At 40.5% G+C, this 115,343-nt stretch carries 99 protein-coding genes and 1 pseudogene; 41 read left to right on the top strand and 59 right to left on the bottom strand.

What is annotated here, in order from left to right; genetic code table 11:
- Positions 1-151 precede the first annotated feature (151 nt).
- Positions 152-1,774, top strand: coding sequence for a caspase family protein (locus tag LEP1GSC194_RS01255; RefSeq protein WP_020771873.1), 1,623 nt, complete (start codon positions 152-154; stop codon positions 1,772-1,774).
- An 84-nt stretch (positions 1,775-1,858) separates the two neighbouring features.
- Here the strand turns inward: LEP1GSC194_RS01255 and LEP1GSC194_RS01250 are convergent, their stop codons facing one another.
- Complete coding sequence (locus LEP1GSC194_RS01250) at positions 1,859-2,065, bottom strand: hypothetical protein (RefSeq protein WP_020771832.1); 207 nt, start codon at positions 2,063-2,065, stop codon at positions 1,859-1,861.
- Positions 2,066-2,240: 175 nt separating this feature from the next.
- Here LEP1GSC194_RS01250 and LEP1GSC194_RS01245 point away from each other — a divergent pair, with 175 nt between their 5' ends.
- Entirely contained in the window at positions 2,241-2,477 is a 237-nt protein-coding gene (locus tag LEP1GSC194_RS01245) for a hypothetical protein (protein ID WP_003004379.1), read from the top strand.
- Positions 2,474-4,306: a MutS family DNA mismatch repair protein gene (locus LEP1GSC194_RS01240; RefSeq protein ID WP_020771885.1), complete on the top strand. Its 1,833-nt coding sequence runs from the start codon at positions 2,474-2,476 to the stop codon at positions 4,304-4,306. The genes LEP1GSC194_RS01245 and LEP1GSC194_RS01240 overlap by 4 nt, the downstream gene beginning before the upstream one ends.
- A gap of 256 nt (positions 4,307-4,562) precedes the next feature.
- Here LEP1GSC194_RS01240 and LEP1GSC194_RS01235 read toward each other — a convergent pair whose 3' ends face one another.
- From LEP1GSC194_RS01235 to LEP1GSC194_RS01205, 7 genes are all read right to left on the bottom strand, one after another.
- A complete protein-coding gene (locus LEP1GSC194_RS01235; RefSeq protein WP_020771758.1) occupies positions 4,563-4,985 on the bottom strand; it encodes an LIC_13387 family protein in 423 nt (140 codons plus the stop codon).
- Positions 4,986-5,000: 15 nt separating this feature from the next.
- Positions 5,001-7,049 carry an AsmA family protein gene (locus LEP1GSC194_RS01230; RefSeq protein WP_020771930.1) on the bottom strand — a complete coding sequence of 683 codons (2,049 nt, stop codon included), beginning with the start codon at positions 7,047-7,049 and terminating at the stop codon, positions 5,001-5,003.
- On the bottom strand, positions 7,046-8,008 hold the full coding sequence (locus LEP1GSC194_RS01225) for an ABC transporter ATP-binding protein (protein WP_020771995.1): 963 nt from the start codon (positions 8,006-8,008) through the stop codon (positions 7,046-7,048). The genes LEP1GSC194_RS01230 and LEP1GSC194_RS01225 overlap by 4 nt, the downstream gene beginning before the upstream one ends.
- Before the next feature lie 14 nt (positions 8,009-8,022).
- A complete protein-coding gene (locus tag LEP1GSC194_RS01220; RefSeq protein WP_020771751.1) occupies positions 8,023-9,012 on the bottom strand; it encodes an ABC transporter ATP-binding protein in 990 nt (329 codons plus the stop codon).
- On the bottom strand, positions 9,009-10,052 hold the full coding sequence (locus LEP1GSC194_RS01215; protein ID WP_020771953.1) for an ABC transporter permease: 1,044 nt from the start codon (positions 10,050-10,052) through the stop codon (positions 9,009-9,011). The genes LEP1GSC194_RS01220 and LEP1GSC194_RS01215 overlap by 4 nt, the downstream gene beginning before the upstream one ends.
- Positions 10,049-11,059, bottom strand: coding sequence for an ABC transporter permease subunit (locus tag LEP1GSC194_RS01210; protein ID WP_020771787.1), 1,011 nt, complete (start codon positions 11,057-11,059; stop codon positions 10,049-10,051). The genes LEP1GSC194_RS01215 and LEP1GSC194_RS01210 overlap by 4 nt, the downstream gene beginning before the upstream one ends.
- A gap of 106 nt (positions 11,060-11,165) precedes the next feature.
- Positions 11,166-12,281, bottom strand: a complete 1,116-nt coding sequence (locus tag LEP1GSC194_RS01205; RefSeq protein WP_020771843.1) for a carotenoid 1,2-hydratase — start codon at positions 12,279-12,281, stop codon at positions 11,166-11,168.
- Here LEP1GSC194_RS01205 and LEP1GSC194_RS01200 point away from each other — a divergent pair.
- Positions 12,280-14,460, top strand: a complete 2,181-nt coding sequence (locus LEP1GSC194_RS01200; protein WP_020771924.1) for a hypothetical protein — start codon at positions 12,280-12,282, stop codon at positions 14,458-14,460. The two genes, LEP1GSC194_RS01205 and LEP1GSC194_RS01200, sit on opposite strands and share 2 nt — an antisense overlap.
- Before the next feature lie 178 nt (positions 14,461-14,638).
- Here the strand turns inward: LEP1GSC194_RS01200 and LEP1GSC194_RS01195 are convergent, their stop codons facing one another.
- From LEP1GSC194_RS01195 to LEP1GSC194_RS01185, 3 genes are all read right to left on the bottom strand, one after another.
- Complete coding sequence (locus LEP1GSC194_RS01195; protein WP_020771902.1) at positions 14,639-16,459, bottom strand: ankyrin repeat domain-containing protein; 1,821 nt, start codon at positions 16,457-16,459, stop codon at positions 14,639-14,641.
- A 92-nt stretch (positions 16,460-16,551) separates the two neighbouring features.
- Positions 16,552-17,316 carry a TPR end-of-group domain-containing protein gene (locus LEP1GSC194_RS23395; RefSeq protein WP_020771994.1) on the bottom strand — a complete coding sequence of 255 codons (765 nt, stop codon included), beginning with the start codon at positions 17,314-17,316 and terminating at the stop codon, positions 16,552-16,554.
- 176 nt (positions 17,317-17,492) lie between these two features.
- Positions 17,493-18,404: a CPBP family glutamic-type intramembrane protease gene (locus LEP1GSC194_RS01185; RefSeq protein ID WP_020771815.1), complete on the bottom strand. Its 912-nt coding sequence runs from the start codon at positions 18,402-18,404 to the stop codon at positions 17,493-17,495.
- A 1,264-nt stretch (positions 18,405-19,668) separates the two neighbouring features.
- Here LEP1GSC194_RS01185 and LEP1GSC194_RS01180 point away from each other — a divergent pair.
- Positions 19,669-20,202: a WbuC family cupin fold metalloprotein gene (locus LEP1GSC194_RS01180; RefSeq protein ID WP_173644572.1), complete on the top strand. Its 534-nt coding sequence runs from the start codon at positions 19,669-19,671 to the stop codon at positions 20,200-20,202.
- A 107-nt stretch (positions 20,203-20,309) separates the two neighbouring features.
- On the top strand, positions 20,310-20,891 hold the full coding sequence (locus tag LEP1GSC194_RS01175) for a slr1658 superfamily regulator (RefSeq protein WP_036040534.1): 582 nt from the start codon (positions 20,310-20,312) through the stop codon (positions 20,889-20,891).
- Between the two features lie 6 nt (positions 20,892-20,897).
- Here the strand turns inward: LEP1GSC194_RS01175 and LEP1GSC194_RS01170 are convergent, their stop codons facing one another.
- Positions 20,898-21,248, bottom strand: a complete 351-nt coding sequence (locus tag LEP1GSC194_RS01170) for a slr1659 superfamily regulator (RefSeq protein ID WP_020771998.1) — start codon at positions 21,246-21,248, stop codon at positions 20,898-20,900.
- Between the two features lie 131 nt (positions 21,249-21,379).
- Positions 21,380-21,553: a hypothetical protein gene (locus LEP1GSC194_RS22465; protein WP_020771921.1), complete on the bottom strand. Its 174-nt coding sequence runs from the start codon at positions 21,551-21,553 to the stop codon at positions 21,380-21,382.
- 219 nt (positions 21,554-21,772) lie between these two features.
- On the opposite strand from LEP1GSC194_RS22465, the gene LEP1GSC194_RS01165 reads away from it, so the two are divergent.
- Positions 21,773-22,054, top strand: coding sequence for a hypothetical protein (locus tag LEP1GSC194_RS01165; protein WP_020771877.1), 282 nt, complete (start codon positions 21,773-21,775; stop codon positions 22,052-22,054).
- A gap of 39 nt (positions 22,055-22,093) precedes the next feature.
- Complete coding sequence (locus tag LEP1GSC194_RS01160; protein WP_020771818.1) at positions 22,094-22,798, top strand: lysophospholipid acyltransferase family protein; 705 nt, start codon at positions 22,094-22,096, stop codon at positions 22,796-22,798.
- A 24-nt stretch (positions 22,799-22,822) separates the two neighbouring features.
- Here the strand turns inward: LEP1GSC194_RS01160 and dapF are convergent, their stop codons facing one another.
- Positions 22,823-23,668, bottom strand: a complete 846-nt coding sequence (gene dapF, locus LEP1GSC194_RS01155; RefSeq protein ID WP_020771793.1) for a diaminopimelate epimerase — start codon at positions 23,666-23,668, stop codon at positions 22,823-22,825.
- 149 nt (positions 23,669-23,817) lie between these two features.
- Here dapF and LEP1GSC194_RS01150 point away from each other — a divergent pair, with 149 nt between their 5' ends.
- Positions 23,818-24,669: a class I SAM-dependent methyltransferase gene (locus tag LEP1GSC194_RS01150; protein WP_017810137.1), complete on the top strand. Its 852-nt coding sequence runs from the start codon at positions 23,818-23,820 to the stop codon at positions 24,667-24,669.
- Here LEP1GSC194_RS01150 and LEP1GSC194_RS01145 read toward each other — a convergent pair.
- Positions 24,658-25,407, bottom strand: a complete 750-nt coding sequence (locus tag LEP1GSC194_RS01145; RefSeq protein ID WP_036040605.1) for an HAD family hydrolase — start codon at positions 25,405-25,407, stop codon at positions 24,658-24,660. The genes LEP1GSC194_RS01150 and LEP1GSC194_RS01145 overlap by 12 nt on opposite strands.
- Positions 25,408-25,501: 94 nt before the next feature.
- On the opposite strand from LEP1GSC194_RS01145, the gene LEP1GSC194_RS01140 reads away from it, so the two are divergent.
- The 3 genes from LEP1GSC194_RS01140 to LEP1GSC194_RS01130 all read left to right on the top strand — a co-directional run bounded on the left by LEP1GSC194_RS01140 (position 25,502) and on the right by LEP1GSC194_RS01130 (position 28,707).
- Entirely contained in the window at positions 25,502-27,142 is a 1,641-nt protein-coding gene (locus LEP1GSC194_RS01140) for an NAD(P)-binding protein (protein WP_020771842.1), read from the top strand.
- On the top strand, positions 27,139-28,245 hold the full coding sequence (locus tag LEP1GSC194_RS01135; protein ID WP_020771782.1) for a hypothetical protein: 1,107 nt from the start codon (positions 27,139-27,141) through the stop codon (positions 28,243-28,245). The genes LEP1GSC194_RS01140 and LEP1GSC194_RS01135 overlap by 4 nt, the downstream gene beginning before the upstream one ends.
- Before the next feature lie 93 nt (positions 28,246-28,338).
- Positions 28,339-28,707 (top strand): VOC family protein, encoded by a 369-nt coding sequence (locus LEP1GSC194_RS01130; RefSeq protein ID WP_020771834.1) that lies wholly within the window; start codon positions 28,339-28,341, stop codon positions 28,705-28,707.
- 131 nt (positions 28,708-28,838) lie between these two features.
- On the opposite strand, the gene LEP1GSC194_RS01125 is transcribed toward LEP1GSC194_RS01130, so the two are convergent.
- Entirely contained in the window at positions 28,839-29,048 is a 210-nt protein-coding gene (locus LEP1GSC194_RS01125; protein ID WP_020771968.1) for a hypothetical protein, read from the bottom strand.
- Positions 29,049-29,397: 349 nt separating this feature from the next.
- Entirely contained in the window at positions 29,398-30,126 is a 729-nt protein-coding gene (locus tag LEP1GSC194_RS01120) for an LIC10067 family putative lipoprotein (RefSeq protein WP_061218441.1), read from the bottom strand.
- Positions 30,127-30,224: 98 nt separating this feature from the next.
- Between LEP1GSC194_RS01120 and LEP1GSC194_RS01115 the strand changes: the two genes are divergently transcribed.
- From LEP1GSC194_RS01115 to LEP1GSC194_RS01105, 3 genes are all read left to right on the top strand, one after another.
- Positions 30,225-31,007: an enoyl-CoA hydratase-related protein gene (locus tag LEP1GSC194_RS01115; RefSeq protein WP_017808375.1), complete on the top strand. Its 783-nt coding sequence runs from the start codon at positions 30,225-30,227 to the stop codon at positions 31,005-31,007.
- The gene (gene dcd / locus LEP1GSC194_RS01110; RefSeq protein WP_020771938.1) at positions 31,008-31,529 is read left to right on the top strand and encodes a dCTP deaminase; all 522 of its coding nucleotides are present in this window, start codon (positions 31,008-31,010) and stop codon (positions 31,527-31,529) included.
- A gap of 77 nt (positions 31,530-31,606) precedes the next feature.
- Positions 31,607-32,077, top strand: coding sequence for a DUF2147 domain-containing protein (locus LEP1GSC194_RS01105; RefSeq protein ID WP_036040529.1), 471 nt, complete (start codon positions 31,607-31,609; stop codon positions 32,075-32,077).
- Positions 32,078-32,198: 121 nt separating this feature from the next.
- Here LEP1GSC194_RS01105 and LEP1GSC194_RS01100 read toward each other — a convergent pair whose 3' ends face one another.
- From LEP1GSC194_RS01100 to LEP1GSC194_RS01085, 3 genes are all read right to left on the bottom strand, one after another.
- Positions 32,199-35,408 (bottom strand): SpoIIE family protein phosphatase, encoded by a 3,210-nt coding sequence (locus tag LEP1GSC194_RS01100; protein WP_020771901.1) that lies wholly within the window; start codon positions 35,406-35,408, stop codon positions 32,199-32,201.
- Positions 35,409-36,104: 696 nt separating this feature from the next.
- Positions 36,105-36,995, bottom strand: coding sequence for a hypothetical protein (locus LEP1GSC194_RS01090; RefSeq protein WP_020771781.1), 891 nt, complete (start codon positions 36,993-36,995; stop codon positions 36,105-36,107).
- Positions 36,988-40,170 carry a SpoIIE family protein phosphatase gene (locus LEP1GSC194_RS01085; RefSeq protein ID WP_020771910.1) on the bottom strand — a complete coding sequence of 1,061 codons (3,183 nt, stop codon included), beginning with the start codon at positions 40,168-40,170 and terminating at the stop codon, positions 36,988-36,990. Before LEP1GSC194_RS01085 ends, LEP1GSC194_RS01090 begins: the two co-directional genes overlap by 8 nt.
- A 140-nt stretch (positions 40,171-40,310) precedes the next feature.
- Here LEP1GSC194_RS01085 and LEP1GSC194_RS01080 point away from each other — a divergent pair, with 140 nt between their 5' ends.
- Positions 40,311-41,594: a dicarboxylate/amino acid:cation symporter gene (locus LEP1GSC194_RS01080; RefSeq protein ID WP_020771907.1), complete on the top strand. Its 1,284-nt coding sequence runs from the start codon at positions 40,311-40,313 to the stop codon at positions 41,592-41,594.
- Positions 41,595-42,935: an MATE family efflux transporter gene (locus LEP1GSC194_RS01075; protein ID WP_021064500.1), complete on the top strand. Its 1,341-nt coding sequence runs from the start codon at positions 41,595-41,597 to the stop codon at positions 42,933-42,935.
- 274 nt (positions 42,936-43,209) lie between these two features.
- Here LEP1GSC194_RS01075 and LEP1GSC194_RS01070 read toward each other — a convergent pair whose 3' ends face one another.
- Both LEP1GSC194_RS01070 and LEP1GSC194_RS01065 read right to left on the bottom strand, forming a co-directional pair.
- Positions 43,210-44,625 carry an NHL repeat-containing protein gene (locus LEP1GSC194_RS01070; protein WP_020771936.1) on the bottom strand — a complete coding sequence of 472 codons (1,416 nt, stop codon included), beginning with the start codon at positions 44,623-44,625 and terminating at the stop codon, positions 43,210-43,212.
- Positions 44,589-45,482: pseudogene (locus LEP1GSC194_RS01065) on the bottom strand (site-2 protease family protein). Before LEP1GSC194_RS01065 ends, LEP1GSC194_RS01070 begins: the two are co-directional and overlap by 37 nt.
- Positions 45,483-45,634: 152 nt before the next feature.
- On the opposite strand from LEP1GSC194_RS01065, the gene cysE reads away from it, so the two are divergent.
- Together cysE and LEP1GSC194_RS01055 are read left to right on the top strand one after the other, a co-directional pair.
- Complete coding sequence (gene cysE, locus LEP1GSC194_RS01060; RefSeq protein ID WP_020771958.1) at positions 45,635-46,351, top strand: serine O-acetyltransferase; 717 nt, start codon at positions 45,635-45,637, stop codon at positions 46,349-46,351.
- A 101-nt stretch (positions 46,352-46,452) separates the two neighbouring features.
- A complete protein-coding gene (locus tag LEP1GSC194_RS01055; RefSeq protein WP_021064477.1) occupies positions 46,453-46,710 on the top strand; it encodes a hypothetical protein in 258 nt (85 codons plus the stop codon).
- Positions 46,711-46,765: 55 nt separating this feature from the next.
- Here the strand turns inward: LEP1GSC194_RS01055 and mpl36 are convergent, their stop codons facing one another.
- Positions 46,766-47,665, bottom strand: coding sequence for an RlpA family plasminogen-binding lipoprotein MPL36 (gene mpl36, locus LEP1GSC194_RS01050; RefSeq protein ID WP_081605008.1), 900 nt, complete (start codon positions 47,663-47,665; stop codon positions 46,766-46,768).
- A gap of 106 nt (positions 47,666-47,771) precedes the next feature.
- On the opposite strand from mpl36, the gene LEP1GSC194_RS01045 reads away from it, so the two are divergent.
- Complete coding sequence (locus LEP1GSC194_RS01045; RefSeq protein ID WP_020771957.1) at positions 47,772-48,680, top strand: tetratricopeptide repeat protein; 909 nt, start codon at positions 47,772-47,774, stop codon at positions 48,678-48,680.
- On the top strand, positions 48,673-49,689 hold the full coding sequence (locus LEP1GSC194_RS01040) for a tetratricopeptide repeat protein (protein WP_408605323.1): 1,017 nt from the start codon (positions 48,673-48,675) through the stop codon (positions 49,687-49,689). Before LEP1GSC194_RS01045 ends, LEP1GSC194_RS01040 begins: the two co-directional genes overlap by 8 nt.
- Positions 49,690-49,931: 242 nt before the next feature.
- Here the strand turns inward: LEP1GSC194_RS01040 and folP are convergent, their stop codons facing one another.
- Positions 49,932-50,774 carry a dihydropteroate synthase gene (gene folP, locus LEP1GSC194_RS01035; RefSeq protein WP_020771837.1) on the bottom strand — a complete coding sequence of 281 codons (843 nt, stop codon included), beginning with the start codon at positions 50,772-50,774 and terminating at the stop codon, positions 49,932-49,934.
- A 95-nt stretch (positions 50,775-50,869) separates the two neighbouring features.
- Here folP and LEP1GSC194_RS01030 point away from each other — a divergent pair, with 95 nt between their 5' ends.
- Genes LEP1GSC194_RS01030 through LEP1GSC194_RS01015 form a run of 4 tightly spaced genes read left to right on the top strand, consistent with a single transcriptional unit; the run spans position 50,870 to position 55,950 of the window.
- On the top strand, positions 50,870-52,933 hold the full coding sequence (locus LEP1GSC194_RS01030; RefSeq protein WP_020771980.1) for an OmpA family protein: 2,064 nt from the start codon (positions 50,870-50,872) through the stop codon (positions 52,931-52,933).
- A 9-nt stretch (positions 52,934-52,942) separates the two neighbouring features.
- A complete protein-coding gene (locus LEP1GSC194_RS01025; RefSeq protein WP_020771946.1) occupies positions 52,943-54,091 on the top strand; it encodes a DUF1577 domain-containing protein in 1,149 nt (382 codons plus the stop codon).
- Positions 54,092-54,097: 6 nt separating this feature from the next.
- Positions 54,098-55,417 carry a histidine--tRNA ligase gene (gene hisS, locus LEP1GSC194_RS01020; protein ID WP_020771798.1) on the top strand — a complete coding sequence of 440 codons (1,320 nt, stop codon included), beginning with the start codon at positions 54,098-54,100 and terminating at the stop codon, positions 55,415-55,417.
- On the top strand, positions 55,414-55,950 hold the full coding sequence (locus tag LEP1GSC194_RS01015; RefSeq protein ID WP_020771956.1) for a phosphatase PAP2 family protein: 537 nt from the start codon (positions 55,414-55,416) through the stop codon (positions 55,948-55,950). Before hisS ends, LEP1GSC194_RS01015 begins: the two co-directional genes overlap by 4 nt.
- Here the strand turns inward: LEP1GSC194_RS01015 and LEP1GSC194_RS01010 are convergent.
- From LEP1GSC194_RS01010 to LEP1GSC194_RS00995, 4 genes are all read right to left on the bottom strand, one after another.
- Positions 55,909-57,084, bottom strand: a complete 1,176-nt coding sequence (locus tag LEP1GSC194_RS01010) for a Re/Si-specific NAD(P)(+) transhydrogenase subunit alpha (RefSeq protein ID WP_020771838.1) — start codon at positions 57,082-57,084, stop codon at positions 55,909-55,911. The genes LEP1GSC194_RS01015 and LEP1GSC194_RS01010 overlap by 42 nt on opposite strands.
- 77 nt (positions 57,085-57,161) lie before the next feature.
- A complete protein-coding gene (locus LEP1GSC194_RS01005; protein WP_020771927.1) occupies positions 57,162-58,100 on the bottom strand; it encodes a UDP-glucuronic acid decarboxylase family protein in 939 nt (312 codons plus the stop codon).
- Positions 58,097-58,975 (bottom strand): M50 family metallopeptidase, encoded by an 879-nt coding sequence (locus LEP1GSC194_RS01000; RefSeq protein WP_020771884.1) that lies wholly within the window; start codon positions 58,973-58,975, stop codon positions 58,097-58,099. Before LEP1GSC194_RS01000 ends, LEP1GSC194_RS01005 begins: the two co-directional genes overlap by 4 nt.
- Positions 58,976-59,015: 40 nt before the next feature.
- A complete protein-coding gene (locus LEP1GSC194_RS00995; protein WP_020771866.1) occupies positions 59,016-60,713 on the bottom strand; it encodes a methyl-accepting chemotaxis protein in 1,698 nt (565 codons plus the stop codon).
- Between the two features lie 845 nt (positions 60,714-61,558).
- Between LEP1GSC194_RS00995 and LEP1GSC194_RS00990 the strand changes: the two genes are divergently transcribed.
- The 4 genes from LEP1GSC194_RS00990 to LEP1GSC194_RS00975 are packed head-to-tail and all read left to right on the top strand — an operon-like array spanning position 61,559 to position 64,230.
- Positions 61,559-62,038 carry an LIC_10042 family TonB-like protein gene (locus LEP1GSC194_RS00990; protein ID WP_020771858.1) on the top strand — a complete coding sequence of 160 codons (480 nt, stop codon included), beginning with the start codon at positions 61,559-61,561 and terminating at the stop codon, positions 62,036-62,038.
- A complete protein-coding gene (locus tag LEP1GSC194_RS00985) occupies positions 62,022-62,561 on the top strand; it encodes a UpxY family transcription antiterminator (RefSeq protein WP_020771774.1) in 540 nt (179 codons plus the stop codon). The genes LEP1GSC194_RS00990 and LEP1GSC194_RS00985 overlap by 17 nt, the downstream gene beginning before the upstream one ends.
- The gene (locus LEP1GSC194_RS00980; RefSeq protein ID WP_020771982.1) at positions 62,545-63,513 is read left to right on the top strand and encodes a KpsF/GutQ family sugar-phosphate isomerase; all 969 of its coding nucleotides are present in this window, start codon (positions 62,545-62,547) and stop codon (positions 63,511-63,513) included. The genes LEP1GSC194_RS00985 and LEP1GSC194_RS00980 overlap by 17 nt, the downstream gene beginning before the upstream one ends.
- A 3-nt stretch (positions 63,514-63,516) precedes the next feature.
- The gene (locus tag LEP1GSC194_RS00975; RefSeq protein ID WP_020771943.1) at positions 63,517-64,230 is read left to right on the top strand and encodes a type I 3-dehydroquinate dehydratase; all 714 of its coding nucleotides are present in this window, start codon (positions 63,517-63,519) and stop codon (positions 64,228-64,230) included.
- 3 nt (positions 64,231-64,233) lie between these two features.
- On the opposite strand, the gene LEP1GSC194_RS00970 is transcribed toward LEP1GSC194_RS00975, so the two are convergent.
- From LEP1GSC194_RS00970 to LEP1GSC194_RS00950, 5 genes are all read right to left on the bottom strand, one after another.
- A complete protein-coding gene (locus LEP1GSC194_RS00970; protein ID WP_020771975.1) occupies positions 64,234-65,736 on the bottom strand; it encodes a tetratricopeptide repeat protein in 1,503 nt (500 codons plus the stop codon).
- Between the two features lie 121 nt (positions 65,737-65,857).
- The gene (locus LEP1GSC194_RS00965; protein ID WP_020771954.1) at positions 65,858-68,107 is read right to left on the bottom strand and encodes a ribonuclease R family protein; all 2,250 of its coding nucleotides are present in this window, start codon (positions 68,105-68,107) and stop codon (positions 65,858-65,860) included.
- A 5-nt stretch (positions 68,108-68,112) separates the two neighbouring features.
- Entirely contained in the window at positions 68,113-68,793 is a 681-nt protein-coding gene (gene tsaB / locus LEP1GSC194_RS00960; protein ID WP_020771740.1) for a tRNA (adenosine(37)-N6)-threonylcarbamoyltransferase complex dimerization subunit type 1 TsaB, read from the bottom strand.
- Complete coding sequence (gene tsaE / locus LEP1GSC194_RS00955; protein WP_020771965.1) at positions 68,790-69,359, bottom strand: tRNA (adenosine(37)-N6)-threonylcarbamoyltransferase complex ATPase subunit type 1 TsaE; 570 nt, start codon at positions 69,357-69,359, stop codon at positions 68,790-68,792. Before tsaE ends, tsaB begins: the two co-directional genes overlap by 4 nt.
- Positions 69,360-69,366: 7 nt before the next feature.
- Positions 69,367-70,224, bottom strand: a complete 858-nt coding sequence (locus LEP1GSC194_RS00950; RefSeq protein ID WP_020771933.1) for an Hsp33 family molecular chaperone HslO — start codon at positions 70,222-70,224, stop codon at positions 69,367-69,369.
- A gap of 189 nt (positions 70,225-70,413) precedes the next feature.
- Between LEP1GSC194_RS00950 and LEP1GSC194_RS00940 the strand changes: the two genes are divergently transcribed.
- The 3 genes from LEP1GSC194_RS00940 (at position 70,414) to LEP1GSC194_RS00930 (ending at position 74,434) form a co-directional block, all read left to right on the top strand.
- Positions 70,414-72,390, top strand: coding sequence for a beta-galactosidase (locus LEP1GSC194_RS00940; RefSeq protein WP_020771847.1), 1,977 nt, complete (start codon positions 70,414-70,416; stop codon positions 72,388-72,390).
- 264 nt (positions 72,391-72,654) lie between these two features.
- Positions 72,655-73,566, top strand: coding sequence for an LIC_10030 family protein (locus LEP1GSC194_RS00935; RefSeq protein ID WP_020771785.1), 912 nt, complete (start codon positions 72,655-72,657; stop codon positions 73,564-73,566).
- Between the two features lie 19 nt (positions 73,567-73,585).
- Complete coding sequence (locus LEP1GSC194_RS00930; RefSeq protein WP_020771992.1) at positions 73,586-74,434, top strand: inositol monophosphatase family protein; 849 nt, start codon at positions 73,586-73,588, stop codon at positions 74,432-74,434.
- Between the two features lie 35 nt (positions 74,435-74,469).
- On the opposite strand, the gene LEP1GSC194_RS00925 is transcribed toward LEP1GSC194_RS00930, so the two are convergent.
- The 6 genes from LEP1GSC194_RS00925 to fliG all read right to left on the bottom strand — a co-directional run bounded on the left by LEP1GSC194_RS00925 (position 74,470) and on the right by fliG (position 80,914).
- A complete protein-coding gene (locus LEP1GSC194_RS00925; RefSeq protein ID WP_020771888.1) occupies positions 74,470-74,829 on the bottom strand; it encodes a c-type cytochrome in 360 nt (119 codons plus the stop codon).
- Between the two features lie 3 nt (positions 74,830-74,832).
- Positions 74,833-75,537, bottom strand: a complete 705-nt coding sequence (locus tag LEP1GSC194_RS00920; RefSeq protein ID WP_020771915.1) for a urate hydroxylase PuuD — start codon at positions 75,535-75,537, stop codon at positions 74,833-74,835.
- 169 nt (positions 75,538-75,706) lie between these two features.
- Positions 75,707-76,921 carry an LIC10025 family lipoprotein gene (locus LEP1GSC194_RS00915; RefSeq protein WP_036040520.1) on the bottom strand — a complete coding sequence of 405 codons (1,215 nt, stop codon included), beginning with the start codon at positions 76,919-76,921 and terminating at the stop codon, positions 75,707-75,709.
- The gene (locus LEP1GSC194_RS00910; RefSeq protein WP_036040517.1) at positions 76,893-77,438 is read right to left on the bottom strand and encodes a hypothetical protein; all 546 of its coding nucleotides are present in this window, start codon (positions 77,436-77,438) and stop codon (positions 76,893-76,895) included. Before LEP1GSC194_RS00910 ends, LEP1GSC194_RS00915 begins: the two co-directional genes overlap by 29 nt.
- 139 nt (positions 77,439-77,577) lie before the next feature.
- Positions 77,578-79,836, bottom strand: a complete 2,259-nt coding sequence (locus LEP1GSC194_RS00905; protein ID WP_036040513.1) for an adenylate/guanylate cyclase domain-containing protein — start codon at positions 79,834-79,836, stop codon at positions 77,578-77,580.
- Positions 79,837-79,900: 64 nt separating this feature from the next.
- The gene (fliG, locus tag LEP1GSC194_RS00900; protein ID WP_000932791.1) at positions 79,901-80,914 is read right to left on the bottom strand and encodes a flagellar motor switch protein FliG; all 1,014 of its coding nucleotides are present in this window, start codon (positions 80,912-80,914) and stop codon (positions 79,901-79,903) included.
- 344 nt (positions 80,915-81,258) lie between these two features.
- Between fliG and LEP1GSC194_RS00890 the strand changes: the two genes are divergently transcribed.
- Positions 81,259-81,615 (top strand): arsenate reductase family protein, encoded by a 357-nt coding sequence (locus LEP1GSC194_RS00890; protein WP_017807883.1) that lies wholly within the window; start codon positions 81,259-81,261, stop codon positions 81,613-81,615.
- Here the strand turns inward: LEP1GSC194_RS00890 and LEP1GSC194_RS00885 are convergent, their stop codons facing one another.
- The 5 genes from LEP1GSC194_RS00885 to LEP1GSC194_RS00865 form a co-directional block, all read right to left on the bottom strand.
- Positions 81,616-83,310: an FG-GAP-like repeat-containing protein gene (locus LEP1GSC194_RS00885; RefSeq protein WP_036040600.1), complete on the bottom strand. Its 1,695-nt coding sequence runs from the start codon at positions 83,308-83,310 to the stop codon at positions 81,616-81,618.
- A 134-nt stretch (positions 83,311-83,444) separates the two neighbouring features.
- Positions 83,445-84,053: an L-threonylcarbamoyladenylate synthase gene (locus tag LEP1GSC194_RS00880; RefSeq protein ID WP_020771863.1), complete on the bottom strand. Its 609-nt coding sequence runs from the start codon at positions 84,051-84,053 to the stop codon at positions 83,445-83,447.
- Between the two features lie 17 nt (positions 84,054-84,070).
- A complete protein-coding gene (locus LEP1GSC194_RS00875) occupies positions 84,071-84,814 on the bottom strand; it encodes an SDR family NAD(P)-dependent oxidoreductase (RefSeq protein WP_020771881.1) in 744 nt (247 codons plus the stop codon).
- 4 nt (positions 84,815-84,818) lie between these two features.
- Positions 84,819-85,325, bottom strand: coding sequence for a hypothetical protein (locus LEP1GSC194_RS00870; protein ID WP_020771775.1), 507 nt, complete (start codon positions 85,323-85,325; stop codon positions 84,819-84,821).
- A 19-nt stretch (positions 85,326-85,344) separates the two neighbouring features.
- Positions 85,345-86,226 carry a hypothetical protein gene (locus tag LEP1GSC194_RS00865; RefSeq protein ID WP_020771791.1) on the bottom strand — a complete coding sequence of 294 codons (882 nt, stop codon included), beginning with the start codon at positions 86,224-86,226 and terminating at the stop codon, positions 85,345-85,347.
- A 60-nt stretch (positions 86,227-86,286) separates the two neighbouring features.
- Here LEP1GSC194_RS00865 and LEP1GSC194_RS00860 point away from each other — a divergent pair, with 60 nt between their 5' ends.
- Positions 86,287-86,850, top strand: a complete 564-nt coding sequence (locus tag LEP1GSC194_RS00860) for a nucleoside triphosphate pyrophosphatase (protein WP_036040508.1) — start codon at positions 86,287-86,289, stop codon at positions 86,848-86,850.
- Here LEP1GSC194_RS00860 and LEP1GSC194_RS00855 read toward each other — a convergent pair.
- Positions 86,841-87,056, bottom strand: a complete 216-nt coding sequence (locus LEP1GSC194_RS00855; RefSeq protein ID WP_017809296.1) for a hypothetical protein — start codon at positions 87,054-87,056, stop codon at positions 86,841-86,843. The genes LEP1GSC194_RS00860 and LEP1GSC194_RS00855 overlap by 10 nt on opposite strands.
- Positions 87,057-87,141: 85 nt before the next feature.
- On the opposite strand from LEP1GSC194_RS00855, the gene holA reads away from it, so the two are divergent.
- Complete coding sequence (gene holA, locus LEP1GSC194_RS00850; protein WP_020771803.1) at positions 87,142-88,230, top strand: DNA polymerase III subunit delta; 1,089 nt, start codon at positions 87,142-87,144, stop codon at positions 88,228-88,230.
- Here holA and LEP1GSC194_RS00845 read toward each other — a convergent pair.
- Positions 88,172-89,065, bottom strand: coding sequence for an AAA-type ATPase lid domain-containing protein (locus LEP1GSC194_RS00845; RefSeq protein ID WP_036040505.1), 894 nt, complete (start codon positions 89,063-89,065; stop codon positions 88,172-88,174). The two genes, holA and LEP1GSC194_RS00845, sit on opposite strands and share 59 nt — an antisense overlap.
- Before the next feature lie 21 nt (positions 89,066-89,086).
- Positions 89,087-90,637, bottom strand: a complete 1,551-nt coding sequence (locus LEP1GSC194_RS00840; protein WP_020771849.1) for an LIC10012 family protein — start codon at positions 90,635-90,637, stop codon at positions 89,087-89,089.
- 129 nt (positions 90,638-90,766) lie between these two features.
- Here LEP1GSC194_RS00840 and LEP1GSC194_RS00835 point away from each other — a divergent pair, with 129 nt between their 5' ends.
- A complete protein-coding gene (locus LEP1GSC194_RS00835) occupies positions 90,767-91,330 on the top strand; it encodes a lipoprotein LipL21 (RefSeq protein ID WP_036040502.1) in 564 nt (187 codons plus the stop codon).
- A gap of 134 nt (positions 91,331-91,464) precedes the next feature.
- Here the strand turns inward: LEP1GSC194_RS00835 and lenA are convergent, their stop codons facing one another.
- The 10 genes from lenA to LEP1GSC194_RS00785 form a co-directional block, all read right to left on the bottom strand.
- Complete coding sequence (gene lenA, locus LEP1GSC194_RS00830) at positions 91,465-92,202, bottom strand: lipoprotein LenA (RefSeq protein WP_020771993.1); 738 nt, start codon at positions 92,200-92,202, stop codon at positions 91,465-91,467.
- A 68-nt stretch (positions 92,203-92,270) separates the two neighbouring features.
- On the bottom strand, positions 92,271-93,227 hold the full coding sequence (gene dusB / locus LEP1GSC194_RS00825; protein WP_020771744.1) for a tRNA dihydrouridine synthase DusB: 957 nt from the start codon (positions 93,225-93,227) through the stop codon (positions 92,271-92,273).
- A gap of 4 nt (positions 93,228-93,231) precedes the next feature.
- Positions 93,232-95,736 carry a DNA gyrase subunit A gene (gene gyrA / locus LEP1GSC194_RS00820; protein ID WP_020771996.1) on the bottom strand — a complete coding sequence of 835 codons (2,505 nt, stop codon included), beginning with the start codon at positions 95,734-95,736 and terminating at the stop codon, positions 93,232-93,234.
- A gap of 18 nt (positions 95,737-95,754) precedes the next feature.
- A complete protein-coding gene (gene gyrB / locus LEP1GSC194_RS00815; RefSeq protein ID WP_020771829.1) occupies positions 95,755-97,680 on the bottom strand; it encodes a DNA topoisomerase (ATP-hydrolyzing) subunit B in 1,926 nt (641 codons plus the stop codon).
- A 65-nt stretch (positions 97,681-97,745) separates the two neighbouring features.
- Positions 97,746-98,210 (bottom strand): DciA family protein, encoded by a 465-nt coding sequence (locus LEP1GSC194_RS00810; protein ID WP_020771890.1) that lies wholly within the window; start codon positions 98,208-98,210, stop codon positions 97,746-97,748.
- On the bottom strand, positions 98,207-99,304 hold the full coding sequence (gene recF, locus LEP1GSC194_RS00805; RefSeq protein WP_020771928.1) for a DNA replication/repair protein RecF: 1,098 nt from the start codon (positions 99,302-99,304) through the stop codon (positions 98,207-98,209). Before recF ends, LEP1GSC194_RS00810 begins: the two co-directional genes overlap by 4 nt.
- Before the next feature lie 79 nt (positions 99,305-99,383).
- On the bottom strand, positions 99,384-100,505 hold the full coding sequence (gene dnaN / locus LEP1GSC194_RS00800; RefSeq protein ID WP_020771986.1) for a DNA polymerase III subunit beta: 1,122 nt from the start codon (positions 100,503-100,505) through the stop codon (positions 99,384-99,386).
- 309 nt (positions 100,506-100,814) lie between these two features.
- Positions 100,815-102,128 carry a chromosomal replication initiator protein DnaA gene (gene dnaA, locus LEP1GSC194_RS00795; RefSeq protein WP_036040594.1) on the bottom strand — a complete coding sequence of 438 codons (1,314 nt, stop codon included), beginning with the start codon at positions 102,126-102,128 and terminating at the stop codon, positions 100,815-100,817.
- A 335-nt stretch (positions 102,129-102,463) separates the two neighbouring features.
- The gene (locus tag LEP1GSC194_RS00790) at positions 102,464-103,396 is read right to left on the bottom strand and encodes a hypothetical protein (protein ID WP_020771859.1); all 933 of its coding nucleotides are present in this window, start codon (positions 103,394-103,396) and stop codon (positions 102,464-102,466) included.
- A gap of 7 nt (positions 103,397-103,403) precedes the next feature.
- Positions 103,404-104,327 (bottom strand): branched-chain amino acid transaminase, encoded by a 924-nt coding sequence (locus tag LEP1GSC194_RS00785; protein WP_020771883.1) that lies wholly within the window; start codon positions 104,325-104,327, stop codon positions 103,404-103,406.
- Positions 104,328-104,471: 144 nt separating this feature from the next.
- On the opposite strand from LEP1GSC194_RS00785, the gene mnmG reads away from it, so the two are divergent.
- On the top strand, positions 104,472-106,379 hold the full coding sequence (gene mnmG, locus LEP1GSC194_RS00780; protein ID WP_020771955.1) for a tRNA uridine-5-carboxymethylaminomethyl(34) synthesis enzyme MnmG: 1,908 nt from the start codon (positions 104,472-104,474) through the stop codon (positions 106,377-106,379).
- Positions 106,380-107,118: 739 nt separating this feature from the next.
- On the opposite strand, the gene LEP1GSC194_RS00775 is transcribed toward mnmG, so the two are convergent.
- Entirely contained in the window at positions 107,119-107,847 is a 729-nt protein-coding gene (locus LEP1GSC194_RS00775; protein WP_036040591.1) for a hypothetical protein, read from the bottom strand.
- A 345-nt stretch (positions 107,848-108,192) separates the two neighbouring features.
- Between LEP1GSC194_RS00775 and LEP1GSC194_RS00770 the strand changes: the two genes are divergently transcribed.
- The 4 genes from LEP1GSC194_RS00770 (at position 108,193) to LEP1GSC194_RS00750 (ending at position 113,170) form a co-directional block, all read left to right on the top strand.
- Positions 108,193-109,647: a M20/M25/M40 family metallo-hydrolase gene (locus LEP1GSC194_RS00770; protein WP_020771794.1), complete on the top strand. Its 1,455-nt coding sequence runs from the start codon at positions 108,193-108,195 to the stop codon at positions 109,645-109,647.
- A 1,144-nt stretch (positions 109,648-110,791) separates the two neighbouring features.
- Positions 110,792-111,559, top strand: coding sequence for an RsmG family class I SAM-dependent methyltransferase (locus LEP1GSC194_RS00760; RefSeq protein ID WP_020771783.1), 768 nt, complete (start codon positions 110,792-110,794; stop codon positions 111,557-111,559).
- Positions 111,534-112,295, top strand: coding sequence for a ParA family protein (locus tag LEP1GSC194_RS00755; protein ID WP_020771903.1), 762 nt, complete (start codon positions 111,534-111,536; stop codon positions 112,293-112,295). Before LEP1GSC194_RS00760 ends, LEP1GSC194_RS00755 begins: the two co-directional genes overlap by 26 nt.
- 2 nt (positions 112,296-112,297) lie before the next feature.
- A complete protein-coding gene (locus LEP1GSC194_RS00750; protein WP_017809884.1) occupies positions 112,298-113,170 on the top strand; it encodes a ParB/RepB/Spo0J family partition protein in 873 nt (290 codons plus the stop codon).
- A gap of 877 nt (positions 113,171-114,047) precedes the next feature.
- On the opposite strand, the gene LEP1GSC194_RS00745 is transcribed toward LEP1GSC194_RS00750, so the two are convergent.
- Positions 114,048-114,551 (bottom strand): DUF4087 domain-containing protein, encoded by a 504-nt coding sequence (locus LEP1GSC194_RS00745; protein WP_017809887.1) that lies wholly within the window; start codon positions 114,549-114,551, stop codon positions 114,048-114,050.
- Between the last annotated feature and the right edge of the window lie 792 nt (positions 114,552-115,343).

Raw genomic sequence — 115,343 nt, 5'->3', positions numbered from 1 at the left:
GCGAATTATTATGATACGGGATCGGCAAAAATACATCTAGGTTACGTCGAAAAAGAGCAACGATCCCTGAAAACCATCTACAAAAAAATAATGACAAAAGGATTTCTTTTATTACCCTGATTCCATTCTAAATCATTCTAGGAGGCCAGATTTGAAATCCAAGTTATCGGCATTCAGCGTCTGTTTGTTTTTGTTTTTCGCAACGGACGTATTTGCGCAAAAGAGATACGGACTTATTTTCGGTTCCAATTATACCGGCAATAAAGCCGGAATTCCGGAACTCAATCTTTGCGAAGCGGACGCAACTTATCTGAACGACGAAATTCGGAAGGTCGGAAACTTCGACGAAGTAAAGATCGTTCTCGGAAAAGAAGTCACAAAAGATAATATAGAAAAAGAGATAAAGGCATTAGCAAAAAGAGCGGGTGATAACGATACCGTTCTACTTTATTTCTCAGGCCACGGCGCTTTTCAAAGAGACGCGTCCGCGAAAAACGGAATGAGGAACCTGATCATTTGTTATGATAGACCGCACCTTCCGGACGACGAACTGAATAAGTATTTAGAGAAAGTAAAATCTCCAAAAACGGTTTTTATCTTTGACTGCTGCTTCTCCGGAGGAATCGCTAAAAAAGGAAAATCAACCCGAGGATCCGCCGATGTTCCGATTCCGGAAGGAAGTAACGGAACCGTAAAACAAGACGCGGAAGATTTTTTCTTTCAAGATAAAACGATCATTTCTTCCGCCGATGATAATCAAACCGCGATCGAAGTCGGCGGAAGCATCAATCACGGGATTTTTACCTACAACTTCGGACGCGCGCTTGGTACTGCGGACTTAAATAAGGATAACGTTGTTACCGCGTTGGAAGCCTTCTTCAAATCGAGAGAAGAAACCGTTCAGATGGCCAAGAAGTTTCAACACGAACAGGTTCCTCAGATTTCAGGAAACGCTTCGGGTATTTTCCTTTCCGGTAAAAAAACTCCCGAGCCGCCAAAACCGATCGATCCCCCAAAACCTCCGGCTCCATCCGTTGAACCCGAACCCGATCCGGTAAAACCAGATCCTTCTCAGCCCGTTGTAACTCCGGAAGAACCGCCCGTGGTTCCGACGAATGAAAGAGGGGATTTGGTGTTAAAGACTACGATCATTCAAGATCGCGCGTACGGACTTTCGGATCTTCCTCCCGATATTTTAATCTTTGCGAAAAAGAAAAGAAAAGGGAACCGAAACGTTAAGGTTTATATCGACGATCAGGAATTTACCTCGAACGTGACTGCGATCTCTTCTAACTTTTGGGGCGCGACGAAAAGACAGGGACAGTTGATTCCGGGTAATATTTATACGATCACCCTGAACAAAGTTCCTGCGGGAGTGCATAAGATTACGATCAAGGCGGATGATTATCCAGAAATTCAGGAAACGTTTGCGGTTCTTCCGAATAAGAAGAATGAACTTCCGATTAACGTTTCTATGAGCGGTTTCGGGGCGATTCAAGGAAAAGTTTTTTACAAAACCCTGGACAATCCGGTGATGAATCAGCCGATTTTTATGCCTACAATTTCCAGCGTTACCGGAATTCAGAAATTGAATACGGACAACGACGGAAATTTCTGGTTCACGAATCTCAAGCCGGGCGATTATGAAATCAAAGCTTCTTTTGCGGAGGATTTGAATCTCAACAATTCAATGATCAACGTAAGAGAAGGAGACGTTACCAAAGTGGATGTCATTCTAAACGTCAAGATGCCATCCACCAAAACGAAATACTAAAAATCGTATTTCGATTCTAAACGAAAGCCCGCTCTAACAGCGGGCTTTTTTGTTGTTAGGCTTTAAAACGCACAAAATGAAACCTTAGTCTTTCAAAAAATTCTTCCATTCGCCAGATCTAAATCTGCGTTTGCGGATTTCCTTTAATTTTTTCATTTGATCTGCGTTGAGAAGATTTCCCGCTTTTAGGCCGGATTGCGGAAGAATCGTGTTGTTTACGAGGTTTGCGACGGTTTTGTTAATTGAAAGAAAGGAACTTTTTAAGTCCGGGTCCATCTCTGGGTAAAACATTTTTGCGCCTCCGTGCGACTTTCTGGTTTGGTTCGAAATTTATCTATTGGGAGCCTTTCGATTCTCTTCCTTGAGAAAGCAATTGACCCCCAGAACTATCTATCGAAGAAATTGGAAAATCCTTGAGGTTTTTTTTCTTGTACGAATTTTCCTAAAACGATAAAATTGCAAAAAAATGCAGATCCGGCTGATCAACAATACGGGTAAAAGAACGGGAAGATTCGTCGCGTACGAGTACGGAACGGATTTGTTCGGATACGTATACGTGGATAAAATCAAAGGTAAGGAGCGCGGTAAATTGGTTTCGCGCTGGGTTATGCCCGACCTCGGATCATTGGTTCGTTTGTTGGACTTTGAGATTTATAAACGAGAAAACGAACATTACGAAAACATAAGTTCCCTTACCGGATGACACCTTCCAACCGGATCGATCGACTCAAGCGTAGAGTCGAAAAATTAAAACGATTTTACGATCGAGTTTCCGTCCTTCTTTCCAGACTTTCCTTATTTCGACTCATTTTCTTTTCCGCATTTGTTCTTTGGATTTCAGTCTTCTATTATTTACGTTCTTCGATCGTTTATTATCTTCCTTCTTTAGTTCTTCTTTTTGTTTTTTTCTTTTTTATCGGAAGATATAAAAAAACCCTTTCAACTCGGGAAAGAATTCGACTTTGGATTTTCGTTTTAGAAAGGGAATCAGCGAGAATCGCAATCAAAGGTTTCGGTAAAAAATTCGGAACTCAGATTCGATTGGAAAAAATTTCTCCCTTAGCCAGGGATTTGGATCTATTTAAGGAAACGGGTCTGTTTCCTTGGTTGGATACTACGTTTACCGCAAATGCGGAACGGAAGTTGATTTCCGTTTTGGACCCTGAGGACTTTTCCGCCGATTTTAAAAGAGAGAATGTTTTACTCCGTCAGTCAATCGTTCGATCGATTTCCGAAAAAACATTAGCAATTCCTAAAATACTCAGACTCGCTTCTTATCTGCATGAAAATCAGGATTTTCCCTTGAATCCTAAAAAGACGGAAATGAAATTGATTCAGAGCGACGACACTTCAGAACTCTGGGACCGATATCCCTGGTTGAAAAAAATTTACAGACCCGTTACAATCCTGGTCCTTGCTTTTATTCCGGCGAACGTGTTTTTGGGCGTTCCTTTTCCGGCATCCGTTTTGTTTTTAAACTTAATTCTATTCGGATTGTATCGTTCCCGTTCTTTGGAAATTTTTCGTCAATATTATTCTCTTTCGGGAAGTATCGGAGGACTTCAGAAAATTCTAATATACTTAAAAGGACTGAACGTCCGGGACAAAAACGGCCGATTCCTTTTACAGGATACTTCCAAGGAAGAATTAAAATCCGCGTACGAAGATCTGGATCGTATTTTAAAACGTGTCGCTTTGACCGAAGCTCCCCTATTACATCTGATTTTAAATAATCTCTTTCTTTACGATCTTTGGATCCTGCAGAAGATTTCCAAATGGAAAGAGAAACACTCCGTACTTTTGGAAAAATCCATCGATGATTTAACCGTATTCGATTTTCTTTTTCCTTTTGCGAATTTGAAATGGATGTTCGCCGATTATTGTTTTCCGGAAATCATTTCCGAAAATTCCAAGGAAGGAATTTCCGGGAAAGATCTTTTTCATCCCCTTATTCCTTCGGAGTTCGGAGTTTCCAACCCGTTGGATCCAGTTCAAGAAGGGAATATCGTTCTCATCACGGGTTCGAACATGTCCGGTAAAACCACATATCTGCGTACGATCGGAGTCGCTTCGATTCTTGCCTTAGCGGGCGGTCCGGCGCCTGCGTCCCGATTTTCCCTACCGATTTTGCAAATTCATACGAGTATGAGAAACGAAGATAATTTAGAGGAAGGAATTTCCTTTTTTTACGCGGAAGTAAGAAGACTTTCCGAGATCGTCAAAAAAATTAAAAATCAGGATTTGCCTCATCTCGTTTTGTTTGATGAGATTTTAAAAGGCACGAACACGAGAGAGCGTTCTCTTGCTTGCAAAGGAATTTTAAAAGAGCTCAAAAAAAATCGCGTTATTTGTTTAGTCACAAGTCATGATTTGGAACTCGCTAAAGTCGGGGGCGTTGTCTTAAAACATTTCCAAGAAGAAATTTTAAACGGTACCATGTATTTTGATTATAAAATCCGAGAAGGATTGGTTCAAACCAGCAACGCGTTACGAATTTTAGTCCAAGAAGGGTTGGATTTGGATTTCACTTAACGCGAGTTCCGCCTTAAAAGCAGGGCATGAGCGGATTTAGTTCCTGAAGATGGAAAAGATAAATTCAAAAAAATGAATACGTGTTAAAATTCTTATATTTTAAAAGCGCTGGGTCCGGGGAGAACGCGGTGAAACAACCCGGAGAGGGGGTAGCGAAAGACGCGCGTCGGATAGGTTTTAAGTACGTCCGCAAAACGATCATTACAAAAGGCACATAACGCGTCTGCAGCGAGGGGGAAACTTCCCCCTTTTTAATCTAACTCTTATTTAATAGAAAGATACTCACTAAAAGGGAAAGTGCGCCTAAGGAAGCGACCAAAGTAGGCACGGGAAAAAAATAAAGAAAGCCCGTAACCCCGAAACAGGTTATACAAAAGAAAACCGGAATCAAAAGTTTCAACGCTGCGTTCGGATTCGATTCGGAAAGATTGGATAATAACCAAAGAAGTATCGTCAAAGAAATCAATACGATACTCAAATTCAAACTCATTCCCGTATAAAATTGATCGTAAGTGCTCGTAACTCCGTCCATCGGAATCCTGCTTTGTTGCATCGTAGAAATCGCTTTTAAGGCTTGGGGATCCGTCGTGTTGTATCGAGTGAAATGACCGATCGAATGTCCGATTGCAAAAACGAGCATCAAAACCGATGCGACGCGAATGAATAATTTTGGTTTCATAAAATTTCCTTTAGATTATTTCTTTTTGTCCTTTTCTTTGGATGTGAACAATCCCTTAAATCCTTCCCAAGCGTCCCTCACGTATTCCGATGCGACCGAACCGGCAATTCCTCCGCCGAAAGGTCCGCCGACCAGCGTGAAAAACGGGGCGAGGATCGTACTTCCCGCAAAAACCGAACCCAACCAGATCGGATCTATATAAGGAATCGATTGTTTATAAACCCCCTTATAAATAATAGGAATTTTTAACGCTCTTCCCACAATATTTCCGCCGAGTCTTAAGTTAACGATGACATCCACGTTTTTTTCAAAACTGATGTTTCCTTTCCCGTCGGCTTCCAATCCGTTTCCTTGCAGTTTTAGATTCGGAAAATAAAGATGATTGTTCTCGATTTTAAAATCCGATTTCAAGGAAGAGAATTCAACCTTTCTTCCGTCGATTCCGTTGAAAGAAATGATTTTGCCGAGAGTGTTCAAAACCGGAATCATGAAGTTTGCGTAACCGAGCAGTTCTCCGTTGATTATTTGAAGATTTCCGGAACCTTCCATATTCCTGAAAAATTCCGCCACGAAATCCGAAGATTGGTTTCGAACTTCCGTTACAAAGCTGAACTTGCTGAACATGTTTCCGATGATGATTTGTTCGCTTACGTAAGGCATGAGAAGTCGATCGGATTGAATTCGATACACTTCGCCTTGAACCTCGAACCTGGATTGGAACGGATTAATTTTAGATTTTCCTAATATTTCTCCGTTGTATACGTAAGCGTGAAAACTCGATATGTAAATCCATGGATAAGTGTACTTGATCTCCGCTTTTAAAACGGGAAATCTGTGTTTTAACGCATAGACGTTCTTTAAATCCGCACTAAAATAAAAAACTCCGTCCGGTCGATTCGGATCGTCGAACTTCTTTGTGAATTCGAAAAGTTTTCCCAATCGAAATATACTGTGATAATCCGCGTAATTCGCAGTGACTTGAAAGAAAACGTTCGTTTTGTAATTCCATAATACTTTTCCTTTTGCGCTTCCTTCGGCGATTCCGGGCCAGACAACGGAGATATATGGAAATTCCAACTTTTTATTCGGAATATCCAATTTCATTTCCATGTTTACTTTGATGTCGCCGAAGGGACTACCGCCTTTATAAGCGAAATTTTTCGCTTGTGCGGTTACGTTGAATTTGATCGATTCATTGGAAGCTTTATCGATTTTGATTGTACCGTCCAAGATCGTCTTTGAAAAATCCGCGTTTGGAAAAATAAACAACAAATCCCTAAAAATCGAAAGAGAACACTTATCTAAAATGATCGTAGATTTAAATTTTAACTTTTCAAGAGTTGTCGGAAATTCGTCTAAACCCGCACTTCCATAAATCTGAAAACTTTGACCGTCTAACTTCCCCTGTAACGTCAGATCAAAAGTGTTTCCGTAAAAGGAAATGCTGAACGCCGAATTCCAAAGATAAATTCCGTATGTTCTATCATGAGCATCGTCCTGATAGTGAACGTAAAAATTTTCGATTTGAACGTTTTTTAATCCGACTTTAAAAATTTCTTTCGGATTGAATGAAGAACCGCCTCCCGGAGACGGATCGAAAATCCTTACGGTCTGTGTTTGATGAACGTTCTCCGGCTCTTCTTTTTCCTGCTGAAAAAACTCGATTAGATCGACGGAACCGTCCTTGTTTTTATGAAGATTGATCTTACCGCCGGATATATAAATGTCTCTGATTTCCACTTTCTGACCCAATAAACCGAGCCAGGTAATATCAATCTTAATTCGATCGCTGATTCCTACGATCACATCCCCGCTTCGAACCTGAACGGTTTTGAGTTCTATTCCCGGAAACGGAAACAAAACCAGGTCCGAAGTATCCACTTTTACTTCCAGACCCGTTTCCTTTTCGATTTCGGTAAGAATGAAGTCCTTGTAAAAATCCTGGCGGACAAGAATGGGAACTAACGTGAATAGAACAAGCGTAAGGATCTGAAACAGAAGAATCGCAAGGAACTTGATTCGATTATTATATAAGAATTCTCGAATGCGCTTCAAAAATTTCATTTTATATAATCCAGTGGAAAGTGGCACAATGTTTTTTGGCCGTTTTTGATTTCCTTCCAAGTCGGGACCTGAGACTTGCATAAATCCTGAGCGATCGGGCATCGGGTATGAAAGTGGCACCCGGAAGGTTTATTTACGACGCTCGGGATTTCTCCCTTGAGAGGATTTCTAATTTTTTTTCTGTCGTAAACGTCGAACGTGGATTGAAAAAGCGCTCTTGTATAAGGATGTGCCGGAGAAGAGACAATGTCTTTCGTTTTGCCGAGTTCGACGATTTTTCCCAAATACATAACCGCGATCCTGTCCGAGATCGATTTTACCACACCGAGATCGTGAGAGATAAACAAATATGAAAGACCGAATTCGTTTTTTAATTCGACCAAAAGTTTTAAAACTTGAGTTCCCGTGGAAACGTCAAGAGCGGAAACCGATTCGTCACAAATGACGAACTTAGGTTTTAAAACGAGCGATCGTGCGATCGCAATTCTTTGCCTTTGTCCCCCGGAAAATTCGTGGGGGAACCTGGAAAGAATATCGGAAGATAAATTCACTCTTTCCAGAATTTCCCTGATCTTTGTTTCCGCTTCTTTCCCGGATAATCTTTCGTGAAGTTCCAATCCTTCCATTAGAATTTCTGCAATCGTCATTCTCGGGTTGAGAGAAGAATACGGATCTTGAAAGATAATCTGAATATCTTTTCTAAAAGGAAAGAACTCGGAAGAAGAGAGAGAAGTGATTTCCCGATTTTCGAAATGGATCGATCCGAATTCGGGCCTTATTAGTTTTACAAGACTTCTTCCTAACGTGGTTTTACCGCAGCCCGATTCTCCTACGAGCCCCAGAATTTCATTGCTTTCGATCTCAAGATCGATTCCGTCCACCGCTACGATTCGATTCTTTTTAAAACCGAATCCCGATTTCGTATAATAACTGATTGTAAGATCTTGAATGCGAATCATGATTCGTTCTGATTTTATTGCCGATTTTTTGCGAGGAAACAAGCTGAAAGATGGGGTTCCACGTTGGAACGTATAGGAAACAATTCCGGCTTACTTTCTTTACAAGAATTGACTGCGATTTGACAACGAGTTGAATAATGACATCCGATCGGATACTGATCCGGAGAAGGAACGATTCCATGGATCGGCTGTAAATCTTCAACGGACTTTGCAAGAGAAGGAATCGATCGAAGCAGATCTTCCGTATAAGGATGATTAGGCGAATCTATGACGGAATCCGTATCTCCGATTTCGGCAATTCTCCCGGCATACATCACTGCAATTCTGTCCGCGATCGTTCCCACAAGTCCGAAGTCGTGCGAGATGAATAAGATGGACATTCCGTTTTGTTTTTGAAGACTCAAAAGAAGTTCCACCAATTGCGCCTGAATGGTTACGTCGATCGCACTCGTTGGTTCGTCCGCGATAAGAAGCGTAGGATCGCACATAAGAGCCATCGCGATGCTGATTCTTTGTAGGATTCCTCCGCTCATCTGATTGGGATAAGAATATAATCTTTGTTTAATGTCCGTGATCCCCACCGAAAAAAGAAGAAACTCCGCTTTTTCCAGAGCCTCCTTTTGATTGGAAGAAACGTGCATTAAATACGCTTCGGTCATTTGATCTTGAATTTTTAACAAAGGATTGAGAGCGGCAAAGGGTTCTTGAAAGACGTATGCGATTTCCTTCCCTCTGATTTTTCTCAATTCTTCAGAAGAAAGTTTTAAAAGATTCTTTCCTTGATACAGGATTTCGCCGGATTTTACTCTGGAAATATTTGAAGGAATTAATCTTGTTAGAGCAAGAGAAGTGAGCGACTTGCCGCAACCAGATTCTCCGATGAGAGATAAAATTTCGCCCTGTCTCACGTCAAAACTCAAATCCTGGAGAACCGGAAGCCATCGATTTTCCGAAAGAAGATCCAGTGAAAAATTCTTAACTTGAAGCAAAGAAGGCCCGGTCATTCATACACCGCCTTTTCTCTCGAATCGAAGGAGTCTCGCAAACCTTCGCCGATAAACGAAGTCAATAAAATCGTTATAAAAAGCGCAGCCGAAGGAAATGTGATCAACCACCAAGCGCCGAGCCGTTCTCTTCCTTGCCCGATCATTTCTCCCCAGGATGGATTCGGCGCGGGAATTCCGTAACCAAGGAAGTCTAACGCACTTAAAATGGAAATCGATCCGATGAGTGTGAACGGTAAAAAAGTTACCAAAGGTGTAATTGCGTTGGGGAGAATATGACGAATCATGATCCGAAACGAACTTACTCCCAACGCCTTTGCCGAATCCACGTAAGTCAATTCTTTAAGTTTGTAGAATTCTCCTCGCATATAATAAGAAATTCCGATCCAACTCAACGCGCCGTACGTGATCAAAAGAACCGTAAAACCTCTTCCGAAAAATGCTCCGACAATCAGTATCAAATACAAAAAAGGAATCGCGGAAAGTATTTCTACGATTCTTTGCATCAGAATATCCGTTTTTCCTCCGAAGTAGCCTTGTATTCCTCCGATCAAAGTACCCATCGCTAATTCAAGAAAAACTAATATAAGCCCGAAACTCAGGGCGTTTCTATACGCGTAAAAAACCCTCGTAAAAACGTCCCTACCTCGATCGTCCGTCCCAAGCCAGTGTTTACGATTCGGGGAAGAAGGTGGAGTTTCGCCTTCTTCCAAACTTTCCAGATTGTCTTCGTTGGATCCGTAGGAAATCGGAGCGAAAAGAATCCAATTAGGGCCGGATGTAAAATCCTCTCTTTGCGAAAGTTTTTTGTAGTTCGGAGGCGTTAGATTCTCCCCTCCGAACTCCGATTCGGGGTAAAAAGAAAAAATAGGGAAATGCAGTTTGTTTTGATAACTTACGATCAAAGGTTGATTGGTGGCGATAAGCGGCGCAAACAGGGAAATTATATAAGAAATGATTAATAGATTCAAAGCGTACCAAGCTCTTTTGTTCGCTCTGAATTTCTGAAATCTTTTTTTTAAAATCGGACTTAGGATCATTCGAACTGAATCCTCGGATCGATTAGTACATAACAAAAATCTGATAGAATATTTCCCGTTAATGAAAGAAGGCTTTGTACGAGTAAAAGCCCCATCATCAGATCCGTATCCCTTTCCGTAACCGCTTGAAAACTCAAAAGTCCCATTCCGTCTATGTTAAATACGAGTTCGATCACCAGCGATCCCGCAAAAATAAGACTGAGATTACTTCCGAATCCGGTTGCGATCGGAATCAAAGAATTTCGAAAGGCGTGTTTAAAGATCGCTTCTTTAAAACTAAAACCTTTGGAAAGCGCCGTGCGAACGTATTCTTTTGAAATCTGATCCAAAAGGGAATTTTTCATAAGTAACGTGAGGACCGCAAAGGAACCGGAAACGTAACAAATCACCGGAAGAAACATATGTTCCATTCGGTCCGCTGCCCTTTCCCAAAAAGTAAAAGATTCGTACTCGTCCGAAACCTCGTGTCCTAAGGGAAAGATGGATAACAATTCCCCCGAAGCGAATATATAAAGAAGTAAAACGGAAAGCGCGAATACCGGAATCGAATACGTGATCAAAATGATTCCGCTGGAGACGATGTCGAAACGTTCTCCGTTTTGAAGCGCCTTTGAAATTCCTAAAGGGATGCAGATGAGATAAGAAAGTAAAAATCCCGAAAGTCCGAAGGTAAGAGATACGGGAAGTTTTTCCAAGATAAGATCCGATACTTGTCGAGTGTGAAGTCTGGATTCTCCCAAATTGAAAACGAGAATTTCTTTGAGCCAGTAAAGATACGCGATTCCTACGGGTTGATCCAAATGTAATCTTTTTTTGATGATGTCGATTTCCTCTTCCGAAATCGTTTTCGCGTTTCCTCCCTGGGAATTCGCATATCCTCGAATCTTTGCGATTTCCGTTTCCAGAGGACCGCCCGGTGCAAAATGAGAAATTAAAAAAACGATAAACGTCATTCCCAACAACGTAGGAATGATCAGAAGAAATCGTTTTAGGAAATATTTTTTCATTTTGTTTCCGTAAACAGCTTCAAGGAATCGGATCTTAAGACAAAGCCTTTTTCAAAAAAGAATTTTAATTGTTAAGAGAAATTGCATGGATATGTCGTTTTAAATTTTAATCTCGGTTTCCTTTGAGTTCCAGGTAACCGATTCCGCGGACGGCTTTTCCACCTCTGGTTCCTTGGACCTTTACGGCTCCTTCCCAATAACTAAACCCCGTAGTAATTCGAGAATCGAATTCTTGATCTTCAAAGAAAGGTTCGATTATAAGATGAAGTGCGGATTCTTGTTGAGAAAAAACACGAGTGAAAAGATTCCAAACGAGCGGATATTTTTGATTCGTTCTTGGACTTGTCCAAAGGGAAGAATCATGGACGAACGTAATCTCTCCTTCTTGTTCAAAGTATGTTTTTTCTCCGGATTTTAAACGAAGGGTCGCAAAACTTTCGGAAATTGAATTCGGAGTTTCTCTAAAGTTGAAAGCCATGATGTCGCTTCCGTCTTCGAGTTGAATGCAAATCCAGTCCCAAGAATTGGATTTGTCCGAAAGTTCGGCTTGTCGAGTCGAGTCGAAAGGACTACTCCATTCGTGATCCATCCAGGAGTTGCCGCTTTCGATCCGGATTTGTTTTCCATCCAGAGTCAATTCTCCCCGAGTGGATAAGCGGGGGATACTGTAGTAATAAGAATAAAAATCCGGATTTCTTCTGCTCTTGAGCGACTTGCCCTTTTCTCCGTGTAAAAGAAGATCCGAATCCTTGCCGCTTAAAAATAAATCCAAAACCATACCGGGAGAATGTTTCGGTTTTGCGATGAGATGAAATTTTGTCTTACCTTCGATCTTGAGAATGAAGTCGCCGCTGAAGATTTGTTCGGAATCGTAACCCGCCATTCCACCTAACTTGCGTTCTACGACTTGAGCGATGTTGTGTTTTTTATTTTCCAAATCGGAGATCGCAAAATGAACCGGAAATACTTCCTTGTTTTTTCCGAAAACTCCCTTGAAAAAACTGAGTTCGTATCCGTATTTTTTTCCTTCCGAAGATTGCAGAACTCCTACAAAATAACACCATTCCACTCGGTGTTTGGGATGAAAAGAATGGTCTTTTGGAAAAACCAAAGGACGTTCATCCGCTTGAAGTGAGAAAAAAAAAGGGAATAAAAAATGGATTCCGATTAGAAGGTTGACCGCGATAGGAAGAAAGCCGTAATAATTCTTCTTAAAGATCATGCAATTTTTTGATAACATCCGCTCTTCCAAATTTTTTTCTCTGGGACTTTTTTTACCACAGTTCGTTATTTTAGGAATCTATTTCCATAAACTCTATTTGAAATTTCTATCGTTCTGTCCCAATCAAAACTTTTTAACTTGGGACCCCGACGCAAGACTGATAACTTCGATCCGATTTGCGGAAGCGGTTCGTTCTTTCGATCTTTGGACGGTCGTAAAGTTGACTTTTGATTCTCCCACTTGGCCCGTTTTAAGAAATTTTCCGGAAGCGATGATCGTATTATGGTTAGGGCCGGGCGGAACTCCCGTTTCATTGTTTACATTCGGAGAATTGATTCTTCTTTTTTTGATCGTTCCTTGGATTTTATTTCGTTTTAGCAAATCGAAAAGCTGGGTCGTACCATCGATTTTATTTCCGCTTGTTTGGGCCGGTTTATTGCAGAATCCCGGATTTATGCATTATTCCTTTTCGGGAATGTTGGAAATTCAGGGAGCTCTTTTTTTTCTTCCGGCGATCCTTTCTTTTTGGGAATTACAAAAGTATTTCTCTGAGAAAGAGAAATTTTTAGACCCGTCCCACAACTCGAATTCTTTTTTAACGAAAGATACAAAACGGGATAACTCCCAATCTCGATCCGAAGAATTCCATACGACCGCCGCGTATTCGCCGTGGTTTTTATGCATCAGCGTTAATCTTTTATTTCATACGAAATATCCGTACGGTTATATTTTTATTTTTTTCGGCGGTTTGTTTTTAATTATCTTTCGTTTGGATGAAACGAAACGATTCATATTCAAAATTTTGAATTTTTATGGATTGTATTCCAAAGATAATTTTGGTCTTCAAGGTAAGTCGAATCCAAATGATTTCGATTTATCGGCTGAAAATCCATTGGATCCCAAAAATTTAAGTTCTTCTAAAAAGAATAACTTAGAACAAAAAAAATCTATTTTTTTAGAGAGGGATTTTTTCAGAAGAATCCAATGGGCAGCTCTGATTCCGATTGGAATTTCTGTTCTATTGATTTTTGTTTCCTTGATTCTTTCCAAAGAAGTTTTACCGGGAAAGACAAAGGCGTTTTTGCGTTATGCGGGAGTTTTGATATTTTGGATTTCTATCAGCGTTACACTTTGGAAAATTTTTTATGTTCGGAAAGAAAACATCGGAAAAGATCCTAATCTTTTTTCCTTCGATCAAGACAAGGAAATCGATACTCCGTTTGTTGCAGGTAGCTCCGCTCATAACGGCTCCAGTTCATATGAGAATCTTTTTGTTTGGAAGTATTTCTGGACGTATGTAATTCTTCCGATCGGTTCTTGGGTTCTGTTGCATCCGGATCGTTTCTCGAGTTCCAGCAGTACGATTCAACACGCACAGGGAGCCGGTTTGATGCCGGGGCAAGGTGATGATTCGATTTTCAGTCTCACGTATTTCCAAGAAATTTCAGAAAATTCTTTTTACGCGCCTTATGGTGGATGGGTTTTATGCGGCGGTTTGATTTTAGGAATCGTCTTTGGAATTTTTCGCTATCAAAAAGATCGCAAAGTCCGCGCCTCGTTTTTTCTTTTTTTATCGGTGTTCGTTTCGATTTTGGGACTAACTCTGATGACGCCGAATCACCAGCCCAGACATATCTATCATCTCTATCCGGCTTTGCTGATCGCGATCGGGATCTTTTGTTACGAGGAATTTTCAAATGAAAGAGCGAGGATTTTATCCTCTTTCATATATTCCATATTTTTAATGTTTACCTTAGGATATTGGAGTTGGAAACATTTTGATATTTGGGAAAAGACCAATCTCTGTTTTTCAGACGTGGACCGTAGTTTATTTTTTACCGCAGAGGATGCAGAAGGCGTTTTTTTCAAAACGGTGAATCGTTCTTCCGTTTTATGGAATATGCTTCCATTAGAAAATCACAATAGACCGGACATTACTCTTTCCTTTTATCGCGCCGGTTTTATCAATCATCAAGAAGTAAGAGAAAAGCGGAAAAAAGAAGAATTTGACTTCGAAAAAAATTCTCAATCTAAGGAAGATTGGTTTATCATAGCGAAATCCTGCGAAGAAGTTGAAGGCGGTAGCATTGAAACTTCATCGAACGAGTTCAAATTTGCAAAGAATGTAACGCAGCTTCCTATTCGAGGCGCTTGTATTTTGAAAATAGAAAAGCGTTAGTATGATTCATTTTCTGAGAGAATAAATCCTCATTGAACTTTCCTGCAGACCATTCTAAAACCATATCCCCTGGACTGCTTACTTTTTTCCGCGGTTAGGGAAAAAGTAATAAATATTATAAAAATATAAAGTATCTATTGTAATATGCGAATTAAGCGGAAACGAAGATGGTATTTTATCATTGTTTGTTAGTCGGGGTTAGCATTTTTGCAATTTCTTTGTAACCGTTTTTTTCCGCGTATTGTAATGCGTTCATATTTGCGTTATTGAAAATTTTAGGATCGGCTCCTTTTTCCAGAAGAAGTTTCACGATTTCTTTAAAGCCCTTGTCAGCGGCAAACATCAACGCCGTTTTTCCGATTCTTTCTTGTATGTTTAAGTCTACGCCTTTTTGGATGAGATAATCAACGATATTCTTGTCTCCGCGATTGCTTGCGTAGATTAACAAAGACTTACCTTCGACATCGACCGTATTGAGATCGGTTTCTTTTTCGGCAAGCAATTTGAAAATCGCGAAATTACCTTTTAAAGTCGCGTAGAAAATCGCGCTTTGCCCGTTGTTATCCCGAAGATGAATATCGCTTCCCTTATCAACCAATAGTTGTGTCAAAGACAACGATCCGGATTCGACCGCATAGATAAGCGGAGTTTTTCCATATCGATTTTTAGAATGGATCGGATAATTTTTAGATAACAAGAGTTCGACAAGATTCGTATTGCCGGTTTCAATAGCATAGGTCATCGCGTTGTAACCTTTTTTATCTTCTAAGCTGACGTTGGCTCCGTGCTCAAGTAGGAGTTTTACGATTCCGATATGATTGTTTTGAATTGCGAACATCAACGCTGTTTTAGAATAATCGGAAGCTCCGCTCGCGAGATCGATCTGAGCTCCTTTATCCAAAAGATAGCGAACTAAGGATTCGTCTCCGTTTTCGGCTGCGGTCATTAGAGCCGTTCTTCCATGCATTTTAACCGAACCTAGATCGTCGATATTCATTCCTTTTTCAAGTAAGAGTTCGACTATGGATCGATCACCTTGTTTCGCTGCGATCGCTAAAAGACTATATCCGTCGTTGTCTTTCACATGAAGATCTCCGCCTTTTTCTAGGATTAATTCGGCTAAGTCCTTTTTACGCTCCTGAATCGCAAGCATCAAAGGAGTTTGATTGTATCGATCCTTAACGTTTACGTTAGCCCCTTTTTCTATAAGATATTTGGCGATTTCAAATTGATTTTCTCTTAAAGCGATTCCCAATGCGGTACGGGAATCGTCGTCTTTTTCATCAAGGTCGATTCCTTTCTCCAATAAAAGTTTTGCAGTAGGAAACCGTCCCGCCTTGATCGAAAGACAAAGATAGTTGCAATTTCTTGAATCTTTGTAATTAAAATCCTTGATTTTACTCAATAATAATTTCGTAAATTCCTGTTCGTTATTTTCATCATAATCGTATCTTTCTCTTTGAATCGACAACGCTAAAATATTTTTATCGTCTTTGCTCAAATCGATTTGAGCGCCTTTATTAAGCAGTAACTTTGCAATTCGAAAGTTATAATTCTTTACCGCCAGATAAAGAAGCGTTTCTTCTCTCGAATTTTTTAAATTTAGATTTGCCTCTTTTAAAATCAAAAGTTCGATGATTTCCCTTTTGTTATTGGCCGCCGCGTGAAATATCGCGGACATTCCTTCTTTATCTACCGCATCGACTTTGGCTTTTTTTTCCAGAAGTAGATTAGCGATTTCTAAAGAACCGAATTTAGAAGCGGCGATCAAAGGAGTTTTTCCCGTTTCATCGGTGGAATTGACGTCGGAACCGGAATCAATGAGTGACTTTGCGGTTTTCAATTCTCCGACTGAAATGGAATAGACTAAAAGATTTCTTTGGGAAGATGTTTTCTCCTCTTCCTTATCAATCTCATGCTGAGTCGTATTATTTTTGGCTAATTGTATTTCCGATAAAAAACGATGATCCAACATAAGGTCTAAAAATACGTCTAACATTTTGATTCCTCATAAAACGTTTATAAAATAAATTTAAAATAGATTTTTAAAAAGTTTGAAAAAAGAAAATACGCTTAACAAAAACGGATCCTTTATTCTATCAGTTTTAAAAAATCAGGATCCTTCCAAAAATTTTTAAACTCCGGTTCCCCTTTGAAATGACTTTTCGGTTTTCCCAAGGAGAGAGCAATTTTCATATACTTTAGCATTTCCTGTTTTTTACCTCGGTTAGAGTTCAAACAGGCTAGATTAAAAGCAAGTCGACTATCGGTAATTTGCAGCGGAATTAACGTTTCCATAAAAGGTTCATGCTGGAAGTCCTTTATTTCATGCATATATGCAATTATATCTCCTGCAAAATATTCTCGCGTATTGTATTCATTTTGGGAATCGACACCGGAATGAGTTCCGTTTCCAATACCGATCGCACGACTAACATCATAAAATAATTTTAGAATATGAGTCGCGCGTTCCATTTTTCGTAAATTCAAACTCTGATTGAAATTGTCGGCGGTCCAATATAAAACCTTGTCCCTCAATTCGGTTTTGATAGTATCGGATCCGCTCCGGTAAAATTTTATACATTGCAAATACTCAAAATCAAAATCCGACTTTGCCTGGCTTTCATTCGTAGTATTTTCACTTTTGATCCAGGCTTTCCAAGTTCGATTGGATTCTTTTCTCCAATGAGATATAGAACTTCCTTCCGGGATTTCTTTTTCGTAATCGATGGAATCTTCTACGTTCTGATTTTCTTCCGCTTGTATGGAAACACTCGAAAGGATGAGAAAGAAATAGAAAAAATATTGAGGAATTCGGATTAGCAAAAAAATAACTTTGTTTGAATCGGTCTTCATAAGATTCGAGTCAAAGTACTACTTTTTAAGGATGTGTAAATGAATTTACAACGCACCCAAAATTTAATTTTATCAAATTTGATAGCAGAAAACTCGCAGCTTAAGCCGAGTTCCGATCCGTTTGATTTCGGCGGTTCGATTGATTCGTATATAAATTTTAAATATGTACACCTTGATCAAAATAATTTATCCCAAACATAAATTCCCGCAAAAAACTCCATACCGCCTGCAAGTATGATATGCGCGTAAAGCCCGCCTCGAATCGAATGAGTTCTAAGACTCAAAGCTCCCATCAATAATCCTCCGAAAAACGAACTTAGAATTTCTCCTCTAGGTTTTTGAAAGTGGACCATGCCGTAAATTAAAGCGGCCATTCCCACCGCGTGATAACGGCCCACAACTTTCAAATATCGAATGAGAAACTTTCTAAAAAAGAATTCCGTAAAATAAAAAGTGTAAAGATATACGATTTCAAAAACGAGAGTAGTAATCCAAGTCGCATGATACAAAAGTCGTTCGTTTGTATTTGGAGCCCTCGGGTAAAATTCTTTAAAACCGGGGACAAAAGAACCGATTGCCGCGATCATCAATGCGAGAATTAAGATCGGATAATAAGAAGGAATTTTCTTTTTTTCAAACGGAACCGGATTCGTTTTGTACCTATAAAAATCGTATAACAATGGAAAGGCCAATAAGGGAAGGGTGTGAGTGAATTGTTTGATAACTTTCCAAGTCCAAAAAATCCATTCTCTCGGAAGGTGGGATAAAAATTTTTCATAGGGAAAATTCGATAGATGTAAAACGATCAAACTTATCCAAAACACAAAAAGAAAACCGATTATTTTTGCGGCATGAAATCTCTCTTTTCTTCTTTTAGGGAGATGAAAATAAAATAAGAATATTAGAAATCCATATATTAGGCATATACTAATAGCCCTTAACGCTAAATTTTTTGAAGTGATAAGAGGAAATCCGAATTCCTCGTTTAAGAAGAGAATTAAAAACAGACTTCCGTAAAAACCGAATAATAGGGAGTAGATTTTTGAATTTTTTCTAAAAAATCCTTTTAGGATCGATATGATTTCCATTTAAGAACCAATTCGAGTCGATGGGATAAAACTTTCCAATACTTTCAATAAAATGATTCGGAAAATTTAATTTCGAACCAGAAAGGAGAAAAGCTTTTGTCACAGGCTTTACTTTAAGAGAACCTTTGGTTTTTCCGCAACTAAATGTTACTAAGGTACGCCCTAACACTCCCTACTTTTTTAGAAACATTACTTTAGTATATTATAAATTAAGTTAAATGTATATTTTAGCATGAATATTGAATGAAACGTATGAGATTTGTGAAAACTCAGAGCTTCGTCTTTACTCATCGCTATATAATAAATTACCCAATATTTTGCGTTGAGACATTGTTTTTCGATAAAAATTAACGGTACTAAATTTTATAGGGATCAGTTGTATTCCTCCTTTTTATTTCATTTTGTTAATTTGTCTTTGCCGGCGATCGCTTACCCGCATTCTGAAACGGCACGACATTACATTCTTGCGATCCAGCTTTGGACATTTTATTAGATTCATGTTATGAAGTTTTTGTAATTTTTCATATAATCTATTACTGCATTTAGAAACGCTTTTTGATTTTCTAAAAGAAAACAGAAAACGACTGTGAATTTCGTTCCTAAACTCAGCGTAAGATTCGCACGTCGTTATAAAATTTCTATCCGCTAATGATTAAAACGTCGGAGTTCCGACGTTTTAAGTGGCGAGGTGGTTTTAGGGTCGGTGACCTTTACATACAATAAAACGCAAGTGTTCCGACAAGAATGGAGCTTTTTACTTGCAAAAAGTATGATTTTCTGATAGAGAAAAGTCTTCCGAATCTTCCCGCGCCTCCACCCAAACACGGGGAAAACTCAATGCAACGCTCTATGGATCGCGTTGAGGAAACTCAACACAACGCTTCCTAAGGGGCGCGTTGAGGGCCGATTTTTCACGGAGGATTGTCGTAATTCCGACAGATTTACGCTGATTTAACGTTTGTAACAGGTCTATATTCGTTTAAAGAATTTCTAAAAGATAGAATTCCCTCGAAATTTTTAAAATTATGTCTCTTTCTAAATTACAATAATCCTTCGATTTTTCCGAAAAAATTCTTAAAAAACCAATGTACGATTTGACATTAAGACTGAGTCTCATTTCCATTGTAACGAACACTGGTAAAAAAGTTAGGTTCAAAAATGGATAAATGTCACTGCGCACAAGTAGCCTTCGAGACCATTGTAGAAACAGCAAAAGGTGAAGGTGTAAGTTACCAAGAAATTATAGAAAGGGTAAACGCGGGAAATACTTGCACTGCCTGCAAGTCATATCTTATTGAGTACTGTGAATCCAGACTCGAACTCCTCCAGACCGCATAAACAACTCATTACGGATTCTCTTTTTTCGGAAGTATTGCAAAAGGCGAATTCCTCCCCTCGTAAAAGAGCCAATCATAATTTTCACGAACTTTCGGAAGTTTACCAAAGATTTTTGAACGTTCTCACTCAAGATACATATGTACAAGCACATAGACATAAATCTCCTCCTAAGCCGGAAACGTTTTTGGTCCTCAAAGGAAATTTAGGATTTATTCTCTTTCATGAAGACGGCTCGGTTCTAGAAACACATTACCTAAGTTCGGAAGGTCCGGTCTACGGAATCGATATCGCTCCCGGAGTATACCATACCCTCGTTTGCCTTTCCGAAAATGCGATTTGTTTTGAAGGTAAATCGGGACCCTACGAACCTACTACTGACAAGGATTTTGCACCCTGGGCTCCTTCGGAAACGGCCCCAAATCGAAACGAATATCTTGATCAATTAAGAAAACTTTTTTAATTCGATTTTGTTTTTTATTCGAAGTCGGTTTTTTACTTTCCTTACGGGGATTCGAGTTTCTATTTTTGCAATACGGATCGTCGAATTTTAAAGATTCAAAAAATGTTATGAACTATCCCGTCCAATACGGCCATTACAATCTGATACCGGACTCTCTTCCCTGTGAAAGTGAGTTTACGCTAAAATTGCGGCCCATGGATCTTCGGGTTCAATGGAGGCGCTGCTCGCTCACTGCGGATTTCGTTTCCAACTATTGCTCTTATCAGGAAAAACTGGATTCGGATTCCTCCAATACGGTTTCAATCGTATTAAACGAACTGATAGAAAACGCCGCGAAATTTTCCAAAGATAGAAAGGGAGAAATTCTTTTAGATCTTAAATATTATTCCGAGATACTTAAAATCGAAATTAAAAACCTAACGGACGAGACTTGCAAAAATAAATTGGAAAACTCCATCTCGACTCTCATTGACCGAAATTCGGAGAAAATTTATATCGATAAACTCAAAAACGGAGACGGAAACGAGACGAACTCAGGACTTGGTCTTATGCTTCTTTCAAAAGATTTTCCGGTTCGATTGGGATTTTTAATCAACGAAAATTCGTTCGGAACTTACGAGGTGGTCGTGAGAGCGTATCTGGATTTAAATGAAGTTGTAAAAACGAAATTCAAAACCTTAAACGTTTGATTCTTTTTATTCGAGACTTGTTTTAATTTCCGATCTGAGTTTTTTGACATTCTCCAAAAATTTAATCTGCCAATACCTATTTTTATTACCTTTGATTTCTATATTGCGAACGTTTTTCTTATCATAAACGGCAACAAATCTGGAAAAACTGGCAATTCCGGCGCTATTTAAAAAATCCAAATTCTTAATATCAATGACCGCCTTTCCACGTCCTGAATGTTCCAACATAGTTTCGATAGCGGAGATGATCGGATCGTATTCTTCCACATTGAGCAAACGAAGAGTTCCGGAAATTTTTATCCTTCCGCGGCTCTTTTCCGTTTCGACGGAATAGTCTTCTTCTTTTAAAATTTCCATTTTTCACTTTCCACTACGCCAAAAGGCTATTGTCTTTTTAAAAATCATACCTAACTATTTAAAAATAAGAAGGCATTTCTTCTATTTTTACAAAAAAGACAAATCTTTTCGATGATACTTTAGATAAGCGTTCACTGAAAGAATAACTTTTCGCAGAGCTTTCGTATCTTTTCCGCATTCCAGATGCTTTTTTTCGGAAATTCTAGAATTCTACCTCCTTCGGCGTTTTTGAAATCGGTGCTTTGTTTGACTTCCGCAATTTTTGAATTATGTCGTTTTAAGGATTCGCTTTCTATCTTCTCCATGAGTAGTATTTTCGGATTTGGGATAGGCGATCTTCAGGAAACCCAGTAAAAAAGAGGACTTAGCTCCAAATTATTTTTTCGCTCGTTGGTTTACGTTGTTTCAGCGCATTTTTTAGAACCTATGATATGAAAACTCTTGCAACATCGCTCGCCTAAGAAGACTATATGAGATTGTGGGAATTTTACCCATTCATATAAATAAACCTGGAAAGAAGCTCTATGCCTGAGTTTGATTCGATTGATCTGATGAATTATGCAATTTACGGGAACGAACAAGATCCCGAATGGGCCGATATAAGAAATTATATTAAGTCCAGCGCTTCCGCACAAAGAGAATTGGAAGAATTAAGACGTTCCGTACCGCAGAATGTTAGAAAAAGAAGGGATCCGTCCCGCCCTCAGGACTTCGAAAGAGATCGATCTTACGACTCCTCCGATTCAAGAAATGCAAATTCTCCGGAGGAAAAAAAGAAATGGTGGTCTATTTTTACGGGTGAGTAAAATAACCGCCCTCATCGCAACGATTCGAGGGAGTAAATCATGGAAAAGGAAGCTCAAACATATCTTAGACTGAAGCAGTTTGTGGCCCCTTTTTTGGGTTTTGCCGTTAACATCAACGCGTATGGCACGGAACACATCACCCGGGAAGGCAAACTAATCCTTGTTAGTAATCACAGATCCGATATGGACCCGTTTATTCTTTCCTATACCTTTCCTCGATATATTTCCTGGATCGCTGCGGATTATACGTTTCGAATTCCCATCTTCAAAGACTTAGCCAAGTTGGCCGGAGGAATTCCGATGGCGATCGACGGAAAAATTTCCATGGCAAGCATCAAAATGGTGCAGCAGGTTTTTAAGAGAGAAGGTGTTTTGGGAATTTTTCCCGAAGGTCACGACTACATGGTTCAAAACGACTTCTCCGCGCCGATGGTGCGATTTCACGAAGGTTTTGCGGCGTTCTCGATTCGAAACAAAGTCGATATTCTTCCTTCGGTAATCGTTCCAACCGAAGAAAGTTACTCCGATATTCCGATTCCTTCCTTAGTTCGTTCTTTTATGGGAATGCCGAAAGAAGTCTGTGATATCAAACGAAGATCCATTTACAAAAAGGTCCGCGTTCTTTACGGACCTAAAATCGATCATAGACCTTATCTCGAAGGAAAGTTGGAAGACAATCTCAAAAAACTTTCCGACGAGGTTCGAGCGAGAATGCAAAGTTTACAAAAAACGGAAGTAGTTTAAATTACATTCGAAGTTTAGAAAATTCTAAACTTCGATTTCTCCCGAAAAAATTTCACGAGCGGGTCCGGTCATTAAAACGTTTCCCGATTCCTGCCATTGAATCCTAAGAGTTCCCCCTCTTAAATCGATCTGAACGTCCTTTCCGGATCTTTCCGTTAAATTTCCCGCAACCATAACCGCACAGGCTCCGGTTCCACAGGCAAGGGTTTCTCCCGCTCCTCTTTCCCAGGTTCTTTGATAAAGATGATCCTTACCGCGAACGGTGACAAACTCCACGTTCACCCGTTTTGGAAAGATAGAATAACGTTCGATCAACGGACCGATTTCTCTTACGGGAAATCGATCGCCATCGTCCACAAAAATCACGCAGTGCGGATTTCCCATACTAACGGCCGTGAACTTCAAACTCCTTCCATCAATCTCAAAAGATTGATCGATGATCGTATCTTCGTTGTTCCAAATCACAGGAACTTTGGAGGGTACAAGAATGGGTTTTCCCATATCAACGCTGACGAGATCGACTTTATTGCCGGATCCGATTTTCAAATCCACTTCGAGGATTCCAGCGCCGGTTTCGATTTTCGGATTTTTAGAATTCGTCAAACCGTGATCGTAGATGTACTTGGCAACGCAGCGGATTCCGTTCCCGCACATCTCGGAAGAACTTCCGTCCGAGTTGTACATATCCATCATAAAGTCGCCTTGTTTTGAACTGCGGATAAAGATAACTCCGTCGCTTCCGATTCCGAAATTACGATCGGATATTTTTTGAATCTGTTCCGGAGTCAGACGAATATCGGTCCGAGTTGAATCGATATAAACGTAGTCGTTACCGATTCCTTCCATTTTGGTAAATTTAAGCGCTGCCACGGAAACTCCTAGAGATGAATTGAGTTCTATATTTTCTTAGACTGTTACCTGAGGAAATTCAAAAACAAGAAAAAGCCGCGCGCTTTTTTCTGGCTTTTTCGACTTCAAACAAAGATGTTGAAAATGCGACGATTCGCCCGGGGGCTTTTTTGAACCGAACCTGTTATCTCTGCTCAAGCACTCAAAATTCCACGGTTTTTGTGGAGAATGGAATCGATATCGTGCGTTGTTCCGATTGTAGTCACGTTTTTTCCACATACGAACAAGATGAACACTACGAAGGTTATTGGGACGACGATTCCTCTTATGATCTCGGATGGTGGGATCACGCTCACAGAGAAATCTATCAGGACTTTATCGATGAATTTTTAACCGCGCCTTCGGGCAAAATTTTAGACGTGGGTTGCGGGCTCGGTTTTTTTGTTAAGCGAATTGCAGATCAAAAAACCGGTTGGGAAGCTACGGGTTACGAAATATCCGAAAAGGCGGTTCGATTTGCCAGGGATAAAAACGGATTGAAAAACGTTTTTCCGGGAATCGTTCAAAACTCCGGCATTGCAAAAGGCTCCTTGGACGTCATCACTCTCTGGGACGTAATCGAGCACATTCCGAAACCTCATAGTTTATTAGAATATTTGCATTCTCTTTTAAAACCTGGCGGAATTCTTTTTTTACAAACGCCGAATTTTCCAATCCAACTTTTTAAAGCGAAATTAAAAGTGATGTTGAAAGGTATGAGACCCGACGGTCACTATCTCGAAGCAAAGGATCATATCAACGACTACGCCGAAAAAACGATGAAAATGCTCGCAAAACAAACCGGGTTTACGGATTGTAAGTTTACGATTCTCAAACCGATCGCTTCGGTTTCGGGGAGTCAAGGCGGAAGTTTCGGTTCTCTTTTTAAAAAAGTTTATTATTACGCGACCAAAATTCTCTGGTTATTCACTTTCAAAACGATGAATTTGAACAACACGTTATTCGCCGTCTTAAAGAAATAACTTCAAAGCCGTTCTCAGATCGTTCGCTTCCAGATAAGAATATTCTTGTTGGTTCGAACCGATCTCAAAAGTGATTTTTCTATCCTCGATTGGACTTTGTTTTTTAGAAAAAACCGATTTCAGATGAACTGCCGGAATTCCATAACGAAGCGCGCCTTCCACGTCGTCTTTTAAGGAATCTCCGATCATGGCAATCGCAGCCTCGGGATTCACAAGTGCCTCGGCCATGGAAAAGAATTCTTTCGAAGGTTTTTCCTTTCCGACTTCTTCCGAACTCAAGATCGCATACGGAAACGTTTTTGGAATCAGAAGACTGAACTTAATCAATTGTGTTCTCAAGTTTTCGTTCGTGCAAAAAAGAAGTTTATGTTTTTCTGAAATTGTTTTCAAAAGCGCAAAAACTTCTTTGTATTCTTTTTCGTATTTTTTTTTACGAATTTGAATCCCTTCTTGAAAGGATCGAAAGTAATCGTTTTCTAATTTTAAAATCCATTTCGGGTCCAGAGTTCCCCATTTGGACAAACACATTTTTTTGAAATAGATCAAACGAAGACGATTCGAAGGAGAATCTCGTAATTGCGACTTTGTTTCCTTTCTCGCGGTCTCGTAAAATTGTGAAAATTCTTTCGTTGAAGAAAATCCGTATTCTTTTGCGTTTTCACAAAGTTGCCGAATCGTCGTTTCGTAGATTCCGATCGAATCCAAAAGAGTATTGTCAAAATCCAGAAAAAGAGCCATTCCTTGCAAAAGAATCCTTACGACTTCAAACGCAATTCTTTTACTCCATTTTTCCTTGCAGGATTGGACATTCCCTTCAACCTTCCCAACAAGCATGAACGACAATCCAGAAATCATATCCCGAAAATCCTTTCTTGCAATTTTGGGTTTTTGTCTTTCAGCGCTCGTTAGCGGAATCTGGTTTTTAAGATTCAAACAAAAAATTTCCGGAAAAATTCTCGGTCCCGACGCGGAAGTCGGTCACAGAATTCGAAAGGATATCGAATCAAACGTAACTTCCAACATAAATCTTTCGATTTCCGAAACGGTAAAAGTGTTGATCTTAGGCGGAGGAATCTCCGGACTCAGCGCGGGTTATTATCTTCAAAAATCGGGATTTGATGAGTTTAAAATTCTCGAATTGGAAAATGACTCCGGCGGAAATTCGAGATCGGGGAGAAATTCAATCGGCTCTTATCCTTGGGGGGCGCATTATTTACCGCAACCCGGAGAAGAAGCGGTTCTTGTCCGCAAGTTTTTAGAAGAGAACAAAATCATCGTGGGTAAGGATAAAAACGGAAAACCCGTCTACGACGAAAGATTTCTTTGTTTTGATCCCGAAGAAAGAATTTTCTATCAAGGAAGATGGAACGAGGGTTTATATCCCGCAGGAACATCCGGGTCAACGGCCGCAAACGAGGAACAAAAATTTAAAAAACTCGTTCTGAATTGGAGATCAAAGATCGGAAGAGACGGTAAAAAAGCGTTCTCGATTCCGGTCGATTTATCTTCCAGAGATCCGGAAATTTTAAAACTGGATCAAATTAATTTTTTTGAATATATCAAAGAGCAGGGATTCAAAACCAAAGAACTATTTTGGTTTTTGGATTATTCCGTTAGAGACGATTTCGGCGGTTCTTTAAACACGGTTTCCGCGTGGATCGGCCTGCATTATTTTTGTTCTCGTCCCGTGGATAAAAACGGAGAGGACCTAACTCTTCTCACTTGGCCGGAAGGAAACGGTTTTTTAGCGGAAAAATTAAAATCTCCTATTCGATCCAAAATTCAAACCGCAACACTCGTAGAAAAAGTAAAACCATCGGATTCAAAGGAAGGTCGATTCGAAGTTCGGATTTATAACCCATCCACAAAGGAACAAAAAAACATTCTCTGTAATTCGATCGTTTACGCTCTTCCATCTTTCACTCGAAAGTATATTCTCGGCGAAAAGTCGAACGTAACCGAAGGACTGATTTATTCTCCTTGGCTCGTTGCCAATTTGAGCGTGGATAAAGTCCCGACAGGAAAAGGAATTCCTCCTTGTTGGGACAACGTGATTTATCAGAGTCCCTCCCTAGGTTACATCGTATCGACGCACCAAGATTTGCGCGCGGGCAGGGAGGAATCCGTTCTCACGTATTACCAAGCCTTCGGTGAAAAGGACACGGTTTCCACACGCAAAAGAATGATGAGAACTTCTTGGTCCGATTGGAAGGAATCGATTTTGTCCGATTTAAAAAAAGCCCATCCGGATATCGAAAAGAGAATCCAAAACCTCGACGTGATGACCTACGCGCACGCGATGATTCGTCCCGTTCCCGGATTGATTTGGGGAGGACAAAGGGAAAAACTTTCCGTCTCCTATCCGAATCTCCATTTCGCTCATTCGGATCTTAGCGGAATTTCCATTTTCGAAGAAGCCCTGATACGAGGATACGACGCGGCCAATAAAGTTCTCGGAGAACAAAAAGTATGAATTCCAAAGGTTGGATCTTTAAACCCTCTCTCGATCTTACTTTCATCATTCTTCCGGGAATCGTTTCCGTATTATCCTTATTTATATTAAGAGAATGGAATATTCTTCCTTTTGAAATCGGTCCTTGGACTTGGTTCTGCGCAGTTTTACTGATCGACGTAGCCCACGTATACTCGACTCTCTTTCGGTCATACTTCAACGAGGAAGAATGGAAAGAGAAAAAAAATCTTTTGATTACGGCGCCGATCGTTTGTTTTTTGTTTTCTGTTTTTTTGTATTCTTTCGGAACGATTTGGTTTTGGAGAATCATGGCTTACCTTGCCGTGTTTCACTTCATTCGACAACAGTTCGGATTCTTGGCTCTTTATCGAAAGAAAACTACTTCGGTTCAAATTCCCTTCCTACTCGATAAAGTTACGATCTATTTGATGGGCGGCGTTCCGATTGTATACTGGCACCTTACCGATCAGAAAAGAGAATTTTCTTGGTTTATGGACGGGGATTTTTGGACGTATCCGCTTCCTGATTTGGCAAACGTATTACTTTGGTTTCAAAAAATTTGGCTTTGTCTTTATATTCTCGTTCATGTATATTATTTCGTAAAATATCGTTCCTTACCTTTGGGTAAGATTTTACTCGTATTCAATACTTGGGTCGTTTGGTATTTTGGAATCGTTTATTTCAATTCCGATTTTTCTTTTACGATTACGAACGTAATCAATCACGGTGTTCCCTATATTTTTTTACTTTTTTATTACACGGTTCAAAATGTTTCGGAAATCAAAGTAAAAACGTTTCAAACCGGATCTTGGATGAAAATTCTTATCTGCTTTTTATGCGTTCTATTCTTGTTTGCTTTTGCGGAAGAATGGATCTGGGACAGTTTTATTTGGAAAGATCATTCTTCCATTTTTAAAAACTCAAGTTTCTATTCCTTCGAACTTCCCGAATTCGCTTCAGCTCTTTTGATTTCCTTACTTTTTCTTCCTCAATTTACTCATTATGTTTTGGATGCGTATCTCTGGAAGATCGGAAAACACAATCCAAGACTATCTCACTTTTTTGAGATTTCCGAAGATAATTACAAAAACGCGTTTTTTTGAAATTCTATCACATTCGAAACCGGTTTTAGTTTTTAAATAGACAATCCAGGTTTTCCTTCCACAATGACGAAAAAGTTAAACAGGAATGGATCCATGATTATCGTTGAAGGAATCGACTATTTCTTAATACCTGCGGAGAATCCGGAAGTCTCTGCGAAGTTTTATTCTGATATATTCGATTTTGAATCGGTAGACGAAAAATCCGGCGAATACGTGGTGATGGGATTGGATACAATCAACATCAAACTTCAGAAAATTTCCGGCTTCAAAAACTCCTTAGGAGAGAACAAGATTCCCGTTCTCAGTTTCGTTCTGGATGTGGACGATTTTACCGAAGCGATCGCGGAGTTGGAAGAAAACAAAATATCGATCGTTCGCGGACCTGAAACAAATAGTGCAGGCGAATTTTTACATTTCCTAGATCCATCCGGAAACGTTTTAGAGATTAGCTACAAAGACTGAGGAAGAAAAATCACTCGAATGAGTGAAAACTCCACGATAGGAATTAAGAAATATTTTCTTTCAGGTATAAAAAAAGCCTCTCTTTGAGAGGCTTTTTTATTCTCTAAAGTTCCGAGCCATTTCCTCCCGGCTCAGCTTACCTTATCGATAAAAGTACCCTTAACCTTGTAGAAATCCCCGTTTTGACCGGCTTCAACTGCAAAGGCTCTCTTGTCTGAAACGTTAGCCTGCTTATTTTCATAAGGCTCGACGCGAACCATCCCCTCTTCTTTAGGGATTTTTCTTGTATCCTTGACTCCTTTTTCCGGAAGCCCTAGCTGAACGGAGGAAACTACCTTCATGATACAACTCCTAATCGAACTCTAACAGATTTATGAAAAAAACCAAACATTTTTTAATGAGAATTCGATCGGATGTTAGATTCCTAACGTTTGGGCCACAAGTTCTGTAAAATGTGGGAACTCTTATATTTTTGCATGGCCGCAAATATCCGTTTTTTCAGTTCAGAAAACGTAGGAACCCGTAATTTTTAGAAAAGATTCTTTGAGTTCAAAAAGTAGGAGTTCCCACACTCTGAAGATTTACTCATTAGAAGTTGTTGAAAAATTAATTCCCCATCTGTTTTTGCTTCATTGAAATGGATGATTGAAGCAGTTTTGTTAAATCTGAACGATGGAATTTTTCAACAACTCATTGAAAACCGATCTTACAACTTCCTTTTGCAGTCGTTATAAAATACTGAACCGCGTAATTATCCGTAAAGTTGATAGTCGGATTGAAAACGGGAGCCGTAAAGGTTCCCAGAGTTGAGGCCGTACAATTCGTCGAAAAATATTTCACGCTGATTAGGTTATCACATTCGAAGGTAAGAATCGTTCCCCCCGTCTCTCTCAAATTGGAACGAAAAGCTTTTGTGGAATAATCTTCCGTAAATCGGATCGTCTGAGAATCGGGGTAATTAATCGCCGTTTCGTCTCCGTAAATATTACCGTAAGCCTTATAACAATCCACATAAAATCTTCTAGCCGAACAGTTGTAGCCGTCGGTTCCGTAGACAGTGTCACAAACTCCGTCTGCCTTAGACACGGTCAAAAATCCGGCAGTCGTTCCCGTCGGAATCGTTGTGATGATTTCGGTCGTCGTTGCGGAAAATATCGTACCGGAAAGTCCGTTAAACTTCACGATCGTTTCCGTTGAATTCGGAGTGAAATTTCTCCCTTTGATCGTGATCTGAGTCCCCGTATAAGAAACTCCGTCTGTTTGAGGAGGTGATCCCGCCGGAGGATCAATTACAGTGATCACGGGACTTCCTAATCCAAGCCCGACTAATAAATTGTTGTTTGAATTACTTTTATCGCATTGAAAAAGGAAAAGAAATAGTGGGAATGTTAAAAGAATTTTTATCGATTTATGTAGCATAACTTACTTAGTTTAAAAAATTTACGATGGGCAATCTAATTTACCGGGACAAAAAGGTTTCGGCAAGAATTATTCTACTGAAAAAATGACACATTGAAATGATCGAATCCTCCACAGTATCGTATTCTACGGAACAAGAAATCGCGGTTTTACTCCTAAACAGGCCCGAAAAGAGAAATGCAATCAGCAAAGAACTTCTTTCAACGCTTCACGGAAACATTCTAAAAGCCAAAAAGGAAAAATCCATTCGAGCTCTCGTTCTCGGCGGAATCGGACCATCCTTTTGCGCTGGCGCCGACTTAAAAGAAAGAACCACTATGTCCGCCAAAGAAGTGAAACGTTTTTTGCAGGATCTTAAAAATTGTTTTTTGGAATTGGAAAACTTTCCATATCCGACCATCGCCGCATTGGACGGGGATGCGTTCGGAGGAGGATTGGAACTTGCGCTTTGTTGCGATTTCATCCTTCTTAAAAACGATATCCGAATCGGACTTACGGAAACTCGCTTAGGAATCATACCCGGAGCCGGAGGAACTCAAAGACTTCCGCGAAGAATCGGAATCGCGAAAGCCAAAGAGATGATTTTTACGGGTAAGACGATCGACGCACAAACCGCTTTGAGTTACGGGCTCGCAAATTCAATCTGGCACGATTCTTCTCTTCCCGCAGCAAAAATGTTAGCGGAAGAAATGACCTCTCACTGCGCGCCTATCGCACTTCAGCTTGCAAAGAAAGCAATCGCGGAAGGTTATGGTCAGGATATACGAAAGGCTCTCAAAACGGAGAGTAAATATTACGACGAAACCTTAAAGACGGAAGATCGGTCGGAGGCACTTAAGGCATTTCAAGAAAAACGAAAGCCGATTTTTAAAGGAAGATAAATGATTCTTACAGGAAAAGAAATTCAGAAACGAATCGGTCAAGATATCGTAATTACTCCCTATTCGGAAAAACAACTCAATCCAAATTCCTACAACCTAAGACTTCACGAGGAACTTCTGATTTATAAGGAACTTCCTCTGGATATGAAAAAACAAAATCCCGCCGAAAAGCTGATCATACCGGAAGCCGGCCTCTTACTAAAACCGGGCGTGTTGTATTTGGGAAGAACCTTAGAATTCACCGAAACGCATAACTTGGTTCCGATGCTCGAAGGCAGATCATCCATAGGAAGACTGGGCATGCTTGTTCACGTAACCGCGGGATTTGGCGACGTGGGTTTTAAAGGATTTTGGACTCTGGAAATTTCCGTCATCCAACCTCTCATCGTATATCCCGGCGTTGAAGTTTGTCAAATTTTCTATCATACTCTTGAAGGACCGATAACGGAATATACATCCGGAAAGTACCAGGCCAATCAGGGAATCCAACCTTCAATGTTATATAAAGATTTCGAGAAATAGAAATCCTTTTCTTTTTTGTTGACTTTCTCCGTGTTCTTTCCAAAATTTTGACCGCAAAACACTTTTTGGAGAATGGAATGAATAAGTTTAGAATAATCGCAATTTTTTTTGCGTTCGTATTGATTTCAACGCCCGCGTTTGCCGGTGAAGAAGATGCGGTTCTTGGAAAATGGCTGACCAAGGACAAAGACGCCCACGTTGAATTGTATAAATGCGGAGCTAAAATTTGCGGAAAGTTAGTTTGGTTGAAGGAACCCGTTTATCCTGCCGGTAGTACGGAAGGAACTCCGGGCTCTCCAAAAGTAGATATTCGTAACAAAGATGAAAGTCTCCGTACACGTCCAGTATTAGGTTTGGTTTTTCTTACCGGTTTCAGTTATGATGGAGAACAAGTTTGGTCGGGTGGTCGAATTTATGATGCGAAAAGCGGTAACACGTACGACGGAAAACTTACTTTAAAGGGAGCTGAAAATTTAGATCTGAAAGGCGGTTATAAAGTAGGCTTTATGATGATCGGAAAAGAGTCTAGCTGGACCAGAGTAAAATAAAATTTCCCAAGTTTTTAATTTCCATCAAAAGGAATGATAAACAATCTTTTGTTGCAAAATTAAAAAACTCTCCGATCAATCCGACGGAGAGTTTTTTAAAACTTATCTCAAAAAACCGAATCTATATCTTGAATACGTTATCTTCGATTTTTCTAAGAATCTTTTTGGCGTTTTCGTTCTGAGGATCCAAATCCAAAGCCTTCATTGCAATTTCTTTTGCTCGAGTATATTCGCTTTGAAGTCTATATAAGTCCGCAAGATTGACGAGATTATTTGCGTTGTCCGGCTGTTTTGCGAGGACTTTTTCAGATGCCAAAATCGCTTCGGACAATCTTCCTAATTTTTTGTTCGCAACGGAAAGATAGTACCAGTATTCGCTCAACTCGGGATCCAATTCGAGATACTTTTCTAATACTTCCACCGCTTTTACGTAGTCCTTGTCCTTAAAACTCAAAAGCCCGAGCAACTTTATTACTTTGGAATCTTCAGGAATTCTAGAATAAAGATCGGAAAGTTCATCAATCGCTTCTTTTACGTTTCCGTCCTTATACAACTGCCGCGCGTGCGAATAGGATACGCTCCAATCCGCTTCCTTATCGTTTAAAGAAATATTCCCCGTATTATCCGCCGCCTCCGAAGAACTTTTTTCCGGATTCAATTGATGAATTCCGTACTCGATTCTCAAAAGAGAAAGATCGTCGGTAATCTCCCCGTTCTTATAGATCAATTGTTCGATTTGTTCTAGGTTTCCCTTTCCAAGCTCCACGGTTTTTAAAAAGAGAGTTTCATCTTCGTTGATCGTTCTGGTTTCCTGATCGGGAGTAAGATCCAGATCGTCCTTACCGTCCGAACCCACGATTAAAACATCCCGTTCTTTTAAGGTCGTCGTAAAAACTTGAAACGTATATTCCGATTCCAAACCGATCTTACGGAGCATTAAGGAAGAATCCAAAAAGATAGCCTTTCCATCCCGGTACAAAACCGTAAAAGGATGTTCCGCATTGAAGTAATAAGTTTTACCGGAATTTTCTTCGATTAGAAAGAAGGAAGCCGAAATCACCATACTTCCGTTAAACGATTTAAATACTGCGTTTACTTCCTCATACGTTTCCGTAAGCCATTGTTCCGGAGACATATCGAGAATCCGATTGTCCGCGGCGGAGCGAGCCAGAATCGAATTGACGACAACTCCCATAACCAGAGCGCCTCCGGCGCCCTGCATCGACTTACCCATCGCGTCACCGTTCATTGCAAAGACATATCGTTTGTAATCGGAAGCGGTTCCTAAACGCAGATTCCCGGTCACGCAGATATCGCCGCCTAAATCGGCTCGTTTCCCTTTAAACTCGAACTGCTTTTTTTGTCTGAGTAAAAATTGAGTGGCGATCCGATTCGACTTACTCGCGTTATAGTTCAAAGGTTTTGCAAGAAGGGACGTCAAAAAATAATCCCCGTCTTGTTGAACCTTGAGTCTCTGAAACTCCTCGATTTTTTCGGATAACTCTTCCGTTCTCAGACGAACTTTTGTGGCGAGGTGTTCCGCGTAATCCTGAAGTTCCTTTCTGGCGTCGCGAATCGATAAGACCATGTTGTTAAACGAATCCGCCAAAAATCCGATCTCGTCTTTTACACGGATCGGAACTTGAACTTCAAAATTTCCGTCGTTCACCTTTTTAACGCCGTTTAATAAATCGTTTAACGGAGAAACGAGACTTCCACGAAAAAAAAGAGGAAATAAAAGAATGATCACGATAATCACCACGCCGAGAACTATGATTTGTTTTAACGCGGTAGGATGCATAAACTCTCGATAGGCTCTGTAAGAGAATCCGACTTCGCTTACGTTATTCTTTTCTCGATCGTATTTGATAAATCCTATGTAATGAAGACTATGATCTTCCACGTCCTTCTTACGATAATATCTCGTAAGAGAAGGAACAAAAGGGCGAAAGTAGTTTAAAACTTCTTCCTTGAGTTTAGTCGGGCTTATATCTTTGCCGTCCCATTTACAGAAGTTCCAACGGGATTCCAATGAGATTCGGAACATCTTTACTTCTTCGGCGTTCTCTAAATAACTCTTTCCTTTCTCGCAAAAATCTTCCGCAAAAATATTATCCAGCTTGTTGGAAGCCACAAACACATGTAATCCCAACCTGGATAACTCCTTATTCAAAGCGAGTTTAAGAGTTCTATCCTCCAAATCGGAGTGTTCTTTCAGGAAATTTACGATCGAATATTTATACCCACCGAAGTTCTCGTGAGAACGGTCCATAAGTTTCAAAAGCGATTCTCTAAAACCTTTTTCAGAAAGATCGAATATTTCCTCATATAACAGCGTATTTTTAAAATCGATTTCGATTCGTTCTTGATCCGGATGAACTTTAGGATCGTATTTTTCCCTATCAAAGGAATTCACGGCCGGATTCCATTTGATTATATAAGAGATTCCTCCTTTGACGCTTCCGCTTTCCAATGCCTTTTCCATGTGAATACGACTCAGAGTATCGTATTCGGATTCTTTATCCCGGTTGGAAATATAAACCAAAGCTTGCATGATGATCAAGACGGTAACGAACGTAATTCCGACGATCTTGAGCATGAAAGAAGTTTTTTCTACGGAGAAATTCAGATATAAAATGAGAATGATAAAGAACGCCACCATAAACAAAAGAACGATTGAAGTAAGATAAATCGATCTCTCTATATAACCGTCTCTACTCAAAAGATTGGCTACAACGGGAACCGTTCCCCCCACCAAAAAGGACATCAGAAATGCAAAGATGATCCATCTGGTTTTTCCGCGAAGATGAATCATTCTCCAGATCGGAATCGCTAGAAAGTTGATGAACACGTAGGTAAAGATGATGATGGCGATTGTTCTACTTACGTTTTCGGCGTTAAAATCCCAATGATGCGCGGTGAAGTGGTATTTTACCGAAGCGTTCCAAGTCGAAAAACAGAAATAACCCACTGAAATTACGGCGATTACCCACAACAAAATCGTAGTCGCTCGGTTAAATTTCGGAAAATCGTTTTCGGGATAACGAGCGACGAACTGTCCTATGTGCAAGATTGCGGGAAGAATTAAACCCACAGTAATCCATCTATGATACGCCGCGAATGGATGATAAAGAACCGCGGCAAAAACATAACCGAATTGAAATACCCCGAGAAGAAAAGACCCGATCGCCAAGTGTTTGGTGCTCGATACTTTTTTATCGATAAAAAGAAAAACGCCGGAAATCAACATGGCAGCTAAAAACGATAACAAACTTCCGAACGAATAATAATTGAGAAGTACATTGTTCCAGACGGATCCAGTTTCACCCATAATTTAATAAACCTTTCTTTAAGGAAATTTTTGACCGATCCGATCCGGACCGAATCGAATCGAATCGAATCGATTTTTATCTTTTCAGAACGACGTTACTTTAACTACGCGAATCCTACTTTCAATGATAAAATCGAAATGAATTCAATTTAACGAATGATCGCGGAACTTATCTCAATGTAATAATCGAACATTTTTGAACGACCTGAATTGCGCCCAGGAAACTCAAGCGAGCCTCTCTATGGATCGGCATCCAGGAGGCGATTCAGTTTAGTTCAGGGAGTCAGATTGGCAAAAACCGCGAAGCGATAACTCAATGTTGCTGTCTTCGGACACACCATAATCCTTTACTTAAGTAATTAAAATAAATGCAATTTTTCAAATATTCTATTTTTTTTAAACGAGAAGACCGGATTTTCAGGATACGTAGATATTCGGACGGAGGCGCCCTTATATTTAACGCGAGTTCGGTGTAATCAATGCGAAAGCGATTGAAGCGAGATCAACAAATTGGAATGTGGAAAGATTTCGTTTTTCGAGCAATCCATCAATTTGTTGATCAAAGCAGAAAGCGCGGTCCGGAGCTTGGCAAAGCCAAGAACCGGATTCGCCCAAACTTTCAACCGTCGAACCCACGTTAACCGACAAGTGAGTTTTGTATTTCGAAAAAGATAATTTGCCTATCGTAAGGTTATACTAAGGGAGTTGTACGAACGTTCCGAGGATGGAATCTTTTTGGAAAGTTTTCCAAGTATAAACTTCGTAAGGACCGGGAGTAACCCAACCTTTCAACAAACCGGTCCAATTTTTATCTCGAATGGATTTTAGTTTTAAAATGACTTCTCTCGTAGTTTTGGGAGAATTTTCGAAGACCAATTTTTTGACAAAATCCCGGTATCCCGCAGGACCCAATTCCTTATAAAGAATATATTGAATTTTTAATGCTTTATTGTAAAACGTAGGAGTCGCCGAAGGATATTTTTCCCTAAAGTCAGGATCCAATGGAAAATCCTTTCCGCCTTGAAGCCCTTCTTCCGTACTCCATTCCTCCGCCATTGAAATCAGCTCTTCCTTTGTGAGATTGATTTTTTTTTCCTTATACAAAACAAAAGGTAAGAAGGAAACCATTCCCTCACTCAACCAAGGTAGATCCGAAAAATAAAAATGTCCGAGTTCATGAAACAATAACGCAGGATATCCCGCCGGTGAAAGATCGGATTCCATAAAAATTCCACGCGTGGGTCCAAAGTCTCCGGAGATATTATTGTATCCTCCTACTCTGGTTCCGTTTAAAAGGATTCGATCTTGAACCACCAAAAGGACCTTATACTTTTCGGAAGCTTTTTGACCTTCGAATACGGAAGCGCTCGCTTCGTGAAAGGAAATGCCGGTATATGATTCTAAGGCTTTAAAAAGATCGGAAGTTTTGCGATAAGCGAACTCGTTCCAACTCTTATCTTGGGAACCGTTTCGAATTTCAAGCGCGAGTTCCCCTCGATTCAGGGGAATTCTTCGAATCCAAGCGCTTTTATCCGAATGAAGATTAAAAGAAATTAGAAATAAGATTCCGAATAAAAACTTACGCACGATCTCTTTCGATGAGTTTCAAAAGCCTTTCCCCATTTTGATTTCCGGGATCCAAGTGTATCAATTTTCGAGCCGCTTCTTCGGCCAAATCGAATTGATCCATCAAACGATAGATATCGGAAAGATTGATCAAATTGGATAAATTCTCGGGTTGAATGTCGTTCAACTTCAAACTTGCTTGAAGCGCTTGTTCATACTTTCCTACCTTTTTGTTTGCGATCGAAAGATAGAACCAATACTCGTGTAATCCCGGATCCGTTTTGAGATAGTTGTTCAAAACTTCGATCGCGGTCGTATAATCCTTGCCCTTAAAACTTAAGAGACCCAAAAGTTTATTGATCTTTTGATTTGCGGTATCGTGTGTATATCCGGTTTTGAGAAGTTCAAGAGCCTGGTCCACTTTGCCGTTTTTATAAAGTTGTTTTGCGTCTTCATAAATCACGTCGGGATTTAATGCGACTTCGATTCGATCACCGCCGGTAAACATCTCATCCAATTCGTCATTTTTCTTTTCGGTTTGGAACTCGACTTTTAAAAGGGAAAGATCGTCCGTTAATTCTCCGTATTTGCGGATTTCAGTCTCGATATCTTCTAAGTTTCCTCTTCCTTTTTCCACGTTTACGAGGAACAAATTTTCATCTTCGTTGATCGTTCTTACCGTTTCTTCGGGACTCAAATCGATATCGTCACGCCCGTCCGATCCGAGAATCAGAACGTCCCCTTTTTTCAGTTCGAAATTTCGCACTTGAAAATCGAACTCCGAATCCAACCCCAATTTGCGGAGTTGAAGTCCTTCCTCCAAAAAGCTGGCCTTTCCGTCTCGATACAAAACGGTAAAAGGATGTTCGGCATTGAAGTAAAAACATTTTCCGGTTTCCTCTTCGATCAAAAAGATCGTGGCGGAGATCACCATACTTCCGTTAAACGATTTAAATACGGAATGAATTTCGTTATATACGTCTCCTAACCATTCGGAAGGCGTTCTATCCAAAATTCTATTGTTTGCCGCCGAACGAGCCATAATGGAGTTCATCACTACGCCCATAACCAAAGCGCCTCCGGCGCCCTGCATGGATTTTCCCATGGCGTCTCCGTTCATCACCATCGTATAACGTTTATAATGATCCGGTGTTCCTAAGCGTAAATTCCCGGTAATACAAATGTCTCCGCCGAGATCGGAATGTTTTCCACGGAACTCGAATTGCTTTTTTTGTTTCAGCATAAATTCGGTATTAACGAGTTTCGATTTGTTTGCGTTGTAAAAAAGCGGTTTTGCTAAAAGGGAAGTTAGGAAATAATCCCCGTCCTGCTGAACTTTCAGCCTTTGGACTTCCTCCATTTTTTCCTGAACTTCCTGAGTTCTTTCTTTTACTTTTTCTTCCAAGTTTTCCGCATAATCCTGAAGTTCCCTTCTGGCTTGTTTGATGGAAGAAACCATCGAGTTAAACGAATCCGCCAAGAATCCGATCTCGTCTTTTACCTTTACGGGAACCTGAACGTCAAGATCGCCTTTGTTTACTTTTTCCACCCCGGACAATAAGTTGTTCAACGGATTGACGAGACTACTCTTGAAGAACAATGGGAATAATACAAGAACCACAAAGATCACGGCAAATAGAATGATCGTTTGTTTTACGGAAGTAGGATGTACGAATTCTCTATATTTTTTATAAGAGAATCCGAACTCGACCACTTGTTTTTTAGCGGGAACATACTTCATAAACGCGACGTGATGACCCAGTCCGTCTATACTTCTTCTATAATGTCTCGTTTCCGCGGGTTTGAAATAACTGAAGTATTTTAAGAATTCGGCTTTCAACTCTTTACCGGAAATTTCTTTTCCTTTCCAGCTACATCCTTCCAAATTTTTCAAAATTCCGTTTTTGTAAGATTCCAAATCCTTATTTTTTTCCAAGTAGGACTTACCTTGATCGCAAAAAGAGTCGGAATTGAGTCCTTGTAGTTTATTGGTATTTACGAAAGCGTCCCTATTTAGCTTTTCTGCATCTTTCAAAAGGGCCTTTTTTAAATCCTTCGTATTTAGGGAGGAATTCTCCTTTACGAACTTATAAATCGTATCTCTGTGACCCGAAAAGTATTCGGGCGATCCGTCCAAAATGAGTTTAAGATCTTCGCGGAAATTATCCTCTTTGAGAGCGACAATTTCTTCGTAGATTAAAGTATTTTGTAAGTCCACTTTTACGAGAGAAAGATCCAATCCGTACTTCGGATCGTAATCGTCGGCGTTCAGTTCGCCCGTTCTTTCGTCGTATCGAAGTATATATTGCACTTCGCTATTACCCCGACCGCTTTCCAAAACCCGTTCGCTATTTACGATGTGCAAACTGTCGTATTCCGCTTCCTTGTCTTGATTGGAAATAAAAACAAGGGCCTGCATGATCAAACAAATCGTAAATAAGGTAATCCCTACGATCTTGACCATGAAAGTGGTCCTTTCGGTACTACTGTTTATAAAAACGATCACCACAACCGAAAACGCCGCGATAAAGAAAATGACGTTCGAGGTCATGTATGTGGATCTTTCCATGTAACCGTCTCGACTCAAGACGTTAGCAATATTCGGATAAAAGGCCGCTATCATAAACCCGAGCGCAAATAAGAAGATCGCAAATCTTTTCTTCTCTTTATCCGTGATGATTCTCCAAGCGGGAACGAGGATAAAGGCAATGACGGAGTAAAAAGCGATGATCAACGCAAGATACTTGCTCGCAATCAGAGCGTTAAAATCCCAATGATGCGCCGTAAAGTGATAGATCTTTTCCGAAATAAAAGTGAGATAAATAAAAAAACAGGCGACGATGAATCCGAGACCGTGTTGGAAAACCATCATCCAAAATGCGAACTTCTTATTGTTATTACTTGGATAACGAATAAAAAATTGAGTAAAGTGAGTGATTGTCGGTAAAATCAAACAACCAGTAAGCCACCTGTGGTAAGCCGCGATCGGATGATAATAAAACGCAGCCATAAAATATCCGATCTCAAAAAGACCGAGCACAAAGAAGGCAATTCCAAGATGATACGTGGCGAATGTCTTTCTTTTTAAACTGAGAAAAAAGGCGGCGAGAAAAAAGGTCGTAATCGTTACTAGAAGACTTCCAAAAGAATAATAATTGAACAGAATCAAATCTGATCTCAGAAAATCTAATTCCATAATCTCCAGGTCCGTCTTTCTAATTCTTTATGCGGTTCTAAAAAGTGCTGACTCATCAAAAATCTCGAAAACGGCTTTAATAATTCATACCAAAACTAAAAATCAATAGAAAAAATAAGGAATCAAAAGAGTTTTCCAATATGCCAGTTTTCAAGAAACTAAATTCACTCAACGTTAAGATTTTAGGCCACTTAAAAGAAAAACTCTGGTTAAAAATCTTCGTTGGAATGTCGGCCGGAATTCTTACCGGAATCCTGCTCGGTTCCGATTTATCTTTGGTCGATAGAAGTGTCGCACAACTTACCACTTCTTGGCTTGTTATACCCGGGCTTGTATTCATCAACCTCTTACAAATGATTATGGTGCCCTTGATCTTTTCTTCTATTATTCTCGGAATTTGTTCCGCTGAAAATATAGAGAATGTTAAAAAACTGGGAATCGGAACCTTAATTTATTTCGTTTTTACGACTTTCATCGCCGTCACGATCGGAATTGTATTAGCGCTTTGGTTGAAACCGGGAAAATCGACGATTCAAATTAAAAACGCTCTGATTTCGAAGGTTCCATCCCCAACGGAGATTCCTACTTTAGATAAATATCCGGAATTGTTTATGTCCTTCTTTCCAAAGAATCCGTTTCTTTCGATCACTCAGGGGGAAATGTTAAACGTAATCGTGTTTTCTATCTTGCTCGGAATTGCGATCCTTTCGGTTTCAAAAGATTTATCAAAACCGATCCTTGAAATTTTGAATTCGGTTTTTCAGATCAGTATGAAAATCGTAAATTGGGCGATGGCTTTGACTCCGTTCGCCGTTTTCGGTCTGATGTCAAAGGCGATTTCCTCCATCGGCGTGGAATTGCTCGTTACTCTCGGCGTTTATATGAGCGTCGTTCTACTAGGGCTCGTTGCGATACTCGGAGTTTATTCGATTATTCTTATATTTTTAGCGAAAAGAAATCCGATCGACTTCTTTAAAAAGATCGCAGGTTTACAACTCCTAGCATTTTCAACCTCAAGTTCCGCTGCCGTAATGCCGGTTTCGATTCAAACGGCGTCGGAAAACCTAGGAGTGAAAAAAAATATCGCGGAGTTTATCATTCCTGTCGGAGCTACGATCAATATGGACGGAACCGCTCTTTACCAGGCGGTCGCAACGATTTTCTTAGCGCAGTATTTCGGAATCGAATTAACTCCGGCTCAGTTGGTTTTTATTCTTTTTGCAACTGTCGGAGCCTCGATCGGAACTCCGAGTACGCCCGGAATCGGAATCGTGATTTTGGCTACGATTCTTGCCGGGGTAGGAATTCCGACCGAAGGAATCGGAATCATTTTGGGAGTCGATCGTTTCCTGGATATGTGCAGGACGACGGTTAACGTTACCGGAGACATTACCGCTTGCTGCGTAATGGACAGAATGACCTGATTGAGATATAAATTTTACCGACTTACGTTCTATAACATTCTCGCAAATATAAGCGTGCCTCTGACCGGTTTAGTCGACACGGCTATATTAGGAAATCTTGATACTTATGTTTTTATGACGGGAGCCGCGTTATCCGGAATTCTTTTTGATTTTATATTTTGGATGTTCGGTTTCCTAAGAATGGGGACCACCGGTTTAACCGCCCAGGCCGCCGGAAAAAGGAACGAAAAAGAATCTCTTTTTATCCTGGCTCGATCCGTCGTCCTGGCTTGTTTTTTCGGAACGATGATTCTACTTCTTTCCCCTTGGATTCGTGAAATCGGATTTCAAATTTTACGGGGAAATTCCGATGTCAAAGCCGCAGGTATTTCTTACTTTGATGCGAGAATCCCGGGTTCCATTGCGGTCCTTTGTAATTACGTATTTACGGGTTGGTTTTTAGGAAGAGAAAAGAGTTCTATCGTTTTGATCGCAACCGTTATCGGAAACGGAATCAACGTTCTTCTCGACTTCTGGTTTATTCTCGATTTAGGTTGGGAAGCGTACGGAGCCGGTTTAGCGACAAGCATCAGCCAGTTCGGAATGTTAGCCGTTTTTATTTTTTCGTTTTTCAGAGAACTGAAAATCCATCCTAGCTTAAAACTCTCCTTGTTGAAAGATAAGAATCTTTTTTCAATTCACGGTTTTTCTTCCCTTCTTCATTTAAACAAAGATATCTTTTTGAGAACCTTGTTTTTGATTTTTACGTTTAGTTTATTTAGAAACTTCAGTTCGGAAGCCGGTACGGAAATTTTAGCGACGAACTCGATCCTACTTCAACTGATTCTTGTCAGCGCTTACTTGGTAGACGGAGTCGCGTTTGCTACGGAAAGTTTGGCCGGAAATATCTACGGCGAAAAGAATTGGAAGCTTCTGAAAGAACTTCTTTACTTGGCTCTTTACAACGGCATCCTTTTTACTTCGGTTTTTCTCGGGTTTATTTTTCTGTTTCCGAATTTTATCTTCGGAATGATCACAAGGAGCAACGCGGTTTTATCTTTGCTGAAGGACTATCGATTTTGGTTGTTTCCGGTTTTAGAAATCGGAGCCGTGGCGTTTATCCTGGACGGTTTTTTTATAGGGCTTACACAAGGGAAAATTCTCCGTAATTCGATGTTGATTAGCGCCGCTCTTTTCTTTTTTCCCATTGCGTATCTTGGAAAAATTCAGAAAGACAATCATATTCTTTGGCTTTCTCTCGTATTACTCATGATCGGAAGGGCTTTGACTTTATCCGTTCAAGCAAAAAGATTTTTTGAGAGTTCAAAACTTCAAAACACGGGCTACGATATAAAAGTTTGAACAAAAAGTTTTAAGATATTTCCTCCCGATATCATTATCAAAAAACTAACATTCTAAGTTATATATAGTAATTTTTTAATATTTCCAGCCGTTTGTATTCTTTATCCGGATCTTTTAAGAATAAATTAAAATTTTTTCTTCCGTATCGTATCGAGTATCCGCAACTTTTAGAATATATAAAGTGCAAATTGTATTTAGAATCTTCTTTCGTTTGTAGAATGCGAACGTCATACGCATCCCTTACAACTTTTTCTAAAGTGTTACAATTCCGAAATCACTCTAAAACGACCTGAATTTCAGCCGGAATATTTTTCCATTCTTGCGAATCCCTGCTCTTGTAAAAAATCGGGGATTGGATCTCGTTCCAACTTTCGGCTCTAAAGAGATCTATATTTTCTTCTCCTTTTTTAAACACGCGGGAAGATTCTTCCGAAGAAGGTTTTACATTTTGAATCGGAGCCCATCCGAAGCCAGGGATATAAGCGTCTAACGTGTCCTTGAAAGAAACCGAATTCGATCCGGTAATGGAAGCCGTATATTGAGAACGAACGGGAACGCCCGAATCTAAAAGACTTTTTTTCAAGGAAAGTATGTTGGTTCGGAACAATCTCGCGTCGAAAATCTTGTCCACGTAATAAGAATTTTTTTGAGTTTCCAAAAATTCGTTTCGTAAGAATGATTTTAAATCGTCTCCGATTTTTTCTTTCTTTTCCAAAAACTCGTCAGTGACGTAGTAACGAACGTTTTGGGTTCGCGCTTCAAAAGAATATTCTAAAGTTTGTTTTCCTTTCGGATCGTCCACACCGAGAACTTTTACGAAAACCTTTTCGTTTCCGATAAAATCCTGTTTAAATCCGGCTTGGACCATTTTTAAATTTCGAATTCTTTGATGTTCCGTCGTGGGCGGTTGAAAAACTCCAAGCGAACCTCCCGCAATCGAGAGTTCGTTTAACGAAAATGTAATCCTAACCTTCATTAGATGAAGCTTCTCTCCGGAAGCGATAAAACGATCCGTTTCCACAAAGGAAACTTTTAGAACTTCCTTTCCCGTCCGATCGATTACGAAAATTTTACTCCCTAAAAAAACCATCCCTCTGATTTCTTTAGAAGATGTTTTGATGGAACCCGTAATGGCTCCGTTATTCGGATTGTATCGATAGATGTTTCCGTCGGAAGAATCGGAGACCCAAATCGAATCTCTTGCAAAAACCAAATCTCTCGGTTGAGCTCGGTCCGTTAAAAAACCTCCGATCAATTTTCCCGTGGCTTTGTCCAAGATGGAAATTTTCCCGTTTTCCTGATCGAGAATATAAAGCAATGAATCTTGGCTCGCAATCCCGCCGATTTTTTCGATCGGAACGGGAATTCTTTCCGTAACACCGCCGGTATTCGGCTCCACTTTTAAAACGAGTTTTCTGGCGCCTACAAAAATTCTTCCTTCCCGCGGATCAAAATTGATTCCGGTAAGAAAAGGAATATTCAGTGAAAACGATTCCTGTCTTCCGTTCGGATCGACCCGATACAAGGATCGATGTGTGGAGTCTACGTACCAAAAGTTCGTACCATCGTATGTCAAACCGTACGCGTTCTCTGTAAGTTTGATTTCTTGATCTTGGTCAAAAATCGGAGTCGAAATTACGAAAAGAAGGATCGTTAAATGCCTGAAAAAACCGATTTGAGTGAAATCCATAGCTCCTCAGCAAGACCGGGTCTATTGATATCGGTTCCAAGTTGGATCGGAGAAGGTACAAAGATGAAGATCAGCGTAAATAAAATCAATAAACCGCCGATTTTTCGAACTCGATCCAAAGGAACCACCGGGTCAGGTATAAAAGGGTGTTCTACTTTTATGATGAAATAAATCAGAAAACCCCACAGTAACCAGGAAAAATTCCAGAAACATAAGAGCAAAAAACCCGTAAAAAGATAATAAATCCAATTCCTATACTTTTCCCCAAAAACGGAATAAATTACGTGTCCCCCGTCTAGTTGACCGAACGGAAGTAAGTTAATGGCCGTAACAAGAAGTCCGACCCAACCCGCTTGCGCCAACGGATGAATCCAAACGTCCTGAACGGCAGGGTTAAAAGGCCCTAAGATCCATTGATTCACGAAAATCGTAAAAAGAGATTCTCCGAAAGAAATGACTCCGGGATTTCCTTTAACGCTTTCCATCGGAACCAAAGAAGACAAATAGATTCCTACGATGTAACAAGGTGCGGAAAGAATCAAACTCATGATAGGACCCCAAATTCCGATGTCAAAGAGTTGCTTTTTATTTCGGATCGGTTCCAAGATTCGAATAACCGCACCCATCGTTCCGATCGGAGCGAAAGGAATCGGTATAAAATAAGGCCATGTCGCTTTAACACCGTAATATCGAGCCGCTAAAAAATGTCCCATCTCATGAGCCGAAAGAATTACGATCAAAGAAAGGGAATAAGGCAGTCTAAGAAAAAATAATTCCTTTAAGTATTAAACGGATAGGAAAGGGATCTCAAAAAATTCGCTTTGAAATGTGAGCGTCAAGAAGGTTAGAATAAACAAAATTATATGCGTTGAAAATCTAGATTGTTTCAATTGTATATTCTATTCTTCTTGAAAAGAATCCTCTTTACATTGTATCACGAATTTTGAACCTTTTCCTTACGGCTCTGCTAAAACCGAATTTTCCGTTACCGAAGACCGGAGATTGACATTTGTTTGAAAACATTAAATTTATAAGAAAGTACGACCCGGCCGCTAAGTCCTATCTGGAAATTGTACTTTGTTATCCGGGCCTACACGCGCTCTGGTTTCACAAGTTGGCTCATTTTCTTTATCGAATGAAACTTACTTTAATCCCAAGGATGATCAATACTTTTTCCAGATTCATCACGGGAATAGACATTCATCCGGGGGCTCAGATCGCAAACGGAATTATGATCGATCACGGACACGGAGTCGTAATCGGAGAAACCGCCACGGTCGCCAAAGGATGTTTGATCTATCAAGGTGTGACGCTCGGAGGAACCGGAAAAGAATCCGGGAAACGTCATCCGTCTTTGCTTGAAAACGTAGTAGTCGGAGCGGGCGCCAAAATTCTTGGAAATATTACGATCGGAAAAAACGTACGAGTGGGAGCGGGATCAGTCGTTATGCGAGACGTCCCTCACGATACGACCGTGGTCGGAATTCCGGCGAAAGTAGTTCGTTCTAAAATGCCGATCGGAGAAGAAGGCGAACACATGCTGGATCATAACGAAATTCCCGATCCGGTCGCAAGGGTGTTCTCGATCTTACTTGAAAGAATCGAAACCCTTCAAAAAGAAATCCATTCCATGGACAAAAGCGGACTTCTTCGTTCTCGGTCTAAAAAGGAAACTGATAACTCGGAGGAAATTTTGGACGAATTCATCCACGGCGGCGGGATCTAAATTCTTAAACCTTCGTTTGTAAGTTTCTTTTTATTTTTAAAACCCGAAGTTCTCGGTTTTTTCGAATTGATTTTTCATTTTAAGATTTTCTCATATATGGAATGAAAAAACGGATTCTTTTTCCTTGGATTGCCTTCTTGTTTACAATCGGAATTCTCAATTGTAATTTTCTAACCTCAAACGAACAACTCTGCGCAAAGGACATGGAAGAATTTGATAAGTGTTTTCCGGTTCTGCTCTTGGCAATACCGGGATGTGTGGATCCAAGTTTAAACACCTGCGGGATTGCAGTTGTGGAGACGGCAAAGGAAATCTGTAGAGGAAGAATGCAATTTGACAGTTGCAGAGCGCATCGTTAAAAGCGAAAACCCCCAAATTTCGGGGGTTTTTAAACAATCTTTTTAAATCAATCGATTACCTTTTGGGAATGAAACAATCGATTCCGTCGGTCTTCAATTTCGACTTCAACGATTCCGCGTCGGTTTTGTTGGCAAAATCCCCCAATTGAATTACGAACAAACCCTCTCTCGTAAACAGGAAAGTTTTTTCACCGTATTCTTGTCCGAGGCCGGATTTATAAACTTCCGCTTTAGTTTGATCGCGGAATACGCCCACTTGAACGGTATAACCTTTCGGAGAACCTTTGATATACTTTCCACCTGCGGCCGATTTGGCGGGATAATCCGATTTTTGAGGATTTAATTTTTCGGGTTTCTCGTCTTCCAAAAGAGCCTCTTCGTCGTCCGTGTTTTCGAGATCTTCGGATTCTTCAGCGGCTGCCCCGCCTCGTTTTACCACTTTGATACCGACTTTCGCAATACCGATATCCTTAAAATCCAGAGTGTCAGCCGCTTTTTCGGAAAGATCGATGATTCTATCTTTTACAAAAGGTCCCCTATCATTGACGCGAACTAAAACCTCTTTTTGATTTTCAAGATTCTGAACTCGAACGATGGACCCTAAAGGAAGAGTCGGATGCGCCGCCGTTAATTTCGTTTTATCGAACTTCTCTCCGCTTGCAGTCGGCTTTCCGTGAAACTTCGCTCCGTACCAGGAAGACATTCCGACTTCATCGAAATCTCCGGAATTTGTTTTTTGAGGAGGTTGGGCTTTCGCGTATTTTTCAACGTTCAATTCTTCCTCAAAGGATCTGCGTCCGGGTTTTTGAGAATTCGATCCGGAATCCATCGGTGCGATTTCTTTTTCAAAAAAGATCTCCGACGGATCTCCGGAAGCGCTGATGCTTCGTTTAGATTCAACGGAAGCGCAAGACGTAAAAATAATCAGAGCGGTTAAGATTGTTACTTGTTTCATGTTTCCCTCGGATCCTAGCGATTCCTTTATCAAATCGGTAGAACTGAAAAATTTCATTACAACTTTTTCGGTGGCCAAAGCCCGAAAAATATCCGATAGTTGTTTTATGACCGGAACGGACATCAGCAAGATATTCAACCAGGCCTTAGCCTTTGAAAAAGAAGGCAAACACCCGGAAGCCGTTCGACTCTATGAAAGTCTGATTCTATCCCAACCAAAATACCAAAAGTCCTATCTCAACCTGGGAGCGCTTTATTCCAAACAAGGCAATTCCTTAAAAGCGATCGAAATTTATCAGAAAGCGCTCGGGATCGGAAAAACTCCCGAACTTTACTACAACATCGGAGTGGAACTTTACAGAACCGGAGAGATCGAAACGGCGGTTCGATCCTTGAAAAAATCTTTAGAAATCGAAAAGAGATTTTTGAAGTCGCACATTCTACTCGCATACTGTTATCGACAACTCGAAAAGGACGATAAGACCGAACTCTATCTTACGAATGCGATCCGACTCGATCCTGAAAACCGAATGGCTCTGATCGCTCTCGCGACTTTACATTTTGAAAAAGAACGTTGGAAAGAATGTCTTGAAACGGCCGACAAAATTAATAAACTCTATCCCGGCGATTCCAGAATGCAGGTACTTCTTTCCGAAGTTCATACTCGTCTCGGAAATTTTAAGCAGTCTTTCGAAATTCTTAAACAAGCGACGACTCAATCAAAAGGATTTACGCGTTTCTCGGACGCAATTGAAGAATCCAAAAAAAATCCGGAGGAAGCCGCATTCTTCGATTCATTGGAAAAACTCACAAAGAACAAGCTGGATGAGTTCCGATCTAAATTCGAAATGAGCAAGGAAAATCCGGAAGACTTCGCGCCTCCAAATCCCCAGGATGCACTTGATCTTTCACTCATGTATTTGTTCCATGGTGATAAAGAACGGGCCTTAAAGTATATGCTCTATGCTCAAAAGCAATTGGAAGAATCAAGTGCAGAGAAATCGAGCGATCCATAAAAAGAAACGAGGCTCTGAAACGACTTGGGGAACATCCTTATTCATTTTAGGAATCGCTTCTCTTTTAAACTTTTGTATTTATCCCATTCGAGAGGCCGAAATTTTAGAAGCCGATGTTTCGTTTTTATACTTAAACTCCTCGGAATTTTCCCAAGTCGAATTGGAAAAAATTACTTCGGCCTGGAAAGTTAAGGAACTCAGAGGAAAAGGAACGACCGCGGAAGATAAAAATAATTTAGGAATCATATTCGCAAAACATTCCCTTTTGGACGACGCGGAATCCGCCTGGAAAGAATGTCTGAAAATTTCCGAATTTCATCCGATTTGTTTTTCAAACCTGATTCGGATGCATTACCTAATCGACGAATACGAGACTGCAAAACAAGAAATCGCCGTTTATCTAAAGAATGCAAAAAAGGATCAGATCCAGCAAGTTCGCAAATTACTTACGACCCAAAATCGAAGAGAAGAAACGGTTCTCTTGTTGGACGTTCAATCCAAAATCCCAGGTATGGAAGTCGTTTCTTGGGATGAATTGAGCGCGTATCTTCTCGAAAAACAAGATTACGAAAAGGCTTATTTTTATTTGGAAAAAATCCTACAAATCAATCCGTATCATAAGAACGCGCGCGCTTCGATGGTATTACTGGCTCATGATCTGGAAAAATGGGACGATCTTCTGATGTTTGCGATGAGTCTTAATTCTACGGACGATAAAATTCCCGATTTGAATTATTACATCGCAAAAGCATATTATGAAAAACGAAACTATTCCGAGGCCTTGGAATGGATTCGAAAATCACCCGAATCGGAAAAAGAAACGCTTCCGTTTGTAGAACTCTGGAAAAGAATTCTGCTTTCCGTAAATCCGCACTCGGACTTACATCCGATCCTTCCCTATATCAAAAAAATGCAGGCTAAAGGTTTGCAAATTCGGGAAGAGGATATTTTACCGACGCTCGATTCTTCCGGAAAAAAAACGATGGAAGACATCAAGGTCGGTCGCTGAGTTAAGACTTCTCTCGAAACGCGTTTTCTTAAACTCGTCCTTCATTTAATAAGTTGTTATTTTAACTTGTTCCGACTAACTAACGTGAATTCGGCGGTTGAAAGTTTGGGCGAACCCTCGCCTTTTTTCTCCAATCAACAAATTGATAGATCCCCCTAAAAGCGAAATCATTTCGTTATTCCAATTTGTTGATTCCGCTTCAATCGCTTTCGCATCGGTTAGCTCGCGTTAATTCAGGTCTATTATGAATGAAGCAAACTCCAAATTTTTAACGCCTGCCTCAAATTTTTGGGTTCATGAGTTCTGATATATTCCACATTTTGAATGGAGAGATAAAGTTCGGCGATCACGGTGGCGATTTTACGTTCATCCGCTTTCAAACCTCCGAGTGCGTTTCCTAAAAAGGATTTTTTAGTAACGGAAACCATCATCGGAGAAAATTCCTCCTTGAGAGTTTGAATTTTTTTTAAAACTTCAAAGCTCACTTGAAAATCGGGGCTTAAGAAAAAACCCATTCCGGGATCGAAGATCAATTGGTCTTGAGAAATTCCCGAATTCAACAAAACCTTCTTTCGTTCTCGAAAAAATTTTACGATATCGGATATCACGTTATGCAGCGTCAGATGCGATTGTGTTTCCGCACGATTGGAGTGATTGTGAGAATACATCACGATAAATTTTCTATTTGTTCCCGCATATTTCGAAATCGCTCGAACGGATTCCTCATCCACAAATCCGCGGATATGATTGATGAATTCCGCCCCCGCAGCCAAAGATTTTGCGATGACTTCGGGCTGAAACGAATCCACGGAAATACGAACTCCGTTTGCCACCAAGTCCGGAATTAGATTTTTCATTCTTACCCATTCGATTTCGGGACTGACCGGATTGGCCTGAATGTTGGAAGACTGGGCTCCGATATCGACTACGTCCGCGCCCTCAACGATAAGAGAATCGGCTTTCCGAGAAGAAGCCGAAAGAGTGAGATATTTTCCTCCATCCGAAAACGAATCTTCGGTGATGTTGAGAACTCCGAAGATCGTGGGAGAATACGCTGAAGAATTCAAACCCTGCTTACTTTCCATCTTTAAAAACCCAGATACAAGACCGATACTTTAAGAAAGATCCTGGATTTAAACTAAAAACGGTAACTTTTTTACATTCTTTTCGGAGTGATTCAATGCGTCCTTTTTCTAAATTGTTTTTCATTTTGACTTTCTGCATTCTTTCGCCCGTTTTTTCGCAACCTCTACCGGATCTTCCTGAAAAACAATTCGGCCAACCTCTCAACACGCAAAACGACGAATACAACCCTATCATCAGTCCGGACGGAAGATACGTAGTATTCCAATCCAATCGTCCCGGAGGAGAAGGCGGGATGGACATTTGGATTTCGGAGAACGTTCGTTTTTCGGATCAGGAAAGTCTCGCGGAATGGACTAAACCCGTGAACATGAATCAAAACATTCGAGAGGAGTTAAAACGTCCCTCCGTTGCCGGAGTTCGCAAACCGAACCTTTTTAATTCGAACGCATTCGAAGGCGGCGCTTCCATTCTATTCGATTCCAACAACGCTCCTTCGGAAATTTATTTCACTTCGACGCTGAACCCCGCAGTGGGACGGTCCGGTTTCGAAGGTTTGAATATCTATAGAACCGTTAAGGATAAAAAAACCGGTAGATGGACCGATCCCGAACATCTCAGCGAAATCAATTCTAATTTTAACGAAAAGATGCCCGCCATTTCTCCCGATGGAAATTTTTTGATCTTCTCTTCGGATCGTCCGGGAGGATACGGAGACTTCGACCTTTGGATTGCCGTTCGAAATCCTAAAAACGGAAGTTGGTCGCAACCGAAAAATTTGGGCTCCCCTCTCAATTCTTCCGAAAGTGAAATTCTTCCTTTTATCCATCAAGACGGAGAACAACTTTATTTCAGTTCCAATCGAGAAGACGAAAGAAAGAAGTTTAAGATTTTCAGAATATTCCTTCGATATAAATCCGCGTTAGACAGCATGCTGGAAGACGAAGAGGAAACGGAAGAATCTTCCCAAATAAAACCCTCCGAAAACCCGATTCCGAAAGTCGATCAATCTTCCTTACTTCTTCTTCCTAAACCGTTTAACACGGATAAGTGGGAGGGTTACGATAACGAGGGGATCAGCTTCGATAAGAACGGAATTTGGGCTTATATTTCCTCCAATCGCAACGGTGGAGAAGGCCAATTCGATATCTATCGTTTTCAAGTTCCGGAATCGTTTCGGAATTCTTATACTCTGAATTTCAAAGGTTTGGTTTTGGACGGTTCCGAAAAAACGATGATCGGATTGGATTCCACTTTAAAAATCTACGACGGAACTAAACCGACTAACGTAATCACTTCGAAAAGGATCGGCGGCGATCTAACGAAAGGAAAACCTTCCAACTTTACGACCACGCTTCAAACCGGAAGGGTTTACAAAGTGGAAATCAGTTCTCCGGGTTTTCATCCTCAGGAAGACATTTTGGATCTTCGCGGAAACATCGGTAAAAATCGAAAGATTTACAGAACCTATGTGCTTCTTCCGATCCAAACCGGAGAAGGAAAAACGGAAGAAGTCAAAGTAGAACAACCGGTGGACAATCAAACGCCGAGTTCCTCCGCTTTGAAAGTGATCGTGGCGGACGCGAAAACAAAACAGACGATCCCCGATGCGAAAGTTACATTGTTTACGCCTACTAATCGCAAAGGGGAATCGCTTGTTCAGGAAACGGATACAAAGTCCTTTTTAGTAAATAAATTACCGGACAGTGATTTTGAGTTATTTGCGACCGCTCCGAAATATATTTCCGAAAGCATTAATATCATTCAGAAAAATATTTCCAAAAACGGAACCGCGACTATTTTTCTGAAAGCGGAAAACGACGTAGATCCGGTCTATAATCTACGCGTTTACTTTGAATTTAATAAAACAAAAATCACAGATGAGAACAAAAAGTTATTAGCGCCTCTTGTAGACTATCTTCTGAAAAATGCGTCCGATAAAATTGAAATTGGGGGACATACTGACAACGTAGCCTCCAAGGAATACAATACAAGATTGAGTGCCAAAAGAGCCCGTAACATTTACGAATATCTTCTTTCAAAAGGAATTTCGGAAAAGCGGTTGAAAATGAGGGCTTACTGGTATTCACAACCGGACGCAGAAAATGAGACAGAAACCGGAAGAGCAAAAAACAGAAGAGTCGGTTTTCGAAAACTCTAAGGAGTTTTCATGAGTGTACAATACCAAAAATATGTGCAAGCCCAGCGATCTTGGGATACGATCCAAGACTTGAATAAGATTAAATATATTCTTAAGGAGTACATCCATTTTCAAGGATTACTCGTTAAGGAATCTCCCTTTCATCAGGAATTAAAACCGATGGAAATCCGCGAAGACGGTACTTTTGTTTTTCCGATCGATTCAACCCTAACCAACGTAAACGACGAATTTGTACTTTATAGAACCCTTTCCAAACATATCGAAATCAACTTCGAGGTGATTGAAAAAAACGATACTCAGATCATATGCAAACCGATTTTCGCAAAAATCGCGAAAGCGAAAAGAATGTCCCCCCGTCTCGAAGGACTTATCGGAAAAGTCATCGCTCATAAATTTTTAATTCCGAGAAAAGAATTGGAAACCAATAAAGTTTTGGGAACTTCCGGACAAATCATTCTTAACGACTTGAATCGTAAAATCAAACAGATCTATCCGTCTTCCAAACTCGTGTTCAATTCTTCCAAAGAACTTACACCCGAAGAAGAGTTGGTTAAAAAGTACAAAAGACCCATTTATATCCGAGACACATCCACCTTGGACTCAAATGCTGAAGGAGAATTTACAAACTTAGATCTGCTTCCGATTAAGGAAACCCTTCAAGAAGAGCTGATCCTGGAAGAGAGGCTTCGCTTTTTCAAAGGTAGTAAAACTCGTTCTCTTCTCATTTATCCGATTCTGTTTAAGAGTATAATCGATTCTCAAATATTCGCGATGGGAGTGATCGAATCAAACGAAGGTCCCATTTCGGACAAAGTCATTCCCTTGTATAAAGAGATGGAAGAAATCTTCAATTCCAGAATGGGCGATTCCAATACGAAATCCTTGGAAAAAAGACAAAACGTTCTGAATATCTCGGAAGGTGGAATTCTTCTCGAAGTAACCGAATCGGAACTGATCGAATCCTTTTTACACAAGCCCGTATTTACTGCGGACATTACTTTTAAGATGCAAGCTCCCCTGCGATTTGCGTTTCGTATCCGACATATTTCCCAAGTCGGAGAAATCTATCACGTAGGCGCAGAAATAGTTGGCTCCAACGATGCTAAGGCAAATATGACTCTATTGAAGAAAAATATGAACTTCATTAAGACTCAGTAATTTGCCTTGGAAAATCAGAAAAGTTTTTTAACCACAGCCCCTTACAAAGGAACCAGAGATTTTTATCCGGAGGAAATGCGTCTCCGAAACTGGATGTTTTCCGTAATGCGGGAAACCGTATTATCTTTCGGTTATCAAGAATACGACGGGCCTATCCTAGAATCTTTCGATCTTTACAAAGCCAAAAGCGGCGAGGAAATCGTCGAACGGCAGTTATACGACTTTATCGACAAGGGTGAGCGAAGAGTCGCAATCCGCCCGGAAATGACTCCAACTCTCGCGCGAATGGTTGCGGGAAATCTCCGAAATCTTCCCAGACCGGTTCGTTGGTTTTCCATTCCTAATTTATGGCGTTATGAACAACCGGGCAAAGGAAGACTTAGAGAACACTGGCAATTGAACGTGGATCTTTTCGGAGTGGATACATACCGCGCCGAACTTGAAATTCTTTTGATCGCGGATTCGATTCTAAAAAAATTCGGAGCTCCCGAAGGAAGTTATCAGATTAAGGTTTCTCATAGAAAACTTTTGGATAGTTTTTTAAAAAATTCTCTCAAACTCAACGACGACCAAGTTCACGGTGTTTCCAAACTTTTGGATAAAAAATCCAAAATTTCTCCGGAAGCTTTCCAAAGCGAAATCAAACCGTTCTTGAATAACTTCGACGAACAATTTGCGCTCATTGAAATCTACCTTGATTCCGACTTGAAAACCGTTTCGACTATTCCCGGAATCGATCCGGATTCTATTTCTTTCATTCGAAATTTGTTTCAAGAACTCGGAGAACTCGGAGTGGATAAACAACTCGTATTCGATCCTTCCATCATCCGAGGTTTCGACTATTACACGGGATGTATCTTTGAAGTATTCGATACGAATCCTGAAAACAGAAGATCCTTATACGGCGGCGGAAGATACGACAACCTCATCGGATTATTTTCCAAAGAACAATTATCGGGAATCGGTTTCGGATTAGGCGATGTGACTCTAAAGAATTTTTTAGAAGGTCATAATCTGATTCCGAACCTAAGCAGAGAAAAAACGCTCTTTCTTCCGATCATGGACGAATCTCTTTTTGTAAACACTTTCCAACTTTCCAAGGAACTCCGCGAGAATGGAATCCTCGCCGAAACGATGTTAGATTCCGCAAAAATCGGAAAACAAATTCAGGTCGCGGAAAAAAAAGGTTATCGCTACGTATTGTTCCTAGGAGAATCGGAAATCCGCACGGAAACGGTTCAAATCAAAGACCTCGTATCCGGAGAACAAAAAAGCCTGCCTAGAAAAGGGCTTTCGGATATTCTTAAAAAAGACTTTCGACTTTGATAGAAATCGTAGACCAAATCGATTTTTCGTTCTCTACTTGGATTCGGACAAAAGTCCATAATCCGAAACTAAGTCATATTCTTTCCAAAATCAATCGAGGAGAAGTATTCCTTATCATCCTTCTCCCCTTTCTTTATTTAAAAAACAACTTACCTATAGATTGGTACTGGGTTCTACTTTTTACCGGCTCCGTCACCTACGCCAACGATCGTTTCGTTCTTTTCTTAAAAAAACTCATCGCAAGAAAAAGACCTTTGATCACGGTTGTCGGCAAAGTGGACGCCAACCCCGACATGAAACACTCGTTTCCTTCCGCTCACGCAGCCAACTCAATGACTGCGGTTTTGATTTTCGTACTTTTGTTTAAATTCTCTCCGGCTTTGATTTTGATTAGTTTCTTAGCCGGAGTGGGAAGGTTGCTTTCTCTACATCACTTTGTAAGCGACGTGATCGGCGGTTGGATGATCGGAACTGTCTTCGGTTTTTTCGGTTTATTTCTTGGCAGCGCTCTTCTTAGGTTTTACTGCTCCTGAACCTGATTTCGATCCGAGAGCGTCTAACGTAAGTTTATGACGAATTTCTCCCTGATAAGCAATCGTTGTGGAAGAAAGAATCTCATCGTTTAGATCCAAATTGATTTTCTTATCCTTAATCAAAAGTTTGAGAAAATTCAAAACGTTCTTGCTGAACATTTTAGACGCGTCTGCAGGAATGGAACCGGCAAGATTTTTATGACCGATTACGGTAACTCCCTTTGGAGTGATAACGTTTTGTCCGTGTTTCGTATATTCGCAGTTTCCACCCATGGAAGAAGCGAGATCCACAACTACGGAACCGGATTTCATGTTGTCCACGATCTTCTTAGTAATCAATAAGGGAGCTTTTTTTCCGGGAATCAACGCAGTCGTAACGATTACGTCCGCTCTCTGAGCGTATTTATCAATCGCCTCTTGTTGACGTTTTTTGTACTCATCGGTTTGTTCCACCGCGTAACCGCCGGCGGCGGCGGAATGCGAAGCGCCTTCCACTTCGACAAACTTAGCGCCGAGCGATTGAACCTGCTCTTTTACTTCAGGTCTTGTATCGAATACGTCCACTACCGCACCCAATCTTCTGCTGGAAGCAATCGCTTGTAAACCGGCAACACCGGCTCCGATGATCAGAACGGAAGCGGGCGTAATGGTTCCCGCTGCGGTTGTAAGCATCGGGAAAAATCTCGCTAAATGAGAGGCCGCAAGTAGTACCGCTTTGTAACCCGCAACGGTGGCTTGGGAAGAAAGAACGTCCATCGACTGCGCTCTTGTGATTCTCGCAATCGCGTCCAAACTTAAAACTTCCACTTTCTTTGTTGCGAGCTTTTGGATCGTCGGTGCGTTCATCGCGGGTTGGAACATTCCGAGATAAATCGTTTTCGGTTTCATCTTTGCTAATGTCGCAGGGTCCGCGAGATGAATGCTCACAATGATATTGGATTTGCCGATAACGTCTTGACGAGACGCCAAACTTGCTCCGACTTTTTTATAATCTTCGTCGTGATAGTAGGATTGTTCTCCGGCGCCTTTTTCGACAAGGACGGTTGCGCCGATTTTCTTCAATGTATCTACGATGTCTGGGGTTACGGATACTCTCGTTTCTTCTTTAGCTTCTTTTAGAATTCCAATATTCATAATTTTTCCCGGTGATAAATAGATGCGTGTTTCCGGACGCGTTCGTTAGAGTACGTCCAGAATTTCTTCGCGTAAATTTAATCCAAGTTATTTTTAAAGTATTCGATGGTTTTCCGAATTCCTTCCACAAGAGGAACCTTCGGCTCGAATCCTAATCTTTGTTTAGCGATAGTTAAGTCTGGCTTTCTACGAGCGGGATCGTCCTGAGGCAGAGGTTTGTGAATGATTTTGGATGAAGAGCCCGTTTCTTTTAAAACCAACTCGGCCAATTCGCGAACGGTAAACTCTCCGTCGTTTCCAAGATTGACAGGGCCGTTAAAATTTTCGACGTTCATCATACGAATAATCCCGTCAACCAAATCATCGACGTAACAGAAAGAACGGGTTTGATCTCCTTCTCCGTACAATGTTATGTCCTCTTTTTTAAGAGCTTGTACGATGAAGTTGCTAACCACTCTTCCATCGTCCGGAAGCATTCTCGGTCCGTAAGTGTTGAAAATTCGGATCACACGAATATCGACTTTATGATTTCTCTGATAATCGAAACAAAGAGTTTCAGCCACTCGTTTCCCTTCGTCATAACAACTTCTGATTCCGATCGGGTTTACGTTTCCCCAATACGTTTCTTTTTGGGGATGTTCCAAAGGATTTCCGTAAACTTCACTGGTCGACGCTTGGAGAATCCTCGCTTTCACTCTTTTTGCAAGTCCAAGCATATTCATCATTCCTAATACGTTTGTTTTGATCGTTTTGATCGCATTGGATTGATAATGAACCGGACTTGCCGGACAAGCCATGTTATAGATTTGATCCACTTCCAGTTTGATAGGATCCGTTATATCGTGTCTGATAAATTCGAACTTAGGATCATTTAAAAGTTTTTGAATGTTCTTTTTTCTTCCCGTATGCAAATTATCTAAACAGATAACCTCGTTGCCTTCTTTCAAAAGCCTTTCGCATAAATGAGAGCCGATAAATCCGGCGCCGCCCGTAATCAATATTCTTTGTTTATTCATGATTCTTCTTTTTCTAAAAATTCCGCAGGCAACGGTTTTCCGTTTAAGTCGAGCCCCTTACTGAAAAACCATTCCATAACTTCCGGAGTAACTTCTCCCGGAAACGGCGCTTCCATATTTCCGTTCTCCGGCAATTGGAAAAAGTCTTCTTCTTGCAATCGTTCTTGTTCCGGAATTCCCGATTGGAAAACTTTTTTAACCGATACGAATATGATGGATAAGCTAAAAAAAGACCAAAGGAGGGCAATCAAATATCCCAACACGATTACCGATTTCGGAATTCCTTGCGTAGGATTCGCTCCCGTAATCCACGTTGCCATGATCCCCGCATCGGTATATGCGATGTTTCCCGTAAAGTCCAAAAGATCGTATAAACTATAAAGTGTGATACTCGTTCCGATAAAAACGAGAACGAACCGATTGAATTTTAAATCGAAAAACCCAAGTAACACAAATCCCAAACCCCAAAGAATTCCCGTATATTGGGCAAGGTTTCCCGGCTTGGAATAGGAAATCGTCATGAGTAAAAGAATCGCTCCGAAAGAAATCAAAGTCGGGCGTATCATCTTTCCCGAAAAACCGCGATTCAATAAAAAACCGCCGATCAAACAAGATCCCAAGTAACCGGCCGAAACTACAAAGATAAAAGAACCGGTTCCCGAATTGGGAATTGCGATAGTTTCTCCGGATTCGTTTCCGTGGAGTTCGATCGCATGAACGGAGCCGCCCGTCAATAAGGCCGCGACCGCGTGACCGATCTCATGAATGAAAACGATAAAATCCTTTAGATAACCTACAAGATGATGATCCCAAAAAGAAAAAAGCGTGATCGCTATGGAAATAAAAATCGTCAGCCTGAGAAATCGATTCCCCATCGATTTAGTTATCGGCACATTTTTTTATTTCCGCGAGAATTTAAGAAGTCCTAAAATGCCGCAAGATTTCATATAACCTCGCCGCTTTGAGAACGGATTCATCCACGAGTTGTTTTATTTCTTCCGAAGATCTGGCGATCGATTCGGAGCTATCGGCGATGTTTTGCATCGATAAAGAAATTTCATCGGAGGCCGTTTTTTGAAACCCGGAAGATTCGCTCACCGTTTCACCGAGTTGATTGACTTGATCCGTATTCTTTCTGATTTCGCTTAACTTCTCCGCTTGAGCGAATAAGGACGCCGTTACGATCGTAGCCGAGGAGTTTACTTCGCCGATATAATCCGTAAGTTCTTTTACGATGGATAAGGATTCTTGGAATTTCTCCGCTCCCAAGCCGACCGCTTTTGTCGTATTGTCGATCAGGTTGACTATGTCTTTGATCGAGTTTCGAGTTTGATCCGCCAATTTTGAAATCTCTTCAGCGACCACACTAAAACCTTTTCCCGCCTCGCCCGCTCTCGCCGATTCAATGGATGCGTTTAATGCAAGTAGATTCGTTTTTTCCGAAATAGAAGTAATGATTCCGATGATCTTTGAAATTCCGTTCGAATATTCTTTGATTTCATCCATAGCAAGAATCGCTTTTCCGAACGTCTCCTCGCTTTGCGAAGCCTTTTGTTTTACGGAAGAAGTTTGGGAAGAAAGACCGTCCATCGACTTAGATACGTTTTGAATCGACTCGTTCACTTTTCCGATTCCGTCGTTGACCGCCGTCAAACTTGACGACTGTAAATGAATCGATTTTACGATCTCATCCAAAGTGGAGGATAATTCTTGCGAAGCGGAAGCCGTCTCTTCCACGGAAGCGGCTTGAGTGTGGGTTCTCGATTGAAATTGTTCGGTTGTTTGAGAAAGATATTGATAAAGTTCCTGGTTCTTTTCAAAATTTTCTTTGATCTGAACCAATAATCCCCAAATGCTGATTACAAGCACACGAAGACCGGAATGAATCTCGAAGATTTCGGAACTCCCTCTTCTTTCGGGAATTTCTATGAGAAAATTTCCGGTTACGATCTCTTTCTGAATCGAAATGATCTCTCGAATCTCTTTTCGATAATTCAGAATCGTCTTTATCAAAAAAAGAATCCCGATCGTTCCGCAAATAACTCCTATAACCGGTAGAAGAATCAATCCATTTTGAACCCATCGGAAGTTTGCGAATAACAAAGGAACAAAAACGAGTAAAGCGGAAACGATGATCTTTCCGGAAAGTCCCAACTTTTTGAAAAACGCTCGAATGTTTGTTTTCAATTTCCAGGCGAACGATCTCGTATTTTGCAGTTCGTCAAAAAGTATTTTCGCCCTTTCGATTTGTCCTTCGGTCGCTTTTTTTCGAACGGACATATAACCGGAAACGTTTCCTTCGCTCATCACCGGAGTAATGGTCGCATCCACCCAATAGTAACCTCCCGATTTAGCTCGGTTTTTTACGATTCCGCTCCAAGGATTTCCGCTTTGAATCGTTTCCCACATCTCTCGGAAAATCTCCGGCGGAACGTCCGGGTGACGGATAAGATTGTGAGCTTCACCTAACATTTCGTTTTCGGAAAAGCCGCTTATATCGGCAAAATCCTGGCTTACATACGAAATCTTCCCTTTCCTATCCGTACGTGAAATCAGAACCGCGTTGAAGGGTATTTCTATTTCTTGATTTGTAATCGGGAGGTTTTTTCTCATTATGCGTTACATCAAAAATAAACGCCAAGTAGTTTAAAGAAGAATTTCATATAACGATCCGGTAGAAAGGAACATCGGACGATCATTCGGGCAAGCCGAAACTCTGTTTGAGACAATCAATTAAAATTGAATATAATGATGTTGACTCACCGTATTTTTATCTTCATTCAAAGAACTGATCGCTTTCGGTTATAAAACAAAAAACGCAACGATTTAAGTTTACGGACTTGCCTTGCCCATTCGTAATGGAAAATTCGATTTTTGAAAAACTGTAAAATTTTGTTCGGTGTTTCAAGGAGAAATCTTGATACTTAAGCATTAGAGTTGTTGAAAAATTAATTCTCCATTTGTTTCTGTTTCATTGAAATGGATGATTGAAGCAGTTTTGTTAATCGCGACTATTGAATTTTTCAACAACTCTATTATGAATCCGTTCCGAAATATCGGGTTCTTGACGAATGTCTCGAAAGTTTGATTTTAGATTTTGAATATGAAATGTATGAGTTTTTACGAAAGAAATCAGTCCCTATGTTTTAGAATCTTACATTGACATCCTAACCCCATAAATAACTTCACAAGTTATTTGGATCGAAGATAAACCCGCCGGAATACTTGCGTTTTATCGTATGTTAAAATCCTTATAAATTCCCAGACGTTCGCCACTGGAAACACGGGAACCCCAACAATCGATAGGATAAAAAATTCCGAACTTGAGTTAACAAAATGTGAAAATTCATATCAAAACTCGTCCCGGTTTTGAGTTCTTTAGAATAGAAAACTTGAACCTTGAACAACTTTTCTTAGGTATCTATTGCACTCGTAATCGATGTAAAAAGGATGGGTCTATGAGTATTCGGCTTTCATTTTTTATTTCCGGCTGCCTTCATATTTTAATATTTCTTTTTTTCTCTACAACTTTCTTTAGATTTCCACAAATTGCAGATTTAAAAATTCATCTTAAAAAAGGATCCATTCCGAACGTAACACTGAATTTTTTGCAGGAAGGTTCGGGTGAAAATTCAAAATCCTTTATGTCCGAAAACGCAAATAACGAGGGAACTTTAAAAAAGGAAATCGAAAAATTTAAGAACGAAATTCACTTTCCCCAAGGCGCTCTCGATCAAAGACTGGAATCGGATTGTTCTTGGGAAGTGAAGATAAAATCTGACGGCAAGGGCGAAATTTTCAGAACTCTTCAACCTTGCAAATATTCGATCTTCGAAGTCGAATTCAATAGGGCCTTGAGAACTTGGAAATTCGATCTTAAAGAGGGAACAAACCTGATCATTCCGGTTTCCTTTAAAGTATATGATAGAGAATTCTGAAGTCAACGAATGGTACGCTCTTTATACCAATCCTAGAGCCGAAAAGAAACTCAAACGATTATTTCAAGAAAGAAAGGTGGAATGTTTTCTCCCTTTGATTTCTAAAAAGAAAAAGTGGTCCGATCGTTGGAAGATCGTCGAAGAACCGATGTATCCCTCTTACATCTTCGTAAAAATTTCATTCTTTAAGGATCGAGTCAAAATTTTACAATTACCCGGAGCGCATCACTTCGTATTCTACGCGGGAAAACCCTATATAATTCCCGATGAAGATCTCGATTTAGTACGAATCTTTTTAGAAACGTATCCGGATAAAATTCAGATTGAAATTCAGGAAAGATTGCTTCCGGGTAAAAAGGTTCTCATTCAAGAAGGGCCGTTTGCCGGATTTAAAGCCGAAATTATCCAAAGAAAAAACGAGGAACAAATCATCGTTAAATTTCCCGGAATGAATTTAGTGACTTCGGTGACTCTGGATGTAAAAACGTTGAAACTGGAGGAAAATCTTGGACCCAATTTTTGAAAAGATAGAAAAGGCAATCGATACGGAAATAGAATCCATTCTTCATTTCAGAAAAAACTTAGATCCGTCGATCAAAGAAGCGATCGAACTGATTCTTCAATCCAAGGGAAAACTGATCGTAACCGGCGTCGGTAAATCCGGGAACGTCGGCAAAAAAATCTCTTCCACATTGTCTTCCACGGGAACACCGTCCGTTTTTTTACATCCTGCCGATGCGGCTCATGGAGACGCTGGTATCATTTCAAGAGAAGACGTCGTCATCGCGATCGGCAAATCGGGCGAAAGCGAGGAATTGTTGAACCTAATCCCAACGATCAAAAATATAGGCGCAAAATTGATTTCGATGACGGCTAATGTTGAATCCAAACTCGCAAAAGAATCCGACGTCGTTTTAATAACTCCCGTTTTAAAAGAGGCTTGTCCTCTTGAATTGGCGCCTACTTCCAGCACAACGATCGCATTGATTTTGGGAGATGCGATCGCCATGTGTTTGATGGAGTTGAAAGATTTCAAAAAGGAGAATTTTGCCCTTTATCATCCTGCTGGGCGTCTAGGAAAACGTCTGAGCTTGAAGATCGACGACGTGATGCGTAAGGATAAGGACCTTGCAAAAGTATCGCCGGATACAAAACTAGAAAACATACTTACGGAGATTACCGTAAAAAGACAAGGCGCCACGGGAGTCACGGATTCGGCGGGAAAACTTTTGGGAATCATTACCGACTTTGACATTCGTAAAAAGTTGAAAGAGGGCAAACTGGACTCTTCCATTTCTGCGCAACAATTGATGAATCCGAATCCGACTATGTTCCAATCCGGATCGAGCGCTTACGACGTTTTAAAACAAATGGAGTCAAGGCCGAGTCCGATTTCCGTTGCGCCGATCGTCGACCAATCGGAAAAATTAATCGGAATCGTTTCCATTCACGATCTTTTACAAAGAGGACTTTGATTTATGGGCGTTCGAGAATTTAAAATAGTTCTTACGGTAAGTGAGAACGAATTTTTCTCTCTCAAAAAACATCCTGCCTGCGATTGGATCGAGATCCGCCTCGACTTATTTTCTCCGGAAAACGTCGGACAAAAACTCGTAGATAAAGTCGAAGAATTGGGCGCTAAATGTATTTTTACTTACAGACAACCCGGAGATACGGATCAGGCCGGATCCGTAAATGAAAACGAATTCAATTTCCATCATGTAGTATCTAAAATCGATCCGAAAGATCATTATCTAGATCTGGAATTGAATCGTCCCAACGATCTTTTTGAAACACATTCAAATAACGGTTTCGGTCTCGTACGATCCGTTCATAAGTTCGACGGAATTTTATCGGAGCCGGAAATGAGGGATTGGATTTTTAAAGATCCTTATCTGGACGGAAAGAAAAAATACGAAGCGGATCTTCCGTTGATTTATAAATTTGCCGTATATCCGAATTCCGTCGTCGAACTTACCGAGTTTCTTTCCTCTTTTCGAAAGATCGCAAATGAATGCAAAAAATTGAATGTATTCTCGACGGGAATTTGTATGGGGCCGATGGGAGTGATTTCGAGAGTCTTTCCGGAATCTTTCGGTTCTCTTTTTACTTATTGCTGTTTGAACGCACCCAAAGCCCCGGGTCAAGTGGATTTGAATTCCTTAATTCGATTGAGAAATATCCAAGAATAAAACTCAGATTTTATCCGAAGTCCGGGAATCCTGATTTTTTTCCTTATCGGAACCTTTGGCCTCTAAAAAGATCTTAAAGGAAGATTTTTCCTTAAATCGATCGAATTCTTTTTCCTCGTTCGCTGTCGCCCAAATCGCGGGTTTTATATTTGCAGCTTTTCGAATGTATTCCATGGTTTTTTCAAGGTCGTCCTTATTCGCATAACATTTTGCTAATAGATAATAAGCTCCCGAAGAACCGCTTACTTTTTCCAAAAGTAAAATCGCTTGATCGGTTTTTTCGGTATAATAATAAGCCTTACCTAGATAAAAACGATATTCTCTTTCTTCTTCCTCGGAAGATTGAACGGAATGAAAGTAGCGGAGAGCCTTTTCATATTCTCCGTGATTTGTATAATAGCGGGCTAATTTCAGGATTCCGTCGTTGTAAACGTCGGGAAGATTTTTGAACTCAGGATTTTCCTTTTCGAGTTTGGAAGCGATTTCCTTTAATATCGTATATCCTTCGTTTTCTTCCTTATTTTGAATTTTACAAAGGGCCAAATACATTCGAATCTCGTGCGATCTTTCGCCGAATTCAAGCGCCCTCTCTGCGGTTTTGATCGAATTTTCGCAATCCTTAACTTCGTACTTGAGTTTCGTCAATCCGATCAAAGGTTGAACGGTGGCGTTTGCCGCGTAGGATTTTCTATAATATTTAGCGGCATCCTCGTAACGTTTCATTTTATGATAGGCAACCGCTTGATTTAAGTTTGCGTAATATAACATCTTAGGGCTGCTCGTTCCGATTTTATCTTCGAGTTTATCCAAAACCCGGAGCGCTTCGGAATATTTTTCAAGTCGAATGAGAATTACGCCGTACTTGTAAAGATAGTCGTGTTTTTCCGGAAAGTCCTTTACGAGCCTTTCTAAAAGAGTTTCCGATTGTTGAAATTTTTTATGGTTTGCATAAACGAGAGAAAGATTCCAACGTGCGGAAACATCGTCGGGATCTTTTTTAAGAATTTTAAGATAGTCTTCTTCCGTATTCGGTCCGCTCGTTTCCGGTTCTTCGGTATGTTTTTTGGGGCGATGATGCACAACGTGACCGGAGGAAAGCCGCTCTTCTGCGGTGGTTCTTATTTTTTGAATATGAGTCAGATCCGGATCGATCCTCAAAAGGCGATTGGAATAAGAAATTACTTCGTGATAATCTCTTTGATAGTTAAAGTAGAGAATGATTTTTTGATAACAATTGATTAAGTCTTTTTTCGGTAAACTAAGACCGACCGCTTTTTTAAAACTTTGAATGGATTTCGGATAATCTCTTCTGTATTCGTAGATGTAACCCATATACATCCACGCTTCTCCGGAAGACGGATTGGAATCGTTGAACTTCTGGAACTCATCCATGGCTTTGGAAAAGTCCTTTCTCGCGTAAGCCTTCTTACCTTCCTTCAAATCCGCGTATAACGAAGTTGCGAAAGAACACAAAAGAATCGAAATAAATAAAATTCGAAAGGCCATAGAACCAAATATCCGAAAGGAAGTCTTTTTTAAAAGTGAATTTGCAATCTCTCTTCCAATCGGTTTATAATAAATTTCCTAATTTTTTGTCTTTCGACGACCGGATTTCAAAAATCGAAGTCTATACTTTCTTCTGGAATTTTTTCATTTTAATAAAGATCCTAATTTCCTCGTAATCAATTCGATCGAGTTCCACTTCGATCTTATCCCCCAGTGTGTAAATCTTAGAATACTTCTTTGAATAAAAGGAAAAGTCCGTTTCCAATCGAATTTCCCCTTCATCCGTAAATTCGGAAGAAAGTAAACAAGCGTCCACAGCCGGATTCTCCAGATCCACAAAAATCAGATACGGTTTGCAACCCGTAATCGTTGCGGAAAATTCTTTAATACCCGTTTTTTCCAAATAACGACACGCCTTGAGTTTATAATAATCGCGTTCCGCGTCACTCGCCTTTCGCTCCTGATGGGAACAATGCAAACCCGAAGTAACGATCTCCTCGGAAGTATAAAGGGACTTTTTGCTCAGTAGAATGTTTTGTAAAACCCGATGACAAACAAGATCCGGATATCTTCGAATCGGAGAAGTAAAATGACAATAATCCTCGAATCCCAAACCCCAATGTCCGAGATGTTCCCCGGAATAATAAGCCTGCATAAAGGTTCTCAGCAAAAACATGTTGAACAACCTCTCGGCGGGTTTGCCTTCCAATTCTTTCAAAACTCCTCGAATCGCTTTGTAACTCGAGTCCTTCAAAGAGATTTTGATTCCGTTGAGTTGCAAGAAGGCGTTCAGAGATTCGAGTTTTTCCTCGTTCATAGGTTCGTGAACTCGATACAAGGTCGGGTGTTTTTTCTTACGAATATATTCAGCAACCTTAATATTCGCGGAGAGCATAAATTCTTCGATAAGAATGTGCGCTTGAAGCCGATCTTGAACGGCGATTTCGATTACGTTGTGTTCGGAGTCGGTAACGACCTTGTTCTCCTTCAGATTCAAATCAACCCTTCCGTCTTCGATCCGTTTGGCTCGAAGCGCCTTGGCAAATTCGTTCATTCTAAAAATCCAATTTTTAGAATCTCCGGAAAGAATTTCGGATTCCGCCCGATTATAAGTGTATCTTTCCGCAACCTTAATTATACTTTTATAATATTTAGCGTGAGTGATTTTTCCTTTCCAATCGGCTTCCATTTCCACCGTAAAAGCCAGACGATTTTTTCCCGCGACCAAGGAACAGAGATTTTCGGACAACTCGGGGGGCAACATGGGAACGACTCTGCTCCCTAAATAAACGGAAGTGGCGCGATTGTAAGCTTCCGCGTCGAGTTCGGTTCCCGGTCGGACATAATGAGAAACGTCCGCGATATGAACGTAAAAACGGATTCGGTTTTTTTCCTCCACAAAGCTGATCGCGTCATCAAAGTCTTTGGAATATTCGCCGTCGATCGTGATACACTTTAAGTTTCGAAGATCCGCACGAGAGCCCCAATCATCCGTCGTATTTTCGTCCACTTCTTCAGGAAGATCCAACATTATGTTTTCAGGATATACAATGCTGTAATTGTATTTCATCAACATTCGCATCAGATCCAAGTCTTCTTTTGTATCCGACTCGAAACGTAGAAACTGAACTTCATAGAGATTTCTTTCCTGTTCCGTTTCTTCTTTGAGTTTTACGATCAGAACGTCTCCGGATTTGATTTCGTCTTGAAGATCGATAAGAATGGTTTTACGAAGAAGATACCCCTCTTTCTCTTCGCCGTCTATGTCCAAGAATTTTCCGAAAATGAATTTAGGATCTTTTTCGGTGATAATCATTCTGTAAAGATCGCGTCCTCGTCTGAGGATCTCCGTAACTTCGCCTTCCAGCCTTCCTTTTTTTCCGATTCCGTAAGGCTGAACTTCTACAAGATCCCCTTGAATCGCCGATTGTGTGTATTGACCGGGAACGAATATTTCCATTCCGGAAGAAAGTTTTACGAAACCGTCCCCTCGTTTGCTGATGGAAATCGTTCCTTGAAGTTTTTGATTCGGGTTGACGATTATATTCTTCTTTTCTAATTCGATTAATCCTTCCGTTTCAAGAATTTGTAATGTTTCGGAAATTTCCCTTTCCTTTTCTTGAATCTGCCATTTTTCCCTTTTTTTACCGTAGGAATTTTGATTTTCTTCCCTGAGAATTTTCGCGTTTAGATCCTTTAATTGAATTACGGAACCGGCTCGCGACTGAAGGTATTTGAGAATTTTTTTTCCGACTTCGTTTTCCCGGAATCCTTCCGATCTACCGGAGTTCCGATCTTGTTTGGTCCTATCGGATTTGCCGAAGGTTTTCTTTTTTGTATTTTGTTTTGTTTGTTTTTTCTTTATATTCATAATTGCTAAACCGTTGACTTATCGTCGACGTAGGTTCCCCGCACGTAATTCGGCGCGAGTTTCCAATACGGAAATCGATTCGGAAATTCCAGAGCTTCCAAAATCAAATCGGCATTTCGATTCAAAATCGCCGATGCGGAAGGTAGATTTTCCAAGATGAAATTTCCCGAAAAAAACTCCGGATTGTCCGAAAACTTTTGGGACGTTAGGAACGCTTGTAAACGATCTTCCGGAATTTTATCCGGGATGTCGTCCGGCTTTACGTCAATAGACCCGAAAAATCCTCTCGTATCTTCCATTCCGAAATAAATTTTTTTCTGTCTGGCTTCAATCCCTACGATTACCGGATCGCCGACTTCTTGATGATAAAACGAGGAATAAACGTTCAAACTGTCGAATCCGATCGCGGGAATTTTCCAAAGTTGCGATAGATTCCTCGCGGTTGCGACCGCGATTCTAAGTCCGGTAAAAGATCCGGGACCGAGCGCGCAACCGATCAAATCGGGAGTTTTCCAATTCGATTTTTTTAAAACGTTTTGTAATTCTTGGATCAGAAGTTTAGAGGACTCCCTAGGATGAATTCCGGAATACGAAGCGACTGTTTCCAATTCTCCGTCTTGGTTTAGATGGAAGGATTCCACCAGAATCCATTGATTTGTCGCATCGAAGAATAAAATCCTCTTCATACCGGATTTCCTTCCGATTTTTTCCACAAGTTTTTCAGCTCTGGAAAATTTTCTACATCAGTACTTTTGATTATAATATTTCTTTCATATTCTGAAACGATTTTAAACTTCACTTCGATCTTTAACGGTAATATCTCCAAATCCTCTTCCGCAATTTGCCACCATTCTATAATGGAAACTCCGGCCTTTCCCCAAATTTCCTCGAAACCGAGATCCTCCAACTCGATCGGAGATTTCAATCGATGAAGATCGAAATGATAAATCTTACGTTTTTCCGAATCGGATTTTTTATCGCGGAAATAATTTTGCGCCGAGGAGTTTTGATTTAGATCGAATGGAATCGGATATTCGTTTACAAGCGTGTAAGTGGGAGAATTGACGTTTGCACCCGGCGAAATCCGTTTCACCAGTCTGAATGTAAAAGTTGTCTTACCGGCTCCCATGGAACCCGTAAATAAAAAAACGGGATGAAGGTTCCGCTCCAAAGAGGAAACGATCAAAGGCGCGAGAAATTCGGCGGGTTTGTCCAATTCTTCCAGTTTCAGATTCTGAAATTCGAGTTCCAATTCTTCCTCAAAATAATTCGCTTACCTTTTCTTTTTCAAAACGGTAAATCGAAGTGCAGAATTCGCAAGTCACTTCGATCATTCCGACTTCGTCCACGATCTGCATTGCTTCTTCTTTTCCCAACGTTTGAATCAGTTCTCTGATTTTATTTTCCGAGCAGTCGCAGCGAAATTCCGGTTGGCCTTCTTCCAAAATTTGAACCGCGGAACGAGTCTCCTCTCCGATTTTATTCAAACAATTATAAACGTTCTTCCCTAAGAACTCATTTACCTTTGTGTTGATTTGTTCGGAAAGACTTGCCGCTTTTTGAATGTGCTCTTCCTTTGCTTCCGGCAGGGATTGTAAGAGAATTCCGCGCACATCCCAGTGGAAACCGTTCTTTTGAATATAGAGAGTCACGAAACATGTGATCTGTTCGGAGCTGTTCAGATAATTCTGAAAATTTTCCTCGAAACTTTTATTCAAATAGGGAACCACGGATTGATAGATACAAGCCCCGTCCTTCCAGCGAAAGACTTTCAGTACTCCGGCATAATCTTCCATCGTTTTACCGGGTTCCACGTCTTCTTCGGGTCTTTCCCTGAGAACGGCCTTCATTCTTCCTTGTCGATCGCTGTAAGCAAGCACCGAATGTATGAAAGAATCTTCGTTAAACTGAATCTGCAAACTGACCTTGGTATCTTCCTTGATTTGATCCGCTAAAAAAAAAGCGCCGATCATCGTTCTTGCGAGGAGTTCCGTATTCGGGTCGTCCAAGTTATGCAAGTTTGAAGCCGCGGTAACGGAGTATGAAATTTCAGCGACGGAATATCGGAAATGAACATCCGGTAAAATTCCGTATATCAATGAATCCTGGTTCTGCATGGAATCCTTTTGGGCGAGAAATGAGAGTTTCGAGGTTGCGTATGTATTGCAGTTTACGTCATACGTATCGTCTCAGACTTTTCGAGAAAAGACAGTATTTTTTCTTTTAGACAACCCACAGAGACGGTTTTCTTTCTTTTCAGATTCGCCCTTCGATGATATCTCTTTCGAAACGAAAGGGAGAGTGGAATGATATTCGGAGCCGATTATTATCCGGAACAATGGACCAAAAAAGATTGGGAAGAAGATATTTCCATCATGAAAGCGATGGGTTTAAGCTCCGTTCGTCTCGCGGAGTTCGCTTGGGCGATGATGGAACCCAAGGAAGGAAAATACGATTTTTCTTTTTTCGATCATATTCTCGACTTGATCGAAAAGAACGGAATGACCGCGATCCTGGGAACTCCGACGGCGACCTTTCCTCCTTGGCTCGCTAAAAAATTTCCAGACATAATCCAAGAACGAGACGGAATTCAAAGAACGATCGGAACAAGAAGACAAGCGTGTTTCTCTTCTCCCAATTACAAGAAAGCGGTCGTAAAGATCGTAACCGCAATGGCGAAAAATTTCGGAAATCATCCGGTGGTTATCGGTTGGCAGATCGATAACGAAATCGGTCACGAAGGTTCCGATATCGATCATTCGGAAACTTCTTTAAAAGCCTTCCGAGTTTGGTTGAAGAACAAATACAAAACGATCCAAAACTTAAACGAAACTTGGGGAAACGTTTTCTGGGGAATGTTATACAACTCCTTTGAAGAAATTCCGGTTCCGGGTCGCCGCGTTGCGAGTAACTTTCATCCTTCTCTCATTCAAGATTTCTATCGATTTCATTCCGATACGATCATTGACTTCGTAAAACTTCAGACTCAAATCCTCAGAAAGTTTTCCGTCGGAAGACCTCTGACCACGAACCTTTATCCTTCTCCCTTTTTACCGATTATCGACATGGCCGAGTTGGCTACGTATCTCGATTACATTTCTTGGGATAACTATCCTACATGGGGAGAACAAGAAGCTCCGTTTCCGCATCCGTTTATATCGGCGATGCAACAATACAATCGAGGTCTGAAGAATCTTCCTTTTACCGTGATGGAGCAAATTTCCGGTTTTCAAGGACACGATTTGCTCGGTTATCTTCCCGCCCCCGGACAAACCAAACTTTGGATGAAACATTCCATCGTTCACGGTTCGAATGCGATTTATTTTTTCAGATACAGAACCGCTCGTTTCGGGCAGGAACAACTCTGCTACGGAATTTTAGATCACGATAAGGAAAAAACGGATCGTTATTTCGAATTACAAAAAGGAATTCAAGAAATCGCGGAACACGCGGAAGACTTTACGGAAGAATTATTTCCGGCTTCGGTCGCGGTCGTTCACGATATAGAAAACGCAAGAAACTGGAAACACCAACCGATCTCAACGGGTTTGAAATTTTCGCCCGTTCCTTGGTCTCAGTTGGGATACGATATAGAAATGGCGACCTGGTTTTCGGGAATGAACGTATTGAATGTCAACACTCATTTCCGTCCTGCTTCTAAGATCGATTTTAAAAATTACAAAATAATAATATTACCGATGTACACGATGGTCGCGGACGACGTTTTTAAGCGATTGGAACAATTCGTAAGGGAAGGCGGCGTTTTGGTTTTGGGTTTTAGGACCGGGGCTAAGGATTTGAACGGTTGGATGTACGATTCTCAAATTCCGGGGCCGTTTGCGGAAATGGCCGGGGTTAAGGTTCGAAAGTTCGAAGCCGTGGGAAATCAAAGGGTCAAATTTCGATTTCGTTTTTTTTCCGGAACCTGTTCCAAAATCTGCGAAATTCTGGAACCGACAACGGCGAAGGTTTGGGCTCGTTATACGGATAGAAAAAAATTCTATAAAGGATCGCCCGTAATCACGGCAAACTCCTATCATAAGGGAAAAGTCGTTTACGTGGGCGCTTCCTTGGAGCCCTTAAGTCTTGTGCTTCTGTATCGTCGTATTTTAAAAGATCTCAAACTTCCGTTTACTTTCTACGGGCCGAACGTGGAAAAGATTTTCCGAACCGGTAGAAAACAAGATTACGAAATCTTTATCAACCATTCCGGAAAGAAAAGTCTTGCAGGTTTGAAAATTTTGGATCCTTATGAGGTGAGAATTTTTCCTAAAAAGAAATGAGGCGTTTCTGTGATTTCTCAAAGAAAACGCGTTGAAAATTTCTTTTATTATATTATAAAAATCTTAAACTGGAAAATTGAACGTCCGCATTTGTTATAAACCGTGTATTACGTTAACGTGAGTTCGATATAACAAATGCGAAAGCGATTATATGTTGCGATCCATAGAGAGCAACATTGAGTTTCAAGCGGTCGGGAGCCACTTTTACTATGAAATTCGCGACCGATTTGCCAAGTCGTTTAACAAAATGAAAGGTACGAATTTTTGGAACTGAATCAAATCGAAGAACTGAATCGGATTCTCGCGTCCGTTTCCGGCCAAAATCGTCCTCACGACATTTTCGTGGACAATTTGCACACGGCATTTTTTGAATTCGAAGATAGTTTCATTCTTCCGGCTACTTCGGTGTACGAAATCGATTTTTCCGCCGCCAAGGAATTTCTTTTACAAGCGGAACAACTGATTCCGGAACTGATCGGCGGATGTAACGTACTTCCGATCGCAAAACCTAAGAAAAATTCGAACCAGCTTTTTTTGGTCAAAGAGATTCCCGCTTCGGAAGAAAACAAAGAGAAAAGGTTTGTTTTTGTCGTAAGTTTTATCCTTACCTATTTGGGCGGAGCTCCGACTTCGATGATCATAACACAACCTTTACAGGGAAAAACGGCTGCGGTTCGAACAAGGAGAATCTATTTTTCAGCCAGAATTCTTCCCTTAGAATCCTTTGAATTTAAAAAGGACGTCTTGGTCGATTTTTTAACCAGGAAATATAAAGAGACAGAATTTATGGTCGACGTCGAGACGGTTTCTTCGTTTAACAAAGCCCAACATACGTATTCCGAACTTTTCGACGACGTGGATTACTCAAAACAAATATCCTTAATTCATTCTATCTTGAACATAACGAAGGAAGTTTGGCGACCCGGCAAAGTTTTCGAGCCGATCGACGTGGAACTTCATACGATCAGTTCCCGATTTTTGGAAAACTCTCAAGAAAGAATTTTCAACCAATTTGAAAGCTTCCGGCATTTGATTGATCTTTTGTTGTCACCGGAAAGCATGACTATAGATTCAGTGAAACGGGAACCTTTGCACGACTGGCTTCGTTCTTTCGAAACGGAAAGGGGTATAACACCCTCCGGAAATATGCTTTGGAAAATCCTAAAACGAAAGTAATCTTTTTGAAGAGAAACCCATGGAACATCCACTTGCCCCTCCCATTGATTTTCCGTTAGAGGAAGTCAAACGTAGGATCAAATCCGTTCAATCCGTCTCCGGTATTTTTATCGAGTCCGCGTTGAAACTTCAGAAAGATTTGAAAACTTTCTCCTTTTCAACCGAAGCGGAAGAAAAGGATCAAATTCATAAAGCCGATGAGATGATGGGAAAATTCATCGTGGAATATCTGAGACAAAATTTTCCTTCCGACTCGATTCTTTCCGAAGACAACTACAAACACGAAGGAAATAATTCTTTTCGCTGGGTTTTGGATCCTATCGACGGATCAATGAACTTCGTAAGAGGAATTCCCCTTTATTGCGTCGCGATCGGACTTGAACACAGAGAATCTCCGGTTGCGGGCGTCGTCTTCGTTCCCGGTCTTGGCACTAAGTATTCGGCCATTCTCTCCCAAGGCGCTTTTAAAAACGGACTCAGAATCGACGTTTCCAACACGGAATCCCTCGCGCGCGCGATGCTTGTTCCGAGTTTTCCGACAAACAGAAAAGAAATATTAAACGAAGTCATTTCCGATATCACAGCATTTATCAGTTGCGGCAGATCCATGAGAAGGACGGGTTCTTTTGTTCTGGATACTTGTTGGGTCGCGGAAGGTTTACTAGACGGCATCTGGGAAAAAGGAGTCAAACTCTGGGACACTTCGGCAAGCTCCGTGATTCTTACCGAAGCCGGGGGCAAACTAACCGACTTCGGCGGAAAACATTTTCTTTCCGGAAACTCGGAAGTTGTCGTATCAAACGGAAAAATCCACTCTCAGATCGTGGACATTATGAGAAACGTTCGGGATTCTATCGGAAGAAATTAGGATATAAATTCCATATCCCTAATATTCTTTTTTTATTAAGGAGAATTTAAGAACGCCTCGAGACTCCGAATCTGATCGTCGCTTAAAGGAAGTCTGGTCATGATCCTGCTTGTACGTTTTGGAGTATAACCCGAAGGATAAGTTCCTTCTACAACTCTCGCTTTTAATAACTCAAAATTAGAACCTTTCACCGCAGGCCCGACGGCGCCGTCCAGCGCGGGATTTTGATTGTGGCAAGCGGAGCAGTTCGTTATATACAAACCCTTTCCTTGAGAAATCGATTTTTGTTCCGGAGAAAGATTCTCCTCTTCTTTACAATTTGCAAAAATGAGAATCAAGGAAATAGAAACGAGTAAGAGGCGGTAGGACCCGCCTCGATTTTTGTCGGTCCTCATCGATTAAAGGAGAACCTCAAGAAGAATATAAATAATCAAACAAAGAACAAACCCGGAAGTGATGACACCTTTTACCGTTTTGATCGGTTTGAAAGTAACGCTTTCCGGTGTTGCGGTTAACGCGTTTATTTCAACGATCGCGATGATCCCGAGAATCGCTCCTAAGAACGTATGCGCTTCGGCGCTCGTTACTTCGAAAGAAATCGGAAGATTCCTCGCAGCTCCCATCAGAAACAACATCGGAATGGAAAGAAGAGTATTGGTTCTGGAAGCCAAAAGACCTCTTGCAGCGCGAGGCGCCGGGTTTTCCGTAGTTTCACCTTTTGCGACGGCGATCACAACTTTTTGAGCGGGCCAGATCACAAACCAAACGTTAAACCACATTAGGGTTCCCAGCAATCCTCCGCCGAGAATTACCGCGAGCCATTGACCTGTGGAAAGAGTCGTACCGTTAACGATCGCATAGATGATCATCGCCCAACCACTGAGGAATGTAAACATAGCACCCCAACGAAACCACCAAAGGACTCTCGGGACCAATTGTTGAGTCGCTTTTTTCTTTGTATCGGCGTCCGTTTCGGCAAAGAAAGAACCTTGCACAAAGTTAATGTACCAAAGAAGCCCGATCCATGCAACGCCCGCGAGAAAATGGATCCACTTAAAAATGAAATACAAGCCTTGGCTTGTAAAAAGGGCGATTCCTTCCATAATACCTCCAATTCATCGATTGAATTATAATTTTCGTGTACTCTAGAAACAAGGAGTACTAGAACTAAAAATAAATCCTGGGATTTAGACTCTCAGTCAAGCACTTTAGAAAGATTCTAATTTTTAAGAAAAATAAATTACACTCTTCGGAAACAAACCCAAGCGAATTTTAAGATAGATCATCGATTAAATTTTTTTGCAGTTCGTCCCAGAAAGAAGGTTCGTCGTTTTTTTCATTCGAAGAACGGAATGGAGTGAAAGGATCTCGAAAAATTTCAGCCTGAGATTTGAGAATCACTTTCATGTTGTTTCCATTTCGAAAAAATTCCGATTCGAACTTATTCCCTCCATCTCCTTCGCTTCCTTGCACAAGAAGAAGAAAATATCGATCGAAGTATTCATCCATGTTTCCGGGAATAAACCAATTCACCATTCCGGGCGGGAAGATCCGAAGAAAACGACCGCTGATTTTCTTTTCCGGAAGTTTAGAAAATTCTCCCGTGATCTTTTCGTAATTTTTGGAAGAATAAAAACGAAACTTATATCCTAAACTTCTAATATCGATTTTAAGCCCGTAAACTTGAACGGATAATGAAACACGAACGTGAAGAGTTTCCGGCTTACTCCAATAACCCGCGGGGGTATCCGGAATTTTTAAAAACGTTTTGGTTCCCTCGTTATAGAGTTCGATTCCGTCTAAGAATTCTCCCGATTTAAAGATCGTAATTTTGTAGGAAACTTGATTTAAGAGTTTATTGAATCGTTTATAAAATTGCGGATACTCCGATTCCGTCGAGTCGTTCAGTTCATAAAGAAGCCAAGAAGAATTTTCCGTTCTTCCCAAATCGCAACGGGAAACGGAACAAAGATACCGATGTGCAATCGAAATCGAAGCGAGTTTGGCGGAATCATTCGAGCTTAAACGAAGAAAACTTTGGAGCCGATCCACATGATGAAAAAAATCAAGATAACTGTAAGCCGGAAGAATCGAAACTGTTTCGCGTTTCATTCGAAAAGTTTTTTGATCCCGGAAAGAAGTCGGAAAATACTCTGCATGAATTCGATAGGGAACGTTCTCAGGAATTTTTTCAGTCGTGAAAATATTTCGATATCCCCCGGCCGTTTTTTGAAGATAAAAGTCGATTGAAAGTTTGCCGTCTTTTTCTTTCAGAAGAGATTCGTCCGCCGAGGTTAAATTTCCGAATAAAGCGTTTCTGATTCCTCCGGTCGGATATTCGTTTAGAATACTTTTTTGATAGGAAATATATTCTTTCCAATATGCGGCTTGTTGCGGTTTCTTTTGGACACAACCGAAAAGGCAAAAACAAATCGAAACACAGATAAAAATCGGAGTTTTATTTTCTTTGTTTTCGTACGATTTCATAAAGAGAATCAACGGTTCTATCATCCACTTCTTTGTAATAGGATTCGAAAATTTGTTTTTTGTCGCGGGAAAAAATCCTTAACCAGGAAAAATCGGGTCGGATACCCGAAGATATAACCCCTTTTGAATCCAAAAAAATCGATTCGTAATTTTTGGATTTGTTTTCATCGATATAAACCGACACCGCACTCGGCGCGTTTCTAAGATCGATAAACGCGACAAATTCGACGAAATCCTTGGACTCATCGATCAGGTTCTGCATTCTCCAATAAATTTTTCTACCGTGTTTTCTGCAAAGCACGATATCCGTATAAGAACAACCCAAAAGAAATACGGTTTTTCCTTTCAACGCTTTTGAATTCAGAACTTGACCTCTTTGATCCTTGAGTTGAAAATCGGGAAGATCTGTGGAAAAGACGGGAAGCGCCAAAAAAAGAAAAATCGATAAGAAAATGATCTTAAGCGAAAACGTTTCAAAACGAACGAAGGGTTGGATCGGAATTTCTTTTATTCGCATATTATAAAACATTAAATCACTTTTGGTAGGAGTTCCTGCATTTTTATGAAACTAAGGCGTCTCGCTTCTATTGGCGCTCGGCGGGATTTAGGACAAACTCTCATCCGATTCGTTTTATATTCAGTTTTTCGGAATAACCTCATTTGGTTTGAAATCGAAAAATGCCGTCCCAATTTTCTTCGGGAGGTTTGGAAGAATAAAGTTTGCAACGTTTCAGATAAATCTTAGAAAGATTATCCGCGGGTTCCTCCCGATAAAGTTGTTTGAAAATTTTAGCGGCCTCGTCGAACTTTCCGGATTTATATTCGAAAATTCCTTGAGACAACAGCTCCGACGTTTTCAGTTTAAATTTTTTAATATCTTCGGGATCGGACTCAAACACCTCGTAAATATCCACGGGCTCGTTTCTTCCTTTTACATATGCAGAATCGATCATGCGAATCCCCACGTCGCTCATTCTATGGAGTCGAAGATACGTATGATGAGATATTAATATTCTACTTTGATACAAGGAAGTAAGAGATTGGAGACTTGACGCAAGATTAACCGCGTCTCCGATCACGGTGGTGTCGATTCTCCTCGAACTTCCCACCGTTCCTAAAATCAAAGATCCAGTATTGATCCCGATACCGATCTCCAAAGTCCATTCCGAAAAAATCGATAAATTCTTCCGCATTTTTACAGATCGAACGGCGCTCACCATTTTGATCGCGGATTCGACCGCGTTGTCGGCTGAGTTGAAATTTTCCTTTTCCGCCCTATCGCTATAATCCGCGAAAAGCGCGAGTATCGAATCCCCCATGTATTTATCCACAAAACCCGCGGTTTTATAAACGATCTCTTCCATTTCGGATAAATAAGAATTTAAGAATGCGATCTTTTGACTCGACGGAATCGTCTCCGCAAGATTCGCAAAATTCAGAATATCGGAACGGAGAACGGTCATCGATTTCTCTTTATTATTTCCGATCGAAATCGATACGGGAGACTCATTGTCGAGAACTCGAATAAACTCCACGGGAACAAAACGATAGAAGGCGTCTTTTTGATTGGAAAGTTGAGCGTTTAAAAGTTTTACGTCCTTGTAAAACTGGATGTACCTCGAAATCAAAATCTTTACGATCGTGACGATAAAAAGTAAGTAAGCGATTTTAAAAAAAGAATAATGAGGTCTGGCAATTTTAAAAACAGAGTCTGATAAATCCCATACCGCAAAAACGATACATACGGAAATCCCGGCCAATATTGTACGAGCATCCTGTCTCTTCCTTCTTACGGTTTGAATCGAAAAGAACAGAATATAAATTAAAAAGAAAATCATCGAAATTTGACAGATCCGAACGACGACGTGTATCCAGGAAAACGGAATGACAAGAATCGCAAAAAACAATCCGACCAAAAGAATCACAAAGAAAGTAGGAACTACGTTTGTCTTTTCTTTTTGGTAAAAGTAGTCTTTTAAAAAATAATAAAACGCAGGAAGAATCAAAGTCAAAGAAGAATACTCGATCCTGAAAAAGAAGGAACTATCTATTTCCGAATTCGGATTCACGAATTTTTGAAAAATCAAATTCGAAGACGAGAAAAAATAAACCGAAGAAACAAACGATAAAAATCCGAAATAAACATAGTACAAATCCCGTCTTCGCATCGCATAAAAAAATATATGATAAATTCCGAATATAAAATAAATTCCATACAAGAATGTTTCGAAATATTCGGACGTGGATTCGTAAATTTTTTGAATCGGGGAAATTTTATATCCGCTTGTATGATAAAACCCGAAATGATCGTTTTGAAAGTAAGACGCGATATTGGATTCTCCGATCATGTATATAAAAATCGTATTTTTTCCCTCTTTTAAAGCGCCCGGCGGTATCGGTAAAATCACGGACCTTAAGGACCTTCGAACCGAAGGAGTCAAATCGTTGTTATCAACATACGTCGGAAATCCTTCTTTTCGGACCAAAACCTCATTAAGATAAAGTTCCCAATTCTCTCCTATATCCGGAAAATAAATCGCGGTCGGTAATTTTAAGAACTCGGGGTTTACCGAAAATTCCGCTTTTACGGTTACGTCGTGAAATCCCGATTGATGCGGTATTTCAAAAAGAGAATTGAAACTCACCGGGAAATTCGAAATTGATTTCCAATTTTTAGGATCTTTCGGTTCTTTTTCTTGACGGTTTGTTTCAACATTCAGTTTTTCTTTCTTATTTTTTAGAAAAGAATTCTGAATATTCGATTTTTCTAATTTATCTTTGAAATGATTCCCCAAACTCGCCTTCCATTCGGCGTGTGTGAGATCCAAAACCTGCAAATCCGAAACAGACCCGCAGTTAATAAACAGAATCGAAACGATCAACGAATGTGCAAAAATCTTTATAATCCGGATCATACAACCAGAGTTCATTCAAAAGGGATTCGAAGTGAAAAATTTTTCCGGAAACGGAAAAATTAAATCACATAACGAGTTCGTCTTCACCGGCGCGAGCGACGACGATTTCACCGGCGTCTTCGAGTTTACGAATGATATTTACGATTTTCTGCTGCGCGTCTTCCACGTCCTTGATCCGAATCGGACCCATAAAGTCCATATCTTCCCGAAGAAGGTTCGCCGCACGTTTGGACATGTTCTTAAAGATTTTTTCCTGAACTTCCGTATCGACCGATTTCAAAGCCTTCGCCAAATCGGAGTTATCCACTTCTCGCATCACTTTTTGAATTGCACGGTCGTCCAAAAGAACGATGTCCTCAAAGACGAACATCCTCTTTTTGATCTCCTCGGCGAGTTCGGGGTCTTCTTCTTCCAAGGCTTCTATGATGGTCTTTTCCGTTCCCCGGTCTACCAAGTTTAGAATCTCGACCACGGAATCGATACCACCGGCCGACGTATAATCTTCGGAAGCCAAAGTGGAAAGTTTTCTTTCCAGAACCCGTTCGACTTCCCTAAGTACGTCCGGACTGACCCGGTCCATCGTTGCGATTCGTTTTGCGACTTCCGCCTGAATCGTATGCGGCAGGTTGGAAAGAATGTTCGAAGCTTTCTGAGGATCCAAATAAGAAAGAATCAACGCGATCGTCTGAGGGTGTTCGTTTTGGATAAAGTTCAATAAATGCTGAGGGTCGGTTCTTCGAATAAAGTCGAAAGGTCTGACCTGCAAGGAAGAAGTGAGTCGATTGATGATATCGATCGCTTTCTGGTTTCCGAGAGCCTTTTCCAAAAGACCTCGGGCAAAATCGATCCCCCCGTTGGAAATGAATTCCTGAGCCATCATCAGCTCGTTGAATTCTACTAAAACTTTTTCTTTGTCTTCCGGAGTGATCTTGTCGAGTCGCGCAATTTCGAACGTGATCTGTTCAATCTCGTCCTCTCGGAGGTGCTTAAATATCTCGGAAGACACTTCGCTTCCGACCGCGATGAGAAAAACCGCAGCCTTCTGTCTTCCGGTTAGGTTTGTTTTTTTATTCAACACGCCCGAAACTTCCCGTAAGAATTCTATCGGTTAAATTTGAGCGTTTCAACGAAAAGATTTTTCAATCCTGGGAAGAAAATTCTTCACCACAAGTAAGAGTTTCTAAAATAACGCGAGTTCTATATCGCCAATGCGAAAGCGATTGAAGCGGAATCAACAAATTGAAACGACAAAAAAATTTCGCTTTTAGATCGATCTATCAATTTGTTGATTGGAGCCGAAAGCGCGGCCCCTCGCTTTTTTTCCGTAAGAAAAAAAGGCGAGGGGTTCGCCCAAAATTGTCGGAGCAGAGGAAAACTTGACTCGATAAAAGAATCGTAAAACATCGAAACGGGAGATGAATCTTGAAACTGAAAGTTTACGAATATAAAAATTGTTCCACCTGCAGAAACGCTCTCAAATTCCTTTCCGGAAAAAAAGTGGAATTGGAAGTTTTGCCGATCCGGGAAACTCCTCCCAAAAAATCGGAACTCAAAACCATGCTCAAATATCTCGGAAACGAATCGAAAAAACTCTTCAACACTTCCGGCAACGATTATAAGGAACTGGGTCTCAAAGATAAATTGAGTTCCCTATCTCTCGAAGAACAATTGGATCTTCTTTCTAAAAACGGAAACTTAGTCAAACGTCCGTTCGTTCTCGGAGATGATTTCGGCTTTGTTGGTTTTAAAGAAGAGGAATGGAAAAAACGATTTCGTTGATTATAGATCGACGGAACTTCCAAACGTTCCGTTGACGTCGGGCTCGGAAAACGTTTGTGGAGTCGAAGTATATCCGCCCGCTCCGTCGGAAAGATAAAGGTATACGTTTCCTATGTTGGTTCCGCCTACCGAACTGGGAGCGCCAACTAGAACGTCGCTGAAACCGTCCCCGTTGATATCCCCGGAAGCGATCGCATTTCCCATTTCGCCAAAGTTAACCGCTACGGTTAAAAAATTAAGCGAACTCGTAACAAAACCGAACGCGTCACCCGTCGTTAAATACGTAACTGCATGTCCTTGATTCGGAAACGTAGAAGTATAAGAATAACCTCCCGCAAGAAGATCTAAAAATCCGTCTCCATTGATATCCCCCGTTGCGACCGAAGTTCCCGTTTGAGATCCGGCCACTCCCGAAATCGGTCCGCTGACCGCATTCACAAGAACTCCGAAATTGGATAAATACAAATGGACCCTGCCGCCCCCGGCCGATTCTTGATAGGCGCCTACGAACAAATCCGCAAAACCGTCCCGGTTGATATCCGTCGCGACGGCTGAATTTGCATACCATTGGTTTGCAACCGCACCCGTAATCGTTTGAGAATAAACAGTAAAAGTTCCGGCTCCTTGAGCGAGATAAACGAAAGACGCGCCGATCTGCCCGGAACCCACGGCTCCGACAATCGCATCCGATTTACCGTCTCCGTTAATGTCGCCTAACGTGATCGCATAACCGAAAAATGACGTGCTCCCCGCGTTTCCCGGATTGTTCAATTGCTGACTAAACGTGACCCCTTGTCCTAGGTTCGCATTGGAGAAATAAGAATAAACTCGCCCTATGTTTCCGACATCGTACGGCGCACCAACTAGAACGTCGCCGAATCCGTCCCCGTTGATATCTCCCACATCTACGTTCAACAAACCCCCGACCCCGATAGGAATGGAATTGATCGGAGTTGTAGAAAGTCCACCGGCTGATCCCAAAGAAAGATAAACTGCGAATGTGTTTGTTGAACTTCCCACAACGGCATCCGAATAGCCGTCTCCGTCTATATCCCCCAACTTAACGGAATAACCGAAACCTCCGACGCCGTTCAACAAGGTTACCGGAGCGGAATTTAAACCCTTTGTTTTTCCAAGAGAAAGATAAGCCCTTACCCGATTTGCAATCTGAGATCCGATCAAAGCATCCGGATAACCGTCTCCGTTAATGTCCTTATTCGATCCCTTTTGAACCGTAATCGTGGTCGGTAAAGAAATCAATCCGTTCGAAGAAACGGAACGAACCGAAATCGTGTGTAAACTCCAATCTTTCCAAACGCCCGTTGTAGGAAGTGTGATCGGAAGTCCGGCGGCGGGAAGTTGAAACTTCCACTGAGTTCCGGACATTTGCGCGTCAACGAACGGACCGGCATCCAAGGCGACTTGAACTTGGACTCCTGGAACGGAAGAATCGGTTTCCCCGATTAAAAATCCGGTATTTAAAAGACCTCTTGATTTTATATTGAGAATCGTAGGTTGCGGGATTTTTATTACGCTGATTCCGCAAACGGTCGTTTGACCCGAGGTTAAAATAAAATTAACGAACAAGGATTTATAAAAAAGGGAACCGCTCGGGTCGCAGGCGTTTTCCATGGATTTGATAGCACAATTGTGTAAGAGAATAAAAACTAAAAAGAAATATGGAAATCGTTTCATCATAATGTACTCCGAATCGTATTTCACATTCTAAGACGGACGCCTTAGAGGAAGAGACGACGTATTCGATTTTATTCCTTCTTGAATTCGAGTTTTAGAAATTTATTTCCAAAGAAGTTTTAATTTGGTATCGATTATAAAAGTTCGAAACCCTTACCTTCTCTTACGATCGTAATTTCGTCGTCCGTCATGTCCAGAATGGTGGAAAGCTTCACTTCCACGATCCCACCGTCGATGATCCCCTCGACACGAGACCCGTATATTTCTTCGAGAGAATCGACTTCGATGATAAATTCGTCATGGTTAAAAACGGAAGTGGACGTTAGCGGATTCGGGTGAATCTTCAATAATTCTTGTAAATAAATCGCATCCGGAATTCGAATCCCGATTTGTTTTTCTTTCTGATTGGAAAAAGAAACTCTGGGAAGGTGTTTATTGGCGCGCGCGATAAACGTAAACGGACCCGGTGTGATTTTTTTCATTAAACGGAACGCGTCGTTTGAAAGATATTCAATATAGTTGGAAGCGACCGAAATATTGGGACAGATCAAGGAAAGAGGTCGGTTCTTAGGAATATTTTTGAGTTCGTATAATTTTTCAACGCCTGTTTTGGATTGAGAATCCGCTACCAAAGCGTAAACCGTATCGGTAGGAAAAATATAAACCTTTCCCTCCAACAATTTGTCCGAAATTTGTTGGAGTTTTCTTTTTTCAGGATTGATCGGATGAAGGGAAAGAATCATCAAAAGTTAGACTGCTTTTAAAGCCCTGCGGTAATTCCCCCGTCGATTACGATCGTTTGCCCGGTAACGTAAGCGGACGCGTCGCTCGCAAAAAAAATCGCAGCTCCTACCAAATCATCCGGTTTTCCGAGCCTTCCCATCGGAATCGCATTGGTCATCTGTTCCAAAACTTCCGGTTTTTCTTTGATCATATCCGTCATATCCGTATCGATAAAACCCGGACAAATCGCGTTCACACGATAACCCGAACCGATCCATTCCACGGCAAGAGCGCGGGTCATATTGATCACCGCGCCTTTGGTGCCGGAATAAACGGAAGCCAACTTTGTTCCTCTCATTCCGAGAATAGATGCAATATTTATAATATTTCCGCCTTTCTTTTTATGAATCCTATAATAAGCCGCACAAGCTCTGAACACTCCCGTAAAATTGGTTTGAATGATGGATTCGATTTCATCTTCCTTTAAAAAAGCGGCGGGTTTGTTCGAAGCGATTCCGGCGTTGTTAACGAGTACGTCTAACTTTCCATGTTCTTTGACGATGGATTCGATGATGGGAGTCATTACGTCCGGTTGCCGAATGTCCGCGGCAAAACCTTTGATCCCGGAGCCGTCGAACTTTTTGATCGATTCTTCCGAAGAACCCGTTCCATAAACGACGGCCCCTGCTTTTTTAAAACCTTCCGCGAAATGTCTCCCGATCCCGCGAGTGGACCCGGTCACTAAAACCGTTTTGCCTTTTACGTCAAATAAATCGTTCAACGGATCACTCCTGATTGTATTGTGGTTTTACCGGATAACAAGGCCGAATCTCTTCTATGGATCCTCCGCCGTTTGTCATGGACGGTTTTTTTCCGCGTTCCGTATCGAAAATACGGATGAGTTTACGGGAATCGATTCGAATGTTTTTTCCGAAGTCCGAACTTGTATCCTTTGTTTTTTCTTTTTTAGGTTTTTTTTTGGAATATGGATCGAAGATTTCCGTTTCTTTTTCCTCTTTTTCCACGGTAAGATCATCCACAAGAACATCCCGATCAATGTAATGAGTTCCGTCGCTTTCATACGTATTATGGAGCGGATCACAGTCGAACATATCGATCTTGGCTACGATTTGATCGCAAAAAAGAAGATATTCCTTGCAAAGCGATTGAAAACTGGATTCCCTAATTCGATCAAAACTTCCCCGTCTACACGCAGGAAAGATTAGGAAAATCAAAAAACAAACCCAAACAAAACGAAGGCGGAACGGGTTCGGATAACGAAAAAAAATCATACGTTTACTATTTTGAATATTACGGTTTTGTCGTATTTGTTTTAGGAGGATTTTGAGCGGAATTCTGACTTTTGGTTTCGCTTTCTTTTTGCGGTTTTCCGGAAAAAATTCCCAGTTTTAATTCGTACGACTTTAAGGTTTTTGTTCTGTCTTTTTTCCTTTCTTCCTCCGCATTCAAACGACCTTCCGCGTCGTCCCAATAAATCAATTCTTCCGGTTTTAGATAATCGGAATCGAGGATTTTATTTTTGGATATTTTATCCGAAAGGGAAAGTTTGGAATCCTCGTTTTTTCCCAGAAGAATTTTAATGTGATAGAGCGAAAGAAGAGATTGTCTTTGGTAATAAAGAGCGGAGGTTCTTTCTCCCTTTTCCAATTCTTTGGTAGCCGCCTTAGACGTTTCTCCGGAACGAACATAATATTTTTCTAATACTGGCAGAATCGATCGATTTTTGTTTTTTTCGTCCAAACGAATCGACACGATCATAGGGGCCAATTCCTGTGCCAATTGAATCGTTCTGTTCTCGTAATCCTTACGAATGGTTTCTTCCAACGGAAGGATCGTTTTAAAGATGTTCTCAAACGCGGTCGTGGCGTTTCCGTATTCGGCTTTCAGATAAAGAGTTTCGGCCTGTCCGTAATCCGCGGCGAGTTTGTCCAAGTCCTGTTTTTTCCCGAAATTCAAAAGAGAAATTCGAATTCCTTTCAATCCGAGAAAGGCCTTTTTTCGGATCGATTCCAGTTTTCCCGTTTCGATTAGTTCTCGATCGGATTGAACCTTTTCTTTTTCTTTAGAATCCTTAGATTCGTTTTGCGAAAAGAGCGAAACGTTCCAAAGAAAAAAAAGTACACAAATTGCAGATCCGATTTTTTTCTGCGGAGTTTGTTGATTCTCTTTCATCCGTACCAATATCGGCAGGAAAACGGATGCAAAGCAAGGCTTTTCTCAAACCTTGGATCTATGATCGTGCTCAGATCCAGATCTCCGCGCCGAAAACAAGTCTTGGAATCCCTGGATCTTGATTTTAGAATCGAGGCGGAGGATATAGACGAAAGTTCTTTGAAAGACGAACGTCCTCTGGAATATTTAAAAAGGATTTCTTTGTCCAAGTTAGGCACAAGATCCAAGGACGAATTTTTGATTTCCTGCGATACGATCGTCGTTCATGAAAATTCGATTCTTCAAAAACCCGAAAACTTTTCGGAAGCGACGGAAATGCTCCGAAGATTGTCCGGAAAAACTCACATGGTCTATTCCGGATTGGGAATTTATGTTCAAGGGCTTGAACGGTTCGCGTTCGATTCTTCTCGAGTTCATTTTCGTTCTTGGGATCGCGAACAAATCCGAACTTACGTCGAAAAATATTCTCCCTTGGATAAGGCGGGGAGTTATGGGGTTCAGGATCGGGAAGGACCCGTTCTGTCTTTCGAGGGATCTTATACGAACATTCTCGGATTTCCGATACGAATGTTTTTTCAATATCACGAACTTTGGAAAAAATATTTAAAAGGAAATTACGCGTAGAAATCGATCAAACTGCCTCGAGTCGTCGGCACGGATTCTTTGGGCGAAGAAAAATTACCTTTTCCGCCCGCGTTACGGTCGGAGTTAAAATCCTCGCGGCGAATCGGTTCCACAGCCTGCACTTTTCCGCCCATACGAGCCGGACTTACGTAAGTCAAAGTTTCGTTTGGGAAAGAAATCCTCTGGACTCCGGAACTGATATTCATATTTTAATCTTCGGAGAATCGATTCTTTACCTTAAACAATTCTCCCGTTTTTTTAAGGATCGAAGTTACTTCCAATTCAAGTTGAATGGCGACTAAAACCAAAGAATATAAAAATTCCATTGAGTTCCTGGCGGATTGGAACAAGGAATTGCCGCAAATCGTTTTTGTCGCGGCCAAAGAATCCTATGAATTCGAAATTCTCGCGGAAAAATATAAGGAAGCGATTCGAAAAACGGGAGAACCTTTCGAAATCGTAATTTTCGTTTCGGAACCGGGAGACTTTGAAAGATTTCAATCCGAAGCCTTCAACTTGGACATGTTCTCCAATCGGAAATTATTCATCATCAAATCGGGACTTGAATTTTTCAAACCGATCTCGGGCGGAAAAGGAAAGAACAACGAATCCTTACAAAAACAATTTTCGAATTTTCCGGACTCGATCCAACTTCTGATTCACTACAATCACTGGGAAGTTCCAAACAAAGTTCTTCAGATCTTCGGGGGAAAAGCCAATCTAATCAAAACCAAAAACTTTTATCCGAGCGAAACCCGCGCGGGTTTTTTACAAGCCTGTAAAGAAATCGGAGTTCAATTGGATGAAGACGCAATGGATGAATTCCTTCACAAGATTCCTCCGTCGATGGGAGCGTATTTACAATCGCTTTCCAAACTCAAACTTTATCTCCTAAAAAAATCCTTCACGAAACAGGACATAGAAGACGTTTTATTATTCAGCGGAGAATTCAATTCTTCCGGCTTGGTGGATTTTTTTATGGAATCGGATCGAATTCGTTTTTTCAAGGAGTTGAGAAAATTTCAAAGCGGAAAGGACTCCTTGCTTTTATTTTTTTCTATCTTAAAGGAAAGAATCGATCAGCTTCGTAAGTACAAAATCATTTCTAGAAAATACGAAACTTCTCTTTCCGACGAGGAACTTTACGAACTTTTGGACATTCAATCCTACAGCCCCGCGCGGAAGAATTTTGTTCGAAACCGTCTTAGAAAAGAAGCCGCTTTTTTTTCCGATAAGATCATCGGAGAACTTTATGATTTTATGATAGAGATGAACATCCGAATCAAAACCAGTTCGGAAAAGGAAGGATCGGAGTTTTACTTCAGTCGCCGAATGGAGGATCTTTTCCTTCAGCTTCGCCGGAAAGACCGAATTCTATGATCTTTCTGTAAATCGTTCTTTCCGAAATTCCGAGTATCTTGGCCGCTTTTTCCCTGTTTCCGTTTACGAGTATCAGATTTTTTTTGATAATTTCCCTTTCGTAATCCTTTAAAGGAATTCCCGTTTTTACTTCTATAAACTCCGAATAGACGTAAGAAGTTTCGAACATCTGAGGCGGAAGATGTTTTACGTCGAGGATACGAACGGCGAACAAGGAAATCATACTTTCCAGAAGATTTTTGAGTTGTCTGACGTTTCCCGGAAAATCGTAATTAAGCAAAAGCTGAACTAGTTTTTCGCTCAATCGGATTTCTTTTCGTTTATACTTTTCGGAAAGAGTTTCCAAAAAATGTTTAATCAAAAGAGGAATGTCTTCTTTTCTTTCCCTTAAATCGGGAAGATCCAATCTAAAGTTTGAAATTTCGAAATAAAGGGATTCTAAAATTTGACCGGCTTCCAGTTTCCGTTTCCATTCTTTGCCGGAAATAAAAACGAAACGAGAATCGCTCCGGTTTTCGCGGATTTTTTTCAGAAGATAAACCTGAATCTCCTTGGGGAAATTCGGAAAATCCTTAAAAAGAAAATACGTGTTTTTTCCTTCGGAAAATATCGATTCGAAATTTTTTTCGTTTTCTATATTATCGGAATCTAAAATGAGAATGCGAGGATTTAAGCCGGATAAACCGGCAATCAGCTTGGAAACGAAAGTTTTCCCGCTGCCCGGACCTCCCGTAACGAATAAGGGCAACGTATTTTGAGACAACGATTTCAATCGATTGAATATCTTAATCGAATTCGAAGCGTTGCTGATGAAAATGTGTTCTTCGGAATTCAAATGCCGATCCCTTTGTGAAGATTATAACCCTTTGACCTGAAGAACTTTACCTCGGATAATACAATCAAAAGAACTTTTATTCGTATGTTGAAAATAATTTCTTACTTGAATGGGCGTACATTCCAAAATCTGAGAAGGAGAAATAGGATACTTTTCCGTAAGACCTGCGACGTTCGCAACACCGTCCACAGCACTCGCGGATGGAACATAAGTCGTCCGATATAGGATCTGTTCGTCGACTTGGGGAGTTTTTATTCCGGGCGGAAGCGAAACCCAAAAAGCCTTTTCACCGGATTTTACCAAAACCTCCGTTCCACCCTCCCCTTTAAACCCGTCTTTAAATAGGACTTGAGAAAGTAAAAAGGAAAGATTGTCCCGTAAAGAATCCGATGTAAGAATTTTATCTCCCGTCAATTCGGAATATATTTCCGTAAAATTCAACGGATTGATCGATTCCGATTCCGCGTATTTTCCCGAATAAGAAACCTTATTGAGCGAAGATTCCGGCGGAGTTTGGCTCGGAGAAACGTCCGAATACGTAAAATAAATCCGCCTTCCCCGGAATATGAGAGTTTTTGAATCCTTTACCGTACTTACTCTTTTGAAATACGTTATCTCAAAAAGATTTCCCTTTGGAAGAATTCCTTTAAAAAACTGCGTTTGAGATACGGCAGAATACGGCGCGGTAAACAATTGAACCCTATAACCGGAAGACTGGAGATCCTGAATTGCGGAAGATAAAGTGGAGTTTGGAATTTTCCCCTTTGCGTTTGTAAGAATGATTATGTCTTGAACGTTTTGAGAACGACTTCCCGGCCGCACTAACGTGCGTTTTGTGCTAAGTAAGGCTTCCGATAAATCGTCCAAACTTGATTTGCCGAACGATTTTAGATTTCCGACCTGAGTTCTTAATTCCGCCAAAGAACCGGCTTTAGGAAGAATTGAGACCTTTCCCTCGGAGAAAGTTACGATCTGCATCCCGGTCATCGAATCCCAAGACGCATTTTTAACAAATTGCGCCCACTCCTCCCTTTCTCTTTGGAAAGAAGGAGACATATCGATAACAAAAATGAATTCTCTCTCAACCTTATTCGAAGCCGTGGTTTGTCTTTTTTTAGTAGGAATCCATGGAAAGGAACGTTCCGTCATGGATCGCATCAAAAAGAAAAGATCCGATTTTTCGGAAAGATGAAATTCATCCAATCGTTTCTGAGTGCAATCGTAAACGGCACGATCGAGAGAAATATTGTTTTGAAAACCGACTTCGTCTCGAACTAAGTAGTCTACGGCCAATTCGGAACAAATTTTTGAAAAGTCTTCCTTACCGAAACGAGAACTTTTAAATTTGTTAAAAATTTCTTTATCTCTGATTTTTTCAGTCGTATCCACTTTTGCTTTTAGCAGTAAGTTCGCGTAAAAAGCCCCTAATTTGGAAATTTCTTGCCATCTGTCATCGATCCTTTCCAAAGTTGCGGGTAAGTTTCCCTCAACTTTTCCCGGAAGAAAAATTATATTCGTAGAGAATACGGGATGAGCCACGAAACAAAGGAAAAAGAATAAATTTCTTAACATGTATGATTCAAACGAGTTCTTAATTTTATTATGAGGAAACCCTGGATTCAAAGCAACCTATTAAAAAATGAGTTGCACAAACTCGACAAAGTATTAATTTTTTTCATTTAGTAGATCAAGGAGAAAATAATGATCAATAGACTTATCGCTCTATCTGTAGCAACAATGATTTTTGTAGCTTGCTCCAGCACTGACACAGGACAAAAGGACGCAACATCTGTAGGTGATGGCGGTTGGACATTCGAAGGATGGGGTGGACCTCCGGAGCAAAATAAAGACGGAAAAACACCAAGGGATACGAATCCAAAAGACTGGTACTATATTAAATTTTCCTCCAGAGCATCCGTTAAAGCAGTAACTAAGAAAAGCCAAGCGATGATGCAATCCACATGCCGCGAAGCTTCCAGACTTCAAGGCGCATCCGACGTTGTGAAAAAGATGGTTGGTGAAACTGTAGAAGCGGCTTCCGGCGTTTCCGACGGTGAAGCAACCGCGTCCGTAATCGTTTCTCAGTCTCAAGGTGTTGTAAAAGGAGTTGGGGTTTACGAATGTAAAGCAACCGGTTCCGGATCCGATCCTAAAGACATTTCTAAAGACAACTGGGAAGAATGCCAGTGTGTTATTTACGCAAAATTTGCCGGTGGAAAAGACGCTCTGGTAGCGAAAGCACAAGAAGTTTCCAACAAACAATAATAAACTGAGTTATAAAGCTTAACTTGTTTATAAGCCCCGCCTTAAAAAAGCGGGGCTTTTTATTTCTTAGTAAAGAAGTTTATAAAAAATCGGGCTTCAAAGAGAATTTCCGAGAGCGCCTTAAAATCAGAATTTTATTGAAGAACGATTCCGAATTTTCCCGCTAGAGCGTTTATATCCGCGTTGAATTCATCCTGTTTCGACGCCGCCTTTTTCAAAGCTTCCGTCGCAACTTGAAGGATCTTATTCTTTTCCTCGTCGGAAACGGAGTTATATCTGGAAAGTTCCTGACTGGATTTTTTCAACAGCTTCACGGTTTCTCCAAGGAGCGCGTCTTTGCTTAAGGAAGCCGATACCGTTTTGATCCAAACGTCGTAGTAGTTATTCAGTTTTTCTTCGGTTAAAATGGAATCATAACAAGTCACTTTGGAAAATTCTCCGATGACTTCCTGTTCCAAACAATACATCCCTCTTTTTAACTTACCCTTGGTGTTTGCGGTGATCGTCGGTTTTACGAATGCGTCATCCGAATCGTTCAACACGAAATAAACGTTTTCAGAGAAATTTTTCACAGGCGCATAACCTTCTTTGTTTTCTACGGTCTTAACTTTAATGAATGTTACGGTCGAAGTTCCTTTCTTTGTAGCAACTTCCGTATCGACGGTTTCCAAACCGGTCACTTCTTCCATTCCGTAAACAAGACCGACTTGATCTTCTTTTTTATCGGAACCCGGGACTTTATAAATCCACTGGTCGAAATTGGCAAATCGAGTTCCGAGGATTTGTGCTTCTTGCTTTTTTTCTTCCTTTTTACATCCGATCGTAATCAGCAAAGCAAAAAAAAGAATTAAGAATAACTTTATGTGTTTCATACAATGTTTCTCCGTTTCTCGAAGTTTTTAAGTTCGCGGAGAATTTAGTCAAGAAATAATGGAAGAGGTTAGAGTGTCGCTACAACGTTGTGTCGTTTATCGGACAGGAGAAGATCTTCGAATCGATTCCAGTCCCTTAGTTCCAATAACTCGGTTTTCCAAGCCGGATCAAATTCCAGACCGTTCAGGTATTTCACGAAATGTTTTCTGAATAGAACGATACCAAGTTCCTCACCAAAGTCTTCTACCATCCAACGAAGATGTTCCAAGATCACGGTTGAAACATCATTCCAAGATAATTCTTCCTTTTTGATTTCTGAAAATATCCAAGGATTTCCGATCGCGTTTCTTCCGATAAGAACTCCGTCTAAGCCGAATTCTCGAATCTTAAAATTTGCTTCTTGGAAACTTTTAATATCTCCGTTTCCGAAGACTGGAATTTTTCTATTCGCTTTTACCTCGCCAATCGCATCCCAATCCGCAAGTCCCGTATAAGCCATTTCCTTTGTGCGACCGTGAACCGTAAGAGCGTTCACACCGGATTCTTCCAAAATTTTTGAAACTTCAAGATAGTTACGAGTTTCAGAATCCCAGCCGATACGAATCTTTGCCGTAACCGGAACGTTGACTCGTTTTTTCATCGCCTCTATGATTTTTCCGGCTAACGCAGGTCTACGCAAAAGTCCGGCGCCGGCGCCTCGTAACGATACCTTACGAGTGGAACATCCCATGTTCAAATCGATGATATCGGGTTTTAACTCTTGGATGATTTCAGCAGCCTCGGCGATGATCTCCAAACGGTTGCCAAAAATTTGAAACGTGATCGGACGTTCTTCCGGATCAAATCGAAACATTTTCAGAGCCTTGGGCGCCCTGTGAACGAGTTCATCGGTGTTTACAAATTCCGTATAAGAAAAAGCGGCTCCGAACTTTTTACAAATTCTACGAGTCGGAGAATCGGAAATGCCGGCCATCGGGGAAAGTGAGATTCTCCCCGGAATCGTGACGTTTCCGATCTGAATCATTGAATCAGCTTTCTCCTAGAACCGTGAAATCCTGCACTTTATCGTTGTCTTTCAGATCTACGATACGAACACCGACTGCGGTTCTTCCTAGTTTAGAAATATCGAATGCGTTAATTCGGATCGTCATTCCTTGTTGTGTGATCAGAATGATCTCATCTTCGCTTCCAACGGAACCGGTTCCGACGGAAAATCCGTTCTTCTCCGTTACTTTAAGATAGGCCATTCCTTTACCGCCTCTTCCTTTCGCGGCAAACTCCTCAAAGCCAAGACGTTTTCCATATCCCTCTTCGGAAACAACGAAGATATCTTCTCCTTCTTTGAACTTGCTGAGTCCGACGATTGCGTCGTCTTCAGACAGTCTCATTCCGGTAACACCGCTCGCGGTCCTTCCTTGAGCGCGGATAATAGTTCCTTCGATACGAAGAGCCAATCCTTTTCTTGAAAAGATAATAACTTCGTCTTTGTCAGAGATCGCTTCTACTTTAATCAAATCGTCTCCGTCTCGAAGTCCGATCGCGATGATCCCGGATTTTTTAACGTTTCCAAATTCTTTCAACTGAATCCGTTTGATAAAACCGCGTCTGGTCACCAAAAGAAGATCCTTGTCCATGTCTTCTTCTCTAAAGGCAAAGATCGAAGAAATGTATTCGTCTTCTCTCAGGTTGATAATCGCTTTTAGAGATTTTCCTCGCGCTTCCTTGGATGCGATCGGTAACTCGTAAGCTTTCATGACGTAGACTTTTCCGATGTTGGAAAAGAACATGATGCTATCGTGAGTCATTGCGGCTTTCATGATTTTAATCACATCGTCGCGTTTTTGCGACAGACCTTGAATTCCTTTTCCGCCTCGTTTTTGTCTTTTAAATGTGTCGATCGGCAAACGTTTTACAAACTGATCGTAAGTGATTTGGATTACGATCTCTTCGTCTGCGATCAAGTCTTCGGCGTTGAAGGAAGAACTTTCTATACTTTCGATGGAGATTTCGGTTTTTCTTTTTGTGCCGTATTTATCTCCGACTTCTTGGAGTTCGGTACAAACGATGTCGCTTACGCGGGAGGGTTTTGCAAGAATGTCCATTAAATCCACGATAAGTTTTCTGACTTCTTCCAACTCATCAATGATCTTTTGAACCTCGAGAGAAGTAAGCCTTTGCAATCTCATTTCCAAAATCGCGTCCGATTGAACTTCGGAAAGGCTAAAACGAATCATCAATTGTTGTTTCGCTTCCGGAGGATTTTTAGAAGCTCGAATGACCTTGATCACGTCTTCTATATTTTCTAAGGCGATCTTCAATCCTTCCAAGATATGGGCGCGTTTTTCCGCCTTATCCAAGTCGAACTGAGTTCTTCTTACGATGACTTCTCTTCTGTGCGCGGAATAAGCGGTTAAGATTTCTTTAATGTTAAAAATCTTAGGTTTGTTATCCAAAATCGCGAGCATCGTGATTCCGTAACTTACCTGAAGCTGAGTCATCTTGTAGAGTTGGTTTAATATGACCTGAGCATTTGCATCTTTTTTAATATGAATTTCGACTCGAATTCCTTTTCGATCCGAGAGATCCAATATTTCGGAAATTCCTTCGATGTGTTTTTCGTTAACAAGATCCCCGATTTTTTCGAGAAGAACTTTTTTGTTCACTTGGTAGGGAATTTCGGTGACTACGATTACTTCTCTTCCGTTCTTCTTTTCTTCGATATCGACTTTCGAACGAATTCGAATCGATCCCTTTCCGGTCGTATAAGCGGAGATCAATCCTTCTCCACCAATGATAATTCCAGACGTTGGAAAATCCGGGCCCGGTACAATTTTAAGAATCTCAGGAATTGTAATCTCAGGATTTTTAATCACTGCGATTACGGCATCGATTGTTTCCTTAAGATTGTGAGGTGGAATGTTGGTCGCCATCCCAACTGCGATTCCGGAAGAGCCGTTTACGAGTAAGTTTGGAAAGTTAGCGGGAAGTACGTCCGGCTGCTGTTTCGTATCGTCGTAGTTAGGCGAGAAGCTGACGGTTTCTTTTTCGATGTCGCGTAACAATTCTTCGGCGACTTTTTCGAGTCTTGCCTCCGTGTATCGATACGCCGCGGGGTTATCTCCGTCGATGGAACCGAAGTTTCCTTGGCCGTCGATCAAAGGAACTCGTAAGGAAAATTCCTGCACCATTCTTACGAGGGCTTCGTAAACGGACGCATCCCCGTGAGGGTGATAGTTACCGATCACTTCCCCCACGATCTTAGCGCATTTTACATACGGACGATCGCTTCTCCAAGCGCGTTCGTTCATCGCGTGTAGAATTCTTCTGTGAACGGGTTTTAATCCGTCTCTCACGTCCGGAAGCGCACGACCGACGATCACAGACATCGCGTATCCCAAATACGCTTCTTTCATTTGATCTTCGATTTCTACGGGAATGACTCTGACACCGTTTTTAAGCGCTTCCGCAATATCCGGTTTTCCGGCGATATTATAGCTTAGGACTTTTGTTTCGTTTTCCATCTCTTGACTCATTTCAGAATTCCCTTTGGATCAAAGATCCAAGTTTGCAACCTTAGCCGCGTTCACTTCGATAAACAATTTTCTAGGTTGTACTTCGTCGCCCATAAGAACGTTAAACGTCTCTTCCGCTTCTACGAAATCGTCCAACTTAACTTTCAGAACGACTCTGTTGGAAGGATCCATCGTGGTTTCCCAGAGTTGTTCCGGATTCATTTCTCCGAGACCCTTGTATCTCTGGATCACAACTTTTTCAGTTCCGATCGTCTTTAGTAATTCTTCCTTTTCCTTATCCGAGTAAGCGTAAGTAGAATTCTTACCGTGTTTGATGAGATACAAAGGAGGTTGTGCTACATAGAGAAAACCTTTTTCGATCACTGGACGCATATAACGAAAAAAGAATGTAAGTAACAAGGTTCGAATGTGGGAACCGTCGATATCCGCATCCGTCATAATCATAATTTTATGATATCGAATTTTATCGATATTGAATTCATCTTCACCGATTCCGGTTCCGAGCGCGGAAACCAAAACGCGAATTTCTTCGCTGGAAAGAATTTTGTCCAATCTCGCTTTTTCAACGTTCAAAATTTTTCCTTTCAGAGGAAGAATCGCCTGCGTATTTCTATCTCTTCCTTGTTTTGCGGAACCGCCTGCGGAATCCCCCTCGACGAGATAAATCTCGGAAAGAGCGGGATCTTTTTCGGCGCAATCGGCCAGTTTACCCGGAAGACCTCCTCCTTCAAGAACCGTTTTTCTTCGAGTAAGATCTCTCGCTTTACGAGCGGCTTCTCTCGCTTTCGCGGAAAGAATACATTTTTCTAATATCTTTTTTGTAATGTTCGGATTTTCTTCAAAGAATAAAGTAAGACCTTCCGAGGTTAAGGTCTGCATAATCCCTTTGATCTCGGCGTTTACCAATTTTTCTTTTGTCTGAGAATTGAATTGAGGCTGAGGAATTTTAATCGAGATAACGGCGGTTAAACCTTCTTTAACGTCTTCCCCGGAAAGACCCGTTGGATGTTTTTTAGAAAGAACCGTATCCTTTTTTAGAAAGTCGTTTAACGTTCTGGTGAGAGCCGCGCGAAAACCCTCTAAGTGAGTTCCGCCTAAGTTGTTGTTGATGTTGTTGGTAAAACAAAAGATACTTTCCGTATACGTTTCGGAATATTGGATCGAAATTTCCGCCAAAACATCGTCTTTGTTTCGCTCAAAGTGAATGACCTTGTGCATCGGATGTTTGTTTTCGTTGATATGCTCTACGAAAGAAACGATCCCACCTGAAAACTGAAATTCGTTCCGAAGGAGATTTTCACCTTCGCTACCGCGTCTACGATCTTCGACGATCAGAACCAAACCCTTATTCAAAAAAGCTAATTCTCTAAAACGTGCAGAAAGCACGTCGAACTGAAAATCCACCGTAGTAAAGATGGAAGCGTCCGGTTTAAAGCGAACAATGGTTCCTCTTTCCGAAGAATCACCTTTCATTTCCACGGGAGAAACCGGGATTCCTTTCTCGTATTTCTGCGTATAAAACTTTCCTTTCTGATGAACTTCAACAATGAGATATTCGGAAAGAGCGTTTACGACAGAAACACCGACTCCGTGAAGACCTCCCGAAACCTTATAAGCGTCGTTTTCAAACTTACCACCCGCGTGAAGGATGGTCATTACGACTTCGATCGTGGAAATTTTTTTATCGGGATGAATGTCGACCGGAATTCCTCGACCGTTATCTTTTACTTCGATAATGTTATCCGGTAAAATGGAAATTCCGATTTCCGTACAATGTCCGGCCATCGCCTCGTCCACGGAGTTGTCCACGACCTCGTAGACCATTTTATGAAGTCCCGTATCATCCTGAGTTCCGATATACATTCCCGGACGTTTTCTAACAGCTTCCAGACCCTCTAAAATCTTGATCTGACCGGCGCTGTAGCTAGCTTCTTCTTGGCTCATTTTTTTCGGACCTCAGGAATAGTTTTCCTGAAAACCATAGGGAGGCAAGGAAATTCATCGAATCATCAAAGATATTGAAGAATCTCTAGGTAACGTTTTTTAACTTCGGGGTCTGTTTCTTTTTCAAGAATGGCGATTAAGTCATCCTTGCCTTCCAAGCCTTTTTTTTCCTTGGTTTCAGGTAAAGCGGGAGAATAGGAAGTCGTTAGTTTACCGATGGAAATCTCAATCGAACGAACGATTCCTTTTCCTAAAAACCGAGCGGACTCTCGGAGGATGCGATTTTGCAAAAAAAGTAATTCTTGTTTATAAGCGTTATGAGAAACGAGAATTCGGAGTTTACCGAATTGAATCGAGTTTACTTCCGAATGCGAAGCGAACACGGGACCTATTATTTCCTTCCAACGGTTTCGAAGCGTATGAATGGAAATTTTTTCCTGTAGATTTTCTTCCGTAATTCCCATTTGATTTAAAACGGAACGAAACTCGGAAGTTTCGATTTTTTTGGATGAAATCAAATCGTCTTTCATTCTACAGATTGGACGTTTCCTTGTCGAATTAGAAAAATCTGTTTTTGATCCTGAAGTTTACCGACATAATCTTGAATTCCTTCCAAATCGGTTGTGGTAAAAAATGCCTGCCCCGCGTTTACGACAAGGTCCACAAAATACTCTCTTCGTTTAACGTCTAATTCCCGAATTACGTCATCGATCAATAAAACCGGCGTAGTATTTAATACATTTCTATAATAATTGAAAGTAGCGGTTTTTAAAGCGATTACCGTACTTCTTTTTTGGCCTTGAGATCCGAACTCGGTGATATCACGTTCGTTGCTTCCGATAAAAAGATCGTCTCTATGAATTCCTACCGAAGTGTAACCGAGCCTCAAATCCCTTCCCAAATTACGGCCGAGCTTTTCTACGAATTCGTTTTCGTTTTTTACGTTGGGTTTGTAAGTCATTTCAAGTTCGTCTTTTCCACCGCTCAATCTATTCAGGTTCGTTTGATAAAACGAGTTTAATTCCAGGACGATTTCTTCTCTTTTATTAAGAATGATAACCCCTTTTTCGATCAGTTTTTTATCCCAAATCGACAGATGAGAGGCATCGGAGCCGCCCGTTTTCAACAAAGCGTTTCTGTGCTTTAGAATTTTATTATATTCAAGAAGGGATTCGAGATAAAACGGATCGAAAGAGGAAATAAACGCATCTATGAATTTTCTTCTTTCTGCCGGACCCGATTCTATGATTTTCAAGTCCATTGGAGTTAATAAAACCGTAATAAACTTACCGATCAGATCGGTTCTTTTTTTTACTTCTTCTTGATTGAACTTTAATTTTCTTTTAACCGTAGGTTTTGCGGTAAATCCGATTTCCAACACGGATTCTTTTTGATTTTCTTGGATTCTTCCCCTAAGAAAATAATTTTCAGAACCCCATCGAATCAAATTGGAATCCTCGGGTTCGCGAAAACTTTTCAACCAGGACAACATACAAATCGCTTCGAGAAGATTCGTTTTTCCCTCTCCGTTATCTCCCACAAAAAAAATAAGCCTGGAATTGAAATCCAGGCTCAGTTCTTCGTGATTTCTAAAATTCTGAAGAGTAAGATGTTTTAAAAACATTACAGCTTATCGTTAAATTAAATTTTATTCTACGGAAATATCAAGCTGCAAAGTTCTTTCGAATTTTGCTCGGAGGTTCTTATAATTTCATCGGCATTATCACGGATATAAATTCAGGATCGGACGGATCCTTAAAGATAACCGGGGAACTGGCGTCCGAAAACTCGATCTTGACCTCGTTGTCGTCGATCGATCTGAAAATATCCATGAGATATTCTCCCTTAAACGCGATCGTAACTTCGTCGCCGGAATATTCTATCGGCTTGTTGATACTCGCTTCCGAAGCGCCGAGAGTTTGAGCGAATAAATTCAAATTGTTTTTACTAAACGTTAGTCTTACTTGTCTGGAAGGTTCTTCCGCAGCAGTAAGAACTTGCCTGAGAGAAACTTGAAACTCTTCCTTGGAAATGCTTGTGGAAAATTTCGTGCTCTTCGGGATGACTTGTTCGTAATTTGGAAAATTTCCTTCGATCAACTTACATAAGAGTTCTATGTTATTGGCGGAAGCATAAATCTGACTGTCGATCAAACCGATGTTGCCGGTTTCGGAAGTTGCGATCATTTTAGAAATTTCTCGAATCGCTTTTGCGGGAACGATAATGGAATCTTTGAACTGTAAGGGAGAAGGAAGATTTCTTTCGATTTTGCAAAGTCTCCTTCCGTCCGTTCCGACAAAGATCAGTTTGTTTCCGTCGGGAATCATATAAAGACCGTTGAATATAAATCTTTGATCTTCGTGTGCGATCGCGTAAGAGGTTTTGCGAATCATGTCGTTTATCAAAGTGCTCGGAAAAGAAGAAACTTGAGAAGGATTTACTTTAGAAATCGTTTTGATTTCTTCCGCGTCCATTCCGCTGATTTTGGATTTGTAATCGTTCTTACCGGATGCGTCCGTAATGTAAGCAATGGAAGAATCACCGTCGGATTCTTCCAAAGACAAAGTCGTCTCTTCAAAGTGAATCGTTTTAAAAAAACTGGAAAGTTGTTTTGCGGGTAACGAAATACTTCCCGGATTAACGACTTCCGCAGGCACAGATGTTTTGATCGAAATTTCAAGATCGGTAGCTGAAAGAAAAACTTCCTTCCCTTCCGCTTCTATTTTAAGATTTGATAATATAGATTTAATTTCTCTCGCGGAGATTACACCTTCTACTGCATGAATTGCTTTTAAGAATTCCGATGTATTAACTTTGATTTTCAATTTGTTTCTCCTAGTTTCTTTTTTAATTAAATAGATTTCTTATTATTGTACAGTTGTAGGAGTAGTACCTGTAGATATGTACATAAAATCGTATTCTTTAAGAATACTGAAATATGTCTCATTCTTTTTGAAAAGAGAATTTTCTTTTCAGACATAATTCTTGGTCATTTTCTAATACAAAGCGACAGTAATTCTGCATTATGTCTTATTTACAGATTTAATAATCTTTTTTAACGCTGATTTTATAGTTTATAAACAGTTTATTAACAGTGAATAAAATCGTTCTTTCCCTGTTCAAAAATCTTTTCCTTATTGAAGCCTATATTTGGAACTGATCCGTTCCACTAAAAAGCGCATTTCTTTATTGTTGGAAAGAAGTTCCTCGGCTTTACGAACTCCGTGAATTACGGTCGTATGTTGAGTTTGAAAAAGTCTTCCCACCTGAGATTTATTGACTTTGAAAATATTGTGTAATAGATAAAAACAAATATGACGCGGAATGATTAACTCTTTTTTTCTGCTCTTTCCCATAATCTCGGCCGCATTTAAATTGAATTCTTTCGCAACGGATTCTATGATCCGATCGTGTGAAAATTCCACGTTCTTTTTACGATAAAGACGGTTCTTGACGATTTCCTTTACCTTGTCCAAATTTAAGAAAAGGAGCGAGTAAGATTTTTTATATAAGTAAATATCGTTGAGCGCGCCGAGAAGAAGTCTTGTATCTTCTTCGATTTGATCCGCTAAAAAATCCAATATGTCCTCGCTCAAACCGAGATCCATAATTTTAGAATGATATATTACGATTCCCTTTCGAATCTCTTTATCGGGAAATTGAATGTCCGCTTGAACTCCCGTTACGAATCTGGATTTTAATCTTTCATGAATTGTAAGTTCGGAACTCGGACGATCCGATGCGATTACGATTTGTCTTTTTCTTTCAAAAAGGAAATTGAATAACGCAAAGAATTCATCCTGAGTTTTTTCGGCGTTGGTGGAAAGAAGTTGAATGTCGTCCACAAGAAGACAGTTGTAGGATTGATATTTGATCTTAAAACTTTCGATAAGTTCTCTGGATTGTAGAGCAAAACGAAACTCGTTCATAAAAGAGGAAATATCGACGTAACATACGGTTTTCCACGGATCTTTTTTGATGAGTTCGGATCCGATCGCATGAAGCAAATGAGTTTTTCCCACTCCCACGCTTCCGAATAAATAAAGAGGATTGATTTCAGCCGGTTTTCGAACACATTCTTTCGCAGCCGTGTAGGCCAAACGATTACAATCGCCTACGATAAAGGTTTCGAAGGTATAATCCGGATTGAATTGAAAATCTTTTTGATCGAAGGATTTTTCCAAAATGGATTGAAGCGGAGAAGCCGCCTTTGTTTCGATTAGGATTTCAACGGGAATCTTATCACCGCAAGCTTCTAAGATCGCATTTTCGATTATACTTTGATATTTTCTTTCGACGTGGGTTTTAATCGTAGCCGAAGGAGCGATGATCGTACATTTCTCCGAATTAAAAGTCTCTAATTTTAGAGTATCAATGAAGCGTTCATAATATTGAGGAGATATTTTTTTAGATACTTCCTCCAAAATTTTATTCCAAACTAGATTCAACGCTTCCTCCAAAAATAATAAAACAAAAAGCCCTCTCGTTTGAAGAGACTTCTGCGGGTTCGAACTAAAAAAATTCTCAATTCGATTGAATAAAACGATTTTTCAATTCGGCTCCGGAGTCCCGGAACCCTACGAATGAGAATACAGTATTTTTTGAAGAAGCCTTGTACTCAAATGAAAATTCCGGAATTGGAATCTTCCGCTAAAAAAAGAAGATGTTTATGTTTTTAATAATTAATTATGTCTCAAATATAAAAACGATCTATTCACATACTTCAGACGACGTTTGGCTGAATGTTTTTTAAGGAATATATATTCAAATTTTAGAATGTATATTAAAGAGAAATTTGAAAAAACAATCTTGAAAGTGCGATTGTATCGATACCGGTGATTCTTTTGTGAAGTTCGGCTTTGAATTGAAAGATTGCTTCTATCTTTGAGAGATTATTTTCGTAACCCGTTCTCGTATATTCGTAGATTAAAACAAGACTTATTAATTCTAAAAATTCTTTATAAGAAAAATTTTCCTTCCATTCTGGATGTTCGTCTTTGTAAGAAAGGATCCACGATTCGAGTTTTAAAAGATCGAGTCCCGTTTCCAATCGATCCTTGATTTTTTCCTGAATCAAATCCATTACTTCCCTCGGACAGTCCGATGATACGAGACTTCCGCCTTGAAACGGAAGTGTGGTAAGTCCAAAGTTTGTGTTGATTCTTTTTAAATCGTTTTGATTCAAATATTGAAACGGAATACAAATAGCTCTGCTCACGATCGTCTCTTTCAATTTGTCCAGATTGTTTACGATAAAGATAAATCTTGAAAAGTGAGGAGCTTCTTCCAACGATTTTAATAATGCGGTCTCGGCTTCGTTTCCGATTAAGGACGCATCCGGAAAAACGATAAAACGAAATCGGGAAAGATGAGGTCGATAATTCAATCGAGAACGGATCAACCATCGAATCGAAAACTCATCCGGATTGTCTTCGCTTCCGATTGGTATAATCTTACCGCTTTCTTCCGGAAACCGAATGTAATCGGGATGTGAGTGGTGCATGAACGCTTTGCAGGACGCGCAAACTCCGCAGGAAGTTCCTTCGAAACACAATACATTCTTAATGAAACGTTCCGATGCGGATTCCTTTCCGGTTCCGTCGGGGCCGTGAAAGATAAGAAGAGGAGGAATCGTTTCCGGTCTCGATGTGTATCTTTTTAAGAACGTAAGAGCTACTTCTTGTCCTAAGATATCGTCTAGTTGAAACGAACTCATTCTTTCTTTAGTAGACCGGAGTTAACCAGTGTTTGTATTTTTCTTCTTTGTTGATTACAAGATTGAAAAATAAACTCTGAATCTTTTTTGTGATCGGTCCCATCTCCGAGTCGGCAACTTTTCTGTGATCGATCTCGGAAACCCAAGCGATTTGAACTCCGGTTCCCGAAAAGAAAACTTCATCCGCGATATAGAGTTCGCTCCTTGAGATATCTCTTTCGATCACTTCGATTCCGTTGTCTTTTGCAATTTGGAGAACGCTTTTTCGAGTGATTCCTTCCAGCAAAGAAGAACTGATTCCGGGTGTGATGATTTTTCCGTCTCGAACTAGAAATATATTTTCCGCAGAGCCTTCGCTTACAAATCCTCTGGAATCCAAAAAGATGGCTTCGTCAAATCCGTTTTGAACCGCTTCCGATTTTGCGAGCGCCGAGTTCACATATCCGCCGGAAACTTTGGATAAGGTCGGAATTACTGCGTCGTCAAATCTTCTCCAGCTCGATACCATCGTTTTCAATCCGCGTTTCGTATCCAAGTAGTCGTTCAACTGAAGAATGTAGATCGCGAGTTCGGTCGGCACGTCGTGAAAGCGCGGAGAAAGTTGCAGCGCCGATGTATAAACAAAAGGACGAAGATAAATGTTCTCTTTGTAACCACTTTGACGGATCAAGTCGATCGTTATGTCCCTCAAGTTTTCTTTTGTCTTATCCAACTTCAACTGCATGATTCGTGTCGAGTTGATCAGTCTTTGGTAATGGTCTAAGATACGAAAGAGATAGATGTTATCGGTGTCTTTATCGTAGTAACCGCGGACTCCGCCAAAGACGGTAGTTCCGTATTGAAGCGCGTGAGTTTGAATGCTGATCTTTGCTTCGGATTCGGGAAGGATTTTTCCTTCGAAATAGGATAGTTTCTTGATGGATTCTGCCATAGAACAGGAACCTGATAAGTGATATAATTCCATGAATCAATATGTTAAGTCTGCTGTCGATTCATCTTGCAATCGATACGTTCGATAACTTGCGAAACATCTCATTCTAAAATTTGTAATTTATTTTCAGGAAGTTGAATCTCGATGATCGAATCCAAGAACCAATCTTTTTTCCCGAATCGTTTTGATTGTATCGTAGTAGGCGCGGGTCATGCCGGTTCGGAAGCGGCTTATATCGCTTCCAAGGGTGGAGCAAAAACTCTTTTGATCACTATGAATTTGGATACGATCGGTCAAATGTCTTGCAACCCCGCGATCGGTGGAATCGCGAAGGGACATATGGTAAGAGAAGTTGATGCACTCGGCGGTATCATGGGTAAGATCATTGATAACACCGGCATTCAGTTTAAGATGCTCAACACTTCCAAAGGCCCAAGCGTTTGGGCGCCAAGAGCTCAAGCGGAAAAGAAAGAATATCAACTCAAAGTAAAACATACTCTTGAAGCGGAGAAGAATCTTTCGATGCGTCAGGATACCGTGGAAGAACTTCTCATTGAAAACGATCAAGTGATTGGCGTAAAGACCGGACGCGGTTTTGAAATTTATACCAATCATTTGATCTTAACTACGGGAACGTTCTTATCGTCCCTCGTTCATATCGGAACGTATCAAAATGAAAACGGAAGAATGTGCGAGCCCACAGTGAAAGGCCTTTCCAAGTCTTTAGCAAAATACAATTTGAAGTTGGGAAGATTAAAAACCGGAACACCTCCTCGCATTCATAAGAACTCGGTCGATCTGAGTGTGCTTGCGATTCAGGAAGGTGATCCTCATCCTTCTCCGTTTTCTTTTTCAACGGATAAGATTACTCGAAGACAGATCCCATGTTATATCACTTACACGAATGCCGAGACTCATAAACTCATTCATGAGAATCTAAGTTTATCTCCGATGTATTCGGGACAAATTCAAAGTACGGGACCTCGTTATTGTCCTTCGATCGAAGATAAGGTTGTGAGGTTTGCGGATCGTGAAAGACATCAGGTCTTTTTGGAACCCGAAGGTTATGAAACTACCGAGATCTATCTCAATGGAGTATCCACAAGTCTTCCGGAAGAAGTTCAGTGGAAGTTGGTAAGGTCTCTCAAAGGTTTAGAGAACGCGGAGATAGTAAGACCAGGTTATGCAATCGAGTATGACTATGTAGATCCGACCGAACTCAAGCCGACTCTTGAAACGAAAAAGATCAAAGGTCTTTATCACGCGGGACAGATCAACGGCACGACCGGTTATGAAGAAGCGGCGGCTCAAGGTTTGGTAGCGGCTTATAGTGTTCTTCATTCTCTGAAGAATCTAACTCCCCTCTTGTTCAAAAGAAGCGAATCGTATATCGGAGTTTTAGTCGACGATCTCGTTCATAAAGGTGTGGAAGATCCGTATAGAATGTTTACTTCGCGCGCGGAACACAGACTTCTTTTGAGACAAGACAACGCGGATCAAAGGCTGATGAAATACGGTTACGATCTCGGACTTGTGGACCAGGAAAGTTACGATCGAATGAAAGAAAGATACGAGCGCGTGAATAATGTTCGTGAAAGAATCTATCAGATCCCTCTCAAACCTTCCGATGAATTTCAAAGTCTTTTGGATGAAAAGGGAATCACGAACTACAAGTTCGGAATGAAGTTGGATTCCTTTTTGAAACGTCCCGAGATCAAAATCGGGGATATAGAGTTTATGATTCCCGAAGTAATGTCTTGGTCGGAATCGGAGAAGAACATTCTTGAGATGGAAATTAAATACGAAGGTTATATCAAAAGAGAACTGGAAACGATTCAGTGGAAGAACAAGTATTTGGATCTGACAATTCCGGAAGATATAAACTACGAATCGATTGCAGGATTGAAAAAGGAAGCGATTCAAAAATTAAAAAGTCACAAACCGATGACCTTGGAAAAGGCGAGTCAGATTTCCGGAGTCGATCCGAGCGATATCGATCTGCTTCTTTATCATATCAAAGGTAAAAGGAAACAAGAAGCGGAGGTTTCTTGATACCGTAAAATCTTCCGACAAAGGATGTCGGAGTTCCGACGGGATTCCGATTTACGTTCGCGTTTCACATGAAACGTTTTTTGAAAGCCCGGAATTAGTCCGGGTTTTTTCTTTTGTGTGCATGAGTAGAAAGTCAGACCGAGAAGGAAGATTCGATTTTTTAAAAATCTTTTTTGTGTCCTATGGATTAAACCTCAGTTATTTGCGGGATTCTAAATCCGAAGAATCGATTGTGATTTGTAAAATTGTCGAAACTCTTACAAGGTTTTACCTGGGTTAGTGCAGGAGCGAACTCATACGGAAAACTTTTTTTGTAATATAAAATTGTGTAGATCCCAGTACTTTTAGGAACTTGTACATTGATTTGAGTTGGTTGAGCTTAAGGTTTTGGAATGTCTTTCTAGAAAATCTTTTCTAGTGTTTCTTGCCATAGTTCAACCCAGATTAAGCTTTGATCTCATTTTGGATTTTAGAAAGCAGGTTTTAGAAGGGCTCTTTGTTGTATGAGATTTACTATCGCGATCAAAGATCTTTCCTTCTGTATCTACCTTATATGAATTCTGATTTAGCTTTAAGTTCTACAAAATGAATTGGCACTGCCGCACAAAAGAAAAACGAGAGGATTTGGAAACTGATGATTCATAGGAACTTGTTCCAAAAACGAAATGGAAGTGATGGAAGTTTCGGGGAGTTGAAAGTAGGAGCCGCTCTAAAATTAAAGCGGCCTCCAACGGAAAGATTATTTGTAGATGAGTTCGTGAGTCTTTTGAAGTTCCCATTTGTTGTTCTGTTTCACGTGAAACGTGAAACTCTGAAGTTGATTATCGGATCTGTAACTAAGTTGGTTTTTTCTTTCCTGCTCGCCTTGGACGTTGATCCGAGTCAGTAACTTTCCCTGCTCATCATACTCAAACTTAGTGGAGGCGATTTGTTTTTTTTCTTCGTTATAAATATTCTGAATTAGGGTTCTTGGATTTTTTTCATCCTGAATCAAATGAAACGTTTCAACTTCCTTAGAATCAGGCCAACTTGTTTGTCCCGATTTCACGAAGTCCTTGTTCCAAGAAGTGATGTTCGATTTTAAAAGAAGTTTATTTTCCTTATCGAAAACTTCTACGAGATCGATTTGTCCTTTGGGGTTATATCGAAAGGTTTTTGTTTCGAGCAGGAAATTGTTTTTATCGAAAAGTTCTTCTCTAACAACTTTTCCGTCCTTGTATTGAAAGACGGTAGAGCCGTCCGAATTTCCTTCTGCATTCAAGTAAGTTTCTTTGATAAGTTTACCCGAAGAATTATATTCGTATGTCGCGGTGTAAACGACTTTGCCGCTATTGTTCTTTACGATTTCTTTAACGGGCCCGTTTAAGTTGTTTCCAAAAACGTATTTATCGATATGAGACCATTTTCCCGGAGTAACACCGAGAATGATTTTTGGAAACACTAAGAAGATAAGAGCAAGTCTTAAAATAAGAACTCGTCCCAAAACCTTAGAATGTAGGAACTCATGCGTGAGTTTAGCAACAAAAATGTATTTCCGAAACATATAAACTCCCTTCATAAACTTAGAGAATAAATTCTTGAATCGGAAAGGATTCTTTTTTTTCTTTCTTCGAAAGGAAATGAGGAATTCGGAATAAACTGCAAATAGAATTCGGATCATCGTATAACCTCTACCCTACAATCATCGGAAAACGATCAAAAAGATTAACGGCAAATCGGAGTCGCGCGCGAAAAACAAACAAGTTCTCCAACGTAAATGCCTTGAAAGGAAAGTGGGCTTAGGTATCTTTTCCCGCACCGAGGAGAATTACAAATGAATCGAAAGAAAATCGCATTCGGCCTTTTAGGAGTTTTGGTTTTGTTTTTACTCTATACGATTTTCGTTACAGAAAAAGGAATCCAATCTTTAACACCCGCCGCAAAGTTTGAAGAGCGCGATTACGGGAAACTTGCGGAAGAAGCTTCGAAAGATTTGCAGGCCTATCTTAGAATTCAAACGGTTCGAGGAAATGAAAAACAAGCGGTTTTATTTTTAAAAAGTCTCTTTGATAAACGCGGAATCAAAACGACGATTTTCAATGTTCCCGGAAAACCGGAAAGGGCGAGTATCATGGCCGAGATCAAAGGAAGCGATCCGGAAGGTGGACTGATTCTTACAAGTCATATCGACGTAGTGGAAGCGGACCCGAACGAATGGGATGAAGCTCCGTTCTCGGGAGTAAGAAAAGGAGATCGGATTTACGGAAGAGGCGCAGTGGACATGAAGGGTCTCGGCATCATGGAACTTTATACGTTCTTTTTGATTCATGATTCCGGAATAAAACTTAAAAAAAATCTAATGTATCTAGCGGTGTCCGATGAAGAAAGTCGTTCCGAGTTCGGAATGAGATTTTTGATCGCAAAACACAGAGAGATCTTCAACGGATATGAATTCGTTCATAACGAAGGCGGTGTCGGAACAAAAGACGTAATCGTAAAAGGAAGTAAGATCTTCAATATTCAACACGCGGAAAAAGGTATTATCTGGTTGGATTTGGAATCGGAAGACATTTCCGGTCACGGAAGCACCCCGCCGGTTCAATATGCGGCGCTCAATTTCATTGATTTTCTAACGGATTTAAAAAAGATGAACGAGGTCGTAATCATCAAAGACGAGACCGCTTCTTTCTTTTATCAAATGGGAGAAGTAAGTCCTTTTCCGAACTCGTTTGTTTTAAAGAGATCTCGTAATCCTTTATTAGGTCTGATTTTAAACGGAGTCATTCGCTCAAACAAACATCTACGGGCGATGACCAGTAACTCCGTGAGTATCACCGGAATCGATACACATCAGGCGGGAATCAATGTGATAACGTCCAAAACAAATGGAACCGTTGATATCAGAATTTTGCCGGGTTTCGATGAGAATGAGATCCTTGAAAAAGTAAAGACGCTCGCAAAAAAGTATAGTGTCAAAGTTACTGTGAGACATTTGGAACCGGGAACAATTTCACCGGTGGATTCTAAGTATTTCAAAATTTTATCGGGAGTCGTTCAACAGGTTGTTCCCAATGCGGTCGTAACTCCTTTTTTGTCTCCGGGTACGACGGATTCTTCTTACTTAAGAATGGCCGGTTTTAAATGTTACGGTTTGATTCCCGCTCTGATGAGTTCGGATGAGATTGATGGAATTCACGGTAAGAATGAAAGTACTACGATTGAACATCTGAAAACCGGAATCGAAATTCTTCATAAGACGGTTATAGGATTTAATAACGCTCCTGAATGATCTTTAAGAATTTAGACGTAAAATAACATTAAACTTTTTTAAAGTTTCGAAACTCACGAACGTACTTCGAGTGGCAACGTAGGATTACCGCAATCATTTGCCGATAGAAGCGGGCGCATGGTCGGGGCGATTTTTTCGATAAAAAGAAATCGGTTGAAACTGCCCGACCACCAGGCTCTCAGCTCCGGTCCATTCCGGTTCACCGATCCATCGGGAATCAAACTGGAATGGAATGGACCCCGCATCGATCCTTTGCGCGGGGATTGTTTTAAAGGATCTCAAGAAAAACTAAAAATTTCCTCTTTTAACGTGAGTTCGGTTGAGTTTTGTGAACGGCTTCCAACGTGGTTGAAAAATATCTCGCGCCCCTTTCTGGTAAAGTGAGATTAAGTGTTAACAGACGCTGTAAGACAAAATTAAATTTCGGGACACGTTGTAAATCGGAAGTTAGAAAATTTGAATACTGATGTAGACGAATATTAGAGTTGTTGAAAAATTCCATAGTCGTGATTAACAAAACTGCTTCAATCGTCCATTTCAATGAAACGAAAACAGATGGAGAATTAATTTTTTAACAACTCTAATATAAGTCTTTTATAATATTGTCGATACATTCTTTCGATCTGATGTTCAAGATCATCCCGTTTTCCGTTTATCATTTTATTCTTTCCTTGAATAAGTTCGGGCGTTTTGCCTTTTTAGGTTTGAAACTTTAAGTGAAGCACAAGAAAAAATCGGTTTCAAACATCAATATTTATAGATCTAAAAATGAGTAAAAATCAAGAATAACGTTCTTGTGGAAAAAAGTTTATAAACACATTTTTCTTCAACGAGTTTGTCCCAAAACCTATCGAACGATTTGTAGAGTGAGACGCCTGAGTTTTACAAAAATGTGGGAACTCCCACGTTTTTAAACGAACGGTAACTTGAATCTCTTCCGTGCTGTTATGGATAAAATAGGAGAAACACTGGTCAAAAAAAGGTCAATGTCTGACAGGCAAGGTTAATCTGATTCCTATCCACTGACTCCTAGTAAGTGGGAACTCCCACGTTTTCTTTTTCAGGTCTTGGGACAAGCTCCTATTCAAAAACAAACAAAAAGAATCTGTGAAGACAAAGCAGATCAAAATTCTATTTTAGTATCATGCAAGATCCCGAACAATTTACGATCGAATCGATCACGGAAAGATTGAAGGAGCGATTTCCAACCGAAGCCGATGAAATCAGCGGTTCCTTTGATTGGGAATTGATCCTAAAATTCACATTATTCTTAAAAGAGAAAAATGAGATCGGAGGATTTTTTTCCAAAAGAGATTCGGAGGAGATTCTCGATCGTCACGTATTGGAATCGATCTATCACGTTTATCGGATCACGAAAAAAGTCGGATCATGGAAAGGAACACAACTCGGCGACGCCGGAACCGGACCCGGAATTCCCGGATTTTTCTTTCGTTGTCTCAAAGATTATCCCATTGTCGTTTTAATCGATTCTCAAAAAAGAAAACTTTCTCACACGGAAGAATTTGTTCGTTTGCATCGAATTTCCGATGTTAAATTTAAATTTATCAGAGCGGAAGAATCTAAACTGAATCTGAATTATGTCGTATCACGAGGTTTTATTCCGTATCCTTACAGTGTGGAGGCGGTTTGTAATCTTTTGAAAACCGCTGGAACTTATGTCCCATTTTTAGGAAAACATGATATAGATCTAAAATTAGAAGGGAAGGTTCTTTCTTATTCCGGTTTTAGTTTAGAATTTTCAGAAGATTTGCCCTCTCTTGACTTTTTAGGCATGCGACATATTAAATTCTTGAAAAAGGTTTCTAGCCCGAGGCATGGTTATCCGAGAGCTTGGAAGGATATCAGCAAGGAGAGTAAGGGCGGAAATGGGAAAGATCGTATCCATCAGTAATCAAAAGGGCGGTGTCGGAAAAACGACAACTTCCATCAATCTCGCGGCCAATCTTGCCTCGATCGGAAAAAAAGTTTTGATCGTCGATATGGATCCTCAAGGAAACTCGGGGTCTGGTCTCGGCCTTGAAATCAACACTCTCGGAAAAACTTCTTACGAATTACTGTTAGGCGAATCTTCCGCAAACGAATGCATTCAAAGAACAAACGTTTCCAATCTTCATATCATTCCTTCCAATATCAACTTGAGCGGCGCGGAAGCGGACCTTCTCGCGGAGGATCAAAGGGAATATAGACTGAAAAACGCAGTCTCCGAACTTCGCACCGAATATGATTATATTCTAATAGATTGTCCTCCTTCTTTGGGAATTTTAACGATCAACGCGCTTTGTGCCGCCGACAGCGTGATGATTACCCTTCAAACCGAATATTTCGCTTTGGAAGGTCTGACTCAGTTAATGAAAATCATTTCTCTCGTTCAGAACCAACTCAATCCTTCTTTAGAATTGGAAGGCGTTCTTTTGACGATGTTTGACAAAAGAACGAATCTTGCGAATCAAGTTGCGGAAGACGTTAAGTCCTATTTCAAAGACAAAGTTTATACGACGATCATCCCTAGAAACGTCAAGTTAAGCGAGGCTCCTTCTTTCGGGCAGACGATTATGAGTTACGATCCGGAAGGAGTCGGCGCCCAAAGTTATAGAAGTCTCGCTTTGGAAGTCGCAGGGAAGAATTAAAAATGGCGATCAAACCCAAAGCCCTCGGACGCGGCCTTGGAAATTTAATTCCGGTTAACGAAAATAAAACGCCGATGGATTCCTCGGCGGAAGGCGCGCTGCGCGAAATTAAGATCGGCGAAATTCGCCCGAATCCGAGTCAGCCTCGTAAGACGTTTTCGGAAGAGTCCCTCAAAGAACTTTCCGAAACGATCAAGGCACACGGAGTCATTCAACCGATCGTCGTAAAACAGTTGGACGTCGGCTTTGAAATTATTTCCGGTGAACGTCGTTACAGAGCTTGTAAACTTGCGGGATTTGTAAAGATCCCCGCAGTTGTTAAAAATGTTTCCGAAAATCAATCTATGGAAATGGCGATCATAGAAAACATTCAAAGGGAAGATTTAAATCCTATCGAAGAGGCGATAGCCTATAAAACTCTATCAGAAAAGTTGAATTTAAAAATTACTGATATCTCCGCTCGTGTTGGAAAAAATCGCTCTACAATTTCAAACTTGATTCGTCTTCTTCAACTTCCCGACGTAGTTCAGGATTTGATTAAAAACGGAAGAATTTCAGAAGGTCATGCAAGACCTCTTTTGTCCCTGGCTGATAAAAAGAAGATCGAACAACTTGCGTATCAAATCGCCGAGAAAGGACTGACCGCCAGGCAAGTGGAGGATTTGGTTTCCAATCTTACGGAAGAAAAATCCGCTCCGGAAAAAAAGAAGTCTCGTAAAGACGTCAACATCGTTGAGCTGGAAAACAAGTTTAGAAAGAAATATTCCATGAAGATCGAAATCGGCCACAATCAGGGCTCCGGCAAAGGAAAGATGACGATCGTTTATCCGAATTTAGAAGCGATGGAAAAGATCCTGAATGCGTTGGGATTGTGAGAATGAAAGATTTTGAATTGATGAAACAAAAATCATCTTATAGAAAGGGCGGATAAAGTTTTGCTGGATTATTTATTTCCTATTTTAAGTTTTATTGATTTGTTCAGTGATTGGGAGCCAATTTTTAGCTTTATAAATACTTCTTTGATCGTGATTATCGTCCTACCTTTATATTTAAAATCGCCTTTGTTAAAAGAAAGGAAGATGGATTCTTTTTTTATCATTGGCTTGATCTACTGATATTAATTTTAATTCCTTTGTTGCTGTATATTAAATTGACGGAAGAATATGGCAACGATGATGAATGGGGATCCATAATACTCGGTTTTGTTTTGAGTTTGATATTTATTTTCTACATAGAATTGACTTCGCGTTTTAAAAAGGTTCGGCTGATTTATTTTTTTATCATTGCTTGTGTTTGTGCGATTCTAATCAGTTTTTCTTTTCTACTAGAATGAATATTTTATCTTTATGGTATTTTTTATCGCTGCCACCTAATGTTATGTGAAGCGAGTCATATGTCAAAGTTAGAAATCACTGGCCTTGTTTTTTTAGCTGGATTCACAAGTACAGTTTATTAAAACTTTGAGTATTCTCAGTTTAGAAATTCCAACCGGAAAGAAGAGCGTAATTTACAATACCGGATAGGAATGCAATTGCCAAAATTGTTCACCAAATTGGAGTCATTAAACTATAACCGCTTAATTGTGAAACATCCTCTCCACACGCGATTCTTTCGGATTTATAATCGGTAAATAACATCATTCCGATTCCGAGAATACAAAACATTAGAAGTGAAAACGTAGAGAATTTTTAAACTGAAATTTTCGAATTAAAACGAATTCTTAAATTATGCCGGTGATCCGTTATGTATTTTTCATTGAAACATTCGGCCCCATTTCTTCAATGCAAGATCTTGTCGACATTTCGTTAATAAAATTCCCCGTGCGGTTTTGATCTCCAATACCTCGTGAGTTTGTTTACTTGCGCGAAGTCGTAAACACGCGCAACCATAGCCATAGCTGCCGGAGTTGGTTTGCACCCACTGACCTGATTGGAAGGTTGGCCATTGCCAATCCCCAGCCACTTGATAACCGCCTTGGACTCCGATCGTCCATTCTGCATCTCGATCATACAATGATATATTTGCCGGTGTCGGATTGCTGAGCCATCCGCAACGGGTTTCGAAATTGACGGTTTTATTTTCTCCGACCAAATTCGCAGGCGCAATAACTGTCATAACGAAAAGTAGGACAACAAGAATCGTAAGTCGTGTATTCATTGATTTGAAGTAGTGATTAGCTGATTGTCGCAGCTTTTGAGCTTTAGTCTGCAAATGCTTGTCCGTAGTAGTGAAGAAATCGATTCCTTTGTTTTTCAAGTTTTAAACATTCCCAATTATTATAATAAAGTGAAGTATTAACGCAGAATGAATTGAAATCGAGTAAATTATTGGAATTGACGCCTAAAGCAAAACAGCCTGCAGAAGGTATAAAAGTACTATCTTGTTTGATATTCGTATATTTCGCCAAATCATGTTTCTTTATGAAAAGGATCGGATCTTTGATTATGGCATCTTTCGATTCGGAAAGAAGACCGCCTACGCTAAAATCCATCGAATAAATCGGACTAAATCCGCAGCTATCATTCGATAAACAATTGATGACTTTTAAGTCGTCGTACAATTTTAAAAATGAATTATCAATGCCATTGAAGATAACTATTCTTATTCTCGATATTACAGAATCGTAAACTATATAAATTAGATCACGGTTACTGAAAAAGGATGCGGGCATAACTTTGATAACGATAAATTCCTGATGTTGTTTAAAATAATCATAGTTTCGATCGGCGTTATTCTTGAAATATTCGTCATGGATGATGTTGAACGCTTTACTTTTGAATATTGTCTTCAAAGTTTCTTTCTGAATATTAGTAAAATGATTGTATTGAGAATCATCGTATGTCGATAAATTGAATGGCAGTCTCTCCGAGCCGAAAACGCGGTTTGAATCATCTATATCTTTAAGCAAAATATAAGCTCCGAAAACATACCCGGAAAACTTTTTGTATCGGATTTTGACCCATCGCGCGTTAATATTGTTAATACGTATATTGATATCTGAAAAATTATCTATGTAAACTTCTTGGTTGAAGGGGATTTTGATCAATA

The organism is Leptospira alstonii serovar Sichuan str. 79601 (assembly GCF_000347175.1).
In the GTDB taxonomy this organism is placed as follows: domain Bacteria; phylum Spirochaetota; class Leptospiria; order Leptospirales; family Leptospiraceae; genus Leptospira; species Leptospira alstonii.
This window is presented reverse-complemented; position numbering and strand designations above follow the sequence as displayed.

Bases quoted from the DNA above. Each gene is read 5' to 3' on its own strand.
- LEP1GSC194_RS22465 (WP_020771921.1), bottom strand. From the start codon at position 21,553: ATGGAGAAGATAGAAAGCGAATCCTTAAAACGACATAATTCAAAAATT.
- LEP1GSC194_RS01025 (WP_020771946.1), top strand. From the start codon at position 52,943: ATGAGTGTACAATACCAAAAATATGTGCAAGCCCAGCGATCTTGGGAT.
- tsaB (WP_020771740.1), bottom strand. From the start codon at position 68,793: ATGAAGAGGATTTTATTCTTCGATGCGACAAATCAATGGATTCTGGTG.
- LEP1GSC194_RS00835 (WP_036040502.1), top strand. From the start codon at position 90,767: ATGATCAATAGACTTATCGCTCTATCTGTAGCAACAATGATTTTTGTA.
- LEP1GSC194_RS01055 (WP_021064477.1), top strand. From the start codon at position 46,453: ATGAAAAAACGGATTCTTTTTCCTTGGATTGCCTTCTTGTTTACAATC.
- LEP1GSC194_RS00915 (WP_036040520.1), bottom strand. From the start codon at position 76,921: ATGAAATCGTACGAAAACAAAGAAAATAAAACTCCGATTTTTATCTGT.
- LEP1GSC194_RS01235 (WP_020771758.1), bottom strand. From the start codon at position 4,985: ATGAAACCAAAATTATTCATTCGCGTCGCATCGGTTTTGATGCTCGTT.
- LEP1GSC194_RS00860 (WP_036040508.1), top strand. From the start codon at position 86,287: ATGATCGTGCTCAGATCCAGATCTCCGCGCCGAAAACAAGTCTTGGAA.
- LEP1GSC194_RS00910 (WP_036040517.1), bottom strand. From the start codon at position 77,438: ATGCGAATAAAAGAAATTCCGATCCAACCCTTCGTTCGTTTTGAAACG.
- LEP1GSC194_RS01145 (WP_036040605.1), bottom strand. From the start codon at position 25,407: ATGGCTCTTTTTCTGGATTTTGACAATACTCTTTTGGATTCGATCGGA.
- LEP1GSC194_RS00885 (WP_036040600.1), bottom strand. From the start codon at position 83,310: ATGAAACGATTTCCATATTTCTTTTTAGTTTTTATTCTCTTACACAAT.
- LEP1GSC194_RS01100 (WP_020771901.1), bottom strand. From the start codon at position 35,408: ATGGGTGAAACTGGATCCGTCTGGAACAATGTACTTCTCAATTATTAT.
- LEP1GSC194_RS00990 (WP_020771858.1), top strand. From the start codon at position 61,559: ATGAGTATTCGGCTTTCATTTTTTATTTCCGGCTGCCTTCATATTTTA.
- LEP1GSC194_RS01005 (WP_020771927.1), bottom strand. From the start codon at position 58,100: ATGAATAAACAAAGAATATTGATTACGGGCGGCGCCGGATTTATCGGC.
- folP (WP_020771837.1), bottom strand. From the start codon at position 50,774: ATGGAAAGTAAGCAGGGTTTGAATTCTTCAGCGTATTCTCCCACGATC.
- LEP1GSC194_RS01230 (WP_020771930.1), bottom strand. From the start codon at position 7,049: ATGAAATTTTTGAAGCGCATTCGAGAATTCTTATATAATAATCGAATC.
- LEP1GSC194_RS01205 (WP_020771843.1), bottom strand. From the start codon at position 12,281: ATGATCTTTAAGAAGAATTATTACGGCTTTCTTCCTATCGCGGTCAAC.
- LEP1GSC194_RS01250 (WP_020771832.1), bottom strand. From the start codon at position 2,065: ATGTTTTACCCAGAGATGGACCCGGACTTAAAAAGTTCCTTTCTTTCA.
- LEP1GSC194_RS00985 (WP_020771774.1), top strand. From the start codon at position 62,022: ATGATAGAGAATTCTGAAGTCAACGAATGGTACGCTCTTTATACCAAT.
- LEP1GSC194_RS00870 (WP_020771775.1), bottom strand. From the start codon at position 85,325: ATGATTTTTTTTCGTTATCCGAACCCGTTCCGCCTTCGTTTTGTTTGG.
- LEP1GSC194_RS01195 (WP_020771902.1), bottom strand. From the start codon at position 16,459: ATGTTAGACGTATTTTTAGACCTTATGTTGGATCATCGTTTTTTATCG.
- LEP1GSC194_RS00905 (WP_036040513.1), bottom strand. From the start codon at position 79,836: ATGATCCGGATTATAAAGATTTTTGCACATTCGTTGATCGTTTCGATT.
- LEP1GSC194_RS01010 (WP_020771838.1), bottom strand. From the start codon at position 57,084: ATGAATATTGGAATTCTAAAAGAAGCTAAAGAAGAAACGAGAGTATCC.
- LEP1GSC194_RS01135 (WP_020771782.1), top strand. From the start codon at position 27,139: ATGAATTCCAAAGGTTGGATCTTTAAACCCTCTCTCGATCTTACTTTC.
- mpl36 (WP_081605008.1), bottom strand. From the start codon at position 47,665: ATGAAACAAGTAACAATCTTAACCGCTCTGATTATTTTTACGTCTTGC.
- gyrA (WP_020771996.1), bottom strand. From the start codon at position 95,736: ATGAGTCAAGAGATGGAAAACGAAACAAAAGTCCTAAGCTATAATATC.
- LEP1GSC194_RS00925 (WP_020771888.1), bottom strand. From the start codon at position 74,829: ATGAGGACCGACAAAAATCGAGGCGGGTCCTACCGCCTCTTACTCGTT.
- LEP1GSC194_RS00865 (WP_020771791.1), bottom strand. From the start codon at position 86,226: ATGAAAGAGAATCAACAAACTCCGCAGAAAAAAATCGGATCTGCAATT.
- LEP1GSC194_RS01240 (WP_020771885.1), top strand. From the start codon at position 2,474: ATGACACCTTCCAACCGGATCGATCGACTCAAGCGTAGAGTCGAAAAA.
- LEP1GSC194_RS01160 (WP_020771818.1), top strand. From the start codon at position 22,094: ATGGAAAAGGAAGCTCAAACATATCTTAGACTGAAGCAGTTTGTGGCC.
- LEP1GSC194_RS00785 (WP_020771883.1), bottom strand. From the start codon at position 104,327: ATGGCAGAATCCATCAAGAAACTATCCTATTTCGAAGGAAAAATCCTT.
- LEP1GSC194_RS01185 (WP_020771815.1), bottom strand. From the start codon at position 18,404: ATGGAAATCATATCGATCCTAAAAGGATTTTTTAGAAAAAATTCAAAA.
- LEP1GSC194_RS01115 (WP_017808375.1), top strand. From the start codon at position 30,225: ATGATCGAATCCTCCACAGTATCGTATTCTACGGAACAAGAAATCGCG.
- LEP1GSC194_RS00810 (WP_020771890.1), bottom strand. From the start codon at position 98,210: ATGAAAGACGATTTGATTTCATCCAAAAAAATCGAAACTTCCGAGTTT.
- LEP1GSC194_RS00770 (WP_020771794.1), top strand. From the start codon at position 108,193: ATGAATCGAAAGAAAATCGCATTCGGCCTTTTAGGAGTTTTGGTTTTG.
- LEP1GSC194_RS01130 (WP_020771834.1), top strand. From the start codon at position 28,339: ATGATTATCGTTGAAGGAATCGACTATTTCTTAATACCTGCGGAGAAT.
- LEP1GSC194_RS01175 (WP_036040534.1), top strand. From the start codon at position 20,310: ATGAACTATCCCGTCCAATACGGCCATTACAATCTGATACCGGACTCT.
- LEP1GSC194_RS01170 (WP_020771998.1), bottom strand. From the start codon at position 21,248: ATGGAAATTTTAAAAGAAGAAGACTATTCCGTCGAAACGGAAAAGAGC.
- LEP1GSC194_RS23395 (WP_020771994.1), bottom strand. From the start codon at position 17,316: ATGAAGACCGATTCAAACAAAGTTATTTTTTTGCTAATCCGAATTCCT.
- LEP1GSC194_RS01220 (WP_020771751.1), bottom strand. From the start codon at position 9,012: ATGACCGGGCCTTCTTTGCTTCAAGTTAAGAATTTTTCACTGGATCTT.
- LEP1GSC194_RS00790 (WP_020771859.1), bottom strand. From the start codon at position 103,396: ATGAGTTCGTTTCAACTAGACGATATCTTAGGACAAGAAGTAGCTCTT.
- LEP1GSC194_RS00750 (WP_017809884.1), top strand. From the start codon at position 112,298: ATGGCGATCAAACCCAAAGCCCTCGGACGCGGCCTTGGAAATTTAATT.
- LEP1GSC194_RS01225 (WP_020771995.1), bottom strand. From the start codon at position 8,008: ATGATTCGCATTCAAGATCTTACAATCAGTTATTATACGAAATCGGGA.
- LEP1GSC194_RS01125 (WP_020771968.1), bottom strand. From the start codon at position 29,048: ATGAAGGTAGTTTCCTCCGTTCAGCTAGGGCTTCCGGAAAAAGGAGTC.
- LEP1GSC194_RS00995 (WP_020771866.1), bottom strand. From the start codon at position 60,713: ATGAGAAAAAACCTCCCGATTACAAATCAAGAAATAGAAATACCCTTC.
- dusB (WP_020771744.1), bottom strand. From the start codon at position 93,227: ATGATTCAGATCGGAAACGTCACGATTCCGGGGAGAATCTCACTTTCC.
- LEP1GSC194_RS01080 (WP_020771907.1), top strand. From the start codon at position 40,311: ATGCCAGTTTTCAAGAAACTAAATTCACTCAACGTTAAGATTTTAGGC.
- LEP1GSC194_RS00880 (WP_020771863.1), bottom strand. From the start codon at position 84,053: ATGATTCTTTCCCTTCATCCGATCAATCCTGAAAAAAGAAAACTCCAA.
- gyrB (WP_020771829.1), bottom strand. From the start codon at position 97,680: ATGAGCCAAGAAGAAGCTAGCTACAGCGCCGGTCAGATCAAGATTTTA.
- recF (WP_020771928.1), bottom strand. From the start codon at position 99,304: ATGTTTTTAAAACATCTTACTCTTCAGAATTTTAGAAATCACGAAGAA.
- dcd (WP_020771938.1), top strand. From the start codon at position 31,008: ATGATTCTTACAGGAAAAGAAATTCAGAAACGAATCGGTCAAGATATC.
- LEP1GSC194_RS00755 (WP_020771903.1), top strand. From the start codon at position 111,534: ATGGGAAAGATCGTATCCATCAGTAATCAAAAGGGCGGTGTCGGAAAA.
- LEP1GSC194_RS01000 (WP_020771884.1), bottom strand. From the start codon at position 58,975: ATGGGGAATCGATTTCTCAGGCTGACGATTTTTATTTCCATAGCGATC.
- LEP1GSC194_RS01070 (WP_020771936.1), bottom strand. From the start codon at position 44,625: ATGGATTTCACTCAAATCGGTTTTTTCAGGCATTTAACGATCCTTCTT.
- LEP1GSC194_RS01140 (WP_020771842.1), top strand. From the start codon at position 25,502: ATGAACGACAATCCAGAAATCATATCCCGAAAATCCTTTCTTGCAATT.
- LEP1GSC194_RS01200 (WP_020771924.1), top strand. From the start codon at position 12,280: ATGCAATTTTTTGATAACATCCGCTCTTCCAAATTTTTTTCTCTGGGA.
- LEP1GSC194_RS00950 (WP_020771933.1), bottom strand. From the start codon at position 70,224: ATGCAGAACCAGGATTCATTGATATACGGAATTTTACCGGATGTTCAT.
- LEP1GSC194_RS01215 (WP_020771953.1), bottom strand. From the start codon at position 10,052: ATGATCCTAAGTCCGATTTTAAAAAAAAGATTTCAGAAATTCAGAGCG.
- LEP1GSC194_RS00855 (WP_017809296.1), bottom strand. From the start codon at position 87,056: ATGAATATCAGTTCCGGAGTCCAGAGGATTTCTTTCCCAAACGAAACT.
- LEP1GSC194_RS00970 (WP_020771975.1), bottom strand. From the start codon at position 65,736: ATGGCCTTTCGAATTTTATTTATTTCGATTCTTTTGTGTTCTTTCGCA.
- LEP1GSC194_RS01105 (WP_036040529.1), top strand. From the start codon at position 31,607: ATGAATAAGTTTAGAATAATCGCAATTTTTTTTGCGTTCGTATTGATT.
- LEP1GSC194_RS00930 (WP_020771992.1), top strand. From the start codon at position 73,586: ATGGAACATCCACTTGCCCCTCCCATTGATTTTCCGTTAGAGGAAGTC.
- LEP1GSC194_RS01210 (WP_020771787.1), bottom strand. From the start codon at position 11,059: ATGAAAAAATATTTCCTAAAACGATTTCTTCTGATCATTCCTACGTTG.
- holA (WP_020771803.1), top strand. From the start codon at position 87,142: ATGGCGACTAAAACCAAAGAATATAAAAATTCCATTGAGTTCCTGGCG.
- mnmG (WP_020771955.1), top strand. From the start codon at position 104,472: ATGATCGAATCCAAGAACCAATCTTTTTTCCCGAATCGTTTTGATTGT.
- LEP1GSC194_RS01245 (WP_003004379.1), top strand. From the start codon at position 2,241: ATGCAGATCCGGCTGATCAACAATACGGGTAAAAGAACGGGAAGATTC.
- LEP1GSC194_RS00975 (WP_020771943.1), top strand. From the start codon at position 63,517: ATGGGCGTTCGAGAATTTAAAATAGTTCTTACGGTAAGTGAGAACGAA.
- LEP1GSC194_RS01045 (WP_020771957.1), top strand. From the start codon at position 47,772: ATGACCGGAACGGACATCAGCAAGATATTCAACCAGGCCTTAGCCTTT.
- LEP1GSC194_RS00920 (WP_020771915.1), bottom strand. From the start codon at position 75,537: ATGGAAGGAATCGCCCTTTTTACAAGCCAAGGCTTGTATTTCATTTTT.
- LEP1GSC194_RS01085 (WP_020771910.1), bottom strand. From the start codon at position 40,170: ATGGAATTAGATTTTCTGAGATCAGATTTGATTCTGTTCAATTATTAT.
- LEP1GSC194_RS01165 (WP_020771877.1), top strand. From the start codon at position 21,773: ATGCCTGAGTTTGATTCGATTGATCTGATGAATTATGCAATTTACGGG.
- LEP1GSC194_RS01120 (WP_061218441.1), bottom strand. From the start codon at position 30,126: ATGCTACATAAATCGATAAAAATTCTTTTAACATTCCCACTATTTCTT.
- LEP1GSC194_RS00965 (WP_020771954.1), bottom strand. From the start codon at position 68,107: ATGAATATAAAGAAAAAACAAACAAAACAAAATACAAAAAAGAAAACC.
- LEP1GSC194_RS01030 (WP_020771980.1), top strand. From the start codon at position 50,870: ATGCGTCCTTTTTCTAAATTGTTTTTCATTTTGACTTTCTGCATTCTT.
- LEP1GSC194_RS00940 (WP_020771847.1), top strand. From the start codon at position 70,414: ATGATATTCGGAGCCGATTATTATCCGGAACAATGGACCAAAAAAGAT.
- lenA (WP_020771993.1), bottom strand. From the start codon at position 92,202: ATGAAACACATAAAGTTATTCTTAATTCTTTTTTTTGCTTTGCTGATT.
- LEP1GSC194_RS00840 (WP_020771849.1), bottom strand. From the start codon at position 90,637: ATGTTAAGAAATTTATTCTTTTTCCTTTGTTTCGTGGCTCATCCCGTA.
- LEP1GSC194_RS00760 (WP_020771783.1), top strand. From the start codon at position 110,792: ATGCAAGATCCCGAACAATTTACGATCGAATCGATCACGGAAAGATTG.